Source organism: Paenibacillus sp. FSL R7-0272 (assembly GCF_037969905.1).
Taxonomy (GTDB): domain Bacteria; phylum Bacillota; class Bacilli; order Paenibacillales; family Paenibacillaceae; genus Paenibacillus; species Paenibacillus polysaccharolyticus.
The window spans coordinates 2,708,319-2,823,661 of record NZ_CP150221.1; the positions used below are offsets into that span (position 1 = coordinate 2,708,319).

At 45.8% G+C, this 115,343-nt stretch carries 93 protein-coding genes (2 of these 93 cut by a window edge); 72 read left to right on the plus strand and 21 right to left on the minus strand.

Going from position 1 to position 115,343, the window contains the following annotated elements:
* The 5 genes from MKY23_RS12180 to MKY23_RS12200 all read left to right on the plus strand — a co-directional run.
* Positions 1 to 944 carry the 3' portion of a LacI family DNA-binding transcriptional regulator gene (locus MKY23_RS12180; RefSeq protein ID WP_339838308.1) on the plus strand. Its footprint begins 130 nt before the window's first position, so the window shows 944 of its 1,074 coding nt (coding positions 131-1,074); the start codon falls outside the window, past its left edge; its stop codon occupies positions 942 to 944.
* Positions 945 to 1,183: 239 nt separating this feature from the next.
* The gene (locus tag MKY23_RS12185) at positions 1,184 to 3,733 is read left to right on the plus strand and encodes a glycoside hydrolase family 2 protein (protein ID WP_339838311.1); all 2,550 of its coding nucleotides are present in this window, start codon (positions 1,184 to 1,186) and stop codon (positions 3,731 to 3,733) included.
* Between the two features lie 204 nt (positions 3,734 to 3,937).
* Entirely contained in the window at positions 3,938 to 4,495 is a 558-nt protein-coding gene (locus MKY23_RS12190; protein WP_339838314.1) for a hypothetical protein, read from the plus strand.
* Between the two features lie 117 nt (positions 4,496 to 4,612).
* Positions 4,613 to 5,317: a response regulator transcription factor gene (locus MKY23_RS12195; protein WP_339839388.1), complete on the plus strand. Its 705-nt coding sequence runs from the start codon at positions 4,613 to 4,615 to the stop codon at positions 5,315 to 5,317.
* Complete coding sequence (locus tag MKY23_RS12200) at positions 5,314 to 6,354, plus strand: ATP-binding protein (protein ID WP_339838317.1); 1,041 nt, start codon at positions 5,314 to 5,316, stop codon at positions 6,352 to 6,354. The genes MKY23_RS12195 and MKY23_RS12200 overlap by 4 nt, the downstream gene beginning before the upstream one ends.
* Before the next feature lie 146 nt (positions 6,355 to 6,500).
* Here the strand turns inward: MKY23_RS12200 and MKY23_RS12205 are convergent, their stop codons facing one another.
* Together MKY23_RS12205 and MKY23_RS12210 are read right to left on the minus strand one after the other, a co-directional pair.
* Positions 6,501 to 7,166 (minus strand): hypothetical protein, encoded by a 666-nt coding sequence (locus tag MKY23_RS12205; RefSeq protein WP_339838320.1) that lies wholly within the window; start codon positions 7,164 to 7,166, stop codon positions 6,501 to 6,503.
* A gap of 60 nt (positions 7,167 to 7,226) precedes the next feature.
* Positions 7,227 to 7,748, minus strand: coding sequence for a hypothetical protein (locus tag MKY23_RS12210; protein ID WP_154958836.1), 522 nt, complete (start codon positions 7,746 to 7,748; stop codon positions 7,227 to 7,229).
* A 227-nt stretch (positions 7,749 to 7,975) separates the two neighbouring features.
* On the opposite strand from MKY23_RS12210, the gene MKY23_RS12215 reads away from it, so the two are divergent.
* The 5 genes from MKY23_RS12215 (at position 7,976) to MKY23_RS12235 (ending at position 12,255) form a co-directional block, all read left to right on the plus strand.
* Positions 7,976 to 8,653, plus strand: coding sequence for an SOS response-associated peptidase (locus MKY23_RS12215; protein WP_339838324.1), 678 nt, complete (start codon positions 7,976 to 7,978; stop codon positions 8,651 to 8,653).
* Between the two features lie 295 nt (positions 8,654 to 8,948).
* Complete coding sequence (locus MKY23_RS12220; protein WP_154985831.1) at positions 8,949 to 10,082, plus strand: NADH-dependent flavin oxidoreductase; 1,134 nt, start codon at positions 8,949 to 8,951, stop codon at positions 10,080 to 10,082.
* A gap of 168 nt (positions 10,083 to 10,250) precedes the next feature.
* Positions 10,251 to 11,018, plus strand: a complete 768-nt coding sequence (locus MKY23_RS12225; protein ID WP_339839391.1) for a DeoR/GlpR family DNA-binding transcription regulator — start codon at positions 10,251 to 10,253, stop codon at positions 11,016 to 11,018.
* A 123-nt stretch (positions 11,019 to 11,141) separates the two neighbouring features.
* Positions 11,142 to 11,600, plus strand: coding sequence for an OsmC family protein (locus MKY23_RS12230; protein WP_339838329.1), 459 nt, complete (start codon positions 11,142 to 11,144; stop codon positions 11,598 to 11,600).
* Positions 11,601 to 11,658: 58 nt separating this feature from the next.
* The gene (locus tag MKY23_RS12235; protein ID WP_090920818.1) at positions 11,659 to 12,255 is read left to right on the plus strand and encodes a DUF2062 domain-containing protein; all 597 of its coding nucleotides are present in this window, start codon (positions 11,659 to 11,661) and stop codon (positions 12,253 to 12,255) included.
* Here the strand turns inward: MKY23_RS12235 and MKY23_RS12240 are convergent.
* Positions 12,233 to 13,162, minus strand: coding sequence for an AEC family transporter (locus MKY23_RS12240; RefSeq protein ID WP_154886230.1), 930 nt, complete (start codon positions 13,160 to 13,162; stop codon positions 12,233 to 12,235). The genes MKY23_RS12235 and MKY23_RS12240 overlap by 23 nt on opposite strands.
* A 222-nt stretch (positions 13,163 to 13,384) precedes the next feature.
* Here MKY23_RS12240 and MKY23_RS12245 point away from each other — a divergent pair, with 222 nt between their 5' ends.
* The 12 genes from MKY23_RS12245 (at position 13,385) to MKY23_RS12300 (ending at position 28,530) form a co-directional block, all read left to right on the plus strand.
* Positions 13,385 to 14,467 (plus strand): lactonase family protein, encoded by a 1,083-nt coding sequence (locus MKY23_RS12245; protein ID WP_339838334.1) that lies wholly within the window; start codon positions 13,385 to 13,387, stop codon positions 14,465 to 14,467.
* A 633-nt stretch (positions 14,468 to 15,100) separates the two neighbouring features.
* Entirely contained in the window at positions 15,101 to 15,733 is a 633-nt protein-coding gene (gene hxlA, locus MKY23_RS12250; RefSeq protein WP_090920812.1) for a 3-hexulose-6-phosphate synthase, read from the plus strand.
* 4 nt (positions 15,734 to 15,737) lie between these two features.
* Complete coding sequence (gene hxlB / locus MKY23_RS12255) at positions 15,738 to 16,301, plus strand: 6-phospho-3-hexuloisomerase (protein ID WP_339838340.1); 564 nt, start codon at positions 15,738 to 15,740, stop codon at positions 16,299 to 16,301.
* 181 nt (positions 16,302 to 16,482) lie between these two features.
* Positions 16,483 to 16,857, plus strand: a complete 375-nt coding sequence (locus tag MKY23_RS12260; protein ID WP_145330144.1) for a helix-turn-helix domain-containing protein — start codon at positions 16,483 to 16,485, stop codon at positions 16,855 to 16,857.
* A 220-nt stretch (positions 16,858 to 17,077) separates the two neighbouring features.
* Positions 17,078 to 18,880, plus strand: a complete 1,803-nt coding sequence (gene pepF / locus MKY23_RS12265) for an oligoendopeptidase F (protein ID WP_339838345.1) — start codon at positions 17,078 to 17,080, stop codon at positions 18,878 to 18,880.
* A 92-nt stretch (positions 18,881 to 18,972) separates the two neighbouring features.
* Complete coding sequence (locus MKY23_RS12270; RefSeq protein WP_339838348.1) at positions 18,973 to 19,464, plus strand: DUF2500 domain-containing protein; 492 nt, start codon at positions 18,973 to 18,975, stop codon at positions 19,462 to 19,464.
* Positions 19,465 to 19,719: 255 nt separating this feature from the next.
* The gene (locus tag MKY23_RS12275; RefSeq protein ID WP_339838350.1) at positions 19,720 to 21,216 is read left to right on the plus strand and encodes a rhamnulokinase family protein; all 1,497 of its coding nucleotides are present in this window, start codon (positions 19,720 to 19,722) and stop codon (positions 21,214 to 21,216) included.
* Between the two features lie 2 nt (positions 21,217 to 21,218).
* Entirely contained in the window at positions 21,219 to 21,980 is a 762-nt protein-coding gene (locus tag MKY23_RS12280; protein ID WP_154958826.1) for a DeoR/GlpR family DNA-binding transcription regulator, read from the plus strand.
* Positions 21,981 to 22,030: 50 nt separating this feature from the next.
* Positions 22,031 to 22,759 carry a (Fe-S)-binding protein gene (locus MKY23_RS12285; protein WP_154887353.1) on the plus strand — a complete coding sequence of 243 codons (729 nt, stop codon included), beginning with the start codon at positions 22,031 to 22,033 and terminating at the stop codon, positions 22,757 to 22,759.
* Positions 22,756 to 24,276 (plus strand): LutB/LldF family L-lactate oxidation iron-sulfur protein, encoded by a 1,521-nt coding sequence (locus MKY23_RS12290; RefSeq protein WP_339838354.1) that lies wholly within the window; start codon positions 22,756 to 22,758, stop codon positions 24,274 to 24,276. The genes MKY23_RS12285 and MKY23_RS12290 overlap by 4 nt, the downstream gene beginning before the upstream one ends.
* Entirely contained in the window at positions 24,266 to 24,991 is a 726-nt protein-coding gene (locus tag MKY23_RS12295; RefSeq protein WP_339838358.1) for an LUD domain-containing protein, read from the plus strand. Before MKY23_RS12290 ends, MKY23_RS12295 begins: the two co-directional genes overlap by 11 nt.
* Positions 24,992 to 25,356: 365 nt before the next feature.
* A complete protein-coding gene (locus MKY23_RS12300; protein WP_339838361.1) occupies positions 25,357 to 28,530 on the plus strand; it encodes a bifunctional cytochrome P450/NADPH--P450 reductase in 3,174 nt (1,057 codons plus the stop codon).
* A gap of 171 nt (positions 28,531 to 28,701) precedes the next feature.
* On the opposite strand, the gene MKY23_RS12305 is transcribed toward MKY23_RS12300, so the two are convergent.
* Both MKY23_RS12305 and MKY23_RS12310 read right to left on the minus strand, forming a co-directional pair.
* Positions 28,702 to 29,127, minus strand: coding sequence for a hypothetical protein (locus MKY23_RS12305; protein WP_339838364.1), 426 nt, complete (start codon positions 29,125 to 29,127; stop codon positions 28,702 to 28,704).
* Between the two features lie 209 nt (positions 29,128 to 29,336).
* Positions 29,337 to 30,626 (minus strand): Gfo/Idh/MocA family oxidoreductase, encoded by a 1,290-nt coding sequence (locus tag MKY23_RS12310; RefSeq protein ID WP_090920758.1) that lies wholly within the window; start codon positions 30,624 to 30,626, stop codon positions 29,337 to 29,339.
* 125 nt (positions 30,627 to 30,751) lie between these two features.
* Here MKY23_RS12310 and MKY23_RS12315 point away from each other — a divergent pair, with 125 nt between their 5' ends.
* From MKY23_RS12315 to infC, 18 genes are all read left to right on the plus strand, one after another.
* Positions 30,752 to 31,648 carry an AraC family transcriptional regulator gene (locus MKY23_RS12315; RefSeq protein WP_339838367.1) on the plus strand — a complete coding sequence of 299 codons (897 nt, stop codon included), beginning with the start codon at positions 30,752 to 30,754 and terminating at the stop codon, positions 31,646 to 31,648.
* Between the two features lie 67 nt (positions 31,649 to 31,715).
* The gene (locus tag MKY23_RS12320) at positions 31,716 to 32,174 is read left to right on the plus strand and encodes a RidA family protein (protein WP_154958821.1); all 459 of its coding nucleotides are present in this window, start codon (positions 31,716 to 31,718) and stop codon (positions 32,172 to 32,174) included.
* A gap of 4 nt (positions 32,175 to 32,178) precedes the next feature.
* Entirely contained in the window at positions 32,179 to 32,769 is a 591-nt protein-coding gene (locus MKY23_RS12325; RefSeq protein ID WP_339838372.1) for a GNAT family N-acetyltransferase, read from the plus strand.
* Between the two features lie 33 nt (positions 32,770 to 32,802).
* Positions 32,803 to 33,636: an aminoglycoside phosphotransferase family protein gene (locus tag MKY23_RS12330; RefSeq protein ID WP_339838376.1), complete on the plus strand. Its 834-nt coding sequence runs from the start codon at positions 32,803 to 32,805 to the stop codon at positions 33,634 to 33,636.
* A 22-nt stretch (positions 33,637 to 33,658) separates the two neighbouring features.
* On the plus strand, positions 33,659 to 35,818 hold the full coding sequence (locus tag MKY23_RS12335) for a class I SAM-dependent methyltransferase (RefSeq protein WP_339839393.1): 2,160 nt from the start codon (positions 33,659 to 33,661) through the stop codon (positions 35,816 to 35,818).
* Positions 35,815 to 36,393, plus strand: a complete 579-nt coding sequence (locus MKY23_RS12340; RefSeq protein ID WP_339838379.1) for a histidine phosphatase family protein — start codon at positions 35,815 to 35,817, stop codon at positions 36,391 to 36,393. Before MKY23_RS12335 ends, MKY23_RS12340 begins: the two co-directional genes overlap by 4 nt.
* Before the next feature lie 5 nt (positions 36,394 to 36,398).
* Positions 36,399 to 37,088 carry a 3'-5' exonuclease gene (locus MKY23_RS12345; protein ID WP_339838382.1) on the plus strand — a complete coding sequence of 230 codons (690 nt, stop codon included), beginning with the start codon at positions 36,399 to 36,401 and terminating at the stop codon, positions 37,086 to 37,088.
* Positions 37,085 to 37,444 carry a hypothetical protein gene (locus tag MKY23_RS12350; RefSeq protein WP_339838385.1) on the plus strand — a complete coding sequence of 120 codons (360 nt, stop codon included), beginning with the start codon at positions 37,085 to 37,087 and terminating at the stop codon, positions 37,442 to 37,444. The genes MKY23_RS12345 and MKY23_RS12350 overlap by 4 nt, the downstream gene beginning before the upstream one ends.
* Before the next feature lie 30 nt (positions 37,445 to 37,474).
* The gene (locus MKY23_RS12355) at positions 37,475 to 37,912 is read left to right on the plus strand and encodes an Imm8 family immunity protein (RefSeq protein ID WP_339838388.1); all 438 of its coding nucleotides are present in this window, start codon (positions 37,475 to 37,477) and stop codon (positions 37,910 to 37,912) included.
* Between the two features lie 220 nt (positions 37,913 to 38,132).
* Complete coding sequence (locus tag MKY23_RS12360; RefSeq protein WP_339839396.1) at positions 38,133 to 39,119, plus strand: ABC transporter substrate-binding protein; 987 nt, start codon at positions 38,133 to 38,135, stop codon at positions 39,117 to 39,119.
* 401 nt (positions 39,120 to 39,520) lie between these two features.
* Positions 39,521 to 40,897, plus strand: a complete 1,377-nt coding sequence (locus MKY23_RS12365; protein ID WP_339838391.1) for an AraC family transcriptional regulator — start codon at positions 39,521 to 39,523, stop codon at positions 40,895 to 40,897.
* A gap of 234 nt (positions 40,898 to 41,131) precedes the next feature.
* Entirely contained in the window at positions 41,132 to 43,291 is a 2,160-nt protein-coding gene (locus tag MKY23_RS12370; protein ID WP_339838394.1) for a putative PEP-binding protein, read from the plus strand.
* 102 nt (positions 43,292 to 43,393) lie between these two features.
* Positions 43,394 to 45,337: an LTA synthase family protein gene (locus tag MKY23_RS12375; RefSeq protein ID WP_339838397.1), complete on the plus strand. Its 1,944-nt coding sequence runs from the start codon at positions 43,394 to 43,396 to the stop codon at positions 45,335 to 45,337.
* Positions 45,338 to 45,551: 214 nt separating this feature from the next.
* Positions 45,552 to 46,559 carry an LLM class flavin-dependent oxidoreductase gene (locus tag MKY23_RS12380; RefSeq protein WP_339838400.1) on the plus strand — a complete coding sequence of 336 codons (1,008 nt, stop codon included), beginning with the start codon at positions 45,552 to 45,554 and terminating at the stop codon, positions 46,557 to 46,559.
* Positions 46,560 to 46,700: 141 nt separating this feature from the next.
* Entirely contained in the window at positions 46,701 to 47,447 is a 747-nt protein-coding gene (locus MKY23_RS12385; protein WP_339838403.1) for a metallophosphoesterase family protein, read from the plus strand.
* 117 nt (positions 47,448 to 47,564) lie between these two features.
* Positions 47,565 to 47,888 carry a (2Fe-2S) ferredoxin domain-containing protein gene (locus tag MKY23_RS12390; RefSeq protein ID WP_154886199.1) on the plus strand — a complete coding sequence of 108 codons (324 nt, stop codon included), beginning with the start codon at positions 47,565 to 47,567 and terminating at the stop codon, positions 47,886 to 47,888.
* A gap of 210 nt (positions 47,889 to 48,098) precedes the next feature.
* Positions 48,099 to 49,031 (plus strand): manganese-dependent inorganic pyrophosphatase, encoded by a 933-nt coding sequence (locus MKY23_RS12395; protein ID WP_154886198.1) that lies wholly within the window; start codon positions 48,099 to 48,101, stop codon positions 49,029 to 49,031.
* Positions 49,032 to 49,220: 189 nt separating this feature from the next.
* Positions 49,221 to 49,712, plus strand: a complete 492-nt coding sequence (infC, locus tag MKY23_RS12400) for a translation initiation factor IF-3 (RefSeq protein WP_154887349.1) — start codon at positions 49,221 to 49,223, stop codon at positions 49,710 to 49,712.
* 116 nt (positions 49,713 to 49,828) lie between these two features.
* Here infC and MKY23_RS12405 read toward each other — a convergent pair whose 3' ends face one another.
* Positions 49,829 to 50,653, minus strand: a complete 825-nt coding sequence (locus tag MKY23_RS12405) for a protein-glutamine gamma-glutamyltransferase (RefSeq protein WP_090920700.1) — start codon at positions 50,651 to 50,653, stop codon at positions 49,829 to 49,831.
* A 202-nt stretch (positions 50,654 to 50,855) separates the two neighbouring features.
* Here MKY23_RS12405 and MKY23_RS12410 point away from each other — a divergent pair, with 202 nt between their 5' ends.
* Positions 50,856 to 53,615 (plus strand): PAS domain S-box protein, encoded by a 2,760-nt coding sequence (locus tag MKY23_RS12410; protein WP_339838409.1) that lies wholly within the window; start codon positions 50,856 to 50,858, stop codon positions 53,613 to 53,615.
* Positions 53,616 to 53,724: 109 nt separating this feature from the next.
* Here the strand turns inward: MKY23_RS12410 and MKY23_RS12415 are convergent, their stop codons facing one another.
* Together MKY23_RS12415 and MKY23_RS12420 are read right to left on the minus strand one after the other, a co-directional pair.
* Positions 53,725 to 53,937 carry a hypothetical protein gene (locus tag MKY23_RS12415; protein ID WP_253495001.1) on the minus strand — a complete coding sequence of 71 codons (213 nt, stop codon included), beginning with the start codon at positions 53,935 to 53,937 and terminating at the stop codon, positions 53,725 to 53,727.
* Positions 53,938 to 54,057: 120 nt separating this feature from the next.
* Positions 54,058 to 54,813 (minus strand): hypothetical protein, encoded by a 756-nt coding sequence (locus tag MKY23_RS12420; RefSeq protein ID WP_339838416.1) that lies wholly within the window; start codon positions 54,811 to 54,813, stop codon positions 54,058 to 54,060.
* 592 nt (positions 54,814 to 55,405) lie between these two features.
* Here MKY23_RS12420 and MKY23_RS12425 point away from each other — a divergent pair.
* The 4 genes from MKY23_RS12425 (at position 55,406) to MKY23_RS12440 (ending at position 61,105) form a co-directional block, all read left to right on the plus strand.
* Complete coding sequence (locus tag MKY23_RS12425; protein WP_339838419.1) at positions 55,406 to 57,100, plus strand: M3 family oligoendopeptidase; 1,695 nt, start codon at positions 55,406 to 55,408, stop codon at positions 57,098 to 57,100.
* Between the two features lie 205 nt (positions 57,101 to 57,305).
* A complete protein-coding gene (locus MKY23_RS12430) occupies positions 57,306 to 58,457 on the plus strand; it encodes an iron-containing alcohol dehydrogenase (protein ID WP_339838422.1) in 1,152 nt (383 codons plus the stop codon).
* A gap of 113 nt (positions 58,458 to 58,570) precedes the next feature.
* Positions 58,571 to 60,022 carry a glycoside hydrolase family 32 protein gene (locus MKY23_RS12435; protein WP_339838425.1) on the plus strand — a complete coding sequence of 484 codons (1,452 nt, stop codon included), beginning with the start codon at positions 58,571 to 58,573 and terminating at the stop codon, positions 60,020 to 60,022.
* A gap of 144 nt (positions 60,023 to 60,166) precedes the next feature.
* Positions 60,167 to 61,105: a tyrosine-type recombinase/integrase gene (locus MKY23_RS12440; protein WP_339838427.1), complete on the plus strand. Its 939-nt coding sequence runs from the start codon at positions 60,167 to 60,169 to the stop codon at positions 61,103 to 61,105.
* Positions 61,106 to 64,308: 3,203 nt separating this feature from the next.
* On the opposite strand, the gene MKY23_RS12445 is transcribed toward MKY23_RS12440, so the two are convergent.
* Positions 64,309 to 64,551 carry a hypothetical protein gene (locus MKY23_RS12445; protein WP_339838430.1) on the minus strand — a complete coding sequence of 81 codons (243 nt, stop codon included), beginning with the start codon at positions 64,549 to 64,551 and terminating at the stop codon, positions 64,309 to 64,311.
* A gap of 729 nt (positions 64,552 to 65,280) precedes the next feature.
* Between MKY23_RS12445 and MKY23_RS12450 the strand changes: the two genes are divergently transcribed.
* The 11 genes from MKY23_RS12450 (at position 65,281) to MKY23_RS12500 (ending at position 79,985) form a co-directional block, all read left to right on the plus strand.
* Complete coding sequence (locus tag MKY23_RS12450) at positions 65,281 to 66,444, plus strand: glucose-1-phosphate adenylyltransferase (RefSeq protein ID WP_154887347.1); 1,164 nt, start codon at positions 65,281 to 65,283, stop codon at positions 66,442 to 66,444.
* 34 nt (positions 66,445 to 66,478) lie between these two features.
* The gene (gene glgD / locus MKY23_RS12455; RefSeq protein ID WP_154984222.1) at positions 66,479 to 67,582 is read left to right on the plus strand and encodes a glucose-1-phosphate adenylyltransferase subunit GlgD; all 1,104 of its coding nucleotides are present in this window, start codon (positions 66,479 to 66,481) and stop codon (positions 67,580 to 67,582) included.
* A 363-nt stretch (positions 67,583 to 67,945) separates the two neighbouring features.
* Positions 67,946 to 70,378 carry a glycogen/starch/alpha-glucan phosphorylase gene (locus MKY23_RS12460; RefSeq protein ID WP_339838434.1) on the plus strand — a complete coding sequence of 811 codons (2,433 nt, stop codon included), beginning with the start codon at positions 67,946 to 67,948 and terminating at the stop codon, positions 70,376 to 70,378.
* A 271-nt stretch (positions 70,379 to 70,649) separates the two neighbouring features.
* Positions 70,650 to 71,519, plus strand: a complete 870-nt coding sequence (locus MKY23_RS12465; RefSeq protein WP_339838437.1) for an effector binding domain-containing protein — start codon at positions 70,650 to 70,652, stop codon at positions 71,517 to 71,519.
* A 182-nt stretch (positions 71,520 to 71,701) separates the two neighbouring features.
* The gene (locus MKY23_RS12470; protein ID WP_339838440.1) at positions 71,702 to 73,405 is read left to right on the plus strand and encodes an alpha-glucosidase; all 1,704 of its coding nucleotides are present in this window, start codon (positions 71,702 to 71,704) and stop codon (positions 73,403 to 73,405) included.
* 183 nt (positions 73,406 to 73,588) lie between these two features.
* Positions 73,589 to 74,281, plus strand: a complete 693-nt coding sequence (locus MKY23_RS12475; RefSeq protein ID WP_154886188.1) for a metal-dependent hydrolase — start codon at positions 73,589 to 73,591, stop codon at positions 74,279 to 74,281.
* Between the two features lie 280 nt (positions 74,282 to 74,561).
* Positions 74,562 to 76,277 carry an alpha,alpha-phosphotrehalase gene (treC, locus tag MKY23_RS12480; protein WP_221789746.1) on the plus strand — a complete coding sequence of 572 codons (1,716 nt, stop codon included), beginning with the start codon at positions 74,562 to 74,564 and terminating at the stop codon, positions 76,275 to 76,277.
* A gap of 37 nt (positions 76,278 to 76,314) precedes the next feature.
* Positions 76,315 to 78,309, plus strand: a complete 1,995-nt coding sequence (gene treP, locus MKY23_RS12485) for a PTS system trehalose-specific EIIBC component (RefSeq protein WP_339838449.1) — start codon at positions 76,315 to 76,317, stop codon at positions 78,307 to 78,309.
* 243 nt (positions 78,310 to 78,552) lie between these two features.
* Entirely contained in the window at positions 78,553 to 79,407 is an 855-nt protein-coding gene (locus MKY23_RS12490; protein WP_154886186.1) for a chemotaxis protein, read from the plus strand.
* A 37-nt stretch (positions 79,408 to 79,444) separates the two neighbouring features.
* Complete coding sequence (locus tag MKY23_RS12495) at positions 79,445 to 79,708, plus strand: YkgJ family cysteine cluster protein (protein ID WP_154886185.1); 264 nt, start codon at positions 79,445 to 79,447, stop codon at positions 79,706 to 79,708.
* Positions 79,709 to 79,781: 73 nt separating this feature from the next.
* Positions 79,782 to 79,985, plus strand: coding sequence for a hypothetical protein (locus MKY23_RS12500; protein ID WP_154958792.1), 204 nt, complete (start codon positions 79,782 to 79,784; stop codon positions 79,983 to 79,985).
* 83 nt (positions 79,986 to 80,068) lie between these two features.
* On the opposite strand, the gene MKY23_RS12505 is transcribed toward MKY23_RS12500, so the two are convergent.
* Complete coding sequence (locus MKY23_RS12505; protein WP_253494977.1) at positions 80,069 to 81,403, minus strand: MFS transporter; 1,335 nt, start codon at positions 81,401 to 81,403, stop codon at positions 80,069 to 80,071.
* A 77-nt stretch (positions 81,404 to 81,480) separates the two neighbouring features.
* The gene (locus MKY23_RS12510) at positions 81,481 to 82,197 is read right to left on the minus strand and encodes an O-methyltransferase (RefSeq protein ID WP_154886183.1); all 717 of its coding nucleotides are present in this window, start codon (positions 82,195 to 82,197) and stop codon (positions 81,481 to 81,483) included.
* Between the two features lie 175 nt (positions 82,198 to 82,372).
* Here MKY23_RS12510 and MKY23_RS12515 point away from each other — a divergent pair, with 175 nt between their 5' ends.
* Complete coding sequence (locus MKY23_RS12515; RefSeq protein WP_253494975.1) at positions 82,373 to 83,284, plus strand: LysR family transcriptional regulator; 912 nt, start codon at positions 82,373 to 82,375, stop codon at positions 83,282 to 83,284.
* A gap of 44 nt (positions 83,285 to 83,328) precedes the next feature.
* Here MKY23_RS12515 and MKY23_RS12520 read toward each other — a convergent pair whose 3' ends face one another.
* A complete protein-coding gene (locus tag MKY23_RS12520) occupies positions 83,329 to 84,054 on the minus strand; it encodes a YoaK family protein (RefSeq protein ID WP_339838458.1) in 726 nt (241 codons plus the stop codon).
* Between the two features lie 232 nt (positions 84,055 to 84,286).
* Here MKY23_RS12520 and MKY23_RS12525 point away from each other — a divergent pair, with 232 nt between their 5' ends.
* Positions 84,287 to 85,033 (plus strand): GTP pyrophosphokinase family protein, encoded by a 747-nt coding sequence (locus tag MKY23_RS12525; RefSeq protein ID WP_154984253.1) that lies wholly within the window; start codon positions 84,287 to 84,289, stop codon positions 85,031 to 85,033.
* Positions 85,034 to 85,078: 45 nt separating this feature from the next.
* A complete protein-coding gene (locus tag MKY23_RS12530; RefSeq protein WP_339838461.1) occupies positions 85,079 to 86,317 on the plus strand; it encodes a multidrug effflux MFS transporter in 1,239 nt (412 codons plus the stop codon).
* Positions 86,318 to 86,390: 73 nt separating this feature from the next.
* Here MKY23_RS12530 and MKY23_RS12535 read toward each other — a convergent pair whose 3' ends face one another.
* Positions 86,391 to 87,023: a hypothetical protein gene (locus MKY23_RS12535; RefSeq protein ID WP_339838464.1), complete on the minus strand. Its 633-nt coding sequence runs from the start codon at positions 87,021 to 87,023 to the stop codon at positions 86,391 to 86,393.
* A 253-nt stretch (positions 87,024 to 87,276) separates the two neighbouring features.
* Here MKY23_RS12535 and MKY23_RS12540 point away from each other — a divergent pair, with 253 nt between their 5' ends.
* The 4 genes from MKY23_RS12540 to MKY23_RS12555 all read left to right on the plus strand — a co-directional run bounded on the left by MKY23_RS12540 (position 87,277) and on the right by MKY23_RS12555 (position 92,774).
* The gene (locus tag MKY23_RS12540) at positions 87,277 to 87,897 is read left to right on the plus strand and encodes a flavin reductase family protein (RefSeq protein WP_339838467.1); all 621 of its coding nucleotides are present in this window, start codon (positions 87,277 to 87,279) and stop codon (positions 87,895 to 87,897) included.
* A 181-nt stretch (positions 87,898 to 88,078) separates the two neighbouring features.
* On the plus strand, positions 88,079 to 90,229 hold the full coding sequence (locus MKY23_RS12545; RefSeq protein ID WP_339838470.1) for an MMPL family transporter: 2,151 nt from the start codon (positions 88,079 to 88,081) through the stop codon (positions 90,227 to 90,229).
* Positions 90,230 to 90,493: 264 nt separating this feature from the next.
* Positions 90,494 to 91,513 (plus strand): alpha/beta hydrolase family protein, encoded by a 1,020-nt coding sequence (locus MKY23_RS12550; protein ID WP_339838473.1) that lies wholly within the window; start codon positions 90,494 to 90,496, stop codon positions 91,511 to 91,513.
* A gap of 85 nt (positions 91,514 to 91,598) precedes the next feature.
* Positions 91,599 to 92,774, plus strand: coding sequence for a GDSL-type esterase/lipase family protein (locus MKY23_RS12555; protein ID WP_339838476.1), 1,176 nt, complete (start codon positions 91,599 to 91,601; stop codon positions 92,772 to 92,774).
* A 334-nt stretch (positions 92,775 to 93,108) separates the two neighbouring features.
* Here MKY23_RS12555 and mnhG read toward each other — a convergent pair whose 3' ends face one another.
* The 6 genes from mnhG to MKY23_RS12585 are packed head-to-tail and all read right to left on the minus strand — an operon-like array spanning position 93,109 to position 99,017.
* The gene (gene mnhG, locus MKY23_RS12560) at positions 93,109 to 93,501 is read right to left on the minus strand and encodes a monovalent cation/H(+) antiporter subunit G (protein ID WP_090920613.1); all 393 of its coding nucleotides are present in this window, start codon (positions 93,499 to 93,501) and stop codon (positions 93,109 to 93,111) included.
* Complete coding sequence (locus MKY23_RS12565) at positions 93,485 to 93,769, minus strand: Na(+)/H(+) antiporter subunit F1 (protein ID WP_090920611.1); 285 nt, start codon at positions 93,767 to 93,769, stop codon at positions 93,485 to 93,487. The genes mnhG and MKY23_RS12565 overlap by 17 nt, the downstream gene beginning before the upstream one ends.
* On the minus strand, positions 93,769 to 94,245 hold the full coding sequence (locus MKY23_RS12570) for a Na+/H+ antiporter subunit E (protein WP_339838480.1): 477 nt from the start codon (positions 94,243 to 94,245) through the stop codon (positions 93,769 to 93,771). Before MKY23_RS12570 ends, MKY23_RS12565 begins: the two co-directional genes overlap by 1 nt.
* 6 nt (positions 94,246 to 94,251) lie before the next feature.
* The gene (locus MKY23_RS12575) at positions 94,252 to 95,730 is read right to left on the minus strand and encodes a Na+/H+ antiporter subunit D (protein WP_154984206.1); all 1,479 of its coding nucleotides are present in this window, start codon (positions 95,728 to 95,730) and stop codon (positions 94,252 to 94,254) included.
* Entirely contained in the window at positions 95,723 to 96,061 is a 339-nt protein-coding gene (locus MKY23_RS12580; RefSeq protein ID WP_090920602.1) for a Na(+)/H(+) antiporter subunit C, read from the minus strand. Before MKY23_RS12580 ends, MKY23_RS12575 begins: the two co-directional genes overlap by 8 nt.
* A 1-nt stretch (position 96,062) precedes the next feature.
* Positions 96,063 to 99,017 (minus strand): Na+/H+ antiporter subunit A, encoded by a 2,955-nt coding sequence (locus MKY23_RS12585; protein ID WP_339838490.1) that lies wholly within the window; start codon positions 99,015 to 99,017, stop codon positions 96,063 to 96,065.
* Positions 99,018 to 99,325: 308 nt separating this feature from the next.
* On the opposite strand from MKY23_RS12585, the gene MKY23_RS12590 reads away from it, so the two are divergent.
* Positions 99,326 to 100,966, plus strand: a complete 1,641-nt coding sequence (locus MKY23_RS12590) for a diguanylate cyclase (RefSeq protein ID WP_154958774.1) — start codon at positions 99,326 to 99,328, stop codon at positions 100,964 to 100,966.
* 90 nt (positions 100,967 to 101,056) lie between these two features.
* A complete protein-coding gene (locus MKY23_RS12595) occupies positions 101,057 to 101,581 on the plus strand; it encodes a hypothetical protein (protein WP_154958773.1) in 525 nt (174 codons plus the stop codon).
* A gap of 119 nt (positions 101,582 to 101,700) precedes the next feature.
* On the opposite strand, the gene MKY23_RS12600 is transcribed toward MKY23_RS12595, so the two are convergent.
* On the minus strand, positions 101,701 to 102,549 hold the full coding sequence (locus tag MKY23_RS12600) for a GGDEF domain-containing protein (protein WP_336122551.1): 849 nt from the start codon (positions 102,547 to 102,549) through the stop codon (positions 101,701 to 101,703).
* A gap of 502 nt (positions 102,550 to 103,051) precedes the next feature.
* Between MKY23_RS12600 and MKY23_RS12605 the strand changes: the two genes are divergently transcribed.
* From MKY23_RS12605 to MKY23_RS12635, 7 genes are all read left to right on the plus strand, one after another.
* Positions 103,052 to 109,765, plus strand: a complete 6,714-nt coding sequence (locus MKY23_RS12605; protein WP_339838496.1) for a hypothetical protein — start codon at positions 103,052 to 103,054, stop codon at positions 109,763 to 109,765.
* Positions 109,762 to 111,474, plus strand: coding sequence for a DUF11 domain-containing protein (locus tag MKY23_RS12610; protein WP_221789726.1), 1,713 nt, complete (start codon positions 109,762 to 109,764; stop codon positions 111,472 to 111,474). Before MKY23_RS12605 ends, MKY23_RS12610 begins: the two co-directional genes overlap by 4 nt.
* A gap of 161 nt (positions 111,475 to 111,635) precedes the next feature.
* A complete protein-coding gene (locus MKY23_RS12615) occupies positions 111,636 to 111,893 on the plus strand; it encodes a YolD-like family protein (RefSeq protein WP_090920584.1) in 258 nt (85 codons plus the stop codon).
* Positions 111,894 to 111,997: 104 nt separating this feature from the next.
* Positions 111,998 to 112,117 carry a hypothetical protein gene (locus MKY23_RS12620; protein WP_017688846.1) on the plus strand — a complete coding sequence of 40 codons (120 nt, stop codon included), beginning with the start codon at positions 111,998 to 112,000 and terminating at the stop codon, positions 112,115 to 112,117.
* A gap of 166 nt (positions 112,118 to 112,283) precedes the next feature.
* Positions 112,284 to 112,787 carry a ferritin gene (locus MKY23_RS12625; RefSeq protein ID WP_090920581.1) on the plus strand — a complete coding sequence of 168 codons (504 nt, stop codon included), beginning with the start codon at positions 112,284 to 112,286 and terminating at the stop codon, positions 112,785 to 112,787.
* 448 nt (positions 112,788 to 113,235) lie between these two features.
* A complete protein-coding gene (locus tag MKY23_RS12630) occupies positions 113,236 to 113,979 on the plus strand; it encodes a polysaccharide deacetylase family protein (RefSeq protein ID WP_339838502.1) in 744 nt (247 codons plus the stop codon).
* Between the two features lie 64 nt (positions 113,980 to 114,043).
* Positions 114,044 to 114,928 (plus strand): hypothetical protein, encoded by an 885-nt coding sequence (locus MKY23_RS12635; protein WP_339838504.1) that lies wholly within the window; start codon positions 114,044 to 114,046, stop codon positions 114,926 to 114,928.
* Between the two features lie 174 nt (positions 114,929 to 115,102).
* On the opposite strand, the gene MKY23_RS12640 is transcribed toward MKY23_RS12635, so the two are convergent.
* Positions 115,103 to 115,343 carry the 3' end of a response regulator transcription factor gene (locus MKY23_RS12640; protein WP_154984201.1) on the minus strand. The gene runs 359 nt beyond the window's last position, so only the last 241 of its 600 coding nucleotides appear in the window; its start codon lies off the right edge, out of view; its stop codon occupies positions 115,103 to 115,105.

Consider the following 115,343-nt stretch of genomic DNA (forward strand, 5'->3'; position numbering starts at 1 on the left):
GGGTTAGTGAGCACACGCGTGAGATGATTGTCAGAACCGCGGGGCAACTGGGTTATTTTAAAATAGAGCCAAAATATAATGCAGTGGATTCTCATACATCATTCGGTGACACAATGGGGAAGAAAAACGAAGGTACCATATTGATTTTGTTTCCGAATATACGCTCTCAAAATCGTTCTTCCTTGTATTGGGGGCCTGTATTCGACGGGATTTCAGCGCGTTTGAATGAGCAGGGTATGGATATTTTGACACTGACGGAACCTTCTTCCGATCATATGTTTTCGGTTCTCAATCCCGACGCCATTCGGGGTGTTATTACGGTAGGCACGATCTCAACGCCAGTGCTGCTCGAAATATATCGCTTGCGCATTCCGCTCGTCATGGTGGATCACGAGGATTCTGCAATACATACCGATACTGTATTTACTGACAATGTGAAAGGCATGAAGGAGTTAGTCCTTATGCTTGCGGCGAAGGGATATAAACGGTTCCAGTTCGCTGGACAGCTACCTGATGCGGTTAGTTTCAGGGAACGGTGGCTCGGGTATCGGATGGGACTTGAAGTAATGCAACTACAGGCTGAACAGCATGCGGGGCTGCTCGTGCAGGAGTATAAGGAGATGCAACAAACCATCAGAGAGTTCAAGCTTGAAGATATTCCAGAGGTGATCGTCTGCGCGAATGACCACACGGCATTTATTATCATTGAGGCTTTGCGAAGTCGCGACGTTCAGGTGCCTGAACAGTGCGCGGTAACAGGGTTCGATAATACAAGGGCAGATGATCCTATTATAGCTACGGCACATATTCATAAGGAACATCTCGGAGCCCGTGCTGTAGATCAGTTGTTGTGGCGCATTAGCAATCCGAATGTTCCATATGAGCGTAAGCTTATTCATGCGGACATCATTATGCGGGAAGAGTACCATTCGTTACGGGAGTAGCCAGGTAAAGTTTGTGGACCTTCTTAGCAGGATGGAAACAAAATAGAAAGGAAAAGGCATGGAGAAGTAAATCTCTATGTCTTTTTTTGTGATTGAAGTGATAATAGAACAATTTAATTGACCAAATGCATTGACTGTTATACGGCTAACATGTTAATTTTGTTTTGTGAATTGTTTGCTAATATAATAACAAAACCTAACAAAATACGTTGGTTACTCTAACGACATGGGAGGCTGTCATGAGCACAAAGCTATCACAACGATTTGAAAACTGGACGTTCAAGGCTAGTGAGGATCAGGAATGGATGCCGGCTCAGGTGCCTGGATGCGTACATACCGATCTGCTGAGATTAGGCAAGATTCCTGACCCGTTTTACGGGACAAATGAGAAGGAAGTACAGTGGATCGACAAGAAGGACTGGGAGTATCGTACAACGTTCGATATTGAATCTTTTTTATATACGCAGGAGCATCTCGAACTAGTTTTTGACGGACTGGATACGTATGCGGATGTATATGTGAATGACACACATGTGTTGTCTGCGGATAACATGTTTCGAGTATGGAAGGCAGATGTAAAAGCATTAGTGAAGGAACAGGGGAACATGCTTCGCATTCATTTTCGTTCTCCCATTCAGGAGGATTTACCGAAGCTGGAGAAGCTGGGATATGCCCTACCTGCATCCAATGACCAATCCGAAGTGGGCGGTCTCGGGGATAAACGAGTCAGTATCTTTGCGCGCAAAGCACCATATCACTATGGCTGGGATTGGGGTCCGCGTTTTGTCACCAGTGGCATCTGGCGTGAAGTTAGGCTTGAGGGATGGACAGATGTGAAAATTAATGATTTATTTATCCGTCAAAATGAAGTAAATGCCACATCGGCACAAGTCACCGCCGTGGTAGAGGTGGAAACTTCTCAGCCTATAGATACCGTTATTCGCATAGGTGCAGATGGTCAGCGCTGGGAGAAGGCCGTATCTTTGCAATCTGGTTCCCATACGGTAGAGGTCACGATCCCGATTCAGAATCCAAAGCTCTGGTGGAGCCGTGGATTGGGTGAAGCGTATCGATATACGTTTGCTGCCGAAGTACTTCAAGGGGAGCGTGCTGTCGCAACGCACGAGGTCAAAACAGGACTTCGTTCCATCCGTCTTGTGCGTGATTCGGACGAAGCCGGGGCTTCCTTTTATTTTGAACTGAACGGAGTAGCGGTTTTCGCCAAAGGAGCCAACCACATTCCCAATGACAGTTTTATTACCGAAGTGACACGAGAACGGTACATGCATGAGATCATATCGGCAGCGGAGTCCAACATGAATATGCTACGTGTATGGGGCGGTGGCTTTTACGAAGAGGATGTATTCTACGACTTGTGTGATGAATACGGTATCATGGTGTGGCAGGATTTTATGTTCGCGTGCAGCATGTATCCGGGTGATGAAGCGTTCCTGAACAGTGTCCGTCATGAAGCGATCGACAATGTGAAACGTCTGCGCAATCATCCGAGTATTGTACTGTGGTGTGGCAACAATGAGATAGATTCGGCTTGGGCGCATTATATTGAAAATGGTGGCTGGGGCTGGAAAAAAGATTACAACGCAGAACAGCGCGAACGCATCTGGGCGGATTATGAAGCGATTTTCCATGACCTTTTGCCAGAAGTGGTCGAAGCGTATGCACCAGGCATTGACTACTGGCCTTCCTCCCCCATTGTATCGCTGACAGGGGATGAAAAGCAGCATGCCCATCCGTCTACATCGGAAGGAGACATCCATTATTGGGGCGTGTGGCACAATGTGGAGCCTTTTGAGAATTACAATATATACGTAGGCCGTTTTATGAGTGAGTATGGGTTCCAGTCGTTCCCGGAATACAAGTCGGTACGCACATACGCCGAGGAAGAAGACTTGGCCTTGGAGTCAGAGGTCATGCTCGCACATCAAAAGAACGGTGCGGGTAATCGACTGATCAAGCAGTATATGGATATGTATTTGCATGAACCGAAGGATTTCCCATCCTTCCTGTATATGAGTCAGGTCCTTCAAGCGGAAGCGATGAAAACCGCAATCGAAGCCCACCGCCGCCGCAAACCTTACTGTATGGGAACGCTCTACTGGCAAATGAATGATTGCTGGCCTGTCGCTTCGTGGGCGGGGATGGACTATTTTGGTCGCTGGAAGGCATTGCAATATTATGCGAAACGTAGTTTCAATGATGTATTGGTTTCCGTGGATGGTACCAAAGAAGACGTCACAGATATCTATGTGGTTTCTGATCTATTGAAGAAGGTGGAGGGGGAGCTTCAAGTTCAATTGATTGGATTCGATGGCACGGTGCACTGGGAAGAGACTTTTGCAGTAAACGTAGCACCCAATGCAGGTGAGAAGTTGTTGTCCTTACGTAATGCAGAGTGGCTTGAAGGGCATGATGCTACGACGACGCTACTGCGGCTCGCTCTCCGTCAAGAGGGAGTAACAGACATTGTCCAGGAGCATTACTTCGTGCCTGCCAAAGAGCTTGCGCTTCAGCCTGCGAGCATCAAAGTCAGCGGAGGAGCGGATGAGGATGGTGTACATCTAGTGCTGGAAAGTGATGTTCTTGCCAAGCAGGTGTGGATGTCTTCGGAAGTTGAAGGGGTCTTCTCGGATAACTTCTTTGACCTGATTCCCGGGTTTCCGGTAAAGGTGAAGTTCACCTCCAGAGAAGGTTTACAGCAAGCAGATGTCAATTCGAATCCAGGGGCAGTGGAGGTTCGATCCATGGCTGATTTTATTCGAGTGAACTAAATGTGAGGCAAGCGAAAAATAAGACGTAGCAACGAATAAAACGGTTGAAGTCTCTTACGGAGAGGGACTTCAACCGTTTTTTATAACAGGATAGATAAAAAAAATTACATTGTAATGGTTTCGTAACATTTTGCTTAGAGAATCGTAAGTTGTTTTCCTTATTGTAGTCCATGCAAGCAACTAAACCCATGGAGAGTGATAACAATGATGAAAACAAGCAAAAGCAAAAAAATGATTGCGGCAGCGGTGTTGATGATGTCTTTGACCTTTTCAGGATTAGCAAGTGCAAGTGCTACAGAGATGAAATTGATTAAAAAGGATGGCATGGAACTTGTGCAATTGAGACAGGCGGCAAAAATGTATGGTTACAGCATTATGTGGGACAGCAAAGACCGCTCGGTAACGTTAATGTATATGGACAACATGCACGACACGATGATGAAAGACGATATGAAAATGAAAAATGACATGATGATGCACGATGATATGATGAAGCAAGATGACACGAAGATGGCTGGTAACATGATGATGGAAGACGAACAAATGAATAAAGATGACATGATGATGAAGGACGATATGATGATGGAAGGTGCTATGATGCCTGCGGCTAAAACCATTAAAGTGTGGGTTGGTTCTACAAAAATGATGGTAGACGGCATGCAGGTTAGCTTGAAGTCAATGCCCATGATCCATGAGGGCAACACATATGTAACGGACATGGTCATTTCCAAATACATGATGCCGATGAAGGCTATGAAGTGAAGGTAACGAAGTAAACGTAAAAAATTGAAAGTAAGGCAGATCAATAATACTGAAATATGATCCTTGCCCTGTGATATGATGATGCCAGATGCTTGTTTTGAATATGGGGTGAGTTCATTGAATGAGCGTATCATGGTTGCCGATGATGACAGTAATATTACAGACGTTTGTCGCAGGTACCTCGAAAGGGAAGGTTATTCCGTGGTGACAGCTAAGGATGGTATGGAGGCGATTGAGTTGTGGCGCAGCTACACGCCAGATCTGATTGTGCTGGATCTGATGATGCCGCATAAAAATGGATGGGAGATCTGTAACGAGATTCGGCAAAGCGAGGATGTACCCATTGTTATGCTGACTGCTCGTGGGGAAGAGCAGGATCGACTGATGGGTCTGACGATGGGAGCAGATGATTATCTGACCAAGCCATTTAGTCCGAGAGAACTCGTTCTGCGTGTCAAAGCGATATTGCGCAGAATGCGAATGGTACAGGTGTCGCCTGCCACTCATTCATCACATACGATTCGTTATGAAGGGCTGACCATTGATTTTGTGAAACGTGAGGTAGAAATTGACGGACGGCTGATTGACTTGACAGTTACTGAATTTGAGATGTTGTATTTGCTAGCCAGCCACCCGGGACAGGTGTTTTCGCGTAGTCAGATGTTAAGCAAAATCTGGGATTTTAGCTACGAGGGAGATACGACGACCGTAACTGTGCATATTCGAAGACTACGAGAGAAGATCGAGCAAAATGCTTCCGATCCAAAATATATTAAAACGGTTTGGGGTATAGGTTATAAGTTTGCAGGTGGCTCATCATGAAATTACGCACGTATCTGGTATTGTCCAGTCTTCTGGGCATCGGTGTATTGTTGATTTGTTTGTTCGTCAGTTATTCCAAAATGCTGCTCACCATCGATCAATTGTATTGGCTGTCGGGTATAACGGCCGGGGTAGGTTTACTTTCGTTTGTTCTCCAGTATGTATTAACGAAGCCATTGGAAAAATCAATAGCTCGTATTACCGAGCGTACAGTGAAGGTAGCCGAAGGGAATTTCCATACGGAAGTCCCTCTCATCGGGCCACAGGAATTCAAACTGCTGGCACAGCATTTTAATGAAATGAGTTCCAGACTGAAGGATAGCTTTGACGATCTCCATCAATCCGAATCGGCCAGGCGTGAGCTGATAGCAAATGTGTCTCATGACTTACGTACACCACTGGCCTCGATTCAGGCCTTTGTCGAAGCGCTGGAAGATGATGTGATTAAGGATGAAGCCACCTTCAGGCGTTATCTGAATACGATTCGCCTTGAAACGAAGAGGCTGGGAGGGCTGATCCAGGACTTGTTTGATCTATCGAGTCTGGAGGCCCAAGGGGAGCCATTTGATCCAGAGCCCAGTCATGTTGATGAGTTGTTGCTTAGTACACTCGAGGGCTTTTCGTTCCATCTTGCCGAGAAAGAGCTGAATGTGGAGATTGAGTTGCCTGATCAATTGCCAGCTGCCATGATGGTACCTGCACAGATGAAACGGGTGATTTCCAATTTATTGCAAAATGCCATCCAATACTCTTCTACAGGAGGCACAATCATGCTTACTGCCACAGAGCAGGGAGCGTTTTTGCAAATTGCAGTGTTGGATCAAGGTGAGGGGATTGAAGCGGAAGAAACGACACGTATTTTTGAACGGTTTTACCGGATTGATAAATCCCGTAGTAAAAGTAGTGGTGGAGCTGGACTTGGGCTCGCGATCGCTCAATCCATTGTGGAACGGCATGGAGGCGAAATTGGAGTTCAGAGTAAGAAGGGAGAAGGAAGTTGTTTCTGGTTTACCCTTCCAGTGTGTGTCAATCGCTAGCCATTGGCACTGAGAGATTTTGATCATAGCGATAACGTAAAAACGTGCCACCCGGTATTTGGGGTAGCACGTTTTATTATTCTTATGTAGAGCGGCATGTTGAGATGGACATCAAATAAGTAAGTAGGTAAAAGAGTAAATATATGTTACGGATTGGACTGTTCGTTTTTGATTTGTTGCAATTCGCTCAGGCTGAGCGTCAGATCATTCTCCGGGTTTGCACTGACAATCACCTCAGACTGGGATTGCTGGCTGGCCTGGTTTGACTTCGAAGCAGGTTTGACCACATAGAGACTTTGAACGCTGTTTAGCAGGCTTGCAGGGGTGTCCGCATATGTTTCAAGAAAAAGTACATAATCCTTGGTCTGCATAAGCTTAAGACTGTCATCGTTGACGATTTCGGTGTTGCCCAGTTGTCCGCCAAGCTGTTTGACTTCAAGCCGATCCCCGGCTGTGTAACCCCCTTTGTAGGATTCAGTCACCTGAACCGTATAGATCGTATAGATTTTGTCAAAAGAAACCTGAGCATCTGCCGCACTTCCCGCTGCATTCATATGATTCTGATCTTGGGAATCAGCTTGTCCCCTGTCATCTAAAGCTTCAACCCTGGTTTGGATGACATTGCCCTTCACAATGGTGTCGGCCCGCTCTGACAAAGCGTCTACACTTCCATAACTGGGATAATCCTCGGATGCGATGATTTTGAGGGGAGTACCTGGGGGAGAAGCGGCCGGAGTTGCTGAAGAGCAGCCGACGACAGACAGGATAAAGATAGAAGACACGAGTAAGGTAAGTACTCGATTCTTGTTCATAGATCGGAATCCTCCTTGGAAATAAAATGTAAATGATACGGAATGATGATATACGAACGATTAGTATCTGGATCTGACATTATTGATATCGAAGGTCTGTGGTTTGGTCATGGAATTCCGGTTGCGCGTGTAAGACATAATGGAAGGACTGTTCGTTGTCGGGTTGTCACCAAGCCAGACGGAGTGACCCAGTTCATGGACGAACACGCTTTGAATAAAGTTGGACAAGTTGGATGCATCAGCGGTAATCGTGGAGGCGTTGAGTTCGATGCGGAAGTTGACAACCTGATTGCCGGAGACAGAAGCGTAGTTGACACCATAAGCGGTATTGTTGAAGTTGCCAGCGGTGATCGTGTTCGGAGAGTTATTCGTTTTGACGAATTGCACTTTGGCTCCCGCATTGTTCCAGTTGGCAAGAGAAGCATCCATTGGACCCTGCCATGCAGAAGCGTAGTTGTAGGTCCGGATTGGAATGGTGGAACTAGGGTAGCCGTAATTCAAAAAGGTTGCTGCGTAGATCGTGCTGCCAAACATCGCGAGCGCAGAGAACAACATCAGGCTCATCAACAACTTCCTTTTCATACTTAAAACCTCCAATAAATGTATATTTTCTCTATTATAGTAACAAGGAAATGTGTACCTGAAATGAGTCTCAAGTCGTTGTTTTTGTTATGGAAAAAAGGAAAAAACCTGTGCAATAAAGGAATGTTGTCACAACAAGTCGCTTTCTGTCTGGGGAAGGTATGCATAAATTCCCTTAACTCACAAATAATACACTCAACCTTACTAGGAAAAAGGAGTGTATAGGGATGTGCGAACGTTTTTCACTCGCGGCTGATCTAGATGAAGTTCGGGATCATTTCAAGGTACAACGAGTCATGTATTACTATAAAAATCGCTATAATATCAGTCCAACGCAACATACGCCGATCATTCTGCATCAGGATGGAGAACGTGTGCTGGATGAATTTCGTTGGGGATTCATTCCGTTCTGGGGGAGGGATGCGGTGAATGCTAATTTAATGACTGTGCATGAAAACCCCGCGTATTATAAGTTAGTGGAGACCAAACGCTGTGTTATTCCATGCAATGGGCTGTATTACTGGCGACAAGAAGGTAAGAAGCGTTATGCCGTGCGTGTTGTCATGCCGGATCGCGGGCTTTTTGGCATTGCGGGATTGTATGAGATCTGGAAAGATACCCGCAAGCAACCGCTTCGCACCTGTACAATGCTCATGGCTGGCGCGAATCTGGCGACTCGTGAGTTTGGAAACAAGATGCCGGCTATTCTCATGGATGATGAGATCAACACCTGGCTTGATCCGGCCAATACCAGAGTTACACAGTTGTTGCCACTGCTTAAAACATACAATCGCACAGAGATGAATCTATACCCGGTCACGCCGATGGTGGCGAACAACGAACATGATTGTTATGAATGTGTGGAAGAGATGGAGCAGAAGCTGGCTTACGTGCGGAGTTACTGAGGAATGACTTAACTGAGGGATGCCTAAGGTATTACCGAGGTTTTCTGAAGATGTAGCTACGTTCATGTTTATGGTTTCTAAGTTTCTGAACTCTGGAAATGGTTAAAAACAGGATGGGGCGTCTGAGGACACTCTGTCCTTTTTTAGTTGTGTCATCGTTTCCGTTGTAGGCTGACAAGGAATGGAAAAAGAAAAGTTGCAATTGAATTGAAACGTAACTATAATAATTACAGTAGTTGAATGTATATATCCATATATCTATTTAAAGAGATATAATATCAGGAGGGAACCACGAATGAATCCAAAGTATTCGAAAATGTTTGAACAAGTTTCACTGCCAAGCAGCGGCATTACACTGAAAAACCGGATCGTGCTTGCTCCTATGACTCATATGTCCTCTAATTCAGATGGTACGGTATCTGATGCTGAGCTTGCATATTATGCACGTCGCACAGGTGGGGCTGGCATGTCGGTTACAGCGGTAACACATGTTACGCCTAACGGTATCGGCTTCCCTGCACAATTTGGTTCTTATGATGACAGCTTTGTGCCTGGACTGAAACGTCTGGCTGAAACGATTAAACAACAAGGTTCTGTTGCTGTACTGCAAATGTTCCATGCAGGTCGTCTGACTCCGGAACAAGCCGTTCCTGCGGGCCAAGTGGTTGCACCTAGTGCAGTCGCAAGTGAACGCCCAGGTTCACCGGAACCAAGAGAAATGACGGATGAAGAGATTACTTCTGTCATTCGTGATTTCGGTGAAGCGACTCGCCGTGCTATTGAAGCTGGTTTTGACGGTATTGAGATTCATGGTGCGAATGGTTATCTGATTCAGCAGTTTTTCTCTCCACATTCCAACCGGCGCGAAGATCGCTGGGGCGGCAGTGTAGAGAAACGTTTGGCGTTCCCATTAGCCGTTGTAGATGAGGTACAGCGTGTCGTTGCTGAGCATACTAAACTTCCGTTTATTGTGGGTTACCGTTTCTCGCCGGAAGAGCCAGAAACGCCAGGACTAACAATGGAGGATACGTATGCACTGGTTGATGCTTTGAAAGATAAAAATCTCGACTATTTGCATGTTTCCTTGAATGAGTTCTGGTCGAAGCCAAGACGTGGTGAAGAGGATACACGTGCCAGAATTGAATTTATCCTGGATCGTGTTGGCGGTAAAGTACCTGTAATTGGTGTTGGATCGATTCATACCGCCGATGAAGCAGCAGAAGCGCTGGAAACCGGCGTACCGTTGCTTGCGATTGGACGTGAGCTGATCATCGAGCCAGACTGGGTCGAGAAGATTGAAAGCGGACGTGAAGAGGATATTGAGACCATTCTGACGAAATCCGATCAAGAGCGTTTGGTGATTCCTGATGGATTGTGGAATGCAATTATCCACACACCGGGTTGGTTCCCTATGGCAGAGGATAAATAATTATCGGAATGACTGGATGGAGGAGGCGAAAGCCTCCTCTTTTTACATATGCATGAATGTTTATGGACGTCAATTCTTGTAGATGTGTGAAATTCTCCTTCCAACCGCTCTATGGTATGATGGGGTAACAGGATTAACTGGTATATTAACGGTTTGGAGTGAATGAAGATGCTCGTTGCGGAACGTTATGAAAAAATTGTGGAATGGGTGGATGCGCATGGAAGCATGCGTGTCACTGAGCTTAGTGAGCGCTGTGGAGTGACCGAAGAAACGATTCGCCGTGATCTGGACAAGCTGGAACAGGCGGGCAGGCTCAGACGCTCGCATGGTGGAGCGGTGAGTGTGAAATACAAGGATGAATCGCAAACCGAGATTCCGTATCCCGAGCGTGCTGTTGCATATGCCGATGAGAAGCGACGCATTGCAAGTGAAGCAGTGAAACTGGTGGAACCCGGTGATCGGATTGCTTTGGATGCAAGTACTACCGCGTGGTATATGGCAGCTGGACTGCCCAATATTCCGCTGACGGTATTAACCAATTCAATTAAAGTTGCCGCGGAGCTAAGCGCGAAAGAACAGATTCGTGTCATTGCTACAGGCGGACAGCTTGCTTCCAAATCTTTGTCCTTTGTCGGGCCGCTCGCAGAGCGCTCGCTGGATGCGTATCATGTGGATAAAGTGTTTTTGTCTTGCAAAGGCGTACATCTGACCAAGGGCATCAGCGAGTCGAATGAACTACAGGCTTTGGTGAAGCAGAAAATGATTCATATTGCTGACGAGGTTATTTTGCTAGCCGATTCGAGCAAATTTAACATTCAAGCTTTTACAAGGGTAGCTGGCATGGAGAGTGTTGGGAAGGTCATCACCGACCAGGGTGTGCAGGAGGAGCATGTGAACGCGTTAAATGAACTTGAAATTACGTGTATACGTGTATAACAACAATCAACAATTATATTAATGATTTTGAATTTATATAAGTTGAACTTTTCATTTACACGTTAACGGAGAGGACTGTGTAAATATTTTTAATTCAACTTATCATAGAAAGGATCGATGAGAATGAAACATCCGTTTCACTTAAAGGCGGTATGGAATGGCGGACGTAACAGTGAGGGCACGATTGATGCAGGAGGTTTGAAAACCGTCATTTCGATCCCGCAGGAGATGGGCGGCCCTGGTACAGGAACGAACCCGGACGAGATGTTACTGGGGGCAGCGGCAACCTGTTACCTGATTACCCTTGCTGCGATGCTGGAGCGTTCAGATATTACACCTGACGAGCTGACGCTGGAATCGGAGGCAACGGTGGATGTGACCAATAACGTCTTTACGTATGAACGTATCGTACATCGACCGCGAATCGTGCTGCCACAAGATGCATCCGAATCGGATCTGAGCAAGGCCGAGAAGCTGGCGCATAAGGCCGAAGCATCCTGTATGATCTCTCGGGCAGTATCTGGCAATGTGAGGATGGAAACCTGTCCGGTGATTGTAACCACTGGAGCTGACGCAGTGTGATATAATTGGTGGGTAGACGACATGATTCGTCATTTGTGCAAATAAGGAGAAATTCAGGATGAAAAACCAGAAGCGCAAACCCAATCGAATGGCACGTTTGACTCGTGCAATGAAACTGAATTTTCTCAAACTTTTACGTGCTCCGGGTGGTGCTCATAAGGTATCTACCGGATTTGCTATAGGGTTCGGTCTCGAACTGATCGTAATCTCGACTGCATCCCTGATTTATCTTGTGTTTTATCCGATCGTTCGTTTGTCTGGTGGCTCCATGCCAGCGGCCATTGTAGGCAACGTTGTGGGCAAGCTGACATTTCTGCCGATTATTCTTATGCCACTTGCGAAACAGATAGGTTCATGGATTTTGCCAGCGCACAGTATGGGACAGGGTCCTATGCATGAGAGCGCATGGAGGGAACTGTTTCATGGAAACTGGTCAGCGGTAAGTGAACTGCTGCTCGGTGGACTTGATATCCTGGCAGGTATGAGTGTGCTCGGGTTAATTTTGGGATTCATTTCGTACTTTGTCGTCAAATACTTCTATGTCAGAGCTCTTCATCGGCGGCATGAACGCCGGCTGGAGAAGCGCCGCCAAGCGGCAAACGCTTCAGGTCTTAGCACAGCGTCTGTACTGATCAGGAAGACATCACAATCATAATTGGCAGGAAGACCATGGAAACAGCGGTAGTCCACAGAATGCAACGGGATACAAATTGCGGAGATGCACCGAACTGTTCAGCCAAAATAACAGCGTTCACTGCGGTTGGCATCGAGGCGAGGATAAGCAACACAGGGAATAATGTTCCTTCGACTTGCAGTGCTTTCAGTATAAGCCAGGCTAAAATCGGTGCTGCAACCAGCCTGACAACAAGTCCGGCCCAAAACGCCTTACGAACATTCGATTGCCAAGGTGCTGTATCTCCTTTGGGTCGTAACATCTGAGCGCCCAGAATCGCCAAGACAATAGGAGAATAACCGGTAGCCATCATCGAAACGCCCCCATCCAGAGCATCAGGAAGGGAAATGCCCGAGCTCCGCATGATGACTGCGATCACAGCTGCGTAGATGGTAGGCATGCGGAATACGGACAGCATCGCGTTTTTTACCGTGAATTCGGATCTTGCGGCAAAGAAAATACCTACCGTATTGACGATGATCATCTGTCCAATGACGTAGACCGAAGCCTTGTCCAGTCCAAGTTGTCCAAAGGCAAGCAACACAAGCGGGAGCCCGTAGTTCACACAGTTGGTAAATGTGGAGACGAGGGTCAGTCCTGCTTTTTCAGGTGCACCCAGACCAAAGATTCTGCTTATGATCTCAGCCAGAGCCCAGAGGGCGATCAAGTTGAGGATAGAGAACCAGAAAGTGCTTGTAACATCCGTCCAGGTAATCTCTGCGTGTAGCAGGGTATGGAAGATAAGCGCAGGACTTAAAATATAGAGTGAAAATGCCGAAAGCGGCCGTGTATCCCAGTCCTTGAAATGTTTTAACAATATTCCGCCAATGACGGGCAAGGAAATGGGCAGAAACACATGATAAAGCGTAATGAAAAACGAGGTAAACAATCTGTTCAGTCCTTTCTAGATGAAAAACCTATCTTATCATAGCAGGAAATGCTCGACAGTTGAATGTATAAGGACATAATCCTTGTACAGATACGCATTTCATTGCGTTAAACATGGCAGGCTCCGGTAGAGTGAGCAGGGGTCCGATTGCTATTTTGATATGGCAGATTTATTATAGAAGAGGTGCAACAAGATTACATACACATAGAGGAGGAAACTGTAATGAGTGAATCAAAACGCTTGCTCGTACTAGTCGGCTCTTATGCCGAAGCGGAAAATGAGGGCATTTACGCATATGAATTAAATGAGGATACAGGCAGTCTGGCGAAGCTGGACAGCATTGCGGGCGTGAAAAACCCGACGTTTGTTAACGTGGATGCGCAAGCAAACAAGCTATATGCGATTGGTGAAACGGCGTCTGCCGAGGGCAATAAAATGTCTGAAGCGGTAGCACTGAGCGTAGATCCTGCGACGGGTAAATTGACTTTGCTCAATCGCAAAGACTCCATCTCTGCTCCGCCATGCCACATTCAGCGTGACCCTTCCGGTAAATATTTGATCCTGTCCAGCTATCACGGTGGATTGGTAGGACTTCAAGCCCTTACAGACAATGGTGAAGTTGGAGCACTTCTGGACGAGAAGAAACATGAAGGACACGGGGCACATCCTGAGCGTCAGGACAAGCCACATGTGCACTCGGCATTCTTCAGCCCGGATGGTAAATATATGATGGTACAGGATTTGGGCGCAGATAAAATTGCGATCTACTCCATTAACGCAGACACCAATGAACTGGTGCTTCACAGTGAAACGAAAACTCATCCGGGCGCAGGACCACGCCACTTGGCTTTCCATCCGAATGGTCAGTTTGCATATGTGATCAACGAAGTGGATTCGTCTGTCACATCTTACAAGTATGATGCAGCTGCGGGTACGCTCACTGAAATCTCCAATATTTCAACGCTTCCTGACGGCTATGACGGCACTGAGAATACTACTGCTGAGATTACGGTTTCGAACGATGGCCGTTTTGTATATGGTTCCAACCGTGGACATGACAGCATCGTCGTATTTGCAGTAGATGCAGACAAAGGTCATCTGACCCTGGTAGAGCATGTCTCCGCAGAAGGACAGCACCCGCGTCATTTCGCATTGACACCGAATGGTAAACTGTTGATTGCGGCTAACCGTGATACAAACAACATGGTTACCTTTACAGTAGATCAGGAGAGCGGTCGCCTGAAATACACAGGTCACAGCACAGGCGTATCCAAGCCGGTATGTGTGAAACCTGTATATCTGTAATAGGCCGATGGATAAATAGATAGGAACATACAGCGCGTACTCTGCTATGAAAAATCAAGAAGAACCTTGCCTGAAAAGACAGGGTTCTTCTTTTTCTTTTTGATAAAAGACTTTATGAAAAGTGAATAACATCCATTGTAAGAAACCTACATCATTGATGTCGTACAAACAATACGCTGTTCGTAAATAGCACTGACTGTAGAATAGATGAAGATAGATGTATCTCAAGATAGGATTCGTATAACAACGTCAAATATCCATTAGTTTCGTCCAAGTAACTACCTCACTTGAAAGTGCGTACTTCCTGAATGGATAGTCAGGCTCTACAATGAACTAGCAACCACCATTACGAGATGCTGGCCTCAGCAACGGATCATTGGCGGTAAAAATAAACATTTGGATCTATATAAGTTGAACTATTTTTTACACGTTAACGGAGAGGACAAAAAAAACCTGGTAAAGCGAAGCGTTCGCCTTTATCACCGGATTTTTCCCTTTGGAAAAGGGAATCAAAAAAATCTGGGGATAACAGCGATTGGAAGGTTCTTCTGTCATCGGAGTGGACTGTGTAAATCTTTATTTCAACTTATACAGCATCATTAATCAACCTCAAATACAAAGGAGATATAAAACATGAAATTACAACTCGCACTTGATTTGGTTAACATCCCGGAAGGTATCGCACTGGTTAAAGAAGTGGAACAATATATTGATATCGTTGAGATCGGCACACCGATTATTATCAATGAAGGATTGCATGCTGTAAAAGCAATGAAGGAAGCTTATCCTAACCTGCAAGTTCTTGCGGACCTGAAAATTATGGACGCTGGCGGATATGAAATCATGAAAGCAGCTGAAGCGGGTGCAGACTTGATCACCGTTCTGGGTGCAAGTAACGATATGACGATCAAAGGCGCTGTTGAAGAAGCGAAAAAACAAAACAAAGAAGTTCTCGTGGACATGATCAACGTGCCTAACCTGGAACAACGTGCGCGTGAAGTTGACGCTCTGGGCGTAGACTACATCTGTGTTCATACCGGGTATGACCTGCAAGCAGTTGGACAAAGTCCTTTCGAAGACCTGCAAACGATCAAAGGTGCAGTGAAAAATGCAAAAACTGCGGTTGCTGGTGGTATCAAATTGGACACATTGCCAGAAGTTGTGAAAGCACAACCTGACTTGGTCATCGTTGGTGGCGGTATTACAGGGCAAGCAGATAAAGCAGCTGTAGCATCCGAAATGCAGCGCCTTGTTCAGCAAGGGTAAGCTGATGAGTAGCAAACAATACGCCGCAGATATCCTGAAGGAACTGGAACGCACGTTAATCCAGCTTGACGATGCCGAGTTACAGGCGCTGGCAAAACAGTTGTTAGCTGCGGAACGCGTTTTTGTAGCCGGAGCGGGTCGTTCAGGTCTCATGGGAAAAGCATTCGCGATGCGATTGATGCAGATGGGACTTACCGTTTATGTCGTAGGCGAGACGGTGACGCCAGGGATCAGCTCAGCAGATTTCCTGCTGTTATGCTCTGGTTCTGGAGAGACAGGCGGGCTGGTTGCCATGGCAAGAAAGGCGAATCAAGCGGGTGCACCTGTAGGCTTAATCACAATTAAGCCGGATTCCACAATTGCACAGCTGGCACAAGTGGTCGTTCGGCTACCTGCCTCTGCAAAAGAGGATGCGGCGGGAGCCGGAGCGGATGTTACCATTCAGCCTATGGGTTCCTTGTTTGAACAATCCTTGTTGCTCAGCATGGATGCGTTGATCCTCACCATGATGGAGATGAAGGGCATGACTGGTGCAGATATGTTCAGCCGGCACGCGAATCTGGAGTAGTTCGATTGAAGTGCTCACGCGTTTAATATAGCTAAAAATGAAGTAGACCGGAATCCTGTGCTATTGCAAGGATTGCGGTCTTTTCTGTGAAAAAGATGAGCGAACTTTGCATTCGGTCCGTGCTATAGTAAAATGAAGTATTAGAGTTTGATATCGTACGAGATAAAGGGGGCTTGGAGCCATGGCGTCCGAAGTCAAAGAACGCATTAATTTAAAAGAAATCAACTGTGAAAAGGAATTAACGCTGGCGGTGATTGGTGGCAAGTGGAAACTGATTATATTGTGGCATTTGGGTCTGGAGGGCACCAAACGTTTCAGTGAGTTGAAACGCCTGATCCCCCATATCACGCAAAAGATGCTGACCAACCAGCTACGGGAGCTGGAGGAGGACAAACTGGTGGAACGCAAAGTGTACGCAGAAGTTCCGCCCCGAGTCGAATATTCACTAACGGATCATGGGCAGAGTCTAATGCCGGTGTTGCATGCGATGTATAACTGGGGTAAAAACTACGGTGAGAATGTCATCTGGAAAGCGGATGAAATGAATATCTTATAGTACGTCAATGAATATCTATAAGAATCAGAAATGAATGATCGATTAAAGAAACGTTGAGTAAACTGGACACTTCCGGTGCTTGACGTTTTTTTACTTTTCCAGCCGGATTGATTTCTGCAGATTTAAACCAAAAGTCTCATAATCAGGAGATGTCATGTATCGATTGGCAGAGTATGGTACGATGAGAGATATTGGAAATGCAAGGAGGATGACAATCAAAATGGATAAGATACATATACGTTCCGAGGTTTTGGAAGAAACAACCTGGGATTTGTCTGATTTATTTGCAACCGATGCGCAGTGGGAACAGGAACTTCTATCGCTACCGGATGCTGCTGCTGATATTGAAACATTCAAAGGTACACTGGGGCAAAGTGCGGGGCAATTGCTCGCTTGTCTTGATGCTCGTGAAGCTTTGCAGGAACGAATCGGTAAAACGGCAGCGTATGCGCGCTTAAAACAATCCGAGGACAGCACGAATCCGGTGAATATCGAGAACGCGGCTAAAGCTGGTGATATTCTGTCTAACTTGTCGTCCAGTCTGTCATTTGTCAACTCCGAGATTGTTTCGCTGCCAGAAGGCACGATAGAGAAGTATTTGAGTGAACTACCAGGTCTCAAACCGTACAAGCGTAGCCTGGAGAGACTTATTGAAGAAAAAGCTCATCGACTCTCGCCTGAAACCGAGAAAGTGCTTGCTTCACTTGGTGAAGTGCTGGATTCCCCCTATCGAATCTATCAACGCGGTAAGTTGGCGGATATGACCTTTGATGAGGTGTTTGATGGTGAGGATCAAGCACGTCCATTATCGTGGTCTTTTTACGAAAATAATTACGAGATGTCACCGGATACCAAGTTGCGTCGTTCCGCTTATGCCTCTTTTAGTGAAACGTTGAATCAATACAAAAATACCTTTGCTGAAGGATATGCTGCTGAGGTCAAAAAACAAGTGGTGTTATCCCGTCTACGTGGATATGAAGACGTGACGGACATGTTATTAGCTCCACAGCAAGTGAGCAAGGAAATGTACAATAATGTTCTTGATATTATTCAAAAAGAGCTAGCGCCGCATATGCGCAGATTGGCTGCGCTAAAAAAACGTGAGCTTGGACTCGACAAGCTGATGTTCTGTGATCTCAAGGCTCCGCTGGATGCCGAATTCAGTCCGGCGATTACCTATGATGAAGCGTGCACGTTGATCCGTGAGGCGCTGGATGTACTGGGGCCGGAATATGGGGAGATTGTTGAACGAGCCTTTAATGATCGCTGGGTAGATTACGCGGACAATGTAGGTAAATCAACTGGAGCGTTCTGTTCCTCCATCTATGGCGCGCACTCCTACATCTTAATCTCTTGGGCGAATAACATGCGCGGAGCGTTTACACTGGCGCATGAAGTGGGGCATGCGGGCCATTTTATGCTAGCTGGCAAATATCAGAGGCTTACGAATACGCGGCCGTCTCTTTATTTTATAGAAGCACCTTCGACAATGAACGAAATGTTGCTGGCGGATCATCTGTTGAATCGTTCTGAAAATCCGAGAATGCGACGTTGGGTGATTTTGCAATTGCTGAATACGTACTATCATAACTTTGTTACACATCTGCTGGAAGGCGAACTACAGCGTAGGGTGTATGCACTCGCGTCGAACGATAAGCCAATTACTGCTAAGACGTTAAGTGAGCTGAAAGGTGCGATCCTTTCCGAATTCTGGGGGCCGGAGCTGGTAGTGGACGAAGGTGCCAAGCTGACGTGGATGAGACAGCCGCATTATTATATGGGCTTGTATCCGTACACGTATGCAGCAGGTTTAACGGCGTCAACAGCAGCTGCACAGAAGATTAGAGAGGAAGGGCAACCCGCCGTGGACCGCTGGCTTGAAGCGCTCAAATCCGGGGGCAGTCTCGCACCGCAGGAATTGATGAAGCTTGCAGGTGTTGATATGTCCGGTCCTGAACCAATCCGCACTGCAGTGGCTTATGTCGGCAGTCTTGTGGACGAACTTGAACGTCTGTATTCCTGATTCGGCTCATATAGTATAGGGACAAGACAGAGCGGGTTGTCTGCCGGAACAAGAAAAGGTGTTATTTTGCGTGGGGAAAGGATCGATGCGTTATGGCGGTTACGGGCATATTTTCGTCAGTAGGCCATTTAAGTGTAGATGGCTTTGGTGGATTCGATGATATGAGTGGCGTGCCGGGTTTTGAAGGCAATCAGAGTGGTTTTTTTTCTGGGTTCAGCGAGCTTGGAGCAATGGGCACGATCGTGCCTATTTTGATCGGCATTGTGTTTCTGGTTGTGGCAGGCGGCATCGTATATGCCATCTTCTCAGGTGTGCGAACCTGGTCTTCCAACAATGCTGCAGCTGTCCTTACCTTACATTCCAAAGTCGTTACAAAACGAACGGAGGTCAGTGGTGGAAGTGGGGACAGCAGTGCAACAACGAGTTATTATGCAACCTTTGAGTTCGACAATAGGGAACGACTTGAGTTAAATGTAGGTGGTCAAATGTACGGCATGCTGGTGGAGCAGGATCGGGGCATGTTAACCTATCAGGGGACACGCTTTAAACATTTTGAACGAGATATCCAGCCTCAATTCGGCTAATCCGTATCCGGGGTGGAGAGTGGACAGTCTTATGTGTAAAAAAATAAAGCTACGGCTCCTCCCTAAAGGGAGTGAGTCGTTTTTTGTTTTGTAATAAGGAAAGCGAATTCATGGGTATTCAAACGTTTACAATGATGGTATACTCGTAAAATAAAGCAAAACAGTATTAAACAAAGAAAAACAAACAGTAATTTAATTGCGAAATAAAGATAATAGCGAATATGAAGACAATAATAACAGAAAGGCGGGAGAGCAGTGAGTGTGCTGGCTTATGATTTGGGTGCAGGAAGCGGCAGAGCGATACTCGGTCATCTGAATGATCGAGGGATCGAAACCCGTGAAATTCACCGGTTTAAAAACGAACCCGTGAAGATTGGTGACCGGATGCACTGGGATATTTTGCGGCTACATCATGAAATACTGCAGGGCTTGACGCTTATCAAACAGCAAGGTGAAGTGCCGGAGAGTTTGGGCATCGATTCTTGGGGCGTAGATTTTGGTTTGCTTGGTAGCAACGGCGAACTACTTGGTAATCCCTATCATTATCGTGACACACAGTTCAACGGTGTGATGGATACGGTTTGTCAGGAGTTAACGGCTAAGCGAGTTTTCGAGCGGACAGGGATACAGTTTTTACCTTTTAACACATTGTACCAACTCGCGGCACTTAAGCGGAGTGCTTCTCCATTGCTGCGCGAAGCGGAGCGTTTTCTAATGATCCCTGATTTATTAAGGTATTTTCTTACCGGAGAAGCGGTAAATGAGTTCACCAATGCTACAACAACACAGTTATACAATCCTGTACTTGGACAATGGGATCGTGAACTTCTCGCCCATATTGGTGTTTCCGACCAATGGTTTGGCGAAGTAGTCCTTCCGGGGAGTACTGTTGGACAATTACGCAGCAGTATATGTAATGATATCGGACTTGCGTCGATTCCCATCCTGGCTGTAGCAGAGCATGATACCGGTTCAGCTGTGGTAGCGGTCCCAGCTACGGAAACAAGCTTTGCTTATCTAAGCTGTGGAACGTGGTCCCTGATGGGTACTGAGCTGGATCAGCCCGTCATCAGTGCAGAGAGTATGGAACTGAACTTTACGAATGAAGGCGGTGCAGGCGGCACATATCGTCTGCTCAAAAACATTATGGGTCTTTGGATCCTACAGGAATGTATGCGGCAATGGGAACGGGAAGGGCGAGGAATTACCTATGGCTCATTACTCGCGAAGGCTGAGATAGCTCCGCAGTTTGCAAGCCTCTTCGACCCGGATGATGTGTTGTTTCTGCCTGCAGGCAATATGACGGAACGCATTCGTCAATATTGCCAGAAGACAGGACAGCGTGTGCCAGAGGATCAGGGCAGTATAGCCAGGGCCATTCTGGAGAGTCTTGCCTTGAAGTATAGAAGGGTGCTGGAATGGACAGAGCAACTCTCAGAGAAAACATTCGGCGGACTGCATATGGTGGGCGGCGGTATTCAGAATGAGTTATTATGCCAGTGGACAGCGAACTCTATCGGCAAGCCTGTATGGGCAGGGCCAGCGGAGGGAAGTGCAATCGGCAATATGGCTGTGCAATGGATCGCGAGCGGAACGTTTAAGGATATTTGGGAAGCGCGCCGGGCTATTCGCGATTCATTCCCGGTAAAGGAATATGAACCGCAAGACAGGTCGGCTTGGGCAGAAGCCTATGAACGATTTTTGCGAATAACGGCCTTGTCGCCGGGTACAGAAACCGGGAGTGAGGTGTAGGCATGCTCGCGGCAGAACGATATGACCGGATTGTAGAGTTAGTCAATATTAAGGGCAGCATGCGAGTATCTGAGCTTAGTGAACGTTGCCGGGTAACCGAGGAGACGATTCGCCGTGATCTGGATCGGTTAGAACAGGCTGGTCGGCTGCGCCGATCACACGGTGGAGCGGTGAGTGTCAAGGAGGATCAGCCAGAGATTCCTTACCGAATACGGGAAACGACACATGCAATGGAGAAGAAACGGATTGCTGATGCGGCATTGGCGCTAATCGTGCCGGGAGATCGCATTTTGCTGGATGCCAGTACAACAGCAGGTTATATGGCGGCGAACATGCCGGATATGCCGTTAACGGTGCTGACCAACTCGATTCAAGTTGCCACCGAACTCAGCAGTCGGGACAACATCGAGGTGATTTCTACTGGAGGGCAACTGGCTGCCCGCTCCTTATCCTTTGTTGGACCACTGGCGGAGCGTTCTCTCGAAACGTATCATGTGGACAAACTTTTTTTATCCTGCAAGGGCGTGCATCTTGAAAGCGGCAGCATCAGTGAATCCAATGAGCTTCAAGCCAGATTAAAACAGAAGATGGTAGGTATTGCAGATCAGGTGATCCTGCTGGCTGATGCGAGCAAGTTTGGCCTGAGGGCTTTCGCTCGTGTGACCGGACTGGATGAGGTGCACACGATTATTACGGATCAACCCTTGACCGAAGAGCAGATTTCCTTGTGCAGTAACTACCAATTGCTGATTCGCACAGTGTAACGATAACCAGGCGTTGACATGAAATAATTTGTTTATTGGAGTGTGTAATGATGAAAGTCTCCTTGTTTATAACCTGTCTCAGTGATGCCATATACCCCCGAGTGGGAGAGGCAATGGTTCGATTGCTGGCCGCACATGGCATTCGGCTGGAATTTCCGCAGGTGCAGACCTGTTGTGGTCAGCCCTCGTATAACAGTGGATATTGGGATGAGACCCGGGTAGCTGCCAAGACGATATTAGAAGCGTTTGATGACAGTGATTTTGTGGTCTGTCCGTCAGGTTCATGCACATATATGATTCATCATTATCCGGAGCTGTTTGTAGATGAGCCGGAATGGCTGGATAAAGCGAAACGGCTTGAGGCCAAGGCTTACGAGTTCACACAATTTCTAGTACAGGTGTTAGGAATAACAGATCTCGGTGCACATTTTCCGCATAAAGTAACCTACCACCCGTCTTGCCATGGCAGTCGTCTGCTTGGGGTGAAGGACGAACCGCTGGCCTTGCTGTCCAACGTGAAAGGGCTTGAACTCGTTCCATTACCTCATGCAGAGGATTGCTGCGGATTCGGAGGTACGTTTGCGATTAAAATGTCGGATATTTCCGGGGCGATGGTGACCGAGAAGGTGGATCATGTGAAAGAAACACAAGCCGAAGTTCTCGTTGGGCTAGACATGGCTTGTCTGATGAATATTGCGGGCAATCTGCGGCACCGAAATGAACCTGTGCGAGTGATGCATCTGGCTGAACTTTTATATGAGGGGGTGCAGACACGATGAGCCAACCTGGTGTTATGGATGAAACGGTCAAATCCCGTGCGGGTTTGGCACTGAATGATGATTTTCTCCGTAAAGCGGTCAAGTTCACAACAGAACGTTTGCGGAATGGCAAGAAAGCTGCGTCGGAAGAGCATGGCAACTGGGAAGAATGGCGGGAGCGTGGACGCCAGATTCGGTTGCATACAATCGCACATCTCGATTATTACTTGAATGAGTTCGTGAACAACGCCCGTGCGAACGGAGTGCATATTCATTTTGCAGATACTTCAGCGGAAGCGGCTTCCATTGCCCTTGATATTGCCGCCCACAAGCAAGCTACAAGTGTGGTCAAATCCAAATCCATGGTGTCCGAGGAAGTACATCTGAACCATGTGCTGGAATCTGCAGGCATAGAAGCCATTGAAACCGATCTTGGCGAATACATTATACAGCTGGCGGGTGAAGCGCCGTCCCACATCGTTATACCGGCCATTCACAAAAACAGATATCAAATTGCGGAGTTATTATCCAAGGAAGCTGGAGAGGTACTGGAACCAGATACGACGGTCCTTGCTGGATTCGTCCGCAAAAAGCTGCGCGAGAAATTTTTGGAGGCTGATATTGGTCTGACAGGTTGCAATTTTGCGATTGCGGAGACCGGTTCGATGGTGTTATTTGAAAATGAAGGCAATGCCCGTATGGTATCTACCGTGCCAAAAACACAGATTACACTTATGGGCATGGAGCGCATCATTCCGTCATGGGCAGATCTTGAAGTCATGGCAACCTTGCTGCCACGCTCTGCCACTGGACAAAAGCTCACGATGTACATGTCAGGCATTACAGGTCCTCGTCGCTCAGCAGATGCAGATGGTCCGGATGAGATGCATATCATTATCGTAGATAATGGACGATCTTTACAACTCGGAGATCCCGAGTTCCAGGAACTACTTAACTGTATTCGCTGCGGGGCATGCCTTAACGCTTGTCCGGTATATCGGCACATTGGCGGTCATGCTTACGGTGGAACCTACAGTGGACCGATTGGGGCGGTGCTGACTCCTGCATTAAACGGTAACATTGAGGAGTGGAACGATATTGCGAGCGCCTCAAGTCTGTGCGGTGCTTGTTATGAAGCTTGTCCCGTTAAGATTCCACTGCATGACATGCTTGTATATTTACGGAAACGTAAGGTGGAAGACGGACATGGAAATAAGCTGGAAACGATGGGCATGAAGGGCTTTGCGGCGGTTGCGGCAAACTCCAAACGTTTCGCTCTTGCTATTCGGCTCGGACAGATCGGACAAAAAGCAGTTGTGCGCAATAATGGTATTTCACTGAAGCTTGGCCCGCTTAAAGGCTGGAATACGTATAGAGTAGCCCCCAGTCTCGCGAAAAAGTCCTTCCGACAACAGTGGAACAGTCTGGATCAAGAGTTGAATCAGCAGCAACATACTGCTATGGATACATCTGTACGAGAGCGTATGCAACAGATTGTGCGTGATCGCGGGGAGGGAGGTTCGAAGCATGGGAAGTGAACATCAGCAATGGCTTGCATCCATGGAGGAAAAGTCAAGGCGTAGACAGGAGAAGTTCATGGACGATATCGCCACCAAGTTGAAAAGACCTAGACAGCTTCATGCACCGATCCATGCTTTTCGAGGTTCCCCGGACTTCTGGAATGAACTGGAATGGGATGAGGAACAGCGAATACAGGCGTTTACGGATAACTTTGTTAGCGTCGGTGCTCATATTGCCCGAATGTCAAATATGGAAGAAGTAGCAGGGTTTATAGGCAATAAAGCACATGAATTAAGCGCTAAATATCTAATTCGCCAGAATGAGCAAGCTCTTACGGATCTGGGACTGGAGGAACAGCTTCCCAATGTACAAGTACCCGTTTGGAACAGTGCTCCGGACGTAGACTGGCGAGCCCGAGCAGCCGAAGCGGATATCGGTGTAGTCATGGCGGATTATGCCACAGCGTACACTGGCTCAGTCACTGTCCTCTCTTCCCCGGAGAAAGGACGTTCAGTCAGCCTACTGCCGACCGTGCTGATTCTGATTATTCCGCTTGAGCGGCTGCATACAAGGCTCGGAGAGACACTGAACCGTTTTGACGAAGCAGGAAGAGCGCAGCTACCAGCAGGCATTCATTTTATTTCGGGTCCCAGCCGATCATCCGATATCGAAAATGATTTAACCATCGGAGTTCATGGCCCAGGGATTGTGTATGGTTTAATTGTCGGTTAGCCCGCTGATCTCTAGCCCGCCTGAAACGTAGAGCAATTGTAAACATAGAACTGTCCTTAAGGTAGAGTTTCTGCTGAGGACAGTTTTTGTTTTTTTTAGAAGTGAGGATGCCGAAAGAGAAACTGAGACTTTAGGGCAGTTGAAGATTGTAACTGGAAATGATATGGTAAAGATAGACATAGAGAAATGCCCATTTTTTTTACTCGGAATTGACCGAATTACGATTCTGGTCAGTTGGTTTTGGGTATGACATATTACACACTACACACACGTGAATAAAAGATGGATTCAACTGAAATCTGATTCAACGCACTATGCTTCAGGACTCATTATTTACATTTGGAGAGAAAGAAGGAGTGAGAGCTATGTCATCTATTTCAGTGCCTCAGCCCAAAACGTACGGTCCACTGGGCAATCTGCCGCAGTTGAATTTTGATGAGCCGACCCAGTCCTTGGTTAAGCTGGCAGGCGAGTATGGGCCTATTTTTCGCATGGATTACCCTGGACGAAGTGAGCTTTATATTTCAAGTGAGAAATATGTAGCCGAAGTGACGGATGAGTCCAAATTTGATAAAAGAGTATGGGCCCCGCTTGCGAAGGTACGTGCTTTTGCCGGGGATGGACTCTTTACCAGCTGGACGGACGAGCCGAACTGGAAAAAGGCACATAATGTGTTGCTTCCAAGTTTTAGTCAACGTGCGATGCAGGGTTATCATAACAAAATGGTGGATCTTGCCGTGCAACTTGTGCAGAAGTGGTCCAGACTTAATCCCGATGAAACGGTGAATGTGCCGGATGATATGACTCGTTTGACGTTAGACACCATTGGTTTATGTGGGTTTAACTATCGCTTTAACAGCTTCTACCGCGAAGAGCCACATCCATTCATTACAAGCATGGTACGTGCATTGGATGAATCCATGAGTTCGTTGCAACGTCTGCGTTTGCAGGACAAATTGATGATCAGTAAAAAGAAACAATTCGAACAGGATATCCGTTCCATGTTCTCGCTAGTGGATCACATCATTGCAGAGCGTAAAGCGCAGCCTCAGGAAGGGGCAGATGATCTGCTCTCTCACATGCTTAGCGGCAAGGACCCGGAGACAGGCGAAACGCTGGATGATGAAAATATCCGGTATCAGATTATTACATTTCTAATTGCAGGGCATGAAACGACGAGTGGTTTGTTATCTTTTGCCGTGTACTACCTGATGAAAAACCCGGATAAGCTCGCAAAAGCTCAGGCGGAAGCAGATGCGATTCTGAAAGACCCGGTGCCAACGTACAATCAGGTTCGTCAATTGAAATATATACGTATGGTGCTGAGTGAAGCACTACGTTTGTGGCCAACCGCGCCAGCATTTTCGTTATATGCAAAAGAAGATACAATGCTCGGCGGACAATACCCGCTTCAAAAAGGGGACAGTGTCAGTGTGCTCATTCCCAAGTTGCACCGTGACCGTGAGGCATGGGGGGATGATGTAGAGGAGTTTCGCCCTGAACGTTTCGAAGACCCAAGCAAAGTACCGCATAACGCGTATAAGCCGTTTGGCAACGGTCAACGCGCATGTATTGGTCAGCAGTTTGCGCTTCAGGAAGCGACGCTTGTGCTGGGCATGGTCCTGAAACATTTTGACTTCATCGATCATATGAATTATCAATTAAAAGTTAAAGAGACATTGACACTTAAACCCGATCAATTCATCATTCGTGTACGTGCGCGCGGAGGTCAGCCTGTGATGGCTGTACCTGGTGTGGCTATACAAGAGCCTGCTAACACAGTGAAAAAGGATGAACAAGGTGCTGTAGAAGCACACGATACTCCCTTGCTTGTACTCTACGGTTCGAATCTCGGGACGGCTGAAGGGATCGCTCGCGAAATAGCGGATACCGCGAGACACCAAGGTTTCCGCAGTGAAGTGGCTGCGCTGGATGATCGCGTCGGCAGGCTTCCTAAAGAAGGAGCTGTCATCATTGTCAGCGCATCGTATAATGGTCAGCCGCCAAGCAATGCCAGAACGTTTGTAGAGTGGATTCAGCATGCAGATCAGAAGGAATTCGAGGGCGTAAAATATACGGTTCTTGGATGCGGTGATCACAACTGGGCTAGCACGTATCAGCGAATTCCACGTTTGATTGATGAACAGCTGGCCTTACGGGGAGCCAAGCGTTTATCCTCTCTGGGAGAGTCAGATGCCAGCGGGGATTTCGAGAAGCAGGTCGAGGATTGGACGGAACAGTTATGGCCTGATCTTGCACGAACGCTGGAACTGAATCTGAATACGGGATCAAAAAGTGAACACAGCTCCCTGTCGGTACAATTTGTTAGTGGCAGAGCGGTTACTCCGCTGGTTGAAACCTATGAAGCTCATGTTGCAACCGTGCTGGAGAATCGGGAGCTTCATGATGAAGGGAGCGAGCGAAGCACAAGACATCTGGAGATTAAGCTGCCGGAGGGCATCACTTATAAGGAAGGTGACCATCTTGGCGTTCTGCCACAAAATCCACCAGAGCTTGTGGAGCGTGTGCTGCGTCGTTACGGTTTCACCGGAACAGAGCATCTGGTACTGGATGCATCGGGGAGAAGCGCGGCGCATCTGCCATTGCAACGGCCAGTGAACTTGTACGATCTGCTCAGCCACAGTGTGGAATTGCAAGAGGCCGCAACACGTGCGCAATTAAGGGAACTTGCTGCATATACGGTCTGCCCTCCACACAAGAAGGAACTTGAAGCGCTCTTGGATGAGACATCATATATGAAGGAAGTTCGTGGCAAACGGATATCCATGCTGGACTATCTGGAGAAATATGAAGCATGTGAATTGCCATTTGAACGTTTTCTTGCATTATTGCCTTCGTTGAAGGCTAGATACTATTCCATATCCAGCTCTCCGCGGGTACAAGCAGCGCAAGCGAGCATTACGGTAAGTGTCGTAAAGGCATCTGCCTGGAGTGGAAAAGGGATATATAAAGGCATTGCTTCCAATTATCTAGCTGATCTGAAGCCTGGTGACGAGGTTGTAATGTTTGTTCGTACACCGGAATCCGGCTTCCAATTGCCTGAAAGAGCAGACGTGCCGATCATTATGGTGGGTCCGGGAACAGGGGTAGCGCCGTTCCGTGGTTTCTTACAGGCGAGACATGTGATGAAGGAACAAGGCGAGCCAGTTGGTGAAGCGCATCTGTATTTTGGCTGCCGCAATCCGGCGCATGATTATTTGTACAAAAACGAGCTGGAAACTGCAGAGCAGGAGGGGCTTGTACAGCTTCATACAGCTTTCTCCAGGATTCAAGGGGAAGACAAATGTTATGTGCAACATCGGATGAAAGAGGATGCACATCTGTTAATTCCTTTGCTGGTAAACGGGGCGCATCTATACATCTGCGGAGATGGCAGTAAAATGGCTCCTCATGTAGAAATAACGCTAAAACAGGCTTATGCAGATACTCAAGGTAAGACGGTAGAAGAGGCAGAAGCCTGGCTTAATCAGCTTCAAGAGCAAGGTCGTTATGCCAAGGATGTCTGGACAGGCATTTGATTGGATGGAGCGAACGCGTTCTAAGATTTGAATAAATACAGCAAGCATGCGTAGCAATGTGCGCATCTAGCCTCGCGGTGAGAAGCGGAGACAACCGATTCTCACCGTTTTTTTCTCATGGGCTTGTTGATTAGTTATCTAACTTGAGCAGTTCTTTCAACTCGATCTGATCTATCTACGACGGATACAACCACGTTTCCGCTTCAAGGTTCGCTTGAGAGGGCGATAGATGGACTCCACGCTGGAAAGCGGAAACAGAATACGTGAAGGAACTCTGCCTTTGCCTTGCAGCTCAATATAATTGAGTCCAACGCCAACCAGTCTAATATTTCGGAATGAATTGCGGGAAGGAAATGTTGTACGAATGCCAACCCGAATCCCTCGCTGTGTACGTGGAACGTTGAACACACGAATGGAATTCAGGCTTAGCGGAATAAATAATTGATGATTGATTTTGACAAAATTACGAGGGAATACCCGACGGATGCGTCCAGGCTCCAGACCGGAACGCGGGGCGTTAAGCTCAGCAAGATGTCCCTGGAATTGGGCCAACCGTTGCTGGAGTGTTTTGCCTGTACGAAGATGTTGCCAGCTCATAATTTATCCTCCGTTCATCATTTATACCTAGTATATGAACGGAGCAAGGAGGAAGGTGAATACTTGACAGCCCATGTTGATGCCGGGGTGCAACGTACGTGAGATGTACGATGGGATGTGAAATAGAATGTGCAATGAAATGAAAATCAGAAAAGGCATCAGATTAAAGATACAAGGTCTCTATCTGATGCCTATTTACATGCACTTTATTAGAATTGCACCAGAGTATCCACTTTAACGGGAAGGCCTGTTGCAATCGCACGATTGGCTGCAATGCCTGTCAAAATCGAGCGGGCGCCATCCACATGATTGGCTGCACGATGGAACGGATCTTCTGATGGTGCGCCGAACAGATCATTGAGCAGTACAGGGTCTCCTCCGCCATGGCCGCCTTCCTTTTCCTCGACTTCAACGTCATAAGGTGAGCCGAACATCGGAAGTACACGCAGTGTTTTGCCAATCAAAGCGCCTTCCTTGCTTTTGTCACCCAGGGAATTGACGTAGGATTGTTCGATAATGCTCATTTCGATACGGCCTTTAGTGCCGTTGATCGCAATGCGGTAACCTTCCCACGGCTGATAAGCAACAAGGGAGTACGTCAAGATTGCCTTGTTCCGATATTGGACAAGAACACCCATCGTATCTTCAATGTTGATTCCTTCACCAAATACACTTTGATCCCGCTGGTATCCATCTTCAGTCTCGGCATCCAGATACATCGATTTCAGGTGGTCATCAGAATCCAGATGCAGTGCAAATGGATCATCCTGTGCGAGCGGATTACCTGTAGCACGGTTGTAGAATTGAGTAACCCCGCGATCCTCGGCATTTTCTCTGCCGTAGAACATCAAATCTCCAAACGCAAAGACAGTATCTGGCTGTGAGCCAATCCAGAAGTTTACGAGATCGAAGTGATGCGTCGATTTGTGAACCAGCAGACCTCCACTATTACGCTTATCCCGGTGCCAGCGGCGGAAATAGTCCGCACCGTGACGGGTATTCAGTAGCCATTCGAAATGCACAGAAGTCACTTTGCCGATGGTATCGTTCAGAATAAGCTCGCGTATTTTCGTGTGATGCGGTGCATAACGATAGTTGAATGTCACGCGTACGTTCTGTCCGGTACGTTTCACAGCATCCAGAATGTCCTGACATTTCTCTTCATTGATAGTCATCGGTTTCTCCGTAACAACGTCACAGCCGAGTTCCATTGCTCGAATGATGTATTTATGGTGAGTCCGATCCACGCTTGTCACGATAACGTAGTCGGGCTTCTCGTTCTCAATCATCTGGTCAAACTGATCTGCCAGGTATGTAGGCACCTCAGCATAGTTATATTTTTCTCGCAGCAACTTATTCGCATAGTTCATACGTACTTGATTGATATCACAAAAGCCGACAAGTTCGGAAGTTGCGCTAAAATCCCGGGTCAAAGCACCATAGAAAAATTCAGCACGACCACCAGTTCCGACTAATACATAACGTTTTTTGTTCCCCACGTATATCGCCTCCTTGAATGTAGGTTTAGACTATAACAAAGGAGCACTTCTTTCACCGCATTTTATGCGTAACCGCTTTCAAACGCCGCATATTTTGCTATAATTGTGAAAAAGGAGAGAGTGACATGACCGAAGCCATTCGTGCAGATTATCATGATGCAACGGATTTATTACATATGGAATACGATCGCCGGATCGGATATTACTCTATGCCTAATGATCATTTTCATGACCATTATGAGTTGTATTATTTACTTTCTGGGGAGCGCATTTATTTTATCAAAGATCGTTCGTATCTGGTCAAAGCAGGTGACTTGGTATTTGTAGACCGCAATACGGTGCACAAAACACTGGAAAGTGGAATGCCGGACCACGAACGAATTGTGCTGTATCTGCAACCTGAACTGTTTGCCGCTATGGCGGTCACGAGTGAGCTCACAGAAGGGTTAACGGAGCCTTTTCGCTGGGACATACCGATTGTGAGATTCCCCGCTCAGGTCGCCAAGGTGACAGAGGAGATTGTGGCAGAGATGGTCCGAGAAATGCGTAATCCCGATGATGGGAGTGGAATGCTGCTACGTCACCGTGCGCTGGAGCTGTTACTACACACGTACCGTCACCGTCATCTGGCACGTATACAGTCGGATGATCAGGCCCCTGTCCTTCACCCCAAGATTCAGGTCGTTGTCCGTTATCTGAATGAAAATTATCAGAATCCGGTTACGCTGCCGGAGGTGGCAGACAAGTTTAGGATTAGTCCTCATTATCTAAGTAGGTTGTTCAAACAAACGACGGGTTTTACATTTAGCGATTATCTCAATTTACTGCGAGTGAAGGAGGCCCAGCGGTTACTGCGTGAGAGTGAAGAGTCGGTGACCGATATTGCTTTGCTGGCGGGATTCGGCAATTTTTCGCATTTTGGCAAGATGTTCAAACGCTCGGTTCAGATGTCGCCAAGGACGTACAGGCAGGAGTACAATGGACGGGATGGAATTAAAAAAACACAAACAACAATAAACTGATGAGTTAACTATAGTGAGGTAGGGAAAGAATTCAACGAATGCATGACTAAAATAGAGAAGGAGCCTGATGATGAACATAATCGAAGCCAGACTACAGGAACTAGGAATCACGCTACCGCAATCCAGTTCTCCTGCGGGGAAATATGCGAATGCTGTCATTGTAAATGGCATGATGTATGTATCAGGAAAAGGACCGGCTACGGATGAGCGCGGCAAGCTTGGCGTGGAATTTACGACAGAACAGGGATATGATTTTGCCCGGAATGCAGGACTTGAGGTGCTCGCGGTTGTTCGTGACGTGCTAGGTTCGCTTGATCGGGTTAAAAGGGTAGTTAAAGTGCAAGGATTCATCAACGCTTCTGCTTCCTATCAGGAGCATCATAAGGTGCTGAATGGGTTCTCGGATCTGATGATCGACGTTTTTGGAGAAGAACAGGGAATGCATGCCCGCTCTGTTCTCGGGGCCGTTTCTGTCAGAGATCAGCTACCGCTAATTATTGATTCGATCTTTCAGGTGGAGGAATAGATTTATGACAGATTATGGTGCGGTTGATCCCGTGATGCTTGAATTTCCGGAGAGCTTTGATACGGAACGTCTTACGATTCGCTCACCGCAGTGGGGTGATGGCGCAGATGTTAATGAAGCCCTTCGGGAAAGTGTGGAAGAGCTACGGCCGTGGTTACCTTTTGCAGAGAACATTCCTACATTAGAGGAGTCAGAAGCATCTGTACGTAAAGCCAGACTACGATTTTTGGAACGCAGTGACCTCATGTTACACTTACGCGATAAAGCTACAGATGAGTTTGTGGGCAGTAGCGGTCTGCACCGGATGGACTGGAATGCCCGCTCTTTCGAGATTGGTTACTGGGTGCGGACCTCCCGGTCGGGCGAAGGTTTGGTTACAGAGGCCGTGCGGGGGATCGAACAGTTTGCTATAGTACATCTGCAGGCCAATCGGCTTGAAATTCGTTGTGATGCCCGAAATGTTCGCAGTGCCAGTGTAGCTAAACGGCTCGGTTACACACAAGAAGGAATATTGCGAAGGATAAAACGAGATCGCACAGATGCATGGGTAGATATGATCATTTTTTCCAAAGTCAGAGGCATTGAGTTTGATTAGCAAAAAATCTCACGTACTCAGGGGGATAAGCAGATGAAGCTGATTGGGCAAGGAAGAACGGCGGAAATTTATCATTATGCAGATGATCTTATTTTAAAATTATACCGGACAGGGTTCTCAGGAGAAGCGGTACAGAATGAATATCGCATGAGTCAGTGGGTATATGACAAGGGGTTGCCCGTTCCTCGAGCTGTGAAACAACTGTATCATGCTACACGTACGGGTATTGTATTTGAGCGGTTTGAGGGAACAACATTGTTATCGCTGATGATTCAGCAACCGGAATTGCTGGAACATCTATCCTACATCATGGCGGCAACTCATTATAAAGTGCACATGGTACAGGATGAGGGTAACTTATTGCCTTCTCAGAAAAAAATTCTGGAGCACGCGATGCTGCGCGTATCGCTCTTCTCCGATCTTGAACACGAACGACTGATTCACCATTTGTCCGTATTGCCTGAACAACGGGCGATTTGCCATGGTGATTATCATCCTGATAATGTAATGCTAAGCAAGGGCGGAGAACAACATTGTGTCATAGACTGGATGACTGGCATGGCAGGTGATCCTGCGGGTGATGTGGCCAGGACATGGGTAATATTAAAGAGCGGCAAGCTGCCGGACGATGCGGAACCTGCGATTCGAGAAGGATTCGAGCGAGCTCGGAATTTGATATTGGAGCAGTATATAGCGCATTACGTCGCTCTTTCCGGGATCACGCGTGAGCAGATCGATGCCTGGATGATACCTGTCGCTGCGGCACGTTTGGACGAAAGCTTGCCTTTCTCGGAAGAGGAGTATCTCCTTCAGTTTGTGCGGGACAGACTGCGCTTGCTGGATGAAACGGTTCATACAACATCATGAAAATAAAGAGGGTGGAGAATCCATGCTGCACGCGCTGGAAGTGATTCAACGTTATAAATCAGGAAAGACCCAACAACAACATTTGCAAAAAGAGCAACAAGAGCCGCAATGGTTACAATGGTTAGTCGCGGCGGAGAAGCCGCGAATTAATCTGGAGCGTATTCACTCCATTGCCGAACTTCAGAAGACGAATGCGGTATTGGATTACACCGAACGCACACTTCACATGCTGGATGGAATGCAACTTTCGTTCTGGATTCGGGAACTGCTGGAAGAGGTGCTGGCCTGGTCGGAAACCGCAAAAGGGGGTTCACTAGAACAGCGCAGAACGTGGCAACAGCAAGGAATTAACCTGTTTGTACATAATATTGGCTCGGCTCAGCTATATCATCGATATACTACAGAGCAAGAAAATGGACTGGAATCGGCAGCTTCGCCGAGACAGGAGATCATTCGTATTTTAATATCAACACATGGACTGATTGGGCAATACATACGGGGGGAAATTCCGTACGCTGAGAATACACCGTTGCGTGCTTTGATTTCTGAAGGCTGGGTTACTGGTGGTGAACTTCGTATTCTGTTAATGGCTCTGAACCAATGTATTATTGGAGCGGTTGATTCTGGTCTTTGGGAGCAGGTTCAGGATGAAGTAGAGCAAATTGTGGACTGGATTGTGTCAGGAACGGAACATACAGATTGGAGCGTGAAGGAGCGATTATCTCGCCTAAGAAGTAATTCAATCCGGCAAGGTGAGGCGATGGATGAAACGTATGCCAAGCTGAAACAACAGTTTCCTGTGGAGCAACAACTGTCTGCTCTTGCTTCACGTACATTGTGGTATGTGGAGTCAGCCATGCGGGATTTTTCGTTGGAAGAGATGGTCAAGGTGTTTTTACTTGCACTTCATAGCGAAGAGTGGGAGAAGGAAAGAGAGGGGCATTCAAAGGACTCTTCATTGACCTCTATACGTCATATCAGCTTTGAACCGTTAATGAACACGATGTATTACGACTATAAGGGTGTCAAAAAGCTAAATATTTACAAGAAACGTATGATTGAAAAATATCTGGAGCAGTATTCATGGGAACAGATTACCGCTGGCGAGCAGATGCCTTATCCGCATCTGGGGCATCGGATTGAGCGGTATCCCGATCTGCCCGATACGTTGTTTGTAACCTTTGAATTCTCGCCTGCGGCCGAGAAATTGATTGCTTTTTGCATTGAAGCAGAGAAATCTCCGTTGTACGAACAGGCGGTACTGCTTTTATTTGATCTGTTTGGCCTGCGACGGGATGCGTATGATCGGTTCCACAACGAGGAGACGTACCTTTCGGATATGAATAGCTCGGGAGACTACAAAAAAGTGCTCCTTGACTATATGGTGGGCAAACGTGTGCTTGATATCGGCCCGGGTGGCGGTGTGTTGCTGGATTTGATTGAGCAGGAGAAATCCGAGGTTGAAGCGATCGGCATCGATATTTCGGCCAACGTGATCGAAGCGCTGGAACGCAAGAAGCAACGGGAGTCCCATCGCTGGCATGTGATGAAAGGGGATGCCCTGCAACTGGATCAGTATGTGGAGCCGGGAACAGTGGATACGGTGATCTTTTCCTCTATCCTGCATGAGTTGTATTCGTATATTGAGCGTGACGGACGCAGATTTAATACTGATACGGTGGCGGCTGCGTTGCAAAGTGCTTTTCAGGTGCTCTCGCCGGGCGGAAGAATCCTTATTCGGGATGGTATTATGAGTGAACCGGAGTCACAGAAACGACGAATTCGATTCATGGAGCCGGACGGGTTAAGCTGGCTGGAACGTTATGCAACTGACTTTAAAGGGCGCGGGATCAGTTACGAGCGTCTATCCGATGATGAGGTGATTATGCCAATTAATGATGCGATGGAGTTTCTGTACACGTATACCTGGGGGGAGGAAGCCTATGTGCATGAAGTTCAGGAGCAGTTTGGTATATTCACACCGCAAGCCTATGAGAAATGCATACGCGACACGTTAGGGGAGCAAGCGGATATCATCATGCTACGTCATTTCCTGCAAGAAGGGTATACCGAAGCTTTGGCAGATCGGATTATTTTTATGGATGAGAAGGGTAAACCTGTCTCCTTGCCTGACAGCACCTGTCTGATTGTGATCGAGAAGAAGGGCGGAGTAGATGCATGAGCGTAGAAGCTTATACAAGCTTGTATTTTGTACGACATGCAGAATCCAGGTTCATCGAAGGTCAGGAGCGCGAGCGTGGACTGACTGAACAGGGGGATTTGGACGCGGAAAAGGTCGCTCAGCTTTTGCATAAAGAGGACGTGGAGGTTTTTTGCTCCAGTCCTTATCTTAGGGCTGTGTATACCATTCAGCGTCTGGCTGACTCGTGCGGGAAGTCTGTATTCATTGAGGAAGACTTACGTGAGCGTACGCTGTCTTATTCCCACGTAAAACATGATGATTTTCATGAAGCCAAGCGGCAGTTGTATGACGATATTACGTTTGCTTTTCCAGGTGGAGAGTCTGGCATTCAGGCTCAGAAGAGAGCCGTTAACACGATTGAACAAATGTTGGACGAGCACAGGGGAAAAAAGATCGTAATCGGTACGCATGGTGATATCATGACCCTTATTTTTCAGCATTATAATCCGAGTTATGGTTTCGATTTTTGGAAGGGCACGACGATGCCGGATATCTACAGGATGGATTTGGATCAAGCTGACAAGATGCTTCAGATTACACGAATGTGGGAGTGAAAGATGTGAAAATCACGTTTTTGCCGGGTACATATACGGTGGACGAGCTAAATGTGACACCGTTACAGGATAGAACATACTACATATTCGATCTGGAAGGAACAGGTATTGATGTAGCTGTGGAGAGTGTCACTCAGTTTGGTGCAGTACGCTACAAAAGGAACGAGGGAGCTAGTGAATCCAGTTTCTGTTCTCTAGTTCGGGCATCCAAACCGATTCCGGCAGCGGTGGAGAAACTCACTGGTATTACGAATCAAGCGATGTCACACGCTCCGCTTTTTAGAGAGGTTTACGAGCGATTCTGCAGCTTTATCGGAGATCAAGTGCTCGTGACTCATGCGGGATACGAATATGATCTGCCCATGCTGGAGCGTCATTGTCAAGAATTCGGGTTAACCATGTTTACTAACAAGGTACTGGATACCAAAGCGATGTTCACATATATTCATCCCGAGGTAACAGATGTAGTTTCAACCGATTTTCTTATCGCATATTACGACCTGAATACAGAAGGTATTCACAGACATGATGCGCTGGCGGATTGTGGCATTATTGCTCGTATCTTCGAATGTGTACTCGAAGAATATGAGGAGCGGGGATTAGATCATTTTATAGCAGATCCTAGTAAATACATGAAGCGGTTTGTCATACCTGAGATGTATTTGAAGAAAGAGTATAAGGGAGTGACGGAATGAGCAGAAGCGATGTAAGCAAGTTATTGCAAGATTTGAAGGAAGGACGCTTGCTGGACGAACGGAATTTTGAAGGACTGGATGTAGATGCATATCTGGACAAACGTGATGAAGACCCTTTTGCAGATGAGTGGATGCAGGCCTATGAACGTTATGCCGGGGACTCGACCGTTGCCGAAGATGAAGTGTTGCGACAGATCAGGGAGACTGCATTTAAACGAACACTATCCTTGACAGGTGAACCGGAGTTAGCTGGCTATGTCAGCGATGATTTTGGATTGATCGGTTGTTACTTGCTACAAGGTGGCGAGCAAAATGGGTTTATGGAACGGTTGTATGAGGGTTACGTTAAGGCGTAGGGAGATTAGGGAAATATGAGGTGCACTAATATGATCCAACCCGTACTAAAAGATATTGTCATTACAGGAAATCCTAACATCCATGGCAAATTAGAGTTCACAGAAACAGAAGATATTGGAGATGACTTTTATCTGTCAGGTACTGCTTGCATCGGAACTAAAGATGGTGATGGTGCGGATTGTTTTGACTTTGGAATTATAACCCCAAAGGCGCTTGAAAGAGAACTAGGAGGTGGTGTAGATATCATATCAGGTTCAAGTTATTTTATTGTAAATAGGTTGGACTTTGAAATGATTACTAGAAAGATAGAACAGATACTACTTAAACATCAGAGGGAGACATGGGAAGAAGTAGCTAACAGTCTTGCTCCTTATTTCAGATGGGAATATACCGGTTCAGTACGCTTAAATAGTGAGGAAGAGCTTCTTGAGATGATTAGAAGACATCAGGAAGAGAGTCTTGATTAAAACACGTGTAGATAAACTGCCCCTGCATTCGTTTGCAGGGGTTATTTTTTATCAAGAATGCTTCGTTTGTATAAAAAAGAGTCTTCAAATGTGTATTGTGACCACACAGCTACATCATGTACAATTCACCTACAGAGTTATATGAGAATGATTATCATTATAAATTGGATTATTCGTTCTCATGATGACATCTACAGATTACACATGGGGGGAAAGCATGATGGCAAGACGGAGTAAAGGGATACAAAAGTGGTTAATGCTGTTATTACTCATGGCAATGGTGATATCAGGTTGTAGCGCTAAGACGGAAACAGCAGCACAACAAGGGGATACGAGCAAGAGCACGAGTGTGGAAACGGAAACTTCAGACGCTGAGACACGGGTCGTTCAGGATGAGTTTGGAGAAGTAACGATCCCTGTTCATCCACAGCGTATTGCGGGTATCTATGTTGAGGATTATCTTAAGACACTTGATATTAAACCCGTTGTGCAGTGGTATCATCCCACATGGGGAGTACAGGATTATTTGAAGTTAGATGCGCCAAAGTTTGATACGACAGGAAGCATCGAGGCACTTTTGCAATATAACCCGGATCTGATCATCGTCGATGGTGGGGTAGATGCTGCACAATACGAACAATATAACAAAGTAGCACCAACTTACCGTTTGAAGGAGAGTGTTCTTGAGGACTCCAATCAAGTATTGAAGACAATCGCCGATATTGTGGGACAGCCTGAAAAAGCCGCTGCATTTGAACAGCAATTCAAACAAAAAGTTGCAGACGCGAAAGCAAAATTACAACAAACCATCGGAAATGAGACGGTTGCGGTTGTAAGGTTAAATGTTGCGGACAAAGGACTGGCGCTATTTGGGGTCAAAAATCGGTATACCGGATTTATTTACTCTGCGCTTGGACTTACTCCTCATCCGCTTGCACGAGATATGAAAGAGTACCAAGAGATTCTGTCCGAAGAGGCGATTCCGAGTCTGGATGCCGACCACATTATCGTGTTTCCTTCAAACGGAACCTGGAATTCTCCAGAAAATCAGGAGGCCATCCGTTTGTTGGACGGAAAACTGTGGCAGACGCTTCCTGCGGTCAAAAATAAACATGTTTACATGATGGAGCGGTCTCACTGGCAGTCCGGGGCAGTCATTGCGAATTCGATGAAGATTGATGATTTGCTGGAAAAAATGACACCATAACTTGTGAGTTGAATAGAGAAAGTTCTTCAGCATGGATTGAAGAGCTTTCTTTTTTCGTTTACACTAATTTTAATTGATAACAATTCTCATATAAGGAAGATGGATGCATAATGTACGCTTCAATACAGCACATCATTACCAAGCCGTGGCTCTGCTTCTTACAAGGCATACAATACGTAGATTATACATTTGAAACAAGCTCAACATATTCAGTTAAGCAAGCGGATGCTCATTCTTTCATTATTGTGGTGCAAGGAAGAGGCGTTCTAACGTGTTCTGAGGGCCAAACAAAGCTGGAACCGGGTTCTATAAGTTTGGTGTGTGCAGATATTTCTTTCTCTGTAACAGCTGATGTTGGAGAAGAAGAGGCGTTGACGTTTTATAAAATGGATATGAATTCCATGTCCGAAGACAGCTGTTCCGACAAAATAATGCCGATCCAAAACAATCTGGAGAAGCAGACTGTTAACCATGAATTATGTTCGATTCCTGACAACACAATATCCGTCATTGAGTATACATATACCCCTTGGAGTGCATGTCTGGAGTGTATAGAGCAGTTATATCGTCAGGAGTATGTTTCAGATGTGCATGACGTATGGGATGTGCAAATTCAGTTCCAACAGTGGTTCCGAAATGTCATTCGTCAAAATGATCCAGAGTTTCAACTGAATCATGATCGGACCCGTCTCCAGCAATCCGTTCAGTACATTGAATCGCATTACAGCCAAATGCTCACAGTGGATGAGTTAGCTTCGCGAGCTGGTCTTTCCAGAACAAGTTATACACGGCATTTCAAGAGATTAACAGGTCAGCTTCCCCTTGATTATGTGAACCGGGTTCGACTCGAACGGTCGAAACAACTATTACAAATAACGGATGATCGTTTGCATGATATTGCGAGTCATGTGGGATATAACAATGAGTATTATTTCAGTCGGCGGTTTAAACAATATGCAGGAGTTTCGCCTGGTGTGTATCGCCGCCATCACCGTCAGGAGGTGAGCGTGTTTGCTCCTTATCTGGAGGATTTTCTGTTGGCGCTCGGAGTAAAGCCAATATTGCAGAGTTCGCATCGAGCTTGGGGCAAACAACATTATTTACAGCTGGATGATGTGCCCGAATTTGACGTCAGCCAGCGGGATGCCGAGTTTCAGGCGGAGCATATACCCGAGTTTATCATGCTGGACATGGGATATAAAAAGTGGAATTTGGATCGATTCGAGCAGGTGGCACCCGTTTATTATGTAAATCATGACGGTGAAGATTGGCGTGCCATCTTGAAATCGGCGGCAGACGTGCTTGGTAAAAGCAATAGAGTACAGGACGTTATTGAGTTATATGAAGATAAAGCGACTGAAGCCAAAAGACATCTTCAAGGAATTATACGTAAAGAATCGGTTGCTTTTCTCCGTATATCAGCTTCGGAAATCACACTCTATGGTGATGAATGTGGTTATGTAGGCCCGGTCATCTATCGGGATCTCGGTCTTAATCCTCATGAATATGTGAGACAGTGGACACAGCGTGAGCGCAGAGTCAGCATTGGGTTAGAGCAATTAAGTCAGCTTGAGGCTGATCATCTGTTAATAACTTTTGACACGTGTGACTCATTAAGCTTAGGAGAGGAACGGCAACTGCTGGATAAAACGGAATGGAAGCAGCTCCCTGCCGTGAAGTGCGGTAATGTTTATGAGGTAGACTTTTTGACATGGATGAACTACGGTGTGATCTCTCATGGGAAGAAAATCGACGATATCTTGCGGTTTATAGGGTAGTATTGGTTATGCAAAAAAAAACAAACAAAGGCTCCTTCAGCTCATGCTGAGGGAGTTTTTGCTTTGCACGGAATCAAATTTAACAAAAAAACAGAATAACGTTCACAAAATGTTGAACCTGTAGTCTTTGAAGACGCTCCTGCAACATAACATTAGAGTGAAGGCAGCGCTGTTTTAAGGCCTAACGACGCTGCTAATTAATCACAGCCATGGACGGCAGATGGGAGAGTTGCAATGACTAAACGGGTAATGCTGTTGGGAGAAAGAGGTGCAGACGTGGAAGGACTGACGCATGGTGTGGGGGTAGCCCTCGCAGAACTGATGCAAGCAGGATGGTCTGTTCCAGCGGGAATGGTCGTTACGACGGATGGCTGTCGCGCATATTGTACCCGTCTTGGTCAACTTTCCGATGAAATCATGGAAGAGCTGGTTAGAGCCATCCGACATCTGGAGCAACAAACGGGTACATCTTTTGGAGGACCGAACCATCCGCTTCTGTTTGATATGCGATCAGATGAGGCTGGTTCTTCTTCGGTATCAGAAGAATACGCTATATCTTACGTAGGTCTGAATGATGAAACCGCCGAACATCTCGCTCACCAGACAGGCAATCGTTTTTATGCGCTTCAATGTTATCTCGCCTTACTTCAGCAGTACGGGCACATGGTTCATGGTATTCCTTATAAAATGACATTTGTGAAGACGGCAGATTCAGAGCCTTATTTTTCAGGAGAAGCGGAGCTTGAATCATTGATTAAAGAATGGAAGGATTTGATTCAGGGGGTCAGCGGAAGTCCTTTTCCACAGGATGTATTTTCTCAACTTCAAACAGCCGTTCGAGCGGTGTTCTCTTCTGCTATCAAGATGAATCATAGAGCTGGTCTCCTTGAGGATCAAACAAAGGAAGAAGCAATAAAAGGAACAGCAAACGGAGCAACAAGCAGGTCAGCCGTACTTATACAGGCCATGGTACAAGGTAAAGATGTCGATTATATAGGTTCAGGGAAAGTCTACACCCGTAATCCGGCAACGGGGGAACAAGGCATGATAGGAGATTATCTGCCGTCAAGAAGCAAGTCTGGAATGGTGCATGCGCTCTCTTACTTAAAAAGAAATAATTCAAAGCGCTATACAGATCTAGAGATAATCTGTACGGAGCTAGAGAGACGCACAGGAATAGTACTAGAACTTTCCTACGTGGTGAAGTCGGACTCAGTATGCATACAACATGTGCAACCTGCGAAATTAAGTTCATTGGCTACGATCAGAAACGCAGTCCATTTCGTGCATGAGGGGCTGGTTTCAAAAGAGGAAGCTCTCCTCCGAATGAGATCAGAAGATGTAACAGCGTGTATGCAGCAGGAGCTGCCCGAACTGAAAGTTTTGCTGGAATGGGCTGATGACATAAAAGAGTTATCCATTCTCGCCAAGGTGGAATATGTATCAGAGGCTGGACATGCGCGAGCATGGGATGCAGAGGGAATCGGGTTATGTGTAACCGAGACTATGCTGTTGTCTCCGTCCAGAAAGCCTTATATGCAGAAGATGCTCTTGGCGGATACGGAAGCAGATCGCAGGTGTGGGTTGGAACGATTGCTGCCGATGCAGCAGTCAGATATGGAATGTCTTTTTGAAGTGATGGACGGACGACCGGTGAACATTCAATTATTTGATTTTCCGCTGCAAGAGTTGTTCCAGGATGTAAATGTGCTGGAGCAGGATAGTAATGCTTCGACACTGATTTTATCCCGGATTCATGAAATGCAATTGGAGGCTATTTTCAAGGCAGCGGTCAAGAGTATCCGTAAAGGGCTATGGGTTCGTCCCGAAATCATGATTCCGCATGTGGAGCATGTACAAGAGATTCAAAAAATGAGAGCATTGGTGGATCATGTAGCGGATCAGGTGCTTGGTGAAGAGCGACGCCACTGTATTTATAAGGTAGGGGCTGCAGTTACCTCACAAAACTCTGCAAGGAAAGCAGCACAAATCGCGCGTTATGCAGACTTTATCTCGTTTGATGCAGATACTCTGACACAATCTATATACGGCAGCACTCGTGAGGAAACAACTGGGCGAGAGCTAGTGGACGAGGAGACTTTCCAGAGGGAATGTAGTTCTTCTCATACCTTTGATATAGAAGGGGTAGGCCGTTTAGTGGAGATGACAGCTACGCAAGGGCGAATTCGCAAACCACATCTGAAAACATCCATAACCGGTGAACATATACTAGATGCAGCGTCCATTTCGTTTATCCATGATATCAAGTTAGTGGCTGTATGTTGCAGACCCGAGCAGATTCCATGGGCTCGAGTTGCAGCAGCGCAGGCAGTCATTCGAGCATCACGCAACCATCAAAGCATGAAGAACGAGGATATATCCACGATTGCCTGAGTCCGCTATAACCTCAATGGAACAGTGACACGAAAACTGTTATACTGAAATATGCGTTTTGTAAAATGAACGTAAAATTTCAGATAAGGGTTGAAAACGACCATGTTTACATCGACGAATAAAAGCAAGCAGTCAACATCACGGACCTTATTTGCCGTCTTGTTTATTTTAATGCTGCTGAAGTTATCGCTTCTGCGTTATTTCTTCTTCAATGGGTTGTCGGGCGTGGGGCTGTTCACCGATGCTCTCGCTGCGCTTACCATTGTATGCGTGCTGGATTTAATTGTACCGCTGAGCTGGAAGCGCACGGTATACGGGGCGTTTAATGTTTTGTTCTCCCTGATTTTGTTTGCAGCCACGCTATATAATGCACACTTCAGCTCGGTTCCTACGTACACCGCGTTAAGTGAACTGGGGCAGGTTGCTCAGGTCAGAGGAAGTATCGGACCGCTGGTCCGGCCGCAACACTTTATGTTTTTTGCCGATATTATTCTGGCTATACCGTTCTGGTTGATCAGACGCAGACGTAGCAGAGGGGCTTATCGTAGCAGTTATCAGGAGAGTAGCCTGACATTTGGCAAAAATCGTAGCCGTTACTGGGGCAAACTGGGTGTTGCACTTACAGCGGCGTTCTGCATCGTTTTGTCTGGCAGCTTTATCGTCAAGGGGGAAACGATTGATAACGAGTTGGTACGTGCTGAAAATCTCGGTTTTCTGAACTATCAGGTGTCCTCGGCAATTCTGACGAGCAAGGAAAATGAAGCCATTGCGAGTGGCAATATTAACGAAACGATTGCCAAGATTAATGCATTGGTGAGCAAATATCCCTACCAGAACAAAACGGATAACGGTGCATTAGTGAAGGCCAAATATTTTGGTCAAGCAAAAGGCAGTAACTTGATTGTGCTTCAATTGGAATCCTTTCAAAATTTTCCGATTAACGCTTCGCTAAATGGTCAAGAATTAACGCCAGTCTTAAATAATCTTGCGAAAGAAAGCTATTATTTCTCTCATTTCTTCCAACAGATCGGTCAAGGAAATACATCGGATGCGGAGTTTATGTCGAATACGTCCATTTATCCTACAGGAGTTGTACCGATGTCAGCCGGGTATAGTGACCGTGACCTTCCAAGCCTGCCCAAACTGCTGGCGAAAGAAGGATATGAGTCTGAGACATACCACGTCAATGACGTAACTTTTTGGAACCGCAACAAGATGTACCCCGCCCTGGGTTTCACAAGATACTTCGATAAACCGAGCTTTACGAATGATAAATTCAACGATTTTGGGCCATCGGACGAAGAATTGTATCGGGTGGGTGTGGAAAAAATGACTGCGCATCAGGCTGCCAAACAGCCGTTCTATGCTCAGTTCATCACAGCGTCAAGCCATTCGCCGTTTACTGTTCCAGCCGATCGCGCACGTATTGAAATCCCGGCGACGATTACAAACAAACTGTTACATGATTACCTGCAAGCGATCAATTATACAGACTACGCAGTAGGTCAACTGATTGACGAATTAAAGGCCAACGGTTTATGGGATAATACAACGCTTGTGCTCTATGGCGATCACTTTGGACTACCGGAGGAACCAGAGATTACACAGCAGATTCAGGAAAACTTGAATATCCCTTACGATGGAAAAGTAAGCCGATTCAATATTCCGCTGATGATTCATACGCCGAAACAAACGAAAGGGCAAGTGATTGAGCAGCCGGGTGGTCAACTGGATATTCTGCCTACCGTCATGAATCTGATGGGCGTATCGCTGAAGCAAGAGAAGTTCACAGCGTTTGGGCATGACTTGCTCAATATGGATCACAATGCATTCGGTATTCGTTATTACTTGCCAACCGGTTCATTTGTGAATAATGACATCATGTTTATTCCTGGTGCAGGCTTTGACGATGGAACGGCATACTCGCTCAAAACCTATGAGCCAGTCACGAATCTGGAACCATACCGTTCCGATTACGAACATGTGCTCAGCTTGATGAAGCTGTCTGATGAGTACGTGAAGTTATTACCTAAACGAGCACCTTAATTTAAATGAGTTAAATAGTGCATAATGTCCTATAACGCAGCCAGCTAAAAACTGGCTGTGTTTTTTTTATTTTCTTTTCGACATGTCAGGAGAAAATGAAGAGTAAAGCAATGTAAAGTTTGAAACTGTAATTTTTAATGTTACAATGGACAAGTAAGCAAGAAGGAAAAGCACCTTTATTCTATCACTTCACTGACGAGAGGAATGAATATATATGAAATTGAGTGTACTGGAGCATGGACACATTAGCGAGGGTCGCCATGTACATGATGCCTTGCAGGAAGCTGTAACGTTAGCGCAACATGCTGAACAACTAGGTTATTCCCGATTTTGGATGTCCGAGCATCACGGCGGAGGTGCGTTGTCCTTTTCAAGCCCGGAAATCATGATTGGCCATGTGGCTGCCCATACGGAGCGTATTCGAGTAGGATCAGGAGGCGTTATGCTGCCGCATTACAGCGCGTATAAAGTGGCGGAAAACTTCCGTTTGCTTGAAGCTTTGCACCCAGGACGCATCGACCTTGGCATTGGGCGTGCACCAGGAGGTATGCCTATTGCCAGTAGGGCATTGAACGAGGGCAAATCATCGAATGTACAGTTTTTCCCGCAACAGATTGCGGATCTTGGTGGTTACTTCCACGAGCAGTTGCCTGAAGATCATCGTTTTGCTTCCCTTGTAGCCGGACCTTCCGTTCCAACGGTACCCGAAGTATGGCTCTTGGGGTCCAGCTCGGAAGGAGCAAGGATTGCCGCGGCGCAAGGGACTGCCTATGCATTTGCCCAGTTCTTTGGAACACCAGGCGGTGAGGAAGCGATGAAACATTATCGTCGCCACTTCAAACCGTCCATTCTAGGCGACAAACCTCACTCCATGATTGCGGTCTCCGCTTTCTGTGCGGAGACAGAAGAAGAAGCCGCTGAACTGGCTCGCAGCAATGAGTTATTTTTCCTGCGACTTGGACGTGGACTGGAACAGAAGTCCTTCCCTTCGCTTGAAACAGTGAATAACTACCCATATACAGCGATGGAGCTCGAACAGATTCGTCAGCGCCGCTCATTCTCCATCATTGGCACGCCGGATCAGGTGAAGGACAAAATTATTGCGATGGCTGAACGTCACGAAGCCGATGAAGTGATTATTGCGTCTGCCATCCATTCGTTCGAAGCACGTCTGCGTTCTTTCCGTCTGATTGCAGAAGCTTTCGGTCTGAATCAGAACTAAAGCAGGATTATACCTATAGGACCTGGAATATAAGTTTGGATAAGACGGGAACCTTGTTGACTTGGCTGCAGTTTTTGTTGCAGCAGGAAGACAAGGTTTCGGTTTGCATTTTGGGCTCAACCGGAAAGAGAGGAGATTCACTTGCGCAGATGTGTCATCAGTGACATTCACGGTTGTTATGATGAATTCAATGCACTGCTGGAGCAGGTTCATTACGACCCGTCGCAGGATGAGTTGATTTTGCTGGGGGATTATGTAGATCGAGGCCCTAAAAGCAAACAGGTCATTGAGCAGATTATGAAGCTAAGACAAGAGAACCAAATCGTTATTCTCAAGGGAAATCATGATGCCATGATGGTGAAGGCTCTGACCCATGATGTCGAAGAGTACGATTTACACTGGATTCGCAATGGCGGATTACAGACACTCGCGAGTTATCTACCCGTTTCGTATGATGGTGATCAGATGGACTGGCAGGGGTATGCTCAGGATAAACAATGGATGCGCTCTCATTATGAGCATCATCTGCATTTTCTGGACGAGCTTCCGTTGTCGTATGAAATTCCGGGATACATTTTCGTACACGCGGGCATTAACCCGGATGTAGCCGACTGGAGAAACCAGTCCGAACGGGATTTTCTCTGGATTCGCGAACCTTTTTACAGCAGACCTACAGCACTTCAGGAGATTGTTGTGTTTGGACATACCCCTGTGCAATATTTGCAGGATGAGCCTGGAATCTGGATGGACCCGCGCGGAGACAAGATCGGTATAGACGGTGGATGTGCTTATGGTGCACAATTGAATTTGCTGGAGATTAACGAAGCAGGTCGTTTGCAGACATTCTTTGTGAAAAAAGGATTGAATACGTTCGATCCTGAGCTGTAGTTTATCGTTATCGTTGCACAAACCTGGATAGATGTGCTAATTTATAGAGTTGTAATGTTATACTGTGCAATCATAAAAAGATACATATCCTATTGATGTGAGAGGAATGAAGCGAGTTTGGCTATCTATAATCTGGATCAACTGCAACACCATATTTTACTCTGTAACGGCGGAACATGCATGCGTAATGAGGGGGAAGAAGTCACTCAGGCGGTGCGGGACGAAATTGCGAAACAACAGGCCGGAGGATTCATTCATACAACACGTACCAAATGTAATGGCCGCTGTGATGATGGATGTGTAACCATTGTGTATCCGCAAGGGGACTGGTACGGTAAAATGACCCCGGAATCAGGCCGGGAGCTCGTGCAAGCCCTGTGTAAAGGTGACAAGCTGGACGGACATCTGATTACAAATGTAGCGAACACCCCTGCAAATTAGAACAGACGTGGATACCTGTTGATGATAATAAGCCAATAGCTTCTTCTTGATTCCCGGCGTTCGCTACTTGCGAAACTGGCCTTCATGTAATCTCTGATTAATTCGCTGTAAAGGGATTGGAATTAAGACGTATAAGCGCTATAATCAGTAAGGTATGATTCAAATAAGGATAAGATTAACTTAAACTCGAATTGACGGAGGGCTATGAATATGGAAAAAGTACTAATTTTCGGCCACAAAAACCCGGATACAGACACGATCTGCTCAGCAATCGCGTATGCAGACCTGAAAAGCAAATTGGGACAGGAAGTTGAAGCCGTGCGCCTGGGCGAAGTGAATGGCGAAACGCAGTTCGCACTGGATCAATTCAAAGTTGAAGCACCGCGTATGATCAAAACAGCGGCTAACGAAGTGAATAAAGTCATTCTGGTGGATCACAATGAGCGTCAGCAAAGTGTAAGCGATATTGAAGATGTAACCGTTGTTGAAGTCATTGACCATCACCGTATTGCCAATTTTGAGACAAGTCAGCCTTTGTATTTCCGTGCGGAGCCTGTAGGCTGTACTGCAACGATTTTGAACAAAATGTACAAAGAGAACGGCATCGAAATCAGCGCGCCGATCGCGGGTCTGATGTTGTCCGCGATTATCTCGGATTCCTTGTTGTTCAAATCTCCAACTTGCACAGAGCAAGACGTAGCTGCAGCACGTGAGCTGGCTGCTATTGCCGGTGTAGATGCAGATAGCTATGGTCTGGACATGCTGAAAGCTGGCGCAGACTTGAGTCAGAAAACAATTGCTGAGCTGATCTCTCTGGATGCGAAAGAATTCGCTATGGGTACAGCGAAAGTGGAAATCGCCCAAGTGAATGCGGTTGACGTTAATGATGTACTGGTAAAACAGCCAGAGCTTGAAGCGGCGATTGAAGCGATTATCTCCAGCAAAGGACTTGACCTGTTCTTGTTTGTTGTGACGGATATCTTGAACAACGACTCCGTTGGACTGGCTTATGGTGCATCTACTCAAGCGGTTGAAAAAGCATACAATGTAACGCTGACAGACCACAAAGCATTGCTCAAAGGCGTTGTATCTCGCAAATCGCAGATCGTACCTGTTCTGACAGAAGCATTTAACTCGTTGTAATTCGGGGGACACGCCACAATATTACGAGAAAAAGTCATCGTAATGACAGGTTGTTAATCTTAACGCAACGTATGCAATGTGGGTAACGTTTATAACAGCACACGAAATGTAGTCTAATATTTAAGCCTGCTCTGATCTTCAGTGATCAGGACAGGCTTTTCATGTCAAGGAGGAAGATGCATGGCTCAGATCATTAAAAATGAAAAGATCAAAGCTAACGAAGTGCAACTCACCGGTCTGAATGGAGAAGACCTGGGCGTCATGTCAACACGGGAAGCACTGGCACTGGCCAAACAGCATAAGGTAGACTTGGTATGTTTGTCCCTGATGACCAGCCCACCTCCGTGTAAACTGATTGGTGCGGGCGCTGCCCGTGAAGAAGCACAGCAGGCGAAGAAAAAGGCAGGCAAATCTCCGGATAAACGCAAAGTAAAGGAAATTCGCCTGCATCTGCAAATGGAGGATCATGACCGGGATGTGAAGCAGTCACAAGCAGAGCGTATTCTGAAAAAAGGTGACTCCGTGAAATTGGTCATCCAAGTGCATGGAGCCAAAGAGGGAGAGTCAGGCAAAGCCTGGGCAGAAGAACTGTGCAAAGCGTTGAAAGAACACGGCACTAAAACGACAGGAGTTCAGGTTAGCGGCAAGCAAGTTGTGGTTCAGCTTGATCCACCGAACTGATAACATATTGCAAGGAGCCCAATATCAAGTCAGCGCCATGGCTGCTTGTGATTGGGCTTTTTGCAATGTATGGGTTATTCTATTAATGACGCGTAACTGATCTCATGATCAGACATTCAAGTACGCAAATAGCGGCTGCCGCCCACTCGAACATACATTTGTCCAGGTAATACGGGTGTGGTTATGTCCGGGTTGTTGCCGGTGGCATTTTTGGCATAGCGGGATAAATAAAGGAAGTCTGGATATATGACCATATCCATTAAATAGGCCGAGGTCATGCTGCCGGGAAAACGAAAATGATTTAAGGTTCGAATAATTTCCTGACCGTTTGCAATGCCAATACCATGTCCGTAGTACCAGTTTTCCCTCAACATAATGGTGTTTTCACCTTGCCATTCAGGGGTTTTGGGTGACACGTCTGGATTTTTGAAATAAAGCACATCTCCAGGTAGTGCGAGTTCCTTGCCATTCTTTTCTGTCAAACGCAGATCACTGTCGTAATGCCAGTCAAATAGCAACAGATTACGGAATAATGAATTAAAGGCATCCTCACGGATGCTTCCAAGTACGCCTCCATAGAGTACAATAACGGTAGCGGTTGCACACTCGAACGCATATAAGCGTCCGTTTCTCCATATATCTCGGATGCCTTCTGCAGGTGTTACATCTGGCCTTAGCTCGAATCCACCCCGTGCATTTCGATTCCAAAAGGCAGGGTTACACCTGGAGTCTTCGAATGAGGCAAAGCTGACACCGCTTCGGTTCAACCCTTCGGCTGCATCAACAAGGGATTCTCTTAAGCTCCATTCAAAATGGAGATGTTCCATGGATTGATACACATACCTAATGGGGCGGTTTTGTAGCTGCTGTAACCAGTACCATTCAAATGCAGACCATTCGGATGGCGACAGTTGAATCGGTTGATTCGCAACAATAATCATGGGGCAATAACCTCCGTTCTTTCATGACCTGGGTGTGCTGAAAAGCTGAAGATCTTAACGTGTCGATTGTTGCCATGTTTTTTTGCTTTTGTTTCGTTTAACTATCGTGGTATTTGGGGTACTACTCTATAAGATATAGTTATGTTCAGGTCGATCTGTTCATACGAATAACATTTACATTCTCGGTAAGGGAGGATACGTAGTGTCGAACTCCATCACACAGAGCCGGTCTCTGTTCGAACAATTATACACACACGCGCCAATCGGCATTGCTGTCGCTTCTCATGTTAATGGACTGTGGGTGCAGTTAAATCCAGCTTTTTGCGAGATGCTTGGATCAACGGAGGAAGAACTGTTGCATACTTCCGTTGTACATATGATTTATGAAGAGGACCTCAGGTACGAAGAGTTTCGCCGTAATTTCTGGGAAATGACCAACGGTGAACAGCCGATGTATGAAACAGAGGTGCGCCTGAAACGAAAAAACGGCACGTTGCTGTGGGCAACAATCAGAGCTTGCATTGTCCGGGACGAGGTAAGCGGAGAGCCATTATATTTACTAGTACAAGCTGCAGACATTACGAAGCAAAAAGAGGCGGAAGAAACGCTTCTTAATCAGCGTCAACAACTGGAAGAAAGTAGTCGTATTTCGCGCATCCTGGCTGAATCATCCATGGATCTGATTGCAATTCACGAAGCGGATGCCGAGCGCACGTTCAAATATGTATCACATGCCAGCAGAAAAATGCTCGGTTACGAGCCTGAAGAAATGATCGGACGCTCAGGAATGTTCTGTATTCATCAGGACGATATCCCGGCTGTAAAGGCTTATATCCGCCGTCAGATGATCGGGCTCACTCCGGAGCGGATTAGTTATCGTCTAGTGCACAAAGATGGTTCCCTTGTATGGGCGGATACGCTGACTCATTATGTTTGTGACGAGTCGGGAAATTTGCAAGAGATGGTTGCAGTCACACGTGATATTACAGAAAGCAAACAGCAACAATTGAATTTGCAGGAGTACAAGTCGTTGTTTGATTGTAATCCGCTTGGTGTGGCATCTCTGGATCTGGACGGGAACTTGCTGAAAGCGAATGTTGGGCAGGAGCAATTAACAGGGCATAGCAAAGAAGAACTGTTAAGCCGACCTTTTGATCATCTGATTGATCCGGTCGACTTGGAGAAGACGCGTTATCATTTTGAAGAATCGGTCAAGGGTGTAGCGCAGCGTTATGAGATTGGTCTGATTCATAAGGATGGACAACGAATCGAGACAAGTGTAATCAACGTTCCTATTTTATTAGAAGATAAAGTGGTTGGTGTCTATGGCATTACGAGTGATGTTACAGCAGCCAAACGTTACGTCGAAGAGATTGAAAATTTAAGTTATGAAAGAGCACTGATCTTGAATGGAATGTCCGAAGGTGTGATTGGGCTGGATCTGGATGGAAACGTGAATTTTGCCAATCCTGCAGCGGCGGAGATGATGAATATCTGTCCGAGTGAGATGAACGGTAAACCTTTGGAAAAAATGATGATACAGATGCAGAGCGAGGGCATTCCATATCCGACGAACGGCACACCTATTTTGCGGGCTGTGCGTGAAGGTAGGGCCTTGCCTCGTACAGAATCCGTATTTTGGCGTCAGGACGGATCGAGTTTTCTTGCAGAGTTCCAACTGAAGCCGATTATGGATCAAGGGAAAACACGTGGTGCTGTGCTGGTCTTCCGTGATATGACTTCGGTAAAAGAAATCATTCGTGCCAAGGAAGCAGCAGAGCATGCGGATCGTGCAAAATCCGAGTTTCTTGCCATTATGAGCCACGAGCTTCGTACACCGCTAAACGGGATTATGGGAATGGCACATCTTTTGATGGAAACGGAGCTGAATGAGGAGCAACAGGGATTTGCCGAGATCATGATTGATAGCGGGGAGTCGCTACTCTATATTTTGAATGAAATACTGGATTTCAGTAAAATCGAAGCAGGCAAAATGGATCTGGAACAGGGGCCAGTAGATATTCGGGACATGTTAGGCAGTGTAATAGAGCTGTTCTCCATTAAAGCCTCTGAGAAGAATATTGAGCTGTACAGTGAAATATCGGATCACATTCCGGAACGTGTATGCGGAGATGAGACAAGAATTCGTCAAATTCTGATTAATTTGGTGGGTAATGCTGTTAAATTTACTGAAAAAGGAAGCGTCACGATCGTTGCGGAGATGGATTCTTCGCAAGCATATGGTCCAGATCAGCTGATGCTTTCGTTTAAAGTCAAAGATACAGGCATTGGTATTGCATTTGATAAACAGCATCAATTATTTCAATCCTTCTCTCAGTTGGACCCAGCGATTAATCGGAAATTTGGAGGAACGGGGCTGGGACTTGCCATTAGCAAGAAATTAGTGGAGCTAATGGGCGGAGCTATCGGAGTTCAAAGTGAGATTGGGCAGGGGGCGGAATTCCAGTTTACTATTATGCTGGACAAGTGGAGAGAGGAGGAAATGGTGTCAGAAGAAGGTGAGGTTGCTGTCACGGTAGAATTGCCAGAGCGTAACCGCCTTGCACGAGGCATTCGGATTTTGATTGCCGAGGATCAGGCTGTGAATAGCCATCTTCTGGAGGAAATGCTTCGCAAATTTGGCGGGGTGTGCGATGTTGTGGAAAATGGAGAACAAGCTATACATTTGCTTGCAACTACCCCTTATGATCTGATTTTCATGGATATCCAAATGCCTGTGATGGATGGGATTGAAGCGACTTGTGAGATTAGGAAAATGCATCCGGAAATCCCTGTGATCGCTGCGATAACAGCCTTTGCAGGGGAGCGAGATCGGGAAGCTTGTTTGCAATGCGGAATGCAAGACTTCATAAGCAAACCTTTCCACTCTGCAGAAATTATCCGAGTGCTGAACACATGGGTACCTTATATTCAATCCCACCGGGGGAATTGGAATGATTAACTCAAAAAACCTGTAACTCCAATGGAGTACAGGTTTTTTGAAGTTTAAAGCTGCTGGCTTTTGTACGTTTAAGTGATTGACGTTACTACACTGTTTAAAAACTCCGTAATCAGGACCATCCTCCGATTAATCCTGAGAGTGTTACACATTCATCATCTTCCAATTCTGCAATCAGTGTGAGCTCTTCCTCATCCTTCGGATTCACCGAAAATAACTCACGGCGTCCGTCTTCGTGTTTGATGATGACTAACTGATTACCACCTTTTGTATGGAACTGGTACTTCACCCCGATACCAGGCAGGGCGCATTCCCGGATATTCATGAAACTTGTTCACCTCTTTAGTTTTTGCTTTAATCATCGTTAAACGTTCTCACAGTACGGATGTATTCTACTATCCATAACACCGTTTGGCAAGTCACAAATCTCATTGCCCGGAAGGGGTCATGAATTTTTTAGATCTGCAATCGAATTTTTCTGTCGTCTTGTCCGTCTGCGCCGCATGAAGAACCAGATGAGCAAGGCCAGGATCAACACAAGGCCTGCGATGGCCACTAACAGGATATTCCGAATATTCGGAATCTGTACTGTCAAATCCAGCTTATTCTTTTGCAAAGGAGAAACGTTCCAGATTAGCGTTTTACCGCCATCTTCTATCTGATCAGCATTGGAATCCTGGGCTTTAATCGGCAGAGAGAGTTTGAAATCAAAATTCACATCTTTTAACAAAAGCCGTTTGAGAAAACCCGGAACGCTATTGATCCTATCTTTAATATCCCCATCGGGCATGGATTCCATAAGGTCAGCATCGGCAAGGATATGCAATTGTGATGTGAAAAAACCTGGTGTCTTGGATTGTTCGATATGAATTCCTGGCGGTAGCTTCGAGGAATCGAATCCGGTCATGTTTCTTTTTTCATAATGAGTCGTTGCTTTCAACACGTTCTGGTCCGCCTGTTTGGTCACTTCTGTCTTAAAATTATTCCGTTCCAAGGCTTCAGCTAGCAAGGGCATTAGATTGTCTTGTCCAATTTTGCCAAGGGCCGAGTCCGACACACTTAGATTCAGATCCAGATCGGCCGTTCCATCTGTATTCACAGTTACATGGGCTTCTCCATCTGCACAGGCGGACAACATGATAAGCATGATGAGAAGCATAATAGAAAGCGATAATTGACGTATAGAAATGCGAGTTGACATGTGGAGCCTGCCTTTCTGCGTAGGTCTAGTGTGGTAATGTCCATATCTATCCAATCCAGAAGTATAGTATACAACGGAACGACCGGAGATGCGAACAAGATGTATAAAACGGGGTAAATGGTGAGATTACTATGGCGCTGGATTAAAAAAGTAAAGTAAAAGTGATGTTTATCGTTGATTAAAATTAAAGATTTCGTATTTTTGTCAATGTTCGGTTAATTCAAACGGCCATTCCGCGTGTACACTAAGATAGAGATGAATATACGGGCAAGGGAGGTACATTCATGACTTATATTATTATTCTAGCTGCGATTATGGTTGTGGGTATGATTGGAATGGGCTGGTTCTATAAGATTGTTGACGAAGACAAACATTAATTGTGGAACCATCCATAGGAACAATTGAAAAAGACAAGCCTATAAGCTTGCTTCGCAGATGCGAGGCGGGCTTATTTGATATTTATGTAAAAGCATTTGACCGATGGACAAATATTTTTCGTAAAGTTGGGATTTTTAGGCTTCACTTTTGTATAATAAGGGATAGCTTCTCGGGTTTTTCCCGAAATTTGCCAAACAGGAAAGGGTGTACATAAATGAAGTTTAGTGAATACACGTATACACGTCCCGATCTGGAACACATCAAGACCTCTTTCGGTGAACTGCTGAAGGGATTCGAAGCGGCATCTACAGTGGAAGAGCAGAGTGAATTCATGGACAAGATCAATGCTTTGCGTAACGATTTTGAAACGCAAGCACAGCTGGTCTATATCCGTCATTCTATTGATACCAATGATGAGTTTTATAAGGCAGAGAATGAATTCCTGGATGATAGTCAGCCTGTTGTTCAGGAATACATTACCGATTTTTACCGTGCACTGGTGAACTCCAAGTTCCGTGCAGAACTAGAGAAAAAGTGGGGACCCCAGCTGTTTCAGCTCGCTGAGCAAGCTTTGAAAACATTCAGCCCGGAGATCATTGAAGACCTCCAGAAGGAAAATAAACTTTCTACGGAATACAATCAGCTGATTGCTTCTGCCAAAATTCAATTCGAAGGCGAAGAACGCACGCTGCCTCAGCTTCATCCGTTTGAGCTGTCTACGGATCGTTCGATGCGTGAACGTGCTTCGGAAGCCCGATATACATTTATGGCGGAGCACGAAGCTGAATTTGACCGCATTTACGATGAACTGGTGAAGGTACGTACACAGATTGCGAAAAAACTGGGGTATCCGAGCTATGTGGAGCTTGGTTATGACCGTATGAACCGTACAGATTATAATGCGGAGATGGTCGCTAACTTCCGTGCGCAAGTCCGCGACTACATCGTACCTGTGGCGACCAAGCTCAGAGAGCGTCAGCGTAGCCGGATTGATGTCGATACGCTTTATTTTTACGATCAGGGTTTTAGTTTCAAAACGGGCAATCCAACACCCAAAGGTGATCCGGACTGGATCGTAGAGAACGGGAAACGTATGTACGCAGAACTTTCACCAGAGACCGATGTGTTCTTCCAGATGATGACGGAGAATGAATTGATGGATCTGGTTAGTAAAAAAGGTAAACAGGGCGGCGGATATTGCACGTTCCTGAACGATTACAAAGTGCCGTTTATTTTCTCCAACTTCAACGGTACGTCGGGTGACATTGATGTATTGACCCATGAAGCTGGACATGCTTTCCAGGTATATGAGAGCCGTAACTTTGCTGTGCCGGAATATAACTGGCCTACATTTGAATCCGCAGAGATTCATTCCATGAGTATGGAGTTTTTCACTTGGCCATGGATGGAGCTGTTCTTCAAGGAAGATACAGACAAGTACAAGTTCGATCATTTGTCCTCAGCCCTGTTGTTTATTCCATATGGTGTATCTGTGGATGAATTCCAGCATTTTGTCTATGCGAACCCGGATGCGACACCAGCAGAACGCAAGCAGGCTTGGCGTAACATTGAGAAGACTTATCTGCCGCATATCAACTACAAGGATAACGCATATCTGGAGCAAGGCGGATTCTGGCATAAACAAGGTCATATTTTCTCTTCACCATTCTATTACATTGACTACACGCTGGCACAAATCTGTGCGTTCCAGTTCTGGAAACGCAGTAATGAAGATATGAAATCAGCATGGGCTGATTATCTGACATTGTGCAAAGCTGGTGGTAGCCTATCCTTCACAGGTCTGGTGGAGCTTGCTGGTTTAAAATCACCATTTGAAGACGGCTGTGTATCATCCGTCATTGGTGAGATTGAAGCTTGGCTTGATAGTGTAAACGACAAGGCATTGTAATCGGAAAAGTAATCAAACGATATGACGGCTTAGACCCTGCGGGTGTCCAAGTCGTCTTTTTTATGATCAAAGAAACTATAAAATCCGGTTAGCTGTATGGGACAATGTAACATTTATCAGTTGATTGTGATTTATTTCACTATAGCTGGAAACGGATTCAGTTACAATAAAGGTAGTAAATCAGGGTTACAGGAGGCTGGTTCAGATGGCAACGCATGCATATTATGTCCCACCCGTGAATTTGATGGGTAGAGGGTGTTTGCAGGATGCAGCTCCAATGATTGGACAGATGGGTATACGTAAGGCTCTGGTCGTTACGGATCAAGAACTGGTTACGTCAGGTATTGCCGAACGTGTATTGTCTACGCTGCGGAAAGCAGGGTTAGACTATGTCGTATATGATGAGGTACAGCCCAATCCAACATGCGAGCAAGTGCATGAAGGGTTACAAGTATTCCAGAACCATGGCTGTGACGCCATTATATCGATAGGCGGAGGTTCACCGCAGGATGCTGCAAAAGCGATTGGAATCGTTGCTGCAAACGGTGGACACATCCGTCAATATGAAGGACTGCACCAATCCCGAACCAAATCGGTCCCGCTGGTAGCTGTGAATACAACAGCTGGTACATCAAGCGAGGTAACGATGAACTACGTGATTACAGATGAGGAGCGAAAAGTGAAAATGGTGATGGTAGACCGGAACTGTCTAGTTGATCTGTCGGTAAATGATCCAGAACTTATGCTGAGTAAACCTGCGAGTCTGACTGCTGCAACGGGTATGGACGCGTTAACCCATGCGGTTGAAGCGATGGTTACACCAGGCGGATTTACGGTTACAAGTGCAACGGCTGCTGCTGCGGTCAAATTGATCTTTGAATATTTGCCAAGAGCAGTGAAGGATGGGACTGATCTGGAAGCAAGGGAGTATATGACTTACGCCTGTTTCCTGGGAGGTATTGCTTTTAACAATGCGGGTCTCGGATATGTTCATGCCATGGCACATCAATTAGGCGGGGTATATGATCTACCGCATGGTGTGTGTAACGCGATGTTGCTTCCTTATGTTGAAGAGATGAATGCCAAACATGTGCCGGACAAATTCCGTCATATCGCCAAGGCGATCGGGATGGATGTAAAGGAGCGCACCGATGAGGAGTGTGCAGCATACGTCATTACTGCGATTCGGAACCTGGCCAAAGAAGTGGGGATTCCTGAAAAGCTGTCCGAACTTGGGGTACAGAACCCGGATGTGGAGTTGCTTGCAAGTAATGCAATGAAAGATGCTTGTGCACCAGGTAATCCGTATCAACCGTCCAAGGATGAGGTTATGAACCTTTTCCGAAAGATAATCTAGAACAGATTGAAGAGAAGCTTTTATACTACTCAGGTTTAGACTATAGAGAAATAAATAATGATACAATGGAGTCGCTGAGATCAGCGGCTTTTTTTGACTTGACTTGATTTGACTTGAATAGATATGAATTGTGGGATACGCTTACATCTGTTGTTGAAAAAGTTAATAATGTTGGCGTTACATACTATGTTGGAGACTCCAATGTATTTAAATCGTTGATGGAGGCCGTGATGAAACAGGATCAATTACATGTAAAAGCACCTGGCAACTGGATGAATGACCCGAACGGGTTTATCTATTACCGAGGAGAGTACCACTTATTCTATCAATACTTCCCGTATGGCCTGCAGTGGGGCACCATGCATTGGGGTCATGCGACCAGCCCGGATTTGGTCACATGGACGCACCATCCTATAGCCCTATATCCAAGCAAAGGGTATGACCAAAATGGTTGTTTCTCTGGAACGGCACTCGAAGTGCAAGGCCAAATGTTTTTATTTTATACCGCTGTCAAATACGATGTGCTCAATGAAGAGAACATTCATGTGATTGTGGATGATCAATTCGAGTCAAGTCAGGCTGTGATCATCTCGGAGGATGGCTATACGTTTGATAACCTGACCTCTAAGCAGCAGATCATACCGCCGATCGTCGATTCTGTTCTGGGGGATCGCACGCATACACGTGATCCAAAAGTGTGGAAGTACAGGGATCGGTATTATATGATTTTGGGCACCAAGACGAGAGATCGACAGGGCAAGCTTTTGTTTTATTCAAGTGAGGATCTGCTCCAGTGGACGTATGTGAACAGCTATACCAAGTCAGGGCTGGGGTATATGTGGGAGTGCCCGGATATTTTCAGTTTGTTGGATCATTCGAGTGGAGCCCAGCAGACTGTACTGCTGATGTCCCCGGAAGGGATTCAAAGCGAACCGTTGTATACAAGTCACGCGATGTGCAGTCTGGTTTCCTTCAAAGAAGAGAGCTGCGATATCATCATTCCGGATCAATTGAATATGGTCGATTATGGTGGGGACTTGTATGCGCCTCAGACGAATCTGGATGCAGCAGGGCGCCGAGTCATGGTAGCCTGGATGCGGATGCCGCTACCTGTGGAGAATCCGGGTGAGAAGCCGTGGATTGGCATGATGGCCTTGCCACGAGTCATCGAGGTCGAGGACGAACAGATATATTTCCGAGTGCATCCTGAGGTGGAGACACATTTTAAGACCCCTATCCCTGTCGAGCAGATTAATTATGCCAAGCCATTTCAATTGAAAGTTGTGTTGCAGGAACATCAGGTTCTGGATATTGGCGGTTATCGCGTATGGCTGGAAGACGGAAGAGTGCATACCGATCGGGCAGAGGTGTTTAGAGGCCTGGATCAATATGATCTTCAGTTTCAGACTCGGGAGCTTCAGGGGAACTGTGAACTCAACATTTTTGTAGAACCTAACTTGATTGAAATTTTTGTGAATCAGGGGCAGTACGTATTAAGCAATGTGGTATATGATCTGAAAGCTTATGTGAGCTATACGGGTGAATTGGAGTGTAAAATAGGATAAGTGCAGTGTTAGAGCCGGAGAAATCCGGCTTCTTTGATGCATACGTATTCAATGTGTCTATAGACATCTTCACAAATAAAGTCTAATGCGTAATAATGTAGGTCGGACTATTGGCAGCATATGACATGCATTTCAGGAGGCATCATGAAACTCAGCACAACTGATTTAAACCATTATTTGCGACAGTATGAGATCTATTTGAGTGTAGAACGCAATCTGTCTCATAAATCCATCAGAGCATATTTATCTGATCTGAATAGACTTGTAATCTGGCTTGATTCACATGTATTACACGAAGTAACTAGAGATAATCTGCGTAAATACCTTGAACAATTAACGAGTGAACAGACACTTAAAGACTCTACGATTAAGAGGAAATACATATGTTTTAAAGCATTTTTCAATTATCTCGTGCAGAACGGAAATCTGAAGGAATCACCCATTGATGGTTATGGGAAGAAATTCAAAACGGCAAGGCGCATTCCCAAGACACTTTCCGTCAATGAGATTGAGAAATTGTTAAATGCCCCCCAAGAGCATATGAAACAGTTACACACGATTTTTCGAAAGAGGATAAACCTTCGAAATGCCGCAATTATTGAGTTGTTATACGTCATCGGGATTCGTATTGGTGAATTGGTTAGTATAGATATTGAGCATATTGATCTTGAAGAGAGAACCGTGCTCATCTTTGGGAAAGGCCGTAAGGAGCGACTCTTATATATTTCAAGTGAAGAGGTTATTCAAAAGATTAAGAGCTGGCTCCAAGTTCGTGAGTACTTCGAACCTCAAAGTGACGCTCTTTTTCTTAACAAATACGGCCATAGGCTCTCCATATATTCTATAGAGGACATTTTTTCGAAATTTAGAGATATGTCAAAAGTAAGTAAAAATTCAACTCCGCATTATCTTCGCCATAGTTTTGCTACTCATTTGCTAAATAATGGTGCAGATCTGCGATCGGTACAGGAGATTCTTGGACATACCAATGTAAGCACGACACAAATCTATACCGAAGTCTCTGTGGAGCGAAAGAAGGATGTACTGTCGAGGTTTAATCCAAGAAATAATTTAAAAGTGTAGAGAAAAACCTCCAAATAACTATAAATTATTTGGAGGTTTTGTAGTGAATGAAATAGAGCGTTTAATAATGAATCTAAAAAATGATGTATCTGCTGAGTTGAAAAAAAGTATCATATCAGTTTGATATAATACCCGATCTAATACAAGGGAGATAAATAATTTTTAGTAAAAATTATTCGAATAACAACGAGTTCTTTAATGATTTAGAATTCGAAGAAGTATTTGACGGAAAAAAGCGGGACTTTTTTGTGGAAGTGTTTTTTAATGAGATTGAGTTTATAAATAAAGTACAACAGAACTTATTTTAGGAAAAAAGATTTAATCTTAATTTTAATATATTCAACATATTAAAAATCTTTAACCCTTCATTCTGTGAAATTTTCGACTCAAAGATTGACTTTTTTATCAAAATGATTAGAAATTTAGAGAGACTCATATTATCAATTGTAGCCGACAGCTGAATTTTTCATCCCTCAAACTTCTAATCTTTAATTACAGGATAACAAATCACTAGTCAGGATTACAAAAATCATAAAAGTTAGACCTGCATTGTTTCAAATGAAAAAAGATAGGACAAAAATGATAAATTAAAGTTTTATCATCTTAAAAGAACTGAATAACACTCAACCGAGAAATACAGGAAATTTTTTTGATTCAATAGTCTCATTGAAAAGAAGAAATTGAAGCCTTTAATCATCAGACAAACCTTATTATTTAAACCAGTGGTTTCAATTAATACTAAGCATCATGGATTTTTAACTGAATCATTTAATAATAGTTTTAAACTTTTATATTAGAGAATCGAAAAATGTTTAACTAATAGAGAAATTGAAGCACAACAAATTTTAAGATTTCATCATAATTAATGATATTGCAACAGTGAAGAAGTGCAATTTCTTAGTGAAGGAGAAAAAAATGTAAATTATATATTGAATAGAATCTTACTTTTTTTATTTCAAAAAAAGGAAACATTTCATTTTTTCAAATCATTTTTAGAGAATTATATATAGTTCTTATAGCTTTATCATTCCATTTTCAGTTAATTTAAAACTTAAAATTCAGACGAAAATTATCTGAAAATACGGGCTAATAATCTGATGAGAGAGGAGAAAATGTTAATCTTAGGACTGTTTGCTATTAGCACCTCTGGTAATATAGAGATCTCAGAAGGATTTAAAATTAATCTTTTTGAACTAATACATTAAATAATTATTTAGATGTTTACAATCACAATTTCTAAAAAAAGATTTCAATAGATTTGCGATGCAATAAGTGTACTATTTATCCAGGTACTTGATTCTTCTTATAAGGAACTGTCAAATATCGATATCGCACTCACTATTATTTCGTTCAGAATATTGAGATTACAACTTCTTGTTTCCTTAATGTTAGATTTAAATACATTCAGAATAACGGAATAAACTAAAGCATTGTGTTCGTTATTGGAAGAAATCGGGAAGAAGAATCAGAACAATGGGCGCAGTGTAATTTTACTCTCTTCTCAACATTTTCTTAGGTCAATTTGATAAAGGCAAAAAACTGTTGAGAATTACAAATTTTTTCAGTAAGCAAACAAAATCGACCTTTCTTTTATTAAGATTACTAGGCAGAAAGTCTTTTCATTCAAATCTGCCGAAAAATCAGTTGGGCCTTCTGGCAGAAGGTTGCATATTTTAAAATTATAATTACGACATTTGCAATATAATTTTGCAAATGTGTAATTATAATTTTAAAATATTAACACCGTTTAGAAGAAGCTACATTTTTCACATTTGAATAGGATGTCTGTAGTAGCTTATAAAAGAAATCTTATTCCAATTTCCTTAACTGAAAAAATTTATAATTTCTCAATCTCTTCTTAGCTGATTTTTTAGCTCATTTTGGAGGAAATAAGAAAATAGAACAGTAAACAATGAGAAGAAGCATCATGAATTTCAAAAGCAAGATTCATGATGCTTCTGCCGAAATTTCTTCCAGTAATGGTAATTAATTTATTAAATATTTACTTAATTAATGAACATTAAGAAAACTATAACAGTAACATACTTATTTTGAAAAACACGATTCTTGTCAATAATGTAGATAGTTTTTATCGATCATTTGACTAATCCTGGAATAAAAAAGCAATCCTTCAACGTAATTGAAAATGATGCAGACTACTTATTAATCGAATTAAAATTGAAATCTTTTTTTAGAAATTGTGAAAATAAAATAAACATCTAAATAATTATTTAATGTTTGAATCAAAAAAGATTATTTTCCCTTCTCAACTGGACCATTGAGATCTCTATATTACTGAATCGAAGCCTAGAGATGACAGTCCAAATTCTCATTTTCACTCATCAGCAGATTATTTTTATTTTCAGACCTTCAGTTTTCGTCATTATATAGAATTTCAATAAAGTTTAAATTAATCCGATTTTTTATGAAAAAATTAAATAATTGAAATATATATCTTGATTTCTAAAGAAATAAAAACAAATGCAAATGAATATATAATTTACATTTTTTGCTATTCACAAAGAAATTGCACTTCTTGGTTATTAATTCTAAAATCATTATCCCATGAAGCTTCTAAGTCCCAATTTGTTGTGCTTCAATTTCTCTGTTGCAAACATTTTTAGGCGATTCTCTTTATATTAAAACCTTAATGAATAAAAATCATAACTATCATTAAATGAGTGCTCGTAAGCAAAAATCCATCTTGAAGATGATAGCTTCGACCATTAATATAAATGCCAACTGGATTAAAAGCATAAGGTTCTTCTGAAATAATTAAAGGACTATACCCACATTCATAATTTTCAATGAACTCTTGAATCAAAATGGAAGATTTACCGTCTATGCTCTGGTTGATTATATCCATTTCAGTTTGAAGATCAATCGTCTTTACATTTATCATTTAATTGATGAAACAATAAGAGTCCAATGCTTTTATGATTTGTAGATTTAACAATGATTTTTTATACTAGGTGTAATTAAAACCATCCGTTTGAAGAATGAAAAATTCAAAGCTGCTCGGAACAATTGATATTAGTCTCTCTAAATACTTGGTGTATCATTTTGATAAAAGAAATTACAATCTTTGATCCAGTAAAATAGACATTTTTCACAGAATGAAGGGATAAACCGATTTTTTTCCAATACCTTGAATATATTAAAATTAAATTAAATTTTTTCCTAAAATGTTCTGTTGTGGGACTTTATTTATAAATCATCTCATTAAAAAACACTTCCACAAAAACATCCGCGCTTTTGATTCCGTGTAAATACTTCTTTCCAATCTTCAAATCATTAAAGATATCCTTGTTAGATAATTTTTGATGAAAATATTTATCTCCACCTGTATTAGATCGGGTATTGGTCATCAAACTGATATGATACTTTTTTTTCAACTCAGCAGATACATCTGTTAATAACATTTTTAAACGTTCTATTTCATTCACTACAAAACCTCCAAATAATTTATAGTTATTAGTATGTAATTTCTCGATTCATTGCTGAATATCTTGATCTTACTTTCATACCACCTTTGATATTCGACACATTTCTATCATATTCCTCTAAAAATTTACAAAATAATTGCCCATTTCTGATTCATAAGACCTGTTTTGTTAGTTTCATAGGAGAAAAGGTTTAGTATTTTCAGTTGGTTTCCATATTATTACCAAGAGGATTTTAATTCGTATTTATCGAATAGATTAAAATAACAGCGGCGTTACAGGAGCGCGTAAGGTTCAAACCAGCGATGCCCTGATTTTTTTTCAAATTTGCTGTTACCGCAAGATTCCCCGATCGAATTCCTGTTTAATGGGTAATAAGCTCATTTTTCATTACCCATCATTAGCACAGTCTACAATGCAAGCCAAGTCATTTTCTACACAATCAACATGCTCTGCAACACCAACACCATCTACATGCATTAAAACACACCATCGTCGCATTATTTGCATTTGAAAAGAAATTCGAACCAAACTGGATCATTAATTCGAGCCGCATCAACATTCCAGTGATCATCTAACGAAAGACGTCCGGTTACATATGAATGATGTCTTTATTCCGTTACACATCTGTACAGCATGCTCCTAATCAAGACAGCCGTGTTTTCACAACAGAATATCGATTATGGGCTCTGAAATGAATCAGAATGAATGCACGTGGAGGAGGCTGTAATGATGGCAAAAAAAGAGGTTGTAGCGATGCTGCTCGCCGGAGGGCAGGGGAAACGATTAAAGGGATTGACGAAATCACTGGCAAAACCCGCTGTTTATTTTGGGGGAACCTACCGCATTATTGATTTTCCACTGAGCAATTGCTCGAATTCAGGTATTGATACCGTGGGTGTGTTGACCCAATATGAACCACTTGTACTGCATTCCTACATCGGTATTGGCAGTGACTGGGACCTGGATCGTAAAAATGGCGGGGTTTATGTGCTTCCTCCCCATGAACGGGAAGACGGAAGTAACTGGTACCGCGGGACTGCTGACGCGATTTACCGTAACCTGAATTTTATTGAACAATTTGATCCCGAACATGTGCTGATTCTATCCGGTGATCATATCTATAAGATGGACTACGACAAGATGCTCCAGTATCACAAGGAAAAAGATGCCGATTGCACCATTTCCGTGATTGATGTTCCGCTGGAAGAAGCGAGCCGCTTTGGCATTTTGAATACGAATGAAGACTACAGCATTTATGAGTTCGAAGAAAAACCTTCCCAGCCCCGAAGCACACTTGCTTCCATGGGCATCTATCTCTTCAAATGGGATGTGCTGAAACGTTTCCTGATTCAGGACGAACAGCAGGCATCCACCTCCTACGATTTTGGTAAAGACATCATTCCGTTGTTGCTTGAAAATGACAAATCTTTAGTTGCTTACCCGTTCCAAGGATATTGGAAAGACGTTGGAACCATCCGCAGTCTGTGGGAATCCAATATGGATCTGCTGGACGAGGAGACACCCCTGAATCTGAATGATCCTAACTGGCGCATTTTCACCCGTAACCCGAACCAGCCTGCTCAATATATATCGCCTGCCGCCAAGGTGCGCAACTGCATCATCAGTGAGGGCAGCATCGTGCACGGTGAGGTGAATCATTCCGTCCTGTTCTATGGAACCGAGGTGGGAGAGAACAGTGCAGTGATCGATTCCGTTGTTATGCCTCGGGTTAAGATTGGCCGTAATGTGTCCATTCACAACGCCATTATCGCCGAAGGCTTAGTCATCCCGGATGGAACCCAGATTGCTCCCGCGCCTGGAGACGAGAGTGACATCTTACTGGTAGATCAGGAAGAATTGGAACGACAGTTGCGTCAAGGAATAGCGAATTGATGGACCAAAATGTTGGCAAAGGACGGTGCGCGGCATGAAATCACTAATTGGAGTTATTAACCTTGACCATGAACTGGAAGAATTGAAGGAATTGACGTACTTTCGCTGCGGAGCCGCGGTACCTTATGCCGGGCGTTATCGTCTGATTGATTTTGTCCTGTCTAACATGATGAATGCGGGTATTGAGAGCATTGGTGTCTTTGTTCGCCGCAAATACCGTTCGCTGATGGATCATCTGGGTGACGGTAAACCTTGGGATTTGGACCGCAAACATGGTGGCATGTTTATTCTTCCTCCGGATTGGAACGATCCAACGGATACGTCGCAGGGGGATTTGCAACATTTTCACAACAATCTGGATTTCTTCCACAGAGGGGCCGGGCAATACGTTGTGCACGCAGGTAGCCGGCATGTGACCAAAGCCGATCTTCAGGATGTCTATCAGTATCATATCCGTAAGGGAGCGGACGTCACGCTGGTTTGCAAAAAAGTAGACCAAGTGCTGCCTGAGCATGAATCCTGCGTCAAAGTCGATCATGATGAAGATGGCAATGTGGTGGACATTCACCAATGTGCTGACCATACGAATATATATACGGAGATTTTCATCATGGAAAAAGAACTTTTCCTTAAACAGGTGCAGCGCTGCATTGAACATGGGGAGACTCATTTCTTCCGTGACGCCATCCTGAAAAATCCGAGCGGATTGAAGATTGCGGCTTATGCCTACGAAGGATATCATGCCGTAATTAACTCGATTGACAGCTATTACCGAAATAGCATGGATCTGCTGAATACAGGACAATATGAACAGTTGTTCAAAGAAGATCCCGTGCAAACCAAAATCAAATACGAAGCCCCCGCCAAATATCTGGAATCAGCGGATGTCAAACATTCCTTGCTTGCCAATGGCTGCATCGTAGGCGGTGAAGTGCAGGACAGCATCCTGTTCCGGGGTGTGCATGTGGCTAAGGGTGCGAAGATTAAGGGTTCGATCATTATGCAGAAATGTTACATTGGCGAGGGGACTGTACTGGAGAATGTCATTTTGGATAAAGACGTCAAACTGACCGGCGGGCAGACGTTAATTGGTGCCCCGTCGAACCCGTATATTTTAGCCAAAAGCACTATTATTTAAAACCGAAATCTATCCGATATCATCCATAACTATATATAAAAAAATAAAATCCTGCGTGTAAGTTTTCAGGTTCGTGTCTGTTTGAACGCATGAAGTGCCACCGTCAAAGTTGCTATGTTGGTGCAGACGTAGTGGAGGGAACGAAATCAATTCTGGAGAAGCGAAGCGTTCGCCTTTGTCTCTCCATTTCAACCTTGTAAAAGGTGATCAGGAAATGGAAGAGACAACAGCGATCGAAAGAATGATTCGTGACTGAAACGGGTGCTCGGCTCCAACGTCCAGCTTTAAAAGGTGTAACCGCATGCCTTCGAACTAGTCACGAACCGCCCCTACCCGCAGGATTTCACCGGGAGGAACCTACTTTTGTTTGACAACAAAGAAACGTTCAAATCAATCTTTCAACGGAATCTCGTCAGCAAACTGGGCAAACCAATTGAAGAAGCTACCAAGGAAGATGTGTACCATGTGCTCGGCAGTATGATTCGGGAATATGTGGGTCAGGACTGGGCAGCCTCGAATCAGGGATTCAAGCAGCGTCAGGATAAACAGGTGTATTACTTCTCGCTGGAGTTTCTGATTGGACGTCTGCTTGGTAACAATCTGCTGAATGTAAATGAGCTGGAACTGGTTCGTGACAGTCTGGCGGAACTTGGCTTTTCACTGGAATGTATTGAAGAACAGGAAGCAGATGCAGGGCTAGGCAATGGAGGACTCGGAAGGCTTGCTGCCTGTTTCCTGGACTCCTTGGCCTCACTTGGCTATGCGGGACATGGATGTGGTATCCGCTATAAATACGGTCTGTTCGAACAAAAAATTATTAATGGTAATCAGGTAGAATTACCTGATAACTGGCTGGATAAGGGCAATGAATGGGAAGTTCGCCGTCCAGACAAAAAGGTGGAAGTTCAGTTCTGGGGCCGGGTTGAAGCCTATGAGCAGGATGGACATTACCATTTCGTGACAAAGGATGCTGAATCGGTTGTTGCCGTACCGTATGATGTGCCCGTTATCGGTTATGGCCAGTCCCATGTGAACACATTACGGTTATGGAGTGCAGAGCCGAAACGGGAGACGTCATTGGACACCCCATCGAACTATTACGGATATCTGGATTACAGCCGTTCCGTGGAGTCGATCTCGGAATTCCTGTACCCGGATGATTCCCAATACGAAGGTAAGTTGCTACGTTTGAAACAGCAGTATTTTATGTGTTCCGCAGGAGTGCAGAGCGCGCTGCGTACATTTAGCAAGCTGGGACTGTCTTATGACCGCTTGCCGGACAAAGTGGCCTTCCATATCAATGACACCCATCCTACGCTGGTCATTCCCGAACTGATGCGAATTCTAATGGATGATAAAGGCTACGGCTGGTATGAAGCGTGGGATATTACTACCCGCACGGTATCTTATACCAATCACACGACACTAAGCGAAGCGCTGGAAAAATGGCCTGTATCCATGGTCAGCAAGCTACTGCCACGTATTTATATGATTATTGAAGAGATTAATAAACGGTTCTGCGGGTTGCTCTTAGATCGTTATCCGGGTGATGACGAACGAATTGAGCATATGGCGATTGTTGCGAATGATCAAGTTCGCATGGCACACCTTGCCATCGTAGGAAGTCATAGTGTCAATGGTGTGGCTGCACTGCATACGGAGATATTGAAAGAGCGGGAGATGGCGCCGTTTTATGCCCTGTACCCTGAACGTTTTAACAATAAAACCAATGGTATTACACACCGTCGCTGGTTAATGCATGCCAACCCGAAGCTGTCGAATCTTATTACAGAGACGATCGGCAATGAATGGATCACGGAACCAGGCAAACTGGAGCAACTGGCTGATTACGCCGATCAATCCGCGTTCCAGGAGCAATTTCGTGCAATCAAACGAGATAACAAAAACCGTCTGGCGTCCTACATCCTGGATCACACGGGTGTACCCGTTGACCCGGACTCTGTGTTTGACGTGCAGGTGAAAAGGTTGCACGGGTACAAAAGACAGCTCCTGAACATTCTGCATGTAATGCATCTGTATAACAAGTTGAAAAGCGATGCGTCGTTTGATATGGTGCCGCGCACGTTTATTTTTGGAGCAAAAGCCGCGCCAAGTTATTATTTTGCCAAGAAGATCATCAAACTGATCAATACGGTGTCAGATACCGTGAATCGCGATGCAGCGGTAAATGACCGGTTGAAGGTCTTTTTCCTGGAGAACTATTCTGTCTCGCTTGCCGAGAAAATTATCCCTGCGGCAGATGTCAGTGAACAGATCTCGACAGCGGGAAAAGAAGCCTCCGGTACAGGTAATATGAAATTTATGATGAATGGCGCACTGACGATTGGCACGATGGATGGGGCAAACGTGGAGATGGCAGAGCAGGTCGGTGAAGAGAATATGTTCATCTATGGCTTGCGTGCCGACGAAGTGCTGGAATATTATCGGAACGGTAACTACCGTCCGAACGAAATCGTGGATCAGGATGAACGTATTCGTGAAGTCGTGGAGCAATTGGTGCATCCGGGGGCATTCTGTTATCGGGATGGGGAGTTCTGGGATATTTATGACTCTTTGCTCGCACATGGGGATGAATATTTTGTATTACGGGATTTTGCAGCGTATGCTGACGCACATGTAGCGATTGATCAAGCGTATCGTGATGTTTCGGATTGGACTCGCAAGGCTGTGCTTAACACAGCACATTCAGGCATTTTCTCCAGTGACCGGACAATCAGTGAGTATGCAACCGATATATGGGGTATTCATCCTGTGTCCGGGCACTGGAATGGTTAGTGTAGAAAAGAAGCATGTTTAAAAAAATAGAACTGATAAATTAGCTTTACAAACGGAAGTTCACGCTCTCTTGTTTGATGTCTGCGCCTGGCAGTGGGAAGTTCGCTGCAGGGCTGCGGACAGGAACAAGAGATTTTTGTTATGAATACCCTAAGTTCGCATTCAGCATCAAAAAATGCTGGGGCATTTCAGTCATACTTAGGGAAGCAACAAACCAGCACGGAAGACAACGTAGACTACATATCACGCAAATGAATAGGAGACGGGACATATGGATCACTATGCACGTATTCAGCTTGCCATCGAGCATCTGGAGAAGCATCTGCAGGAGCCTTTCAACATGAAGGATGTATCGGCGGCCGCCAGTTTTTCGGCATTTCATTTTCAACGTTTGTTTCAGGCGATTACAGGTTTTACTGTTCTGGAATACTTGCGCAGACGAAGACTAACGGAGGCTGCTTCGACTTTGAGAAACACGGCGCAGGGTGTACTTGAGATTGCGCTTAGCTATGGTTATCATTCGCAGGAAGCCTTTACCCGCGCTTTCGATACGCACTTTGGTATCACACCGGCGCGGTTTCGCAAGCTGGAGCAGGAGGCTTTAACAGAGGAATTCATGCAACAACGTATTGATTTTAATGAATATCGTTTACAGCTTGGCACCGCGTTCCATATGAATCCGCCACGTATGGTGACACTGGAGCCGATCCGGATCATTGGATATGAATATAAGACCAACCTGAATTCAGAGCAACATTATACAGAGATTCCCGGATTCTATCATGAATTTGGGCGTGAGCAGAAGTTCATGAACATTCCAGAGCGAATTCGCCCTGATATGGCGTATGGTGTTGCGGCTCATTTTCAGGAGGATGGGGCATTTTCATTTATCGTTGGCGAAGAGAGCTCAGGAAGCGGTGATTCCTTAGAACCCGGATATACCTGTCTGGAGATTCCAGGCGGGCTGTATGCCGAGTTTACAACCGAAGGCTCAGAGCAGGATGTGCGCAAAATGATCTACGGAAGCTGGCTGCCAGCTTCCAAGTATGAGCGCCGGGAGGGGCCGGACTTTGAAGTGACCGATGTGTGGAAATCAACACCTGAGCGGTTAGACATGAAGATCTACATCCCGATAAAATAGACCTTACTGCTTATTTGGCGGGAAAAGAAGGTCAAGAAAGACTCGAAGCTGATCGCGTGCTGCGATTGCGGTTTCGGGTCTTTTGTCTTTTTGTATAAAACCTGAGTTCAGGTGTTTATAAGGGTTTCTTTTCGGATAAAACATATTAACGGGTGAATTGCTTCACAAGAGAAGAAAGCGAGGTGGGTGTTATCGTTTGGTGGAAGGAAAGTGTGGTATATCAGATTTATCCAAGTAGCTTCAAGGACAGCGACGGAGATGGATATGGCGATTTGCAGGGGATCTATGAAAAGCTTGATTATTTGCAAAAGCTCGGCGTAGACGTCATCTGGCTGTGTCCTATCTATGATTCCCCAGGTCATGATAACGGATATGATATCCGAGATTACTACGCGATTTTACGAAAATACGGCACGATGGAGGACTTTGACCGGCTACTTGCCGAAGCGCATAAGCGTGGACTCAAAGTCATGATGGATCTTGTGCTAAATCATACTTCGGATGAACATGCCTGGTTTGCGGAATCCCGTTCTTCCAAAACCAATGCAAGACGCGACTATTACATCTGGCGTTCCGGTAAAAACGGGCAGGTGCCGAACAACTGGGAGTCTTATTTCGGGGGTTCAGTATGGAAGCATGATCCGGAAACGAACGAATATTACATGCATCTATACTCTGAGCATCAACCCGATCTGAACTGGAATAATCCGGAGATGGCTGAAGAAATGTACGAAATGGTACATTGGTGGCTGGAAAAAGGGGTGGATGGCTTCCGCTTTGACGCAGTTGCCCATATTGCCAAAGCCGATGGCTTGCCAAATGCACATAACCCGAACAACCTGCCTGTGGTGCAGGCATATGAGCTGTTTTCCAATCTGGAGCAGGTACATTCCATCCTCCGCAAGTTGAATCAGATGATACTGAAGCCATACGGCCCGATGACGGTGGGTGAAACCTCTGGGCTTGGGCCTGAGCAGGCTCTAGCTTATGTAGGTACGGATCGGGATGAATTGAATATGGTGTTTCAGTTTGAGCACATGTTTGTGGATGCTGAGTCCTCTGGTATAGGGAAATGGAATTACAAACCGTGGAAGCTGACAGAGCTAAAAGAAATCATGAGCCGCTGGCAGACGGTGCTGCACGGCCGGGGCTGGAACGCCAACTATATGGGCAATCATGATCAGCCGCGCCCGGTTTCGCGTTTTGGAGATGACGGTAAATACAGGGTTCGTTCTGCACAGATGCTGGCAACCTGGATGTTAACGCTGGAAGGCACGCCGTATATCTATCAGGGAGAAGAGATTGGCATGACCAACGTAGTGTTCCCTGACATTGACCAATACCGGGACATCGAAACTAAAAATTATTACAATCACTATATAGGACAAGGGAAATCCAAGCATGAGGTGATGGAGGCCATCTGGCTGAAAAGCCGGGATAATGCACGAACACCGATGCAATGGGATGAATCCGAGCATGCCGGTTTTACGGCAGGTAATCCTTGGATTGAAGTGAACAGCAATTATAAGGACATCAATGTGGCGGATGCGGAGACGGATCCACATTCCATTCTGCATTATTACCGAAAATTAATCACATTGCGTAAGCAAAATCATGTGTTAATCTATGGCGCGTATGAACTGCTTTTGCCAGATGACCCGGAGATTTATGCATATACACGTACACTGGATGATGAGCAGTGGTTAATTGTAATGAATTTTAGTGCGAATGAGCCAGAGATGACATGGCCGGAAGGTTGGAATGCAGAAGACTGCAAATTAATGATCGGCAACGTGAGCAGACGTTATTCAACCGATGAAGGAGCAATTTTGCTCCAGCCGTATGAAGCAAGGGTGTATTGCAAAAAGCGTACAAGCGGCGAGTAAGTAATGCGCAAGCAGCGTATGGAAGTGATTAATATGCATAGCTAGCTGACGAACGTAACAAGGATGACAGTTTTGCGCTCGCAAAGCTTTCTGAATTATAATAATCTAAAAATATAAGTTAAATTTTTTTGTTCACACAGCAACGGAGAGGACAACTTATATTAAAGTCAGGAGGAATATGAATTGTTGAATATTACGTACCACGGACACTCCAGTGTACAGCTGGGCACAGAAAATAAATCACTCATGATTGATCCGTTTTTGCGTGGCAATGAGTTAGCGGTAACTAAACCAGAGGACATCAAGACGGATGTTGTCCTGTTGACACATGCTCACATGGATCACATTCTGGATGCGGAACCGATTGCCAAAGCCAATAATGCCAAAGTGGTGGCGATTGTGGAATTGGCTACATATATGTCGTGGAAGGGGCTTGATACCCTTGGCATGAATATGGGCGGTACGGTGGATCTGGAATTTGCCAAAGCGAAAATGATTCAGGCATTCCATACGTCCGGTATTGTGCTGGAAGAGGAACAGCGCATTATGTATGCAGGTTTGCCTGCGGGATTTATCATTGATATCGGTGGTAAAACGGTTCTACATGCTGGCGACACAAGCCTGTTCGGCGATATGAAGATGATTGGGGATCGGCATCAAATCGATGTTGCATTCCTGCCTATTGGCGGACATTATACGATGGGGCCTGAAGATGCATTGCAGGCAGCGGAATGGTTTAACGCCAAATTGACGATTCCCGTTCATTACGATACCTTCCCTGCGATTCGTCAGGATGCGGAGCATTTTGTAGAGCAACTGGCTTCCAAAGGATTAGAGGGTCGTGTGCTGGCCCCTGGTGAGTCCATTTCACTGTAACGATGTTCACATATTCAAACAAAAAGACGAAGCGGAGTTGATCCGTATCGTCTTTTTTTGCGTTCTCATTCTCGTGAATAAAGACTGCTATCAGTGGATTTACGAAACGTGAGTTCAAAATTAGTTGTTACAGAGTAACTATTTATGGGGAAGTTGTAGAAGAGGTACATCAACCAAATTTTCGTTTCAACTTGTATATACATGTTTACTTATGTAATATAGATGAAGAAGCTAACAGGTGGGTTAGATGAGGGCAATACAACATATTGGAGGCGTTAACATGAGTTCAAAAAATAAGGAGCCGTCCACGTGGTGGAAGAAATCAACGGTATATCAGGTATATCCGAAGAGTTTCAATGATACAACTGGATCGGGAACGGGCGACATTCGGGGGTTAACCGAGAAGCTGGATTATTTGCGGCACTTGGGGATCGACATTGTTTGGTTGCAACCCGTATACGTATCCCCGCAGCGGGATAACGGGTATGACGTAGCAGACTATTACCGCATTAACCCCGACTTTGGAACAATGGAAGATTTCGATGAATTGCTTGCCGAGTTGAAAGCGCGTGACATGAAGCTGATGATTGACATTGTAGTGAATCACTCCTCAACCGATCATGAATGGTTCAAACAGTCTCGCTCATCGAAGGACAATCCTTATCGGGATTATTACATTTGGAGAGACCCCGCGCCGGACGGTGGTGTACCCAACAACTGGCAATCCAAATTTGGCGGGCCAGCCTGGCAGTATGATGAGCAGACCGGACAATATTATCTAACGTTGTTTGATCGAACGCAGGCAGACTTGAACTGGGAAAATGAAGAAGTGCGCAAGGCTGTACGCGATATGATCAAGTTCTGGGCTGAAAAAGGAGTCGATGGATTCCGGATGGACGTCATTAACCTCATCTCCAAAGACCAGCGTTTCCCGGACGACGATGGTAGCGTGTCACCGGGCGATGGACGCAAGTATTACACGGATGGGCCGCGTGTGCACGAATATATTACAGAAATGTACGATGAGGTATTTGGACCCTATAACATGGTGACGGTAGGGGAGATGTCCTCGACTACGCTTGAGCACTGTATTCGTTATTCCAATCCGGCTTCCAGAGAATTCTCGATGACCTTTAACTTCCATCACTTGAAAGTGGATTATCCGGATGGGCAGAAATGGGAGCTCATGCCATACGACTTTGAATCCTTGAAGCAACTATTCAGTGAGTGGCAGGCCGGAATGCAGGCTGGTGGCGGATGGAATGCACTGTTCCTGAACAACCATGATCAACCGCGTGCGTTATCCCGTTTTGCGGATGATGGGGATTATCGCGTGGAGAGTGCCAAAATGCTGGCGACGACTTTACATGGATTACAAGGAACGCCTTATGTCTATCAGGGCGAAGAGATTGGTATGCCTAACCCTGTTTGGAATGACATCAGCGAGTTCCGCGACATTGAGTCCACGAATATGTATCGTTTGTTGCAGGAAGAGCGGGGCAAAACGGCCGAAGAGGCTTTCCGGATTGTGAAGGAGCGGTCCCGGGATAATTCCCGAACACCGATGCAGTGGGACGGTACAGCTAATGCTGGATTTACAACCGGAACACCTTGGATCAAGGTGGATGAGAGATATCCGTCCATTCATGTGGAAGAGCAGATGGCTGACCCGGATTCCATCTATCATCATTACCGGAAGCTAATCGCTCTGCGTAAAGAGGTGAATGTACTGACTGACGGTTTGTATGAACGGTTGGATGATGCCCACCCTGAAGTATTTGCATACGCACGTACCAACGGGAATGAGACATTAATCGTAGTGTCCAACTTCCGCAAACAGGATACAGCATTTCAAGTTCCTGAAGTGGTCTGGAACAATCATATTGCAGGTAAATCACCTGAACTACTTGTCAGTAATACCGATGCAAAACCTGAGCTGAAGCAGCAAATCACGCTCAGTCCGTATGCTTCTTATATGTGGTTAATCAAGCAATAACAGAATGAAGTCCATTTTATAAATAGGAAGTGACACTATGGCAATCGATAAAAAACAGGTCGAAGAGATCGTCCGGGCGGTCGGCGGCAAAGACAACATTGAAGCGGCGACACACTGTGTGACACGGCTACGGTTTGCTCTATATGATGAGGACAAAGTGGATACAGAGCTTCTCGATCAGAATGATCTGGTCAAAGGGCAGTTCTCCTCCCAAGGTCAATTCCAGGTCGTCATCGGTCCAGGTCTGGTGGATAAAGTTTATGAAGAGATGATTCAGATTACCGGAGGCGAACGGTCTTCGAAAGATGATGTGAAGGCGGCCGCGGGTAAAAAGCAAAATCCGTTGCAACGTGCCATCAAAACGCTCTCGGACATTTTCATTCCGATCTTGCCAGCAATTATTACAGCAGGTCTACTACTCGGGATTAACAACATTTTGACAGGTCCTGGTATTTTCTTTGATGGAAAATCATTAGTGGATGTGTACCCGGCATGGAAAGACCTTGCCTCCATCATTAACACCATAGCAAGCACTGCTTTTACATTCCTGCCCGCTTTGATCGGTTGGTCAGCGGTGACCCGATTCGGCGGCAGTCCGTTGCTCGGGATTGTGCTGGGTCTGATTCTGGTACATCCCGATCTGCTGAGTGCATATGGTTACGCTGATGCGGTAAACAAAGGCACGGTTCCGACCTGGAATTTGTTTGGCTGGGAGATTGAGAAGATCGGTTATCAGGGTCAGGTATTGCCCGTATTGGTATCGGCGTATCTACTTGCCAAGATGGAAATTTTCCTGAATAAAAGGGTGCATGATTCCATCAAATTGCTGGTCGTAGCTCCTGTGACATTGCTGGTTACCGGATTTCTGGCATTTACGATTATTGGACCGGTTACATTTGCAATTGCAAACGCCATCACATCCGGTTTGATTTACATCTATGATTCGTATGCAGCGCTGGGTGGTCTGATCTACGGTGGTCTGTATGCGTTACTCGTTATTACCGGTATGCACCATACGTTCCTTGCCGTAGACGTACAGCTAATTGGTAGCCAAGGTGGCACCTTCTTGTGGCCGATGCTGGCTTTGTCCAATATTGCGCAGGGTTCGGCAGCACTTGCGATGATGCTTGTGTTACGTGAAAAGAAAATGAGAGGGCTTGCGGCTACCTCATCCGTATCTGCTTTCCTCGGAGTGACCGAACCGGCCATCTTTGGGGTGAATATCCGTTACCGTTATCCGTTTATCTTCGGTATGGTCGGTTCCGCTATCGGTGGTGTACTGCTTACGATGAATAATGTTCAGGCCACGTCCATCGGTGTAGGCGGTGTGCCTGGATTCCTGTCCATTTTCCCGGATAAATGGGGTGTCTTCTTTATCGGTATGGCCATCGTTCTGGTGGTGCCGTTCCTGTTGACCGTTGTGTTTGGACGGGCGAAGTTGAGAAAAGAAGATCAACTTACGGCGAACGGAGGGTCCGCTTCAGGGATCACATCTGCCGAGACAGCAGCAGGAACAGAGATGGCTGAGCGCAATCGTAGTACAGCGAAGCCTGGAAATGCATCTGCAAAAACACTCGAAGTCATGGCGCCATTGACGGGTAAAGCGGTGCCGCTGGAGCAAGTTCCTGACCCGGCGTTTGCCGAGAAACAAATGGGTGAAGGTATCGCAATTGAACCTTCGGGGAATCAAGTGGTTGCCCCATTTGACGCAAAAGTGGCACATGTCATTAAAAGCAAACATGCGGTTATATTGGAACACGCGAGCGGACTTCAAGTGTTGATTCATGTCGGCATTAATACGGTATCCCTTAAAGGGGAAGGTTTCTCTATGTATGTAGACACGGGTGATCGCGTGAGAGCCGGAGAGAAGCTGCTTGAATTTGACCGTAACGTTATCGAAAATGCCGGTTATCCACTCATTACGCCTATTATTATCCCGGATGGTCAGGATATGGTTGAACGGGTTGAAACGGTGACAGGAGATGTCACTTCAAGTCAGAGCGGCGTTCTAAGGATTCATTTGAAAGGATAAATTCATATCTGGTAGTAGTCAAAAGGAGCTGTGAAACCTGCAGCTTCTTTTGACGTTTAGAGGTGTGATTTTCTATAGTCATCATGATAAAATAGTTATGCCATCAAGTAATTACAATTTTTGATAATGAGTCGAAGTGCACTCGTTTGGCGCTTCAGTTGAATGTCAGTCATACGGAGAAAAAGCAGTTCATACAGTGGGTGTACAAGGCGTGTTCCTAGTCAAATGATAAGGAGGAAAGCCATGACTCGGGTAGCGGTGATGGTCATTCATGGACTGGGTATGCAAAAAGAGGATTATGCTGACAAGCTGATCGCTTGCTTGAGCAAAGAAATGGAACGTGTCATGGTGCTGCCAGGCGCCGCGAAACAGATGCTGGATATTGAACCTGTCTTCTGGGCGGACGTGTTCGAGGAGCGGGAAGAGGCTTTGTTTCAACAGTTGGTTCGTTCACCGGGACTGCACTACCAGGCATTACGCCGTTTTGTCATTCATTATCTCGCCGATGCGGTGGCGTACCAACCTGTAGAGAACCAAGGACATCATTATGATGCCGTGCACCGAACGCTGAATCAGGCCATGCACGTTCTCGCACAGCGCAATGGGCCGGAAGCTCCGCTTTGTGTCGTCGCTCATAGTCTCGGAGCTGTCATTGCAAGCAACTTTTTCTATGATCTGCAGTATCCGTCATCCAACCGAATACCGGAAATAGTGGATGTGAATTCGGCTTTGGAGCGGGGAGATACGCTGACCAATTTTTACTCTTTTGGCACAACATTGCCGCTATGGAGTTTGCGCTACGATAATTTCAGCCGTCCCATTCGGGTGCCTGCGCCGCAGGCCACGCATTACTTTCCACATCTGGAAGGGGAGTGGGTTAATTTTTATGAAAGCAACGATATATTAGGTTATCCATTACGTCCCATTGACCCGGCATATGCGGCCGCTGTGAAGGAGGATATTGAGGTGCGTGTCGGTGGACCAGCTACAAGCTGGAATCCACTGAGCCACGGAGGATATTTTACCAGTGAGCACATGAACCGCAGAATCGCCCAAGGGTTAGCGCGAACATGGACATGGGTAAATCGCTCAAGATAACAGAATGCTATATGAAGCAGATGAAGGAGGAAACATCATGGAATGCAGGACGGGATGTGCCGCATGTTGTATTGCCATATCCATATCATCACCGATTCCCGGCATGCCTGAAGGCAAACCTGCTGGAGTGCGATGTATCCAACTGACGGACGATAATCGCTGCGGTATATTCGGTCAGGCCAGCCGCCCGGCAGTATGTAGTGGATTGCAGGCTGAGGAAGCGATGTGCGGCAGCAACAATCAGGAAGCCTTTCATATTTTGACACAGTTGGAACAGCAAACAGCACCAGGCCTAAGATGAAAGACTTGTTTGATTATAGAAGGTTAATTATACTTAATATGGAATAATATTGATTGTGGAAGGGGGATTAATAATGGATTGGATCAAACGTCTAGTGAAAGTGGTTGGCCATATGATGAGCGATCTGTGGATGGGTTCATATCGCCGCAACTCCGATCATTATGATGAGCAAGCTCCAAGTCCAAAAAATAAACCGAGATATTACACTTTTGTTGTTCTAGCAGCGGTAGTCACGGTGGGTATAGTCGTTCTTATGTATAATCCAAAATATTGGTAGGTAATCAAGGAGAAATAATCCAAAAAAGAGAGTATCCCGTGAGTGCTACAGCATGAGGATACTCTTTTTTTAGTTGTTTATGGTTACGATCTGTCTGCAAGAACAGTAACAGAGGGCTTTGGCTCTCTAAACATGAAGAAGTACATCAGGGAAGAGATGACGTAAAGACAGCCTGTAATGCTGAACGTAACCGCGTATCCCCAATAGGTTCCATAGGTAGTAACCAGATATGACTGCACGGGCCCCATCGTGGCCCAACCAATCATAAACGAAGTTTGCATCATGGAGTTGGCGATCCCGCGGCGTTTATCCGAGATCCGGTCCACTAATATGGCGGAATGAATTGGATTAGCCGCATTCATCAGCGCTTGCCTGAACAAAAAGCTGACGGATGCAATGAAAAGCAGGTTCGTAAAGCCTGTAAATAACAGGAAGGGTAGCGATAATACTTGAAAAATAACTACAGCTCGTACACTGCCAACTTTGGCAGCTAACGTTGGGCCAATCAACATGGACACAATGGTCATGATCTGACCGAGTGCAATCAGGATGCTCATGCCGCTTAATGATACGGCGAAGCGATTCGTAAAATACAAATTCAGATAAGGCACAACGAGCCCTGATCCTAATCCGATCAGCAACTGTGTCACAATGAACTGACCAATCAGCTTGGTATCTCTTTTTTTAATACGTGTGTCATCATCAACGGGTAATGGTGTTATCACAGCACGAGTAAGCTCCGCTTCAGCCCTCTGAACAGATTGTTGGCTAGGCTGAAGTTGTTTCGTATTTAGATCTGTACTAGATTTCTGATTCTCGGTTACAAAAAGCAACGGAATGAATGCGGCTAGTGTCGCAGCTCCGCCCATAAATAGGACCGTCTGCAATCCGGTGACTTTGGCCATGCCGGCAGAGTGAAGCACGTCTGCAAGCACGCCTCCGCCCAGACTGCCAAGAACCTGAGATGCAAGCACCAAAGAGGAATAATAGCTAAACATTTTGAGACGCTGACTTTTTTTGACGTTCTCTGCGAGATAAGGAATAGCGAGTACCTGAAAAACACCAGCAAACAGCCCAGAAAATACAGCAAACCAGATCAACCCGCTGGCGGCATAATCGAAGGATCGTCCGATCAGAAAAGCACCGCTGAATAGTGCCCCGATAATCAACAATTTTTTGCGGCTGAACTTGTCACCGCTAAATCCAATAGGAATGAACATGATTGCTGTAGCAAGAGATTGGATACTGACAATTTGACCATTCATGGTGTCATCGTAACCTAAGCCTTGAATGTACAGATTATAAAGAACCGAGAACATGCCGTTTCCGATCTGATACAGCAGACTTGCCAGAAAGAACAGTTGAATATTGCGAGACCACCCGCCAATTTCAACCTGAATCTGTCGTAAAGCTCTCAAGTGACTCCCTCCAGTCTGCCTGTGCAGTGATACCAGTGTAACAGGAAAGGCAGATTTTCGGAAGAATTGACCACTGTTTATTTTGTTACAGGGGAATCTGTGACACGAGCAATCACAAATCCGTCGTATCCTTTACTACCTACGGTTTGCAGTGCCGTGGCTTCAAGATGAGGGTGATCTCCGATGCATTCGAGAAAGGTTCGAACCCCTTGAACTCTTGGGTCTTCACTGTCAGAGTGAATGACTTCCCCGTCCCTTATAATATTATCTCCGATGATCAAGCTTCCTGGTCGTGTCAGACGTAAAGCCCATCTCAGGTAATCCGGATTACTCGGTTTATCAGCATCGATGAAAATCAGATCAAAGGGTTCAGGGTACTCTTCCTTAATATCAGGAAGGGAGGTTAGTGCCGGGCCTACTCGAAGATCTACTTTGTGCATTAGTCCGGCCCGGGTCAGATTGGCTTGTGCGATTGCCGCATGTTTAGGTTCTGACTCCAGCGAGACAATTCGTCCATGATCTGGCAGGGCTCTGGCCATCCAGATGGTGCTGTAAGCACCTAGAGTTCCGATCTCCAGTACGCGCGAGGCCCCCTGTATTTTCAGCAATAGCTGAAGGAACTTTCCCTGATTCGGTGTGACATCATGTGACGGTAGCCCTGCTTCTGCATTGGCTTCAAGTGCAGCTTGCAAGTCTTTGTCGTTTGGAAGAAGAAGGCTGTTTATATAATGATCGACCTCATTCCAACGGGCGGGCTGGTTAACCTGGCTATTATTCAAATCATGTTTACTCATTACACATCTTCCTTTCTGTTTAGCTGAATTCGTATTTCTTATAATTCAACTATAGAGGAGATTGACATATAAATAAAATATATATTTTGTATGTTAATATATATTAAAGTTATATATTATGATGGATAAAAATGTTGGACCAGTACGTAAGTAAGCAAGGAAGAGGAGAAGATGTATGAATTTGCATGGATTACGATTGTTTCACGCCATTGTGAAGTACGGCGGAGTTACCCGGGCTGCGGAAGAATTGAATATCAGTCAACCTGCGGTATCTTCTCAGGTCAAACGGTTTGAGCGTGAACTAGGCATAGTGCTGTTTGGTTCCGAAGGACGAAAACTTGTACTTACCGATGCAGGGAAACATTTAATGGAATATGCCGAGCGATTATTCATGCTGGAACTGGAAGTGGAGCAATTTGTGGAGGACATGAGGGAGGGGAAAAAAGGACTGATTCGTCTTACGGCGACTTACTTGCCGGCCAATTTTTTGCTGCCACGTTGGATTGCCACGTTCAAGCAGACACATGAGGATGTTGAGCTTGTCGTAAGCACAAGCAATACACAGATGGCTTTTGACCAGTTGTTTCGTTATGAAGCTGAGATTGCGATATACGGAGGAAGTGGAGTCAGTCATCCGGGTGTGCATTGGGATAAGTTATTCGAAGATGAAATGTGGTTTGTGGTGCATCCAGATCATCCGTATGCAGGTCAAAACATTACATTGCACGAGATGATGGATGAGCCATTCGTAATGCGTGAGAAAGGCAGTGCAACACGGGAAAGACTGGCTGCCTTGTGTACGACCAATAACCTGCCCTCCCCACGAATAACACTTCAGTTCAACGGATTGAACGAAACGATTAGCGCAGTAAAGGCAGGATATGGTGCTAATTTCATCTCATCCCTTGTTGTAAGAGAGGACGTTAATCAAGGCAAACTTGCCCGTGTATATGTACAAAACGTACAGTTACAGAATACGATTGCCATCTGTACACGGGCAGGGGAACAGCTGACGCCGGCAGCAAGACAATTGGTTCAATGGATCAGGAAAGAAGCCCTTGCGATGCACTCTGCAATAAATCATTGAGCATTGTGAAATTGTTTCAGTAGCACATATTCGCAAGATGTTCCTCACTCCGGATTACGATGTAACTCTAATTCTTTGCCCCAAGACGCGAATCTTGCCTGAAGCGTTACGCCAGCAATGACCAGTACAGGAACCCACACCGCTACCAGGGGCACATGATGGAAAAGCAATGCTGCGATGATGACTCCGCCGAGATAGATCACAACTGCGCCTGCTCGCAGGTAGGCGTCAGAGGACAGCGCTTTGACCAAGGAGCGGATATTGGCATGTTTTAACCGATGAAGAATGCTTACAGCATCTTCAATCACCGCTGCCAGATTATTGGTCAGCACCGTTGTAGAGATTCCCGCAATACCAATCCTTCGGGCAGCCGTTGTTTGCATCCCCATGGCGATCGCAAGCAGTACAATTAACAGATAGGATAATTGCTCGGAAAAGGGACTGATTATAAGGATTGCAAAGAGCAGAAGTAGTATGCTTTCAACGGTAAATACGGCAGTTACCCGCGGTGACCAACCATTTTTGGTTTTGACCTTTCCAAGCATATGTGCCGCAATTGCATTCCCCGCAATAAAACCGATGAGGGCGAGCAAAGCCCGCAGTACAACAAATTCCTGAGCGCGGGCAATCGCGATACCCAGCAGCACGATGTTTCCAGTCATATTAGCTGTGAGTACATGCCCAAGTCCCAGATATCCGATGACATCGACCATACCGGCTGACATGCAGAGCAGTAACATGGCGTATTTCTGGAGGTGATTGTGATTCATATTTTCCCGTCCTTTCAAGCAAACATAACTCCTCCAGTATACAGCTAATGTACCGCCTTCATCAAAACGAAATCTGAACCAAAGCGGCACATGTACATTTCTAAAATTCGTTTATTCATGTCAGATGTTTTATAATGATATAGAAGACATGTCATAAGACCAGCATGCATACGAACGTATACAAGTTGGTTATCAAATCATAGAGGTGTCAAAAGAAAGGAAGAAACTGATGATGAATGCTCCGCATCCGATTGACCAGTTCAAGAAATTTAAATACGAAATTACACGATTTATGATGATCTATAAATTTGCGCTGGATCAGATGGAAACCAAAATTGAAGTGCTGAAAGAAGAGTTCCAGTCCCTTCATGACTACAGTCCGATTGAGCATACCAAGTCGAGATTGAAGTCTCCCGAGAGCATTATGAACAAAATGTTCCGTAAAAATCATGAGCTGACGTTTGAAAGCATCAAGCAAAATATCAAGGATATTGCTGGTGTACGTATCACATGTTCGTTCATTTCTGATATTTATCGAATTAAGGATATGCTGTGCAACCAAAGTGACTTGCGTGTCCTCGAAGTGAAAGACTACATCCAAAATCCGAAACCGAACGGGTATCAAAGTTTGCATCTGCTTGTTGAAGTGCCGGTATACATGTCCAATGGCGAGGAACGTGCCTGTGTTGAAATTCAGATTCGTACAATCGCGATGGATTTCTGGGCGAGTCTGGAACATAAAATCTTTTATAAATACAACAAAGATGTTCCGGAACATTTAACAAGAGAATTGAAAAGTGCGGCGGATTCTGCCAATGCATTGGATCACCAAATGGAACGCTTGCACCGTGAGATCCAGGAGATCAAGGACGCGGAGAACGAGCGGGATGAGGAGGAGCTGCGCCGTATTATTATTAATAATCAGCAGTTTACCTTGCCTAACAACTTGCTAAGATTGCTTGGAGGCGGAGAGGACTAAACATGAATATGGCAACACGATTGGGAAGAAAGGGATATATTGGGGATGAAAAGTAAAGCAACAGCTTCATTACACACCACGGCTACGCCAAGAGTGAGAATGGCGCTAATTCTCGGGACGCTCTCCGCATTCGGACCGCTGTCTCTGGATATGTATCTGCCAGCCCTGCCAACGCTCGCGGATGAATTTGGCTCGTCCACTTCGTATGCTCAGCTCAGCCTGACAGCTTGTATGATCGGGCTTGCGCTGGGCCAGCTGCTTGCGGGGCCATTAAGCGATGTGAGAGGTCGTCGCATACCGCTGATTGCCGGACTTGTGCTGTATACGATTGCGTCTATATTATGCCTGGTTAGCCCAACGATGGGGTCATTCGTTGTGTTACGTTTTATTCAGGGTCTGGCCGGAGCGGCGGGGATTGTCATTGCGCGTGCAGTGGTCAGGGACGTATACGAGGGTCCAGAACTGACCCGCTTCTTTTCTCTGTTAATGCTTATTAATGGAGTGGCACCTATCGCGGCACCGATTATAGGTGGACAAATTCTGACGTATACTTCATGGCGAGGCGTATTTATTTTGCTAAGTCTTATCGGGGTGCTCGCGCTTCTCGCAGTCATCTTTGGTTTGGGCGAGACACTTCCGGCGCATAAAAGATCGAGCGGGGGGCTTAAGCAGACGCTGCTGACGTTTGGCAGCATAGCGAGGAATCGCCGTTTTATGGGTTATGCTCTAACGCAAGGTTTCGCAGCGGCAGGCATGTTCGCTTACATATCGGGATCACCATTTGTGCTTCAGAAAATATACGGGGTGTCCCCTCAAATGTTCAGTATATGTTTTGCCATCAATGGACTGGGCATTATTCTTGCCAGCCAGATCGCCGGACGGCTAGCCGGTAAGGTATCGGAGACACGGCTGTTAATCGCCGGATTACTTATAGCGGCTGTCGGAGGAACTTCCTTACTTGTCGCGATTCTTGCTGGAGGCGGGCTGATTTCAGTTCTAATCCCCTTATTCTTGGTTGTGTCCAGCTTGGGGTTGATTAATACAGCGTCGTTCGCGCTGGCTATGGCTGATCAGGCGAAATCGGCTGGAAGTGCATCAGCGTTGATTGGTGTTATGACCTTTCTGTTTGGCGGACTCGTTGCTCCACTCGTGGGTCTTGGAGGAGAACATACAGCAGTGCCCATGGGAATTGTGATCGCATGTGCTGATCTGGGGGCATTGCTCTTGTATGTTGTCATGATCGGTAGGAGTAAACCGAAACAGACCGTTTCTACAACATCATAGTACTTAAGTATAACCAGGAACGGCCCGCAGGGAAGCATAGTCTTCCAATGCGGGCCTTTTAGTCTGTCTGCCACTAACAAAGGGCGAACAGAATTTGGGTGTTGAGCAGAATTCCTGGTGTCTGGTATGGATAGAAATAGCCAACAACAAAGCCAAACAGATTAATAGCAGGCCACATTAAATACACATCATTATACGTAAACACGAGCGACCAACGGTTATAACAGAAATTAGGGAGTACACGCTGCTCTTGATCCCGTGGCGCGGCCGCACCTGTTTGGGCAAATTGAACGGCTTGTGTCAGGCTTTGCGGTTGCTGCTGGAGGAAGAGTGGCAGTAGTCCAGGACTGCTTTTGATAAGGTTATACAAAAATAACATCTCGGCAGGCGGCTGACCGACCGGGCGAGGATAGGCGCTTAGCAGGGAAGGGAGATTCCCCTGAGCTAGCTGTGCGGGTACACCTGGAGCTGGGCCCGGACCAGGACCCGGTATGCCACCAGAGAAATAGGGACCCGGAGGGGTTCCTGCACCAGGAATGAAAGGAGGATAGGAGCCCGGGCTTCCGGGAATGCCTGGCGGAGTTTGCCCTCCAGGGAGACTACCTCCACCCGGGAAGAGTGGAGGGAATTGAATGGAACGATCTTCGCCGTAACTTGTATAACGACCATCATAATAACCTGCATAAGGGGAATAAACATGGTTCATGTTCAAGAACATCCTTCCTGTCATCTTATTCTGAAAACAGTCTATGATGGTATTCGCCTAGATGTGATTGTTCACAAGTGTGTATTTCTAAACATGAGCAATGAAAATGGGACACTCATGATGGCCATTAGGTCTATACAAGTATTTTTTTGTTTTTATGGACGGTATGCATATATAATAACGATGAAGAAAGTAGAAGGTTAAGATGCTGAGGATCAGGCTCATGCATGCGATTAGGAAAGGGGACTTACATATGTATTCACTAAATCCGGAAGAACTCACGGCTAAAGATAATTATAAATTAATGAGCGGTTCAATCGTACCGCGTCCGATTGCCTTTGTAACTACGCTCTCAGATCATGATGGAATCATTAATGCAGCGCCATTTAGCTTTTTCAATATCGTGAGCTCTGATCCACCATTGTTATCCATCTCGGTTGGACGTAAAAATGGTGTAATGAAGGATACGGCACGCAATGTGCTCGCCCATAATGAACTGGTTGTGCACATTTGTGACGAAGACATGATTGAAGACGTGAATGAAACTGCGGCTTTACTGGAGCCACATGAAAGTGAATTAGAACGGACTCATCTGACGACTGTACCCAGTTCCGTGGTCGCTGTACCCGGAATTCAGGAAGCCTTGATCCGGATGGAGTGCAAGCTGTATCAACATATTCCGATCTCGAATAATGCAGGCGTGCCTGTAAGTGACCTGCTTCTCGTGCGCATTGTACATTATCATTTTAGCGAAAAGGTCTATCTTGCGGATAAAGGTTATATCTTAATGGATCAATTAAAACCAGTCAGCCGTCTGGCAGGGAATGATTATGCCAAACTGGGTGATCGATTCACCGTCATTCGGCCAGAATAATTGGATGTAAATTAAAACAGTGAGGACGGACAGCCCCATGTAGCATATACATGAGGCTATTTGTCTTTGTTTCATTAGGAACATAATCATGTTTGTTCATGAATAGACTTGTACTAAACAAAGCATATCTTATGGTGCTAACCATAATTAGAATCCAATTTAAATGCAGAGGAGCTTGGGGATGGGATATCGAAGCTTGGCTGCTCTCATTAGTCGATATCCGTGGTTTATTATCATCTGCTGGGTGTTTATCATCGGGATGTCAGTCGCTTGGGCATGGAAGTTACCTGACATGGTTCAGGATCACGGGTTGAAGCTGGCTGGGGGACAAGCCCAAGCCGTAGAACAGATATTGGACCAGGAATTTGGCTCCCCGCCCGATCCGGTCGTGTTACTTTTTAATAAACATCCCAATACTTCTGAGATATCCTTCAAGACGTGGATTCAAGAACAGCTTGCCGCAGTCCGCACCTTGCCAGCGATATCCTCAGTGATTTCCCCTTTTGATGTAAACACACAGGGTAGAATGTTGCGTGATAATCAGGCTTATGCTCTGGTATACATGGACATCGCACCTCACCGAATGAAGCATCCACTAGCTCAATTACGCGAGCTTCTTGAAGAGGACAAGCAAGTCCATCTGCCTGGAACCGTACAACTTACAGGGAAAACAGTTGTGCAACAGGATGTAAATCGACTGAGCTTTCAGGATTTAGAACGAGCAGAGATCGTCGGGATACCGATTGCATTAATCGTTCTTTGCTTTGCATTCAGAGGACTGTATGCGGCATGTATTGCTGTCATGATGGGAATCAGTGCAGTGATTATGGCAATGGGCATAACGTCTCTACTGGGTCAATACCTGGAGCTGTCCAATTTTATTATTAACGTTATTCCAATGGTGGGTATGGCGCTCAGTATTGATTTTGCACTTATTATTTTGAGCAGATATAGGGAGGAATTAAAGCAGCGTTACGCAAGCAGAGACAAGTTCAATAGTGAGCGCAACAGCATCAACCAACGTGAAATTTTGGAACGGACATTGTACACAGCTGGTCGAGCGGTTCTGTTCTCAGCGGCATGTGTGTTCCTGGGTTTGCTGGGTCTTCTCTGGATCAGGCTACCTATGTTTCTCAGTGTATCGCTTGGGGCTACCATTGTTCTGGTGCTGTCCTTATTGTTAAATGTAACGTTGTTGCCAGCCATTCTTTCAATAAGTGCAAACAGAGTATTTGCTCAGATAAAACCCACAGCCAGCAGTTCTGGAGAACGAATAAAAGATGAAACGCTTGAACGAAACTTCTGGCACCGCTGGTCAGCGATGGTCATGAAACGTCCTGTATGGATGGGGGTTGCAGGTACTACGCTGCTGCTATGTTGTGTGTTTCCCTTTACACGGATGGATTTGTCCGTTCCCGATGCTTCCTCCTTACCTGCCAGAATGGAGTCCCGTCAAGCATCGGAGCAGATCGAGCAAAATTTCGGTCAGAAGCATATTACTCTGGTCGATATGATCATCGGGAAAAAGGATGAGCCGTTAACAGACTCTCACTGGAGGGTAGCCAAACACAAAGTAACCAGGTTTCAACAGGATGAAAGAGTGGTGAGTATTCACTCTCAAGGGGGGATTTCGGATTCCTTTATTCGCTTAACGGTCGGTGTATACGGCGAAGCGGGTTCAGATGAGATGAAGGAATGGCTGCGACAGACAAGAGCAGAGGATGTAACAGCTGGGCCGGAAGGCATTCCGATTCGTTATGGCGGCGAAGCAGTTTATGAAGATGAAATAATGCATGAAATTGCGCAACAGTTACCCAAAGTACTTGTATTTGTCGTGGTAAGCAATTATCTGGTGTTGCTACTCGCATTCCGTTCTCTGCTAATACCATTAAAAGCGATTCTGATGAACTTACTTAGTCTGGCCGCATCCTTTGGCATACTTGTATGGGTCTTTAACGAAGGTCATCTGGGTATGGAAGTATCTTCAATTGCGATCATGATTCCGGTATTCATTGCTGGCCTTGTGTTCGGCATATCGATGGACTATGGCGTCTTCATGTTAAGCCGTATTCAGGAAGTATACAGACAAACAGGAGATAGTGACACAGCGGTTCAACAAGGCTTGGCTTCAACAGGTCGTTTAATTACGTCTGCAGCAGGTATTTTACTGGCGGTAACGGTTCCTTTTGCTTTTGCTGAGATTGAAGGGGTAAGACAGTTAGGCATTGGGATCACAGCAGCTGTATTTATCGATGTGACGCTAATCCGTCTTGTGCTTGTTCCATCCTTGATGAAACTGATGGGGAGATGGAACTGGTGGCTACCTGGCTGACGTAGTGTAAACAAGAAGGGGATATGGAAGCACCAGACTTCTGTTATCTGTAGAAAGAAAAAGGGTATTCTGTATGTAACCTGAATTCGGGCTACGGAATACTCTTTTTTATTTAACTTATTAGAATGAAAGCGATTTGTGGTCTAAAGCCGTAAACTAAAGGTGGCGACGATGTTACTTCTAGTACTATAATAGATAAGGGTTACCAAATTTTTCAATTCACCACTAGCATCATTCCAGCACCTATAGGAGGTACACTGAAACATGTCCGAAATCGAAGCTTATCTGCAGCAACAAACCACACTTCGAGGTCGTTCTGCGTATGATGCAGATCAACCATTGGAGTTATGGCAACATCAATTGCGTACACGTGTCCAAGAAAGGCTGGGCGATTTTCCGATGATGCCCGCTGCTTTGAACCCTGTCGTACTGGAACGTGTTTCATGCGATGGCTACATCCGGGAGCGGATTGAGATCACAACGTATGAGGGATTACGGATGCCCATTTATCTTTTAACCCCCAATAATGTAAGCGCTACCGATATGAAGAGGCCTGCTATTGTTGCTTGTCATGGACACGGCTATGGGAGCCGGGAGATTTGCGGAATGGAGCCGGATGGTTCGCCACGGGCAGGGGAGCCTGGATTACACAAAGATTTTGCCGTTGCGCTCGTGAAGCGTGGGTACGTTGTGGCTGCTCCAGAACTGCTTGGGTTTGGAGACAGAAGACTGGATGAGGATCGAGAGGCGCCGCCAGGCGCAAGTTCCTGTACGAAGATCGCCGCACATCTGCTTATGGTGGGTAAAACGCTCGCAGGACATCGGGTCTATGAAACAACGCGTGTGTTGGATTATTTATCCACTCGACCTGAAGTTGATTCAGAGCGGATCGGAAGCATGGGCATCTCCGGTGGGGGGCTGGTTACAGCCTTTACAGCAGCATTGGACGAACGATGCAAAGTGGTCGTGGTCAGTGGTTACGCAAGTACGTTTCATGGCAGCATTCTGGATCGCAATCATTGCCTCGACAACTACATTCCGGGGATTCTACAGGAAGCAGAGCTGCCGGATATCATCGGTCTGATTGCTCCGCGGCCTCTATTTCTGGAGATCGGAAGTGAAGATCTTGTATTTCCGCTACATTCGGCACGAGAGGCTCACGAACGGTTGAAAATGATTTATGAGCATGCTGGTGCAGGACAAGCACTGGATGCCGATTATTTCGACGGTGGACATGAGATAAGCGGTGCAAAAGCCTATGATTGGCTTGAACAGGTATTGTAATCGTAGTAGTAACCGTAATTTTTCATCATGATCTGGAATGTGATGGGTACAAAACCGTATCATTCGAATTCGAGAGGAGCGTTATATGATGAAATGGACAACTTCTTTACGAATCATGTTATGTACTGTACTTGCTACGAGTCTGATCGCGGTTGGGTTTGGGAGTGACAGAGCAGAGGTGGCCGAGGCTGCATCGGATCATTACAAATTCGATTTTGGCGCAGGAGCAGTGGCGAACGGATATACTGGAGTGTCTGCCTCAACGGCCTATACAGCTGCAAGGGGGTATGGTTTCAACACTCCGGCTAATATGAAAAATGTTTCCGCATCCGGTAGTGGTGTTGCAAGTGATGCCGTTCAATTTCTGAAATTTGGTACGAAAAGTGATAATACGTTCAATGTTGACCTGCCGAATGGTCTGTATGAGGTCAAAGTGACTCTGGGTAACACCGCCAGAGCTAGTGTGGCAGCCGAAGGGGTCTATCAGATCATGAATATGACGGGCAACGGTGCAACCGATCAATTCCAGATTCCAGTGACAGACGGACAGTTGAATCTGCTGGTAACGGAAGGGAAGGCGGGTACTGCTTTTACGTTAAGTGCCCTTGAAATTCGGAAACTTTCCAACCAGTCTGTCACGAATCGCACGATCTATATTGGTGGAGATTCAACGGTGTGCAACTATTATCCGCTTGGTAGCAGCGTACAGGGGGGCTGGGGGCAGTTGCTTCCTACCTATGTAAACAATACAACTTTCCAGGTTCGTAACATGGCCACAAGCGGGCAGATTGCCAGAGGGTTCCGTGATGATGGTCAGATGGAAGCGATTCTGAAGTATATCAAACCGGGTGACTATTTTATTCTACAGCTCGGAATTAATGATACAAACGCCAAGAACAATACAACTGAGGCCCAGTTCAAAGAAATCATGCGCGATATGGTTCGTCAGGCGAAAAACAAAGGCGCAACCGTTATTCTTTCGACACCTCAAGGGCGGGCAACAGACTTTAATTCGGCCAATGTGCATCAAGCCGAGAACCGTTGGTATAACGCATCTACGCGTGCACTGGCACAGGAAGAGGGAGTAACACTCGTGGATCTGAACAAGCTCAGCTCGGCATACTTCACTTCCATTGGGCCGGCAGCTACGCTTGCTCTGTACATGAATGGCGATAGCTTGCATCCGAATCGGCAAGGGGCATCACAGCTTGCTCGAATCGTGGTTGCAGATCTGAAACGCCAAGGCTTAAATGGTTTCTAATAAGAAAGTAGTGTGTTGGGTAAGTTCTATCTGTATTTGAAGTACACAAACGATATTTAGGTTATATAAGAAATCCCCTCGAGGAAAGCCGCTTACGCGCGATATCTCCAGGGGATTTTTTACTTATTTTCGCCACCTATATAAGTTGAAAAATTTTTTTACACATTAACGGAGAGGACAGAAAAAACCTGAAGAAGCGCTAAGCGTTCGCCTTTATCACCGGATTTTTCCCTTTGGAAAAGGGAATGTAAAAATCCGGGGATAACAGCGATCGGAAGGTTATTCTGTCATCGGAGTGTCTAGTGTAAACCTCTTAATTTAGCCTCTATATAAGCTACTCCATCATATCCTTTGCTTCGTGGTTCATCTTTTTCCCTTTTAACAACGGTTCAAGTTCGTCTTGTACACTTTGCTCCCAGAGAGGTACATCGGTGCGGTAGGCCGCACGGCCGTTCAGGTGCCCCGCAACAGGCGCAGTGATGAAAACAAACAAAATACCGAGTAGCAAGCGAGCACTGATATAGTTGTCAAAATACCAAAAGAAGAAAAATGCACCGCTCAGCACACAAAACACGCCTAGTGTCATGCTTTTGGTGGCAGCGTGGGCTCTCAAATATACATCAGGCAGACGAAGGAGTCCGAAGGCACTAAGTGCACTAAGGAGGGCCCCAAGTAACACCAGTAGCCCAATTCCCGTTTCAGCGGTGCTACTAACGATCTCCTTCATTTTTAAACACCGCCCCTCGTTCAATATAACGTGCAAATGCGACTGTGCTTAGAAAAGCCAGAATGCCGATCAGCAAAATGATGTCCAGATAAGCCTGTGTCTTCAGCATCATGGAGAGTACAGCTACGATGGCAATGACATTGATACCGATCGTATCAAGAGCCGTAATTCGGTCAGCCATGGAGGGGCCGCGAAGAACACGATACAAACAGGCCAGAATCGCTAGAGATAGAATGAGCAGTGAGATAAACAGTAGTGAGGATAACATTAACGTGTCACCTCCATGATTGCTTTTTCAAACGTATTCTGAATATCGTTTCGCAGTTTCTCTTCATCTTTGATATCCAGTGCATGGATGAAAAGCTTACGCTGATTCCCCGAAATTTCAAGCGGCAGTGAACCTGGCGTCAATGAGATCAGCAGACACAGCAGTGTCACTTCCCAATCCGAAGATAACTGTGTGCGATAGGTGAAAATGCCTGGTCGAATGTCTAGCCGTGGTTTGATAATCTCTCGAATGACCTCAATGCTTGCTCGAATGAGTTCTTTGAACAGCAATCCGATCAATTTGAAGATAGCCCACACTCGAACGATGTAGAAGCGCTGCGGGAAGAAACGTCGCATGCCTCCGATGAGGAGCAATCCAAGCATATATCCAATGAGAAAACCAACGCCATTCCAGGCATTATTCAAAAACATCCAGACAAAGGCAATGATAAGATTGAGTACAATTTGAAAGGCCATAGACATCTACTCCTTCAATACGGCATCAATATAAATGTTGGGATGTAGCAGAATATCACCTGCGCGAGACGTGAGCTGAAACATACCTTCAGCCCCCAGACCCATGACGATGATAAAAGCAAACAGAATTCCGGCAGGAATCAGCAGTCCGTTCACTGCATAGGGACGTCTTGCCATGCCTGCAGGAGGCTCACCCCAGAACGCCTGAATGAAAATGCGGAGTACCGAATACAGCATGAGTAGACTAGAGAGAACGGCAACACCAGTTAAACCGTATAATCCGGCTTCGAAGCCGCCCTCAAACAGCATTAATTTTCCCGGGAATCCACTGAACGGAGGCAGACCCGCAAGCGCAAGCGCACTGATGAAAAACATCCATCCCAGCACGGGATAACGTTGGATTAGTCCACCCATGTTATCGAGCCTGGAAGTTCCCGCAACAGCAATGAGAGCACCGCCGAGCAGGAAAAGCAGTGTTTTGATCAACATGTCATGCAGCATATAGAACAGTAATCCTTCCAGAGCACTACGGCTGGCAGCAGCCATACCAAACGCGACGAAACCTACGCCAGCGACGACATTATAGATCAAAATTTTGTTCACATCACGGTAGGAGATCGCTCCAATCACACCCAAAATCATTGTGGCACCCGCCATCCAGCCGATCAGAGCATTAAAGAAGTCTGGATCATGATAGAAAATCAACGTAAATGTCCGCACAATGGCATACAGGCCAACCTTGGTCAGCAACCCGGCGAATAACGCGGTAACGACGGCGGGCGGAGCTGCATAAGAGCCGGACAACCAGAAGAACAGGAACAAGCCCGCCTTAATGCTGAATACAATCAAGAAAAGAACTGCAATCAGTGTGACTACTCCGCTCTGTCCCACCTCAGCAATGCGTACCGACAAATCAGCCATATTCAGCGTACCCGTGATGGAATACAGAAAGCCGATCGAAGCGACAAATAAGGCAGAAGACACGATATTGATCAGTACATATTTAATCGTTTCACGCAGCTGTCTTTCCGTGCCTCCGAGTACAATGAGAGCGTAAGAAGAGATCAGCATCAATTCAAAGCTGACAAACAAATTGAACAGATCCCCGGTTAGAAACGATGCGTTCACGCCCGCAATCAAAAAATGAAAGAACGGATAGAAGTGATGTTGCTCCCGCTCCTTGTTGATGCTTCGAAAAGCATAGAGCAGGCAAGCCAGCGCAATGATGGAAGCAGCAACAACCAGCAAGGCTGCGACCATATCGGCAACAAGTACGATTCCATAAGGTGCTTTCCAGCCACCCATATTGAGTGTCAATACGCCAGATTGGGCAACACGTGTGATGAGTATGGTTGAGACCGTTGCAGTGGCTAACAGACCAATCACGCTAAAGAAACGTTGTATATTGATTTTACGGAAGAACAACAGAGTGATCACGCCCGTGACCAGTGGAAGCAGGATAGGCAGAACCACAAGATTATTCATATGGACGCCCCCTTACTTCTTCCATGTCATCCGTTCTCAGCTTCAGATAAGAACGGTAAGAAAGGACAAAAAAGAAGGCTGTCAGACCAAAATTGATGACAATGGACGTTAAAATCAACGCTTGAGGGAGCGGATCAACGTATTTCTCCGCCATTTCTCCCAGTAGTGGAGGAGCCCCCGTCTTGAGACGTGACATCGTAATTAACAACAGGTGCACTCCATGTGTCAGAATCGACATGCCTAGTACGATACGGAGCAGGCTCCGTGACAAGATTAGAAAGACGGCAACCGCAAACAAAATGCCAACGGCCACACACATCAAAATTTCCATATCAACGATCCTCCCCGATCTGTAAAATGATAGTCATGGTGACGCCGAGCACAGCGAGGTATACGCCTAGGTCAAACAGCATGGCTGTAGCAAGCTCTGTCTCGCCCAGCAGGGGCAGTTCGAAATATCCGAATGTCTGACTGAGAAATGGGACACCGAACAGGAATGAACCTGCACCAGTAAGCAAAGCTATGGCTAAACCAATGGCTGTCAAACTTCGAAAATCGATGGGCAGCGCTTTGCGTATCGTATCCGTACTAAAGGCCAGAGCGATTAGTACGAGGGCTGCAGCTGTGACGAGTCCACCGATGAAACCACCGCCAGGATTATGATGCCCGGCAAAGAACAGATGCATGGAGAAGGTTAAAATGATAAACACAACCACTTTCGTTGTGGTTTGCAACAAAACATCATTACTTTGCAAAGGAACCGTGTCCCAGGACAATGTACTACGCTCGCGGTTTCCGTATTTTTTGGTGTTGTCCGCTTCATCGTCAAGCTCGGGTTCTTCGTCCTTTTTCTCCTCATTTTTACGGAATTTCAATCGGGCTCCAAGATCCTTCGCTTCGAGATTCAGGTTGATCATGGAGTAGATGGACAATGAGGCTACGCCAAGAACCATAATTTCAAGTAATGTATCATAACCGCGGAAATCCACCAGCAATACGTTTACGACATTTTTACCACCCGCGGAACTGTAAGCTTCCTGAAGAAAGAAAGCCGAGATGCTATCCAAGGATACTGTGCCGCTTGCAGCGAGTGCGACGAATGTCATCACAACGCCAACGGAAACAGCTACAATGGCATTCACCGTGAGATAGCGGGAGCTGGACTTGCCACGTTGTAACTCGGGCAGATGGTAGAAGCAGAGCAGGAACAATGCGACGGAGACCGTCTCTACAATCATCTGCGTCAGCGCAAGATCGGGTGCCCGGAACAAGACAAACAGCAGTGTAACCAGGTAGCCGACAGCTCCGGTCATAATGACAGCAGATAATCGGTTTTTCGCAAAAGGAATGGAAATGGCGGCTGCAATCAGCGTGACCAGCAACACGATTTCATAGAATGAGTAGGGTGCATTATCCTGCACATGCCAGGTAATATTTTCGCCAGACCGGAAGAAGGCGTAAACGAGTAGCGCAACGGTAAATGAGAAAATATAAACCAGATAATTGCGGACGGAGCCGTTCATATAAGCTTCTGTCCACTTCTGTGCATAGTGCTGTACATTGTCTAGAACAACATGATACATATTGTTAATCGTTAATCCCTGTGGATAATGCTCATAAATATTCCTCCATCGTGGCAGTAACTTGTATAACATGACCCCCAGCGCAATAACGCCGATAGTCATGAACAATTCGGGAGTCCAGCCATGCCATAAGGAGAAATGTACATCAAAGCGTTCATCCCCATTCAGAAGGGAAGGGAGAACGGCAGCCATTGCCGGTTCGATCAATGACCCGGACAGTAGATCCGGAAAGAGTCCAAAACCGATGACCAGCGCGCCTAGAACGATCGGTGGGATGAGCAAGCCGATAGGCGCTTCATGTAATTTCTCGACAGGTAACTCACTTCGGCTACGACCGAGGAATGTTTTGAACACAAAAATCAGGGCATAGATCAATGTGAAAACGCTGGCAAGCCACGCGATGACAGGTAGGAGAATACTCCAGGAGCCCATTCCAAAGATACGAAGATCTGTAATCTGTACCATCGCTTGAAAGAACAATTCCTTACTAAGGAATCCGTTAAAGGGCGGAATACCTGCCATAGCTAGTGAACCGATCAGCGCCAGGCTGAATGTGACAGGCATGAATGCTGCCAGTCCGCCAAGCTTGCGAATATCTCGTGTACCTGTTTCATGATCTACAATGCCGGCGACCATAAACAAAGCAGCTTTAAAGGTACCGTGGTTGAATAAATGAAGCAGTGCAGCAGTGATGGCTACGGTGTACATGGCAGAGGATTCACCATATCCGAAATAGAGAGCAGCAGATCCGATCCCGAAGAGGGACATAATCAGACCAAGTTGTGAAATGGTGGAATACGCAAGAATGGCCTTAAGATCGTTTTTCTTCACGGCTAAAAATGATCCGTAACCCAGTGTGAGCAGTCCGACGCCAGTTACAAGCCAGAACCAGAGTCCCTGTCCACCGAAGATGGGTGTGAAGCGGGCAACAACATACAGCCCGGCTTTGACCATGGTGGCGGAGTGCAGATATGCACTGACTGGAGTGGGAGCTTCCATGGCATCAGGCAGCCAGATGTGAAACGGGAATTGTGCCGATTTGGTGAATGCTCCAATCAGAATAAGAACGAGAGCTGGTAAGAAGAGATTGCTGTCCTGAATATGTCCCCACTCGGTGATGGTTGCACGGATACTGAATGTACCTGTCATCAGGTACATCAACATGAATCCGGCAAGCATGGCGAATCCGCCAAAAACCGTAATCAGGAACGATTTTTGTGCACCGGATGTAGAAGCTTTACGCTTGTAGTGAAAGGCGATTAACAGAAATGACGTAATGCTGGTGAGTTCCCAAAATCCATACAACACGATCATATTATCTGATAATACGACGCCAAGCATAGCGCCCATAAACATTAACAAGTAGAGATAGAAACGGTTTAACGCCTCTGTTTTGCTCATATAAAAGATGGAATAAAAGACAACAAGCACGCCTATCCCGCTGATCAGCAACGTTAACAGTAGACTCAGTCCGTCCAAATATAGATTAAATCCGATGTCCAGGGACGGAATCCAGGGAATCTGTCCGGATACCGGGTGACGCTGGGACACGGCAGAAATCTGGCTCGCAAAATAGACAAATAACGATGCCGGTACGACGAGTACCAGCCATCCCAGATGAATTTTACTGAATAGTCTGTGCATCAGTGCGAGTACGATGCCAGCTACAAAAGGCAAAATAACAGCAATGTGAAGCAGGCTCAAATAATTACACCCCCAATGTTTTTTTCTCGTCATTCTCTCTGTGACATACAGGCGCAATCCTTTAAGGATATGCTTGCTCTCTCTATTCATAACCCAAGTTTGTATATACAGAATCGTGACTATTCTTTGAATGGAAGAAACTCGGTTGTGATTTCGGGTAAATTTTGTATGGGTGCATATATTAAAAATGCAAACTAAAATACCGATATAATTCAAAATAAGTGAGAGCTATTTCTTATCATTTTGCAGCGCAGAGCTGTGGATGATTGAGATTGTAAGAGCGGTTCACCGTATGTGCAGGAGGAATTATGTCATTTAAACTTAGAACGGTGCTCACCGTCATTTTCGCTGTGTTATCTCTGTTTGTTATCTTAACCATTGGATATGTTTTCAGCCAAAAATCATTTGATGCGGTGGAAACCGAAATTGGGCACTCTCTGGAAAGCACGGCTCTACAGACCGTGGACAAGCTGGATCGTTTCATGTACTCTCGTTCTGGTGAAATGAATCTTTTGGGCAACATGGCATCTATGAATGATGAATTTAATCACAAGGATATTCAAATGCTGTTGGATCAGCTGCAAAATAGTTTCCCCTCTTTTTCATGGGTTGGATTCATGGATCCAAAAGGAAAAGTGCTAGCCGCTACAGACGGAATACTTTTAGGCGAAGATTTATCGGAGCGGCCTGTGTACCAGGAAGGAATCAAGGGTAAATTTATTGGAGACGTACATAATGCGGTGCTGCTCGCCAAACTATTGCCTAATCCATCGGGAGAGCCATTGCAATTTGTGGATATCAGCTTCCCGCTTAAGGATAGTGATGGACAGATTCGTGGTGTATTAGCAGCACATCTCAGTTGGGCGTGGGCCAAAGAAGTCGAGGCTTCCGTACTCGTTCCCTTACAACGTGAGGAGAAGGATATTGAATTCTTTATCGTTAGCAAAAAAGAGCACACTGTGCTTCTCGGCCCCAAAGAGTGGGTAGGTAAACCACTTGCACTAGAAGAGATTGAAAATCATCGGAACAGTAAAAGCAGCTGGTCCACTGAAAAGTGGCCGGATGGCAAGGAATATGTTACCGGTTTAGCCTATAGCCAGGGATATAAAGATTATCCGGGACTGGGTTGGACCATTATCATCCGTCAGGGTAAATCGGCAGCTTTTTCCTCCGTTGTTGATCTGATGTGGTTTAACATCGGTGCGGGCATCGTTGTGATGCTTTTGTTTGCGCCGATTGGTTGGCTTCTCTCCAGACTCATCTCGGCTCCACTCGTTCGACTAACCCGTGTTGCAGATCGTCTTGGTGCAGGAGAGAATATTGACATCCCCGAGACCAAAGGGCTGAAGGAAATTGAGGCATTGTCACGGTCACTACGAAACATGGTTTCTTCGATCATGAACAAAGACTCAGAACTGGTTGTGATGCAGAATCTTGCAAACTATGATCAGCTGACCGGATTGAAGAACCGCACAGCCCTAGAGACGTATCTTGAGGAAACTCTGGAGACGGAGAGCGAGGACCATACATTGACGTTTCTCTATCTGGATCTGGACGGTTTCAAAAGTGTGAACGATTCGCTGGGACATCAGACGGGGGATGTTTTACTGCAAAAAGTTGCTCAGCGACTTACAGCCCTAAGTCATGAGGATGGTATAACGGTTCGGCTTGGCGGTGACGAATTCCTGATTGTACTTCGCTCAGCCTCGGATGATCCGCGGCAGGAAGCGATGGAGTATGCGCAAGATATTATTCAAACTCTGAACAAACCATTCATTATTGAGTATGAGCGAGTTCATATTGGATGCAGTATTGGAGGAGCGGAGTATCCGACAAATAGCAACAATCCGAGTGAGATTATTCGAATGGCAGACGAGGCACTTTACAGATCCAAACGTGCCGGCAAGAACAGAGTCACATTTTATTCGGAGTTGGAAAACGAGGGTTAGCATATAATAGTACTATGAAGTGGGGAGTCACTTGAGCATTAAGGCAGGTGTGCATGGACAGTGAGGTAATTGAGAAGGGAGGTGGGGCGCTTGTCTGGAAAATATGCAAACGTACCCTTTGGCTATGAGCCTGTTCAGCCTAGTCGCAAGGGCACGTTGATCTTCTACGACTCGTTTGAGAGCGTAACGAACGAACAGCTTGAGCGTGCAGCAACGATTATGAATGCAAGAGCTTTCAAGCAGCTAGTGCTTTACCCATTACATGAAAGCACGGTAAAAAGAATGAGCCGAGACGCGGTACAATCCTTTTACAAGAGAGAGGATCGTCTTCACGAATGGCGGCGTGATCACGCATCTGCACCAATCCGGGTAGAAGGACTAGAGGGGAAGCGCAAAAAGTATACCCCGATTGATACAGCCTTAAGGCATATTCAAGCGGAATACCCGTCACCTCTTTTTCTGTATATGACTTTAGAAATGGCTAATCAATGGGCATCCTTTGACTCCTTTACCGATTGGATCAAGGAACTTCGCCTCATTATTGACGGTCAGTCTGACGAGGTCCATCCAAGGCTGGAGCAATATCGCCATCGCTGGGAGTGGGCAACAGAATAAAGAAAGAAGCACAGTTCAAAAAAAGGCAGATTCGTATGAAAACAAAAAAAGTTGTGTGGTGATCCGTTTGACCGGGTGTGTACCACACAACTTTTTTCAATTTACTTTCTCATTAATCATCATGCTGGAACGAGTGAGGTTACGGTTTTATTTTTACCAGTACGTTTGGCAGCATATAGGCAAGCATCCACATCTTCAAACAACTTATCTTTACTCAAATCAAGGTTGTATCCTTTGAGGCCGATACTTACGGTGATGGAAGCACCCCCAAGTTCCAGATGGCCCATTAATGAAATTTTTTGCCGGATAAGCTCAACCAGATCATACGCTTGTTCAAAGGATTGTTCGAACATTAACAAAGCGAATTCTTCCCCGCCATACCGTGCAGCAATGTCACTAGCTGTGATGCTCTCCTGAATGATCAAGGACACCTTTTCCAAAATGATGTCGCCCACACGATGACCATACGTATCATTGATCACTTTAAAATCATCAATATCGATCAGCGCCAAATGCAGACTCATCCCGAGATTGGCGTACTCAAATGCCTTTTCATAATAATCTTTGAACGAGCTCTGATTATAAAGATTCGTTAACCCGTCTGTCTTAGACTGTTTGGCAATGATGGCATTTCTGACGATAAGTTCTTCCTTGGCGTTCATGCTTGTCTGCAAATCGTCCAGTACTTCGATGCCGGTAGTCACAATGATTTGTGCCACATAGGTGGCCAGGATCAGAAATATCGGAATGGAAACCATGTCAAAGGAGCTAAGATATGCACGATACACCGGGTCAAGTAGTAGGAGACCATATCCTGCCATTTGCAATGAAAAAATGAACCAAACGCGTTTGCTGTCATAAAACAACACAGAGGCAAAGATCGGTAAAAGACATATGGCTGGCATAATTCGAATGTCGTAATTGACATAAATAATGGTCCAGGCAATTACTGTACTGGTTATGGACATTGTAGTGAACGAACAGGAAGGAAATTTTCGATCCATATAACTGGTGAGCAAAATACAAAAAACAGCTAAAACTGTGGGCCAGAATAAAACGTTTACGATGAAATCCAGGGGGGCGCGATCATATTTCAAAAAAAGATAACAACCAATCTGAACTAAAAAATGTACAATAACAACGATCCAATAAGCATGAAGCATTTTACGTAACCATTTGGAATGCTTGATCTCATACTCTCTTGGAATATGGCTGCTATGTTCTGCTGAACTGTTCATAAATCACCGCTGACTGCATCAAAATGATACGACAGATTGCTCTCGTATAAGTAGATTATAAGATAGAATCGGCAAAACGCAAGGGATAAAATTTTAAACATGATAATAAACCTTACATAATAATCCAATGAATATCCAAACTTTCGGAAGTGGACATACAAATTCCCTGACTTTGCATCATAGACTGATAACAGGCTCTGTTGCAGAAATCCCATTTTCCGCTGAAGGGGAGGTGAAATCCATTCCTCTTGTCGTTCGTTCAACTGTCAACGCTACAGGTGCAATTACGTTCACGGGCAATACACTTGGACTAAGCCGTTCTGACACGGCAGGAGTGCCAGGGACGCAAGACAGTATCGGAGGATTTACAACGATTAATACGGCTTCCACTTATGGAACGTACCCGGCAGGTACAACCAGTCTGTACCAAAGCAACAGTTCAGCAGCGATTCTGGTTCTGCCTGCGGGAAGTACTGTTCTTTATGCGGAGTTGATCTGGGGCGGAAGTTATATTAACGGAACGGTTAACCTCAGCTCAGCCATCAATAACCCGGTTACGTTTACCACCCCTGCGGGCACATCCAGTGTTACGCCTGATCCGGCCACATACAATCAGTTTGACCTTGGCAATAACGCAGCGGGGTATGTCCGATCGGCTAACGTGACCACCCTTGTACAAAATGGGGGAGCAGGTACATATGTCACCGGGGGAGTCGTAGGAACGATTGTGATCACCAATGATGCTACAGCGAATCATGCAGGCTGGACGCTGGGCGTTATTTATCAAAATGGAAATCTCCCTTTTCGTAACATGTCTTTACGTGCGGGAGGAGTACTGGTTCAATCTACTTCGGCGCCGGTTGTTACGACGCTTACAGGCTTTGCAACCCCCATTTCAGGAGCTTTGGGGGGCAGAGCGCTGTTCAGTGCGCAGGAGGGGGATGCGAACCGCACAGGAGATCAGGCGTTATTTGGAGCGACATCCGCAACTTCAGTTGCCTTGTCCGGGCCCAACAATCTAGCGGCCAATTTTTTTGCGTCACAGATTAATGGAGATACGGGTGCCCTGAATACGACAGGTACCTTTGGAACTCGCAACCAGATCAATGGAGCACCCGGAACCAATATTGTCGGGGGACGTCAGGGCTGGGATATTACCAATGTGGATGTGTCAGCAAGGCTGATCAACAATCAGTCTTCAGCCGTCTTGACACTTACCACATCTGGCGATGCGTACATCGTGAATGGTAACGCCATTCAGGTCGATATTAACGCACCACGGATTACGGTCGCGAAGTCATTTACAGCAACGGGCGCAGTTGCCGGAGATACCGTCACGTATACAGCCACCATTACGAATGGTGGCTCGGCTAGTGCAGCCAGTGTGGTTCTGTCGGATACGTTGCCTGCCGGTTTAACTTTTGTACCTGGAAGCATTACGGTAGGGGGTGTCTCAAGGCCAACACTGGATGTGACATCAGGTATACCTTTAGGCTCTTTGGCGCTCAATAGCAGTGTTGTCGTTACTTACCGAGCTCAGATTACAAACGATACAAGCACTTTACAACTCGTCAATTCCGCAAATGCCGCATTTACTTTTCAGAGTGTTGCTGGTGGTCCGGTGATTAGTGGGGTTATTCCTTCCAATAATTCAACGCTTCCTGTATATTCACCGAATCTCTCTATCGTAAAATCAGCAAATACCACGAATGCAACGGTAGGGGATCAGGTAACCTATACGCTTCAGGTGACGAATGGAGGAAATGTAGGAGCAAGTGTGACGATTGCTGACAATATTCCAGCTGGCAGTTCCTATGTAGCTGGTAGTTTCCGTGTCAATGGAACGGTGGTGGCAGGAGCCAATCCTGCTGCGGGTGTCAATTTGGGTACACTGGCTGCAGGGAGCGTGACAACCATTACGTTTCAAGTGCTGGTGACCAACCTGCCAACACCGCCCACATTGGTTGATCAGGCGACTGCTTCGTATTCGTTTAACTCACCAGACGGAAGAACCATCACGGGTTCAGCGGCATCAAACACACTAACCATCCCGGTAACCTTGCCGAATGTGACGGTTCTCAAAACAGCAACGGTTACGGATGTTGCTGTCGGAGAGACCTTCACGTATTCAGTGGTCACGACCAACGGGGGCATACAGCCGATCACGAATGCAATATTGTCAGATAGTCTTCCAACAGGGCTGAACTTTGTCCCTGGAAGTGTCACGGTTCGGGGTACAAGTGTGCCGTCAGCTAACCCCGCCAGCGGAATCGCTCTGGGAACATTAAATGCAGCGACCTCCGCAACGGTGACTTTTCAAGTAAGTGTGCAGTCCGTACCAACAGGAGGATCACTTCTTAACCGGGCCTCTGTGTCTTACAGTTCAGGAGCATTTACAGGCATTTCAAATTCCAACTCAATAACCACACCCGTGTATCAGCCTGTGATTAACATTGTGAAATCGGCAAGTCAGACCAATGCAACACAGGGAGATCAGCTTGCTTATACACTCGTTGTCAGCAATACAGGGAATATTGCGGCTCAAGTCAATGTGACAGATACGATCCCGGCTGGCCTTACATTTGTGCCGGATTCAGTAACGGTTAACGGCACAGCTAGACCAGGAACAAGTCCACTGACGGGGATTGCACTGGGAAGTATTTTGCCTGGAGGAAGCGCAACTGTAATATTCCGAGCAACATTAACTACTATTCCTTCTCCACCTGTATTAGAAAATCAGGGGTTCTCCACTTACACCTATCAGCTTCCAAGTGGCCGAAATTTATCTGGCAGCTCCAGTTCCAATATCGTCCGTATTCCTGCTTCAGCACCTAATATTAGCTTGTCGAAAACAGTAAACACAACAGATGGCACAGTTGGAGATGCTCTCACATATAGGGTTGTCATCACAAACGCTGGTGGGGGTGCTGTACAAAATCTGGTGCTCTCCGACATACCTTCAGCCGGCTCCGAATTCATAGCGGGAACGGTTACAGTGAACGGGGTGGTGCAAAGTAATGCTAGTCCTGTCGCAGGTATCGCCTTGGGGACTTTGAGTAATACCGCTAGTATCACAGTGACGTATCAGACTAGAATTACTGCTATTCCCTCATCAGGTGTCGTGAGTAACAGGGCAAGTGCCGCCTTTACTTCAGGCAGCTTTAATGGTGTGTCTTCATCAGTAACCGTGAACACCCCCGTCTATCAACCGGTCATTCAAGTGCTGAAGTCAGCAAGTACGTCAAGTCTGACGGTGGGAGACACATTCAACTACAATGTTCAAATTACCAATACCGGCAATATTCCTGCAGTCGTTACCCTGACCGATCCTGTTCCTGCTGGGGCCATATTTGTGACAAACAGTGTTTTGATTAATGGAAACCCGGCTCCAGGTGTGAGTCCGAATACAGGAATCAGTCTGGGAACACTGGCTGCCGGAGCGTCCGTGACGCTGTCTTTTCTGTCAACCGTCACAAGTCTGCCTGATCCAAGACAGTTAATTAACCAGGCAGTTGCCTCATACAACTATACACTGCCGAGCGGAAGAGTTATTGCAGGCTTTGTTCCATCCAACACGGTTACGATCCCGGTGTCCTTGCCGAACGTCAGCATTGTTAAAACGGATAATGCTGATTATGCGGTGTCTGGAGATGTGATCCGTTATACTTCTGTGATTCGAAATAATGGAACCACCGCTGTGAATAACGTCATTTTTATCGATCCGCTGCCTTCGAACACCCCATTTATATCCGGAAGTGTCCTGGTGAACGGCGTTGCTTCACCGCTCTCCAATCCGACCGCCGGCATCCCAATCGGTACTTTGGCCCCGGGAGCTGAAGTTACCGTAACTTTTGAGGTGAGGATAACTATGCCGATCCCTTCCCAGATTAACAATCAGTCGACGGTCAGCTTTACTTCCGGCTCTTTCTCGGGTTCATCATCTTCCAATACAACACAGACCCCTGTCATACAGCCGCAAATTGCACTAGTCAAAACGGCAAACACCATCAATGCAACCGTGGGAGATACTGTTGTTTATACGATAACGGTGAGCAATACCGGAAATCTGCAAGCCAATGTTACCGTAACGGATACGATCCCGGCAGCGACAACCCTTGTGCCTAATAGTGTTGTTGTCTCGGGTGTACCACAGCCTGGAGTTACGCCAGGTGCTGGCATTCCGGTAGGCATTGTAGCGGCAGGGGCAACAGCCATTGTAACGTTTGCGGTTGTTGTGGATTCTTTGCCATCTCCGCAACAACTTAGCAATTTTGCTTCATCGACGTTTACATTTACGCCGCCTGACGGGCGAACGTTGACAGGAACAGCAACGTCCAACACACTTACCTTTCCTGTTTCATCGCCTAACGTAAGTGTAGTTAAAAGCACGGTATCTACAGCTGCAACCGTAGGTGACACTATTGTTTATTCCGTATTGGTGACTAATAGCGGTATTGCGCCTGTGAACAGTGTGCAGTTCTCAGACCCGATTCCGTCAGGGGCTTCATTTGTTCCAGGCACTGTAACGATAAATGGTGTGGCACAACCCGCAGCAAGTCCGTCAGGAGGAATACCGCTAGGTACCCTTGCACCAGGCGGAACGGCAACCGTTACATTTAGCGTCATTGTTAACGGAATTCCTACGAATAATCAGTTGAGTAATCGGTCAACGGTTACGTTCACTTCCGGAACATTCTCGGGTACAACGTTCTCGAATACCGTCTTAACTCCGGTATTCCAGCCCGTATTAGTCGCTCAGAAAACAGCCAGTACTCAGAATGCCACCGTAGGTGATACGGTCAGTTATACGATTAGTGTGAATAATCAGGGGAATTATGGAGCGCAGATTAACCTGACCGATAATTTGCCAGCAGGCACAGTGCTTGTGCCGAACAGTGTTATCGTCAATGGTCAGCCACTGCCAGCTGCCAGTCCGACAACGGGTATTCCTGCCGGGACGGTTGCAGCCGGAGCGACAACGACGATTACTTTTTCGGTTGTCATAGACACACTTCCAAGCCCGCAACAACTTGTGAATCAGGCTTCGGTTGCTTTATCGTTCACCTTGCCAGATGGGAGAACTATCAACAGATCCGTGCTCTCTAATGTACTGACAATCCCGGTGTCGGCTCCTGACGTAAATGTTGTTAAATCTACCACGTCCACAGCCGCTTCTGTGGGTGATATCGTAACCTACAGCATTGCAGTGACCAACAATGGAATCGCCAATGTCAGCAATGTCATATTTACCGATGCTTTGCCTGCAAGTACAGTACTCGCGCCTAGCGGTGTCTTTGTGGATGGAGTGCTTCGTCCTAATGCAAATCCTTCCACAGGCATTACTTTGGGTTCCATTGCACCTGGAGCTACCGTAACCGTTGTATTTAGTGTAAGTGTGACGAGTCTGCCTTCACCAGCAGTATTGAACAATCAATCAACGGTAAGTTTTACCTCAGGAGCATTCTCTGCGACTACGTTCTCCAACACGGTATCAACCCCGGTATACCAGCCTATTTTGGCTGCAGTCAAAACAGGGGATCAAGCTATTGCCACGGTGGGGGATACGGTAATCTATAGCATTGCTGTCACAAATACCGGAAACTATGGTGCTTCTGTGACACTGACGGATACCATTCCTGCCGGTACAGAGTTTGTGCCGAACAGTGTCGTAATTAATGGGGCATCGGCGCCTGGCGCTGACCCTGCTTCTGGAATTTCACTTGGTGTGGTATCCACCACGACCATCGTTACTTTTTCAATCGTCATCACAACGCTACCCGTAAGCCAGTCCATTACAAATCAGGCGTCAGCAACCTTTACGTACACGTTACCGGATGGCAGAACACTTGGGGGAAGCATTACTTCGAACGCCCTGATTATTCAGGTCTCTGCACCGAATGTCACTGTAGTGAAAACAACAACTTCTACAGATGCCGTCGTAGGCGACACCATTGTTTATGAGATGGTTGTGACCAACAGTGGTATAGACCCAGTCAATAATATCGTCCTGACAGACCCGATTGATCCGGCGACCACTTTTGTTGCGGGAAGTGTACTGGTTAACGGCATACCTCGGGCTTTGGCAAACCCGGCACTTGGTATTGCACTCGGTACGCTGGCTCCTGGAGAGTCGGTTGCGGTATCCTACGCGGTCCGTGTTAACTCACTTCCGACACCGCCGCAAGTCAGCAGCCAGTCTTCCGTAAGTTTTACATCAGGTGTGTTCTCCGGAGCAGCTTATTCCAATACGATTGTTACTCCAATCTATCAGCCTATTATTGCCGTTTCCAAAACAGCAAGCACATCAAACGCTACGGTTGGTGACGACATCGTGTATTCATTTACAATTAACAACAGCGGTAACCTTGTCGCCAATCTTACATTAACAGATAACATTCCAACCGGTGCGGTGCTTCTCCCGAACAGCGTTCTGATCGATGGTGTTCCGCAGCCGGGGGCTAATCCCGAAACGGGTATCGTCGTAGGCAACATCCCCCCTGGTGGCTCTGTAAATGTTACGGTCACCCTAGGCGTAACAGTCGATTCGTTGCCTCAAAATCAGCAACTCCGCAACCAAGCAGTCGCAAACTATACGTTTAGTCCGCCAGACGGTCGCGTCCTATCGGGAACGGTATCATCCAATGTACTTATCATTCCTGTATCAGCTCCAAATGTAGTTGTTGCCAAGAGCACTAGTGCGATTGATGCTGTCGTTGGTGATGTAATCACGTATACGGTAGTTGTGACCAATAGTGGCATCGAAACGGTGAACAACGTGGTCATGGTCGACCCGGTACCTGTCGGTACTGTATTTGTACCGGGGAGCGTTGTCGTGAACGGTGTGGCGAGACCGACAGGTAATCCGAATACGGGTATAACTTTAGGTTCCATTGCTGCTGGAGCTTCTACTACAGTTACATTCAATGTAGAGGTTGTGGTGATATGAGCGAAATTCCAGGTACGTTGTCCCACTGGTTAAAGAATCAGTCCCTGGTTCGATTCAGCTCGGGTACGACTGAACTGGAACAGGTGGCTTATTCCAACACCGTTGTGACACCATGGATCGGCCCCAGGCTTAAGGTAAGCAAACAATGCAATGTAACGACAGCAGCCTTGGGCCAATCTCTGACTTATCAGATTGAGATTGTAAACACGGGAAACCGCACAGCAATTGTCCGTGTGGTAGACCCGCTCTCTCAGGAAACTTCGCTTCTGCCGAACAGCGTGCTGAGGAATGGCATCCCGTTGCCAGGAGTCTCTCCCGCGCAGGGATTACCTCCGGCAGAAATAGCGCCTGGTGCAGTGCTGACCTATCATTTTCAAGTCGTTATTGTGCGAGTGCCTGAGAATCTCACGCTATTGAACCAGGCGGAAGTGAAATATGAGTTTGTCACAACAGACAGCAGAACGGTTAACGGGACGGAAAAGTCCAACGTTGTTGAAGTTCGTATCGAAACATCGCGGCTCGAAGTAAGTTTGCAAGTGGACCGAAGCAACACGTTTGCTGGAGATATCTTGATGTATACGGTGCTGGTGAGCAATCCGGGGTTTGCCGCGGTGACAGATGCCGTATTAACAGTGAGGTTACCCCAAGGTGCCATCTTTATCCCGGCAAGTGTGACGATTAACGATATGTTCGCACCACAAGTCACACCGGATGCCGGAATTGATCTTGGTGATATTGGGCCAGGAAGTGTGGTTCGAGTGCAGTATCGAGTACAGGTAACTGTAACCCAGGTGACAGGTTCGCAAGCGCCGGATCAATTATCAAGTGAAGCTGTCCTAAAATACATTACTACGGGGAAACAAGAAGTTGTATATTCCAATGTGGTCACACTGATTATTGTTGAACCTCAAATTTCTGTTGTCAAAACGGTCTCACCTGTAATAACGACACCAGGAGATACGGCGCAATATCATATCACCGTGTCCAACCAAAGCAATTATGCGGTGGATGCCAAACTACAGGATGTTTTGCCTGCGGCGCTAGTCTTTGTTGAAGGTAGTCTCAGCTGGAACGGAGTCAAACGTCCAGGTTCGAACCCCAATACAGGGATAAACCTGGGCACATTAACGGCCCGCTCCGAGCTACATATTCAATTTGAGGCTCAGGTGGAAAACAAAGTGGCTGGGGCAGTGATTTCCACGCAACACAGTTATGTGAATCGCGCCGTATTACTATACACATTCCGCTTGCCGGATTCTCGTACAGTTCAACGCAGACTTATCTCAAATGAAGCTGTTCTGGAGGTCAGATTGCCTGTTATTCAGGTTCATGTGGAGGTAATTCCCCCTATTGTTGAGCAGGGAGGCACGGTCACTTTCAACGTAAGTGTCAGTAATACGGGTTCGTTGCCTGCACGCGTGCAGTTGGGCAATATTCTGCCTCAGGGAGCTAAATGGGTGGGGCAGGAGAGTGGTCCGATGCAGTTAAATGTCCCCGAATATTCGACTCCAAGGTATCTTCACATTGGTGAGCTCGGCGCAGGATCGGTAAAAGAATTTGCTTATCTTGTTCAACTTGCTCCTGAGCAAACGGGTATTCTGCAAGGGACCTTGACGGCCCTCTACACGTATGAGTGGAATGCACAACGACGCTCAGGAGAGACTAGATCGAACGAATATACCATACTGGTTGAAGCTCAGGATGAGTAAGAGATGATGGGAAGTGAATACAAGTTGAATATATACGAAGGAACTTACCGAAAAAAAGGTGTCATGACATTACACAAACGTAAATGAATGGTATACTAATTGAATATGCACTCGGCAAGCAACCGTGGAATCGGGACGTCGTAGTAGAGGAGGTAGCTGTTTTGGCCAAAGCAAAAGTCGCAAAAAGACCCACTCGGGATGAGTTCGAACTGGAGGAATTAGGGAATCAACTTGTGGAGGCTTTTCATGAGCGCTCAGAAGTGTTATTGACCGTCTGGGGTAAGGAGGAGCAGGTGCAGGGCATTATTGTAAAAATGGATTCGCGTACACGCCTTGTACATGTTGAGCATACGGAAGAAGAATTCACGGCGAAGGTGCCTTTTATGGATATCATGCAGGTACAGTCGCCACGGTACTGATTCAAAATGAATTCAAACGAATTTTAACAATGGGGCATTCGCCCTGTCAAAGTTTTGTTCTCTGCATAAGATAACCCATACCTGTTGCAGAGGAGGTACAATCAATGAGCGAAGTTTTAGGTGGAGAAACAAGAGGTTACGGCTATGGTGGTTTCACTTCTGTAGGCGCGATTCTCGTTCTGTTCATCCTGTTGGTAATCATCTCCAAAGCGTTCTTGGTATAATCATTTTTATAAAAATGATAAAAGAAAGCTCTGCCGTCACGGCAGAGCTTTTTTATTATTATGTTCCGTGAATTCGTCCTTTGACGAATAATGTAGAAAATCGGATGCAAGCTACTTTCGTGTTGTGTTAAAATGAAAACATTCCCACAGAAAGAGGTGTTTTTTCATGAGTCAAGAACTGACTGCGTCTTTAAACGAGCAGATGAACTTCGAGTTTTACTCTGCTCATGTATACATGGCGATGGCTGCGTATTGTTCCAGCAAAAGCCTGGATGGATTCGCTAATTTTTTCCTTGTACAAGCGGAAGAAGAACGTTTCCATGGCATGAAAATTTATAAATTTCTGAATGACCGCGGACATCGTGCTACACTGGCTGCGATGCCTGAACCGAAAAACGAATACAACTCCATGCTGGATGTGTTTGAACACGGTTATGCACACGAGCAGCAAAACACGAAGAAATTTTATGCGCTGGCGGATATCGCGCTGAATGAGCGTGAACACGCAACCATGTATTTCTTGAAATGGTTCATCGATGAACAGGTTGAAGAGGAAGCTTTGTTTGATAACATCATTCAGAAGCTGCGCCGCATTGAGAATGACAGCAACGCCTTCTACATGCTGGATGCAGAGTTCAGCAAACGTTCATTTACGGCTCCTGCGGAGTAAGCAGAGCTAAACATCAAAGCGTATATTCGTAACATTACATACCGTATAGCCTATTACTGTATCCCTAGAAGGAGTACCAAGTCATTTTAATAAAATGGTCAGTGCTCCACTCAGGTTGTGATGTATACGGAAGAAAGCTTGCATTCGTGCAAGCTTTTTTGCTGTGTTCAATCCTCCTAAATTCATTATAAGTCTATCAGAATATAAAAATAGGGTAATAAATAATATGTCAACATTGATCTATGGATACAGATGCTAGGTTGGAGATCAAATCTATCAAAATCGTTTTAATTTTTAAGTTTATCTGACAAAAGTGTAACTCATCCGTAGCCTTTGAAGCGAGAAGAATGAAAGGTGTCTCTGATACTATTAAAATTAATCGCCAAGGGATACGAGTTAAGAGGATACACACACCCGGGTAAAAACACACACAAGGGAGACTATTATTATGCTACAACTTCGTAAATCATTCATTGCTACACTTGCTATTTTACTTCTGTTTCCGTTGTTATTGTTGCCACAGTCTGCATCGGCCACAGCGTCATCCGCCGATAAATCAAACTCTAAGGCCAGTACAAAAATTTTATATCTGACTTTTGATGATGGCCCTACAGCACATACCGATCAACTTCTCGATATTTTGGATCAATATAAAGTTAAAGCTACCTTTTTCATGCTTGGGCCTCATATGGAGCAATATCAGAAAGCAACGAAGCGTATTGTCAAAGAAGGACATGGACTTGGATTGCATGGTGTAACCCATGTGCCAAGCAAATTTTATAAAAATGCTTACAGCGGATTGAAAGAAATGCAACAAGCCAATGAAAGCTTGAATAAGGTTGCCGGTGTTAAAACGAGTCTTGTCCGCACGCCTTATGGCAGTAAACCTTATTTGAAACCTGCTTACCGTAACGTGCTTCTTGCGCAGGGAGGATTTCATCTGTGGGATTGGAATGTTGACTCACTCGACTGGAAATACAAAAAGGATCATCAGAAAGTTTACAACAATGTCATGCAGCAAGTTCACAACGTCCACAAAAATGGTACCACGCCAGTAGTACTTATGCATGATCAGGAGGCTACGTTGAAAGTACTGCCTCAAGTATTGAAAACATTGAAGGCGGAAGGATATCAATTCGAAATTTTAACCAAAAATGTGCAACCGGTGAATTTCTGGAATGACAAGCGCTGAGAACAGGTTACTTGAAACGAAAAACTAGAAACTGGGCCGGTGCAATCATTAGGAGGTATACATCATGAAAAAACAATCGATATGGATGACCATTCCGGTGACGACAGCCGTTGTGCTCGCGCTGGCCGGATGCGGAGGGCCAGACTCCAATCAGCCATCAACAAGTGGGCAACCATCTAAAACAACCGGTAGTGAGCAAACGCAATCTGGCAGCGGGAACTCCGCTTCTTCCGATGATTCTTCTGCTTCAACGGGCAAAGACAGCACAGCCAATTCGAGCACGAATGAAAGTACAACTCATTCAGAGTTATCCGATGTTGACGAAGTGGTAAAGGCTGTTCGTAATGAGTTGAAGAATCAGGATGTGTCACTCCCGACAACCTTCCCATTAGCTAAGGGTCAGTATTTGGGCGCAGCCATTACAACAAATACGATAGATGCTTCACATGTAAACTTCTATACAGGAGACAAACCAACAACTTTAAATGATCCCTCATTTACGAAGTCAAACAGTAAAACGCCTTGGTTAGCCAGTTATGAAGTGAAAACCTATGAGAATCCCGATCAAACGGACTTATTTCCTGAAACGGATGTGCAAAACATACCGAAGGATATGAGTGTGGATCTGGGACACGGTATCAAAGGTATGGTCGAAGGTGCCGCAGGGAGTCAGTATCTGACATGGCAAGAGGGCCGGTGGACATTACAGATTCGATCTGTGTCTGAGGATCAGATGAACAACCCAGGGATTGCGAAGAAAATGGTTGAGTATCTGGAGTCACATACGCTTCCTGCCCCCAAAGACAAAGGATTTGTGAACGTGCAATATGCTAGTGGCGGAAAAAGCGTGCGTGTTGCAATTTCATGGCAAGACGGCAAACGAATTCATCAGTTGAAAACAGACCAAGTTCCACTGGATGCGCTTGGCATGGTTGTGTCGGTAAAATAACGGCTTATTGTATGGATGTATCTTAATGATGATCGCGAACAGTCAAACCAAAGACAAATAACCAAAAAAAGCTTGGCACAAGAGGAACTATCTTGAGCCGAGCCTTTTTGGTTATTGCGTTTCTGATGCAAGGTAATGGGGACCGTTTATCGTTTGCGTCCATTACCGGCTCCTTCACTTAAACCATCCTTTTTCTTTGGAACGAGTGATCGCTTCAATGCGGTTACTTGCATTCAATTTGTTAAGAATAATCGAGATGTAATTCCGAACAGTGCCCGTTGTAATGAACAAGTGTCCGGCAATTTCCTTCGTGTTTTTTCCGTCAGCCATGAGGCCAAGCACAGCGTGTTCACGTTCGGTTAATGGATTTTCCTCTACATAAGCTTCATCGACCAGATCAGGAGCGAAGATGCGT

What these genes read in the sequence shown, in the direction of transcription:
- MKY23_RS12300 (WP_339838361.1), top strand. Translation starts at nt 25,357, where the DNA reads ATGTCATCTATTTCAGTGCCTCAGCCCAAAACGTACGGTCCACTGGGC.
- MKY23_RS12600 (WP_336122551.1), bottom strand. Translation starts at nt 102,549, where the DNA reads ATGTCCATAACCAGTACAGTAATTGCCTGGACCATTATTTATGTCAAT.
- MKY23_RS12490 (WP_154886186.1), top strand. Translation starts at nt 78,553, where the DNA reads ATGACTCGGGTAGCGGTGATGGTCATTCATGGACTGGGTATGCAAAAA.
- MKY23_RS12610 (WP_221789726.1), top strand. Translation starts at nt 109,762, where the DNA reads ATGAGCGAAATTCCAGGTACGTTGTCCCACTGGTTAAAGAATCAGTCC.
- MKY23_RS12325 (WP_339838372.1), top strand. Translation starts at nt 32,179, where the DNA reads ATGACAGATTATGGTGCGGTTGATCCCGTGATGCTTGAATTTCCGGAG.
- MKY23_RS12495 (WP_154886185.1), top strand. Translation starts at nt 79,445, where the DNA reads ATGGAATGCAGGACGGGATGTGCCGCATGTTGTATTGCCATATCCATA.
- MKY23_RS12465 (WP_339838437.1), top strand. Translation starts at nt 70,650, where the DNA reads ATGGATCACTATGCACGTATTCAGCTTGCCATCGAGCATCTGGAGAAG.
- MKY23_RS12540 (WP_339838467.1), top strand. Translation starts at nt 87,277, where the DNA reads ATGTATTCACTAAATCCGGAAGAACTCACGGCTAAAGATAATTATAAA.
- MKY23_RS12520 (WP_339838458.1), bottom strand. Translation starts at nt 84,054, where the DNA reads ATGAATCACAATCACCTCCAGAAATACGCCATGTTACTGCTCTGCATG.
- MKY23_RS12450 (WP_154887347.1), top strand. Translation starts at nt 65,281, where the DNA reads ATGGCAAAAAAAGAGGTTGTAGCGATGCTGCTCGCCGGAGGGCAGGGG.
- MKY23_RS12430 (WP_339838422.1), top strand. Translation starts at nt 57,306, where the DNA reads ATGGCAACGCATGCATATTATGTCCCACCCGTGAATTTGATGGGTAGA.
- hxlB (WP_339838340.1), top strand. Translation starts at nt 15,738, where the DNA reads ATGAGTAGCAAACAATACGCCGCAGATATCCTGAAGGAACTGGAACGC.
- MKY23_RS12405 (WP_090920700.1), bottom strand. Translation starts at nt 50,653, where the DNA reads ATGATTATTGTTGCGAATCAACCGATTCAACTGTCGCCATCCGAATGG.
- MKY23_RS12315 (WP_339838367.1), top strand. Translation starts at nt 30,752, where the DNA reads ATGACCGAAGCCATTCGTGCAGATTATCATGATGCAACGGATTTATTA.
- MKY23_RS12215 (WP_339838324.1), top strand. Translation starts at nt 7,976, where the DNA reads ATGTGCGAACGTTTTTCACTCGCGGCTGATCTAGATGAAGTTCGGGAT.
- MKY23_RS12350 (WP_339838385.1), top strand. Translation starts at nt 37,085, where the DNA reads ATGAGCAGAAGCGATGTAAGCAAGTTATTGCAAGATTTGAAGGAAGGA.
- MKY23_RS12305 (WP_339838364.1), bottom strand. Translation starts at nt 29,127, where the DNA reads ATGAGCTGGCAACATCTTCGTACAGGCAAAACACTCCAGCAACGGTTG.
- pepF (WP_339838345.1), top strand. Translation starts at nt 17,078, where the DNA reads ATGGATAAGATACATATACGTTCCGAGGTTTTGGAAGAAACAACCTGG.
- MKY23_RS12280 (WP_154958826.1), top strand. Translation starts at nt 21,219, where the DNA reads ATGCTCGCGGCAGAACGATATGACCGGATTGTAGAGTTAGTCAATATT.
- MKY23_RS12580 (WP_090920602.1), bottom strand. Translation starts at nt 96,061, where the DNA reads ATGGAAATTTTGATGTGTGTGGCCGTTGGCATTTTGTTTGCGGTTGCC.
- MKY23_RS12380 (WP_339838400.1), top strand. Translation starts at nt 45,552, where the DNA reads ATGAAATTGAGTGTACTGGAGCATGGACACATTAGCGAGGGTCGCCAT.
- MKY23_RS12260 (WP_145330144.1), top strand. Translation starts at nt 16,483, where the DNA reads ATGGCGTCCGAAGTCAAAGAACGCATTAATTTAAAAGAAATCAACTGT.
- MKY23_RS12355 (WP_339838388.1), top strand. Translation starts at nt 37,475, where the DNA reads ATGATCCAACCCGTACTAAAAGATATTGTCATTACAGGAAATCCTAAC.
- MKY23_RS12220 (WP_154985831.1), top strand. Translation starts at nt 8,949, where the DNA reads ATGAATCCAAAGTATTCGAAAATGTTTGAACAAGTTTCACTGCCAAGC.
- MKY23_RS12235 (WP_090920818.1), top strand. Translation starts at nt 11,659, where the DNA reads ATGAAAAACCAGAAGCGCAAACCCAATCGAATGGCACGTTTGACTCGT.
- MKY23_RS12565 (WP_090920611.1), bottom strand. Translation starts at nt 93,769, where the DNA reads ATGTTATCCTCACTACTGTTTATCTCACTGCTCATTCTATCTCTAGCG.
- MKY23_RS12320 (WP_154958821.1), top strand. Translation starts at nt 31,716, where the DNA reads ATGATGAACATAATCGAAGCCAGACTACAGGAACTAGGAATCACGCTA.
- MKY23_RS12395 (WP_154886198.1), top strand. Translation starts at nt 48,099, where the DNA reads ATGGAAAAAGTACTAATTTTCGGCCACAAAAACCCGGATACAGACACG.
- MKY23_RS12225 (WP_339839391.1), top strand. Translation starts at nt 10,251, where the DNA reads ATGCTCGTTGCGGAACGTTATGAAAAAATTGTGGAATGGGTGGATGCG.
- MKY23_RS12200 (WP_339838317.1), top strand. Translation starts at nt 5,314, where the DNA reads ATGAAATTACGCACGTATCTGGTATTGTCCAGTCTTCTGGGCATCGGT.
- MKY23_RS12575 (WP_154984206.1), bottom strand. Translation starts at nt 95,730, where the DNA reads ATGAATAATCTTGTGGTTCTGCCTATCCTGCTTCCACTGGTCACGGGC.
- hxlA (WP_090920812.1), top strand. Translation starts at nt 15,101, where the DNA reads ATGAAATTACAACTCGCACTTGATTTGGTTAACATCCCGGAAGGTATC.
- MKY23_RS12630 (WP_339838502.1), top strand. Translation starts at nt 113,236, where the DNA reads ATGCTACAACTTCGTAAATCATTCATTGCTACACTTGCTATTTTACTT.
- MKY23_RS12625 (WP_090920581.1), top strand. Translation starts at nt 112,284, where the DNA reads ATGAGTCAAGAACTGACTGCGTCTTTAAACGAGCAGATGAACTTCGAG.
- MKY23_RS12335 (WP_339839393.1), top strand. Translation starts at nt 33,659, where the DNA reads ATGCTGCACGCGCTGGAAGTGATTCAACGTTATAAATCAGGAAAGACC.
- MKY23_RS12535 (WP_339838464.1), bottom strand. Translation starts at nt 87,023, where the DNA reads ATGAACCATGTTTATTCCCCTTATGCAGGTTATTATGATGGTCGTTAT.
- MKY23_RS12570 (WP_339838480.1), bottom strand. Translation starts at nt 94,245, where the DNA reads ATGGCCTTTCAAATTGTACTCAATCTTATCATTGCCTTTGTCTGGATG.
- MKY23_RS12415 (WP_253495001.1), bottom strand. Translation starts at nt 53,937, where the DNA reads ATGAATATCCGGGAATGCGCCCTGCCTGGTATCGGGGTGAAGTACCAG.
- MKY23_RS12360 (WP_339839396.1), top strand. Translation starts at nt 38,133, where the DNA reads ATGGCAAGACGGAGTAAAGGGATACAAAAGTGGTTAATGCTGTTATTA.
- MKY23_RS12620 (WP_017688846.1), top strand. Translation starts at nt 111,998, where the DNA reads ATGAGCGAAGTTTTAGGTGGAGAAACAAGAGGTTACGGCTATGGTGGT.
- MKY23_RS12375 (WP_339838397.1), top strand. Translation starts at nt 43,394, where the DNA reads ATGTTTACATCGACGAATAAAAGCAAGCAGTCAACATCACGGACCTTA.
- MKY23_RS12525 (WP_154984253.1), top strand. Translation starts at nt 84,287, where the DNA reads ATGAATGCTCCGCATCCGATTGACCAGTTCAAGAAATTTAAATACGAA.
- MKY23_RS12545 (WP_339838470.1), top strand. Translation starts at nt 88,079, where the DNA reads ATGGGATATCGAAGCTTGGCTGCTCTCATTAGTCGATATCCGTGGTTT.
- MKY23_RS12290 (WP_339838354.1), top strand. Translation starts at nt 22,756, where the DNA reads ATGAGCCAACCTGGTGTTATGGATGAAACGGTCAAATCCCGTGCGGGT.
- MKY23_RS12635 (WP_339838504.1), top strand. Translation starts at nt 114,044, where the DNA reads ATGAAAAAACAATCGATATGGATGACCATTCCGGTGACGACAGCCGTT.
- MKY23_RS12295 (WP_339838358.1), top strand. Translation starts at nt 24,266, where the DNA reads ATGGGAAGTGAACATCAGCAATGGCTTGCATCCATGGAGGAAAAGTCA.
- mnhG (WP_090920613.1), bottom strand. Translation starts at nt 93,501, where the DNA reads ATGAAGGAGATCGTTAGTAGCACCGCTGAAACGGGAATTGGGCTACTG.
- MKY23_RS12190 (WP_339838314.1), top strand. Translation starts at nt 3,938, where the DNA reads ATGATGAAAACAAGCAAAAGCAAAAAAATGATTGCGGCAGCGGTGTTG.
- MKY23_RS12330 (WP_339838376.1), top strand. Translation starts at nt 32,803, where the DNA reads ATGAAGCTGATTGGGCAAGGAAGAACGGCGGAAATTTATCATTATGCA.
- MKY23_RS12245 (WP_339838334.1), top strand. Translation starts at nt 13,385, where the DNA reads ATGAGTGAATCAAAACGCTTGCTCGTACTAGTCGGCTCTTATGCCGAA.
- MKY23_RS12590 (WP_154958774.1), top strand. Translation starts at nt 99,326, where the DNA reads ATGTCATTTAAACTTAGAACGGTGCTCACCGTCATTTTCGCTGTGTTA.
- MKY23_RS12515 (WP_253494975.1), top strand. Translation starts at nt 82,373, where the DNA reads ATGAATTTGCATGGATTACGATTGTTTCACGCCATTGTGAAGTACGGC.
- treP (WP_339838449.1), top strand. Translation starts at nt 76,315, where the DNA reads ATGGCAATCGATAAAAAACAGGTCGAAGAGATCGTCCGGGCGGTCGGC.
- MKY23_RS12530 (WP_339838461.1), top strand. Translation starts at nt 85,079, where the DNA reads ATGAAAAGTAAAGCAACAGCTTCATTACACACCACGGCTACGCCAAGA.
- MKY23_RS12425 (WP_339838419.1), top strand. Translation starts at nt 55,406, where the DNA reads ATGAAGTTTAGTGAATACACGTATACACGTCCCGATCTGGAACACATC.
- MKY23_RS12185 (WP_339838311.1), top strand. Translation starts at nt 1,184, where the DNA reads ATGAGCACAAAGCTATCACAACGATTTGAAAACTGGACGTTCAAGGCT.
- MKY23_RS12370 (WP_339838394.1), top strand. Translation starts at nt 41,132, where the DNA reads ATGACTAAACGGGTAATGCTGTTGGGAGAAAGAGGTGCAGACGTGGAA.
- MKY23_RS12420 (WP_339838416.1), bottom strand. Translation starts at nt 54,813, where the DNA reads ATGTCAACTCGCATTTCTATACGTCAATTATCGCTTTCTATTATGCTT.
- MKY23_RS12270 (WP_339838348.1), top strand. Translation starts at nt 18,973, where the DNA reads ATGGCGGTTACGGGCATATTTTCGTCAGTAGGCCATTTAAGTGTAGAT.
- MKY23_RS12440 (WP_339838427.1), top strand. Translation starts at nt 60,167, where the DNA reads ATGAAACTCAGCACAACTGATTTAAACCATTATTTGCGACAGTATGAG.
- MKY23_RS12555 (WP_339838476.1), top strand. Translation starts at nt 91,599, where the DNA reads ATGATGAAATGGACAACTTCTTTACGAATCATGTTATGTACTGTACTT.
- MKY23_RS12500 (WP_154958792.1), top strand. Translation starts at nt 79,782, where the DNA reads ATGGATTGGATCAAACGTCTAGTGAAAGTGGTTGGCCATATGATGAGC.
- MKY23_RS12340 (WP_339838379.1), top strand. Translation starts at nt 35,815, where the DNA reads ATGAGCGTAGAAGCTTATACAAGCTTGTATTTTGTACGACATGCAGAA.
- MKY23_RS12365 (WP_339838391.1), top strand. Translation starts at nt 39,521, where the DNA reads ATGTCCGAAGACAGCTGTTCCGACAAAATAATGCCGATCCAAAACAAT.
- glgD (WP_154984222.1), top strand. Translation starts at nt 66,479, where the DNA reads ATGAAATCACTAATTGGAGTTATTAACCTTGACCATGAACTGGAAGAA.
- MKY23_RS12230 (WP_339838329.1), top strand. Translation starts at nt 11,142, where the DNA reads ATGAAACATCCGTTTCACTTAAAGGCGGTATGGAATGGCGGACGTAAC.
- MKY23_RS12205 (WP_339838320.1), bottom strand. Translation starts at nt 7,166, where the DNA reads ATGAACAAGAATCGAGTACTTACCTTACTCGTGTCTTCTATCTTTATC.
- MKY23_RS12285 (WP_154887353.1), top strand. Translation starts at nt 22,031, where the DNA reads ATGAAAGTCTCCTTGTTTATAACCTGTCTCAGTGATGCCATATACCCC.
- MKY23_RS12210 (WP_154958836.1), bottom strand. Translation starts at nt 7,748, where the DNA reads ATGAAAAGGAAGTTGTTGATGAGCCTGATGTTGTTCTCTGCGCTCGCG.
- treC (WP_221789746.1), top strand. Translation starts at nt 74,562, where the DNA reads ATGAGTTCAAAAAATAAGGAGCCGTCCACGTGGTGGAAGAAATCAACG.
- MKY23_RS12510 (WP_154886183.1), bottom strand. Translation starts at nt 82,197, where the DNA reads ATGAGTAAACATGATTTGAATAATAGCCAGGTTAACCAGCCCGCCCGT.
- MKY23_RS12550 (WP_339838473.1), top strand. Translation starts at nt 90,494, where the DNA reads ATGTCCGAAATCGAAGCTTATCTGCAGCAACAAACCACACTTCGAGGT.